Source organism: Haladaptatus sp. DYSN1, from assembly GCF_029489995.1.
Taxonomy (GTDB): Archaea; Halobacteriota; Halobacteria; order Halobacteriales; family Halococcaceae; genus QDMS2.
In genome coordinates this window covers 115,343-230,685 of sequence record NZ_CP120471.1, presented here as the reverse complement: position 1 = coordinate 230,685, position 115,343 = coordinate 115,343, and the positions used below count along the sequence as shown (strand labels likewise).

General features: G+C 54.6%; 98 protein-coding genes and 11 pseudogenes (2 of these 109 running past the window's edge). 41 read left to right on the top strand and 68 right to left on the bottom strand.

Annotation, left to right across the window (positions count from 1 at the left end; genetic code table 11):
• Positions 1 to 745: the final stretch of a thermosome subunit beta gene (gene thsB / locus P0648_RS17335; protein ID WP_276249222.1), read on the top strand. It extends 986 nt beyond the left edge of the window; the window shows 745 of its 1,731 coding nt (coding positions 987-1,731); the start codon falls outside the window, past its left edge; its stop codon occupies positions 743 to 745.
• A 133-nt stretch (positions 746 to 878) separates the two neighbouring features.
• Positions 879 to 2,462: a thermosome subunit alpha gene (gene thsA, locus P0648_RS17330; RefSeq protein WP_276275305.1), complete on the top strand. Its 1,584-nt coding sequence runs from the start codon at positions 879 to 881 to the stop codon at positions 2,460 to 2,462.
• Positions 2,463 to 2,500: 38 nt separating this feature from the next.
• On the opposite strand, the gene P0648_RS17325 is transcribed toward thsA, so the two are convergent.
• Positions 2,501 to 3,472, bottom strand: coding sequence for an aldo/keto reductase (locus tag P0648_RS17325; protein ID WP_276249094.1), 972 nt, complete (start codon positions 3,470 to 3,472; stop codon positions 2,501 to 2,503).
• Between the two features lie 244 nt (positions 3,473 to 3,716).
• Between P0648_RS17325 and P0648_RS17320 the strand changes: the two genes are divergently transcribed.
• Both P0648_RS17320 and P0648_RS17315 read left to right on the top strand, forming a co-directional pair.
• Positions 3,717 to 4,898 carry a CaiB/BaiF CoA-transferase family protein gene (locus P0648_RS17320; protein ID WP_276249095.1) on the top strand — a complete coding sequence of 394 codons (1,182 nt, stop codon included), beginning with the start codon at positions 3,717 to 3,719 and terminating at the stop codon, positions 4,896 to 4,898.
• 201 nt (positions 4,899 to 5,099) lie between these two features.
• The gene (locus tag P0648_RS17315; RefSeq protein WP_369685689.1) at positions 5,100 to 6,317 is read left to right on the top strand and encodes an MFS transporter; all 1,218 of its coding nucleotides are present in this window, start codon (positions 5,100 to 5,102) and stop codon (positions 6,315 to 6,317) included.
• 32 nt (positions 6,318 to 6,349) lie between these two features.
• Here the strand turns inward: P0648_RS17315 and P0648_RS17310 are convergent, their stop codons facing one another.
• Positions 6,350 to 8,611 carry an NADP-dependent malic enzyme gene (locus P0648_RS17310; RefSeq protein ID WP_276275310.1) on the bottom strand — a complete coding sequence of 754 codons (2,262 nt, stop codon included), beginning with the start codon at positions 8,609 to 8,611 and terminating at the stop codon, positions 6,350 to 6,352.
• Between the two features lie 129 nt (positions 8,612 to 8,740).
• Between P0648_RS17310 and P0648_RS17305 the strand changes: the two genes are divergently transcribed.
• The 3 genes from P0648_RS17305 (at position 8,741) to P0648_RS17295 (ending at position 12,319) form a co-directional block, all read left to right on the top strand.
• The gene (locus P0648_RS17305) at positions 8,741 to 9,616 is read left to right on the top strand and encodes an aldo/keto reductase (RefSeq protein ID WP_276275304.1); all 876 of its coding nucleotides are present in this window, start codon (positions 8,741 to 8,743) and stop codon (positions 9,614 to 9,616) included.
• Positions 9,617 to 9,795: 179 nt separating this feature from the next.
• Positions 9,796 to 10,941: a galactonate dehydratase gene (dgoD, locus tag P0648_RS17300; protein ID WP_276249098.1), complete on the top strand. Its 1,146-nt coding sequence runs from the start codon at positions 9,796 to 9,798 to the stop codon at positions 10,939 to 10,941.
• Positions 10,942 to 11,395: 454 nt separating this feature from the next.
• Entirely contained in the window at positions 11,396 to 12,319 is a 924-nt protein-coding gene (locus tag P0648_RS17295; protein WP_276249099.1) for a CoA ester lyase, read from the top strand.
• A gap of 58 nt (positions 12,320 to 12,377) precedes the next feature.
• On the opposite strand, the gene P0648_RS17290 is transcribed toward P0648_RS17295, so the two are convergent.
• Positions 12,378 to 12,749 (bottom strand): VOC family protein, encoded by a 372-nt coding sequence (locus P0648_RS17290; RefSeq protein ID WP_276249100.1) that lies wholly within the window; start codon positions 12,747 to 12,749, stop codon positions 12,378 to 12,380.
• Positions 12,750 to 13,350: 601 nt separating this feature from the next.
• Between P0648_RS17290 and P0648_RS17285 the strand changes: the two genes are divergently transcribed.
• From P0648_RS17285 to P0648_RS17275, 3 genes are all read left to right on the top strand, one after another.
• Positions 13,351 to 16,380, top strand: coding sequence for an FAD-binding and (Fe-S)-binding domain-containing protein (locus P0648_RS17285; RefSeq protein ID WP_277506065.1), 3,030 nt, complete (start codon positions 13,351 to 13,353; stop codon positions 16,378 to 16,380).
• 74 nt (positions 16,381 to 16,454) lie between these two features.
• A complete protein-coding gene (locus tag P0648_RS17280) occupies positions 16,455 to 17,222 on the top strand; it encodes an IclR family transcriptional regulator (protein ID WP_276249101.1) in 768 nt (255 codons plus the stop codon).
• Positions 17,223 to 18,741: 1,519 nt separating this feature from the next.
• Positions 18,742 to 19,944, top strand: coding sequence for a phage integrase SAM-like domain-containing protein (locus tag P0648_RS17275; RefSeq protein ID WP_277505919.1), 1,203 nt, complete (start codon positions 18,742 to 18,744; stop codon positions 19,942 to 19,944).
• A 1,053-nt stretch (positions 19,945 to 20,997) separates the two neighbouring features.
• Here P0648_RS17275 and P0648_RS17270 read toward each other — a convergent pair.
• The 4 genes and pseudogenes from P0648_RS17270 to P0648_RS17255 form a co-directional block, all read right to left on the bottom strand.
• Positions 20,998 to 21,291, bottom strand: a pseudogene (locus P0648_RS17270) (transposase); the annotation flags it as partial.
• Positions 21,292 to 21,661: 370 nt separating this feature from the next.
• Entirely contained in the window at positions 21,662 to 22,879 is a 1,218-nt protein-coding gene (locus P0648_RS17265) for an MFS transporter (RefSeq protein ID WP_277505918.1), read from the bottom strand.
• A gap of 1 nt (position 22,880) precedes the next feature.
• On the bottom strand, positions 22,881 to 23,309 hold the full coding sequence (locus tag P0648_RS17260; protein WP_276275301.1) for a luciferase family protein: 429 nt from the start codon (positions 23,307 to 23,309) through the stop codon (positions 22,881 to 22,883).
• 228 nt (positions 23,310 to 23,537) lie between these two features.
• A complete protein-coding gene (locus P0648_RS17255; RefSeq protein ID WP_277505916.1) occupies positions 23,538 to 24,104 on the bottom strand; it encodes an NAD(P)/FAD-dependent oxidoreductase in 567 nt (188 codons plus the stop codon).
• Between the two features lie 140 nt (positions 24,105 to 24,244).
• Here P0648_RS17255 and P0648_RS17250 point away from each other — a divergent pair, with 140 nt between their 5' ends.
• On the top strand, positions 24,245 to 24,850 hold the full coding sequence (locus P0648_RS17250; protein ID WP_277505915.1) for a helix-turn-helix domain-containing protein: 606 nt from the start codon (positions 24,245 to 24,247) through the stop codon (positions 24,848 to 24,850).
• A 1,266-nt stretch (positions 24,851 to 26,116) separates the two neighbouring features.
• Here P0648_RS17250 and P0648_RS17245 read toward each other — a convergent pair.
• Entirely contained in the window at positions 26,117 to 27,343 is a 1,227-nt protein-coding gene (locus P0648_RS17245) for a Cdc6/Cdc18 family protein (protein ID WP_276249107.1), read from the bottom strand.
• Between the two features lie 611 nt (positions 27,344 to 27,954).
• Here P0648_RS17245 and P0648_RS17240 point away from each other — a divergent pair.
• Positions 27,955 to 28,866 carry a ParA family protein gene (locus tag P0648_RS17240; protein ID WP_276249108.1) on the top strand — a complete coding sequence of 304 codons (912 nt, stop codon included), beginning with the start codon at positions 27,955 to 27,957 and terminating at the stop codon, positions 28,864 to 28,866.
• Positions 28,867 to 28,880: 14 nt separating this feature from the next.
• Positions 28,881 to 29,270, top strand: a complete 390-nt coding sequence (locus P0648_RS17235) for a hypothetical protein (protein ID WP_276249225.1) — start codon at positions 28,881 to 28,883, stop codon at positions 29,268 to 29,270.
• Between the two features lie 596 nt (positions 29,271 to 29,866).
• Here the strand turns inward: P0648_RS17235 and P0648_RS17230 are convergent.
• The 6 genes from P0648_RS17230 to P0648_RS17205 form a co-directional block, all read right to left on the bottom strand.
• Positions 29,867 to 31,108, bottom strand: a complete 1,242-nt coding sequence (locus tag P0648_RS17230; RefSeq protein WP_276249109.1) for an orc1/cdc6 family replication initiation protein — start codon at positions 31,106 to 31,108, stop codon at positions 29,867 to 29,869.
• Between the two features lie 1,244 nt (positions 31,109 to 32,352).
• Entirely contained in the window at positions 32,353 to 32,676 is a 324-nt protein-coding gene (locus P0648_RS17225; RefSeq protein WP_276249110.1) for a hypothetical protein, read from the bottom strand.
• Positions 32,677 to 32,802: 126 nt separating this feature from the next.
• Positions 32,803 to 33,216, bottom strand: a complete 414-nt coding sequence (locus P0648_RS17220) for a MarR family transcriptional regulator (RefSeq protein WP_276249111.1) — start codon at positions 33,214 to 33,216, stop codon at positions 32,803 to 32,805.
• A 182-nt stretch (positions 33,217 to 33,398) separates the two neighbouring features.
• Complete coding sequence (locus P0648_RS17215; RefSeq protein WP_277505914.1) at positions 33,399 to 34,328, bottom strand: ArdC-like ssDNA-binding domain-containing protein; 930 nt, start codon at positions 34,326 to 34,328, stop codon at positions 33,399 to 33,401.
• A gap of 87 nt (positions 34,329 to 34,415) precedes the next feature.
• Entirely contained in the window at positions 34,416 to 34,721 is a 306-nt protein-coding gene (locus P0648_RS17210; protein WP_277506064.1) for a hypothetical protein, read from the bottom strand.
• Between the two features lie 1,019 nt (positions 34,722 to 35,740).
• The gene (locus tag P0648_RS17205) at positions 35,741 to 36,184 is read right to left on the bottom strand and encodes a hypothetical protein (RefSeq protein ID WP_277505913.1); all 444 of its coding nucleotides are present in this window, start codon (positions 36,182 to 36,184) and stop codon (positions 35,741 to 35,743) included.
• Between the two features lie 434 nt (positions 36,185 to 36,618).
• Here P0648_RS17205 and P0648_RS17200 point away from each other — a divergent pair, with 434 nt between their 5' ends.
• Entirely contained in the window at positions 36,619 to 39,201 is a 2,583-nt protein-coding gene (locus tag P0648_RS17200; protein WP_277505912.1) for a hypothetical protein, read from the top strand.
• A 12-nt stretch (positions 39,202 to 39,213) separates the two neighbouring features.
• Complete coding sequence (locus P0648_RS17195) at positions 39,214 to 39,759, top strand: hypothetical protein (RefSeq protein WP_277505911.1); 546 nt, start codon at positions 39,214 to 39,216, stop codon at positions 39,757 to 39,759.
• Between the two features lie 770 nt (positions 39,760 to 40,529).
• On the opposite strand, the pseudogene P0648_RS17190 reads toward P0648_RS17195, so the two are convergent.
• Positions 40,530 to 40,934, bottom strand: a pseudogene (locus P0648_RS17190) (DUF6610 family protein); the annotation flags it as partial.
• An 87-nt stretch (positions 40,935 to 41,021) separates the two neighbouring features.
• The gene (locus P0648_RS17185; protein WP_277505910.1) at positions 41,022 to 42,287 is read right to left on the bottom strand and encodes a transposase; all 1,266 of its coding nucleotides are present in this window, start codon (positions 42,285 to 42,287) and stop codon (positions 41,022 to 41,024) included.
• Between the two features lie 53 nt (positions 42,288 to 42,340).
• Between P0648_RS17185 and P0648_RS17180 the strand changes: the two genes are divergently transcribed.
• Positions 42,341 to 42,478: a hypothetical protein gene (locus P0648_RS17180; protein WP_277505909.1), complete on the top strand. Its 138-nt coding sequence runs from the start codon at positions 42,341 to 42,343 to the stop codon at positions 42,476 to 42,478.
• Between the two features lie 75 nt (positions 42,479 to 42,553).
• On the opposite strand, the pseudogene P0648_RS17175 reads toward P0648_RS17180, so the two are convergent.
• From P0648_RS17175 to P0648_RS17165, 3 genes and pseudogenes are all read right to left on the bottom strand, one after another.
• Positions 42,554 to 42,745 (bottom strand): annotated as a pseudogene (locus tag P0648_RS17175) (DUF6610 family protein); the annotation flags it as partial.
• A gap of 610 nt (positions 42,746 to 43,355) precedes the next feature.
• On the bottom strand, positions 43,356 to 43,991 hold the full coding sequence (locus tag P0648_RS17170; protein ID WP_277505908.1) for a hypothetical protein: 636 nt from the start codon (positions 43,989 to 43,991) through the stop codon (positions 43,356 to 43,358).
• A gap of 1 nt (position 43,992) precedes the next feature.
• A complete protein-coding gene (locus P0648_RS17165; RefSeq protein WP_277505907.1) occupies positions 43,993 to 44,751 on the bottom strand; it encodes a hypothetical protein in 759 nt (252 codons plus the stop codon).
• 225 nt (positions 44,752 to 44,976) lie between these two features.
• Between P0648_RS17165 and P0648_RS17160 the strand changes: the two genes are divergently transcribed.
• The gene (locus P0648_RS17160; protein WP_277505906.1) at positions 44,977 to 45,357 is read left to right on the top strand and encodes a hypothetical protein; all 381 of its coding nucleotides are present in this window, start codon (positions 44,977 to 44,979) and stop codon (positions 45,355 to 45,357) included.
• 18 nt (positions 45,358 to 45,375) lie between these two features.
• On the opposite strand, the gene P0648_RS17155 is transcribed toward P0648_RS17160, so the two are convergent.
• The 7 genes from P0648_RS17155 to P0648_RS17125 all read right to left on the bottom strand — a co-directional run bounded on the left by P0648_RS17155 (position 45,376) and on the right by P0648_RS17125 (position 48,549).
• A complete protein-coding gene (locus tag P0648_RS17155; RefSeq protein ID WP_277505905.1) occupies positions 45,376 to 46,101 on the bottom strand; it encodes a DUF6166 domain-containing protein in 726 nt (241 codons plus the stop codon).
• Positions 46,102 to 46,172: 71 nt separating this feature from the next.
• Entirely contained in the window at positions 46,173 to 46,391 is a 219-nt protein-coding gene (locus P0648_RS17150; RefSeq protein ID WP_277505904.1) for a hypothetical protein, read from the bottom strand.
• 49 nt (positions 46,392 to 46,440) lie between these two features.
• A complete protein-coding gene (locus P0648_RS17145; protein ID WP_277505903.1) occupies positions 46,441 to 46,719 on the bottom strand; it encodes a hypothetical protein in 279 nt (92 codons plus the stop codon).
• Positions 46,720 to 46,736: 17 nt separating this feature from the next.
• The gene (locus P0648_RS17140) at positions 46,737 to 47,141 is read right to left on the bottom strand and encodes a DUF6166 domain-containing protein (RefSeq protein ID WP_277505902.1); all 405 of its coding nucleotides are present in this window, start codon (positions 47,139 to 47,141) and stop codon (positions 46,737 to 46,739) included.
• A 77-nt stretch (positions 47,142 to 47,218) separates the two neighbouring features.
• On the bottom strand, positions 47,219 to 47,614 hold the full coding sequence (locus P0648_RS17135) for a hypothetical protein (protein WP_277505901.1): 396 nt from the start codon (positions 47,612 to 47,614) through the stop codon (positions 47,219 to 47,221).
• A gap of 74 nt (positions 47,615 to 47,688) precedes the next feature.
• Positions 47,689 to 48,054 (bottom strand): hypothetical protein, encoded by a 366-nt coding sequence (locus P0648_RS17130; RefSeq protein ID WP_277505900.1) that lies wholly within the window; start codon positions 48,052 to 48,054, stop codon positions 47,689 to 47,691.
• 3 nt (positions 48,055 to 48,057) lie between these two features.
• Positions 48,058 to 48,549, bottom strand: a complete 492-nt coding sequence (locus P0648_RS17125; protein WP_277505899.1) for a hypothetical protein — start codon at positions 48,547 to 48,549, stop codon at positions 48,058 to 48,060.
• 139 nt (positions 48,550 to 48,688) lie between these two features.
• Here P0648_RS17125 and P0648_RS17120 point away from each other — a divergent pair, with 139 nt between their 5' ends.
• Positions 48,689 to 49,717, top strand: a complete 1,029-nt coding sequence (locus P0648_RS17120) for a hypothetical protein (RefSeq protein WP_277505898.1) — start codon at positions 48,689 to 48,691, stop codon at positions 49,715 to 49,717.
• Positions 49,718 to 49,738: 21 nt separating this feature from the next.
• Here P0648_RS17120 and P0648_RS17115 read toward each other — a convergent pair whose 3' ends face one another.
• The 5 genes and pseudogenes from P0648_RS17115 to P0648_RS17095 all read right to left on the bottom strand — a co-directional run bounded on the left by P0648_RS17115 (position 49,739) and on the right by P0648_RS17095 (position 52,875).
• Positions 49,739 to 50,191, bottom strand: coding sequence for a hypothetical protein (locus tag P0648_RS17115; RefSeq protein ID WP_277505897.1), 453 nt, complete (start codon positions 50,189 to 50,191; stop codon positions 49,739 to 49,741).
• A gap of 344 nt (positions 50,192 to 50,535) precedes the next feature.
• A complete protein-coding gene (locus tag P0648_RS17110) occupies positions 50,536 to 51,249 on the bottom strand; it encodes a hypothetical protein (protein ID WP_277505896.1) in 714 nt (237 codons plus the stop codon).
• A 3-nt stretch (positions 51,250 to 51,252) separates the two neighbouring features.
• On the bottom strand, positions 51,253 to 51,405 hold the full coding sequence (locus tag P0648_RS17105; protein ID WP_277505895.1) for a hypothetical protein: 153 nt from the start codon (positions 51,403 to 51,405) through the stop codon (positions 51,253 to 51,255).
• Positions 51,402 to 52,352, bottom strand: a complete 951-nt coding sequence (locus P0648_RS17100; protein WP_277505894.1) for a MarR family transcriptional regulator — start codon at positions 52,350 to 52,352, stop codon at positions 51,402 to 51,404. The genes P0648_RS17105 and P0648_RS17100 overlap by 4 nt, the downstream gene beginning before the upstream one ends.
• A 60-nt stretch (positions 52,353 to 52,412) precedes the next feature.
• A pseudogene (locus P0648_RS17095) lies at positions 52,413 to 52,875 on the bottom strand (hypothetical protein).
• A gap of 622 nt (positions 52,876 to 53,497) precedes the next feature.
• Here P0648_RS17095 and P0648_RS17090 point away from each other — a divergent pair.
• From P0648_RS17090 to P0648_RS17080, 3 genes are all read left to right on the top strand, one after another.
• Positions 53,498 to 53,719, top strand: coding sequence for a hypothetical protein (locus P0648_RS17090; RefSeq protein WP_276275275.1), 222 nt, complete (start codon positions 53,498 to 53,500; stop codon positions 53,717 to 53,719).
• A 132-nt stretch (positions 53,720 to 53,851) separates the two neighbouring features.
• Entirely contained in the window at positions 53,852 to 54,220 is a 369-nt protein-coding gene (locus tag P0648_RS17085; RefSeq protein WP_276275274.1) for an SHOCT domain-containing protein, read from the top strand.
• A 9-nt stretch (positions 54,221 to 54,229) separates the two neighbouring features.
• Positions 54,230 to 54,820, top strand: coding sequence for a hypothetical protein (locus tag P0648_RS17080; protein WP_276249131.1), 591 nt, complete (start codon positions 54,230 to 54,232; stop codon positions 54,818 to 54,820).
• Positions 54,821 to 54,857: 37 nt separating this feature from the next.
• Here the strand turns inward: P0648_RS17080 and P0648_RS17075 are convergent, their stop codons facing one another.
• Together P0648_RS17075 and P0648_RS17070 are read right to left on the bottom strand one after the other, a co-directional pair.
• The gene (locus P0648_RS17075) at positions 54,858 to 57,407 is read right to left on the bottom strand and encodes a cation-translocating P-type ATPase (RefSeq protein ID WP_277505893.1); all 2,550 of its coding nucleotides are present in this window, start codon (positions 57,405 to 57,407) and stop codon (positions 54,858 to 54,860) included.
• A gap of 63 nt (positions 57,408 to 57,470) precedes the next feature.
• Positions 57,471 to 58,223, bottom strand: a complete 753-nt coding sequence (locus tag P0648_RS17070; RefSeq protein ID WP_276275271.1) for a helix-turn-helix domain-containing protein — start codon at positions 58,221 to 58,223, stop codon at positions 57,471 to 57,473.
• A gap of 301 nt (positions 58,224 to 58,524) precedes the next feature.
• On the opposite strand from P0648_RS17070, the gene tnpA reads away from it, so the two are divergent.
• From tnpA to P0648_RS17055, 3 genes and pseudogenes are all read left to right on the top strand, one after another.
• On the top strand, positions 58,525 to 58,929 hold the full coding sequence (gene tnpA, locus P0648_RS17065) for an IS200/IS605-like element ISHmu6 family transposase (protein WP_015763788.1): 405 nt from the start codon (positions 58,525 to 58,527) through the stop codon (positions 58,927 to 58,929).
• A gap of 1 nt (position 58,930) precedes the next feature.
• Positions 58,931 to 60,177 (top strand): annotated as a pseudogene (locus P0648_RS17060) (RNA-guided endonuclease InsQ/TnpB family protein).
• A 569-nt stretch (positions 60,178 to 60,746) separates the two neighbouring features.
• Positions 60,747 to 61,265, top strand: a pseudogene (locus P0648_RS17055) (SLC13 family permease); the annotation flags it as partial.
• Between the two features lie 130 nt (positions 61,266 to 61,395).
• On the opposite strand, the gene P0648_RS17050 reads toward P0648_RS17055, so the two are convergent.
• Positions 61,396 to 61,605 (bottom strand): hypothetical protein, encoded by a 210-nt coding sequence (locus P0648_RS17050; protein WP_276249135.1) that lies wholly within the window; start codon positions 61,603 to 61,605, stop codon positions 61,396 to 61,398.
• Positions 61,606 to 61,671: 66 nt separating this feature from the next.
• On the opposite strand from P0648_RS17050, the pseudogene pyrH reads away from it, so the two are divergent.
• Both pyrH and P0648_RS17040 read left to right on the top strand, forming a co-directional pair.
• Positions 61,672 to 62,383, top strand: a pseudogene (gene pyrH / locus P0648_RS17045) (UMP kinase).
• 34 nt (positions 62,384 to 62,417) lie between these two features.
• The gene (locus P0648_RS17040; protein WP_276249136.1) at positions 62,418 to 62,657 is read left to right on the top strand and encodes a hypothetical protein; all 240 of its coding nucleotides are present in this window, start codon (positions 62,418 to 62,420) and stop codon (positions 62,655 to 62,657) included.
• A gap of 38 nt (positions 62,658 to 62,695) precedes the next feature.
• Here the strand turns inward: P0648_RS17040 and P0648_RS17035 are convergent, their stop codons facing one another.
• Positions 62,696 to 63,136, bottom strand: a complete 441-nt coding sequence (locus tag P0648_RS17035; protein WP_369685135.1) for a diadenylate cyclase — start codon at positions 63,134 to 63,136, stop codon at positions 62,696 to 62,698.
• Between the two features lie 270 nt (positions 63,137 to 63,406).
• Between P0648_RS17035 and P0648_RS17030 the strand changes: the two genes are divergently transcribed.
• Both P0648_RS17030 and P0648_RS17025 read left to right on the top strand, forming a co-directional pair.
• Positions 63,407 to 63,835 (top strand): hypothetical protein, encoded by a 429-nt coding sequence (locus tag P0648_RS17030; protein ID WP_276249137.1) that lies wholly within the window; start codon positions 63,407 to 63,409, stop codon positions 63,833 to 63,835.
• A gap of 353 nt (positions 63,836 to 64,188) precedes the next feature.
• On the top strand, positions 64,189 to 64,509 hold the full coding sequence (locus tag P0648_RS17025) for a hypothetical protein (RefSeq protein WP_276249138.1): 321 nt from the start codon (positions 64,189 to 64,191) through the stop codon (positions 64,507 to 64,509).
• A gap of 327 nt (positions 64,510 to 64,836) precedes the next feature.
• On the opposite strand, the gene P0648_RS17020 is transcribed toward P0648_RS17025, so the two are convergent.
• From P0648_RS17020 to P0648_RS17005, 4 genes and pseudogenes are all read right to left on the bottom strand, one after another.
• On the bottom strand, positions 64,837 to 66,087 hold the full coding sequence (locus P0648_RS17020) for a magnesium transporter (protein ID WP_277506060.1): 1,251 nt from the start codon (positions 66,085 to 66,087) through the stop codon (positions 64,837 to 64,839).
• A 390-nt stretch (positions 66,088 to 66,477) separates the two neighbouring features.
• Positions 66,478 to 67,689, bottom strand: coding sequence for a CBS domain-containing protein (locus P0648_RS17015; protein ID WP_277506059.1), 1,212 nt, complete (start codon positions 67,687 to 67,689; stop codon positions 66,478 to 66,480).
• A gap of 225 nt (positions 67,690 to 67,914) precedes the next feature.
• Positions 67,915 to 68,103 carry a hypothetical protein gene (locus P0648_RS17010; RefSeq protein ID WP_276275268.1) on the bottom strand — a complete coding sequence of 63 codons (189 nt, stop codon included), beginning with the start codon at positions 68,101 to 68,103 and terminating at the stop codon, positions 67,915 to 67,917.
• Between the two features lie 179 nt (positions 68,104 to 68,282).
• Positions 68,283 to 69,166, bottom strand: a pseudogene (locus P0648_RS17005) (hypothetical protein).
• Between the two features lie 195 nt (positions 69,167 to 69,361).
• Here P0648_RS17005 and P0648_RS17000 point away from each other — a divergent pair.
• On the top strand, positions 69,362 to 70,600 hold the full coding sequence (locus P0648_RS17000; protein ID WP_276275394.1) for a transposase: 1,239 nt from the start codon (positions 69,362 to 69,364) through the stop codon (positions 70,598 to 70,600).
• Between the two features lie 262 nt (positions 70,601 to 70,862).
• Here the strand turns inward: P0648_RS17000 and P0648_RS16995 are convergent, their stop codons facing one another.
• Positions 70,863 to 71,333 carry a halocyanin domain-containing protein gene (locus tag P0648_RS16995; RefSeq protein ID WP_276249143.1) on the bottom strand — a complete coding sequence of 157 codons (471 nt, stop codon included), beginning with the start codon at positions 71,331 to 71,333 and terminating at the stop codon, positions 70,863 to 70,865.
• An 8-nt stretch (positions 71,334 to 71,341) separates the two neighbouring features.
• Entirely contained in the window at positions 71,342 to 72,166 is an 825-nt protein-coding gene (locus P0648_RS16990; protein WP_277506058.1) for a hypothetical protein, read from the bottom strand.
• Positions 72,167 to 72,251: 85 nt separating this feature from the next.
• Here P0648_RS16990 and P0648_RS16985 point away from each other — a divergent pair, with 85 nt between their 5' ends.
• Together P0648_RS16985 and P0648_RS16980 are read left to right on the top strand one after the other, a co-directional pair.
• Complete coding sequence (locus P0648_RS16985) at positions 72,252 to 73,052, top strand: winged helix-turn-helix domain-containing protein (protein WP_277506057.1); 801 nt, start codon at positions 72,252 to 72,254, stop codon at positions 73,050 to 73,052.
• A gap of 459 nt (positions 73,053 to 73,511) precedes the next feature.
• A complete protein-coding gene (locus P0648_RS16980) occupies positions 73,512 to 74,081 on the top strand; it encodes a TATA-box-binding protein (RefSeq protein ID WP_276249146.1) in 570 nt (189 codons plus the stop codon).
• A 136-nt stretch (positions 74,082 to 74,217) separates the two neighbouring features.
• Here the strand turns inward: P0648_RS16980 and P0648_RS16975 are convergent, their stop codons facing one another.
• Positions 74,218 to 74,730, bottom strand: a complete 513-nt coding sequence (locus tag P0648_RS16975; protein ID WP_277506056.1) for a winged helix-turn-helix domain-containing protein — start codon at positions 74,728 to 74,730, stop codon at positions 74,218 to 74,220.
• 385 nt (positions 74,731 to 75,115) lie between these two features.
• Here P0648_RS16975 and P0648_RS16970 point away from each other — a divergent pair, with 385 nt between their 5' ends.
• Positions 75,116 to 75,700, top strand: coding sequence for a YdeI family protein (locus P0648_RS16970; RefSeq protein WP_277506055.1), 585 nt, complete (start codon positions 75,116 to 75,118; stop codon positions 75,698 to 75,700).
• A 314-nt stretch (positions 75,701 to 76,014) separates the two neighbouring features.
• On the opposite strand, the gene P0648_RS16965 is transcribed toward P0648_RS16970, so the two are convergent.
• A complete protein-coding gene (locus tag P0648_RS16965; RefSeq protein WP_277506054.1) occupies positions 76,015 to 76,422 on the bottom strand; it encodes an SWIM zinc finger family protein in 408 nt (135 codons plus the stop codon).
• Between the two features lie 164 nt (positions 76,423 to 76,586).
• Here P0648_RS16965 and P0648_RS16960 point away from each other — a divergent pair, with 164 nt between their 5' ends.
• Positions 76,587 to 77,186, top strand: coding sequence for an endonuclease/exonuclease/phosphatase family protein (locus P0648_RS16960; protein WP_277506053.1), 600 nt, complete (start codon positions 76,587 to 76,589; stop codon positions 77,184 to 77,186).
• Positions 77,187 to 77,420 carry a hypothetical protein gene (locus P0648_RS16955; protein ID WP_277506052.1) on the top strand — a complete coding sequence of 78 codons (234 nt, stop codon included), beginning with the start codon at positions 77,187 to 77,189 and terminating at the stop codon, positions 77,418 to 77,420.
• Between the two features lie 183 nt (positions 77,421 to 77,603).
• Here P0648_RS16955 and P0648_RS16950 read toward each other — a convergent pair whose 3' ends face one another.
• The 5 genes from P0648_RS16950 to dcm all read right to left on the bottom strand — a co-directional run bounded on the left by P0648_RS16950 (position 77,604) and on the right by dcm (position 83,758).
• The gene (locus tag P0648_RS16950) at positions 77,604 to 78,539 is read right to left on the bottom strand and encodes a transcription initiation factor IIB family protein (protein ID WP_277506051.1); all 936 of its coding nucleotides are present in this window, start codon (positions 78,537 to 78,539) and stop codon (positions 77,604 to 77,606) included.
• Between the two features lie 624 nt (positions 78,540 to 79,163).
• Positions 79,164 to 79,778 carry a hypothetical protein gene (locus P0648_RS16945; RefSeq protein ID WP_277506050.1) on the bottom strand — a complete coding sequence of 205 codons (615 nt, stop codon included), beginning with the start codon at positions 79,776 to 79,778 and terminating at the stop codon, positions 79,164 to 79,166.
• Positions 79,771 to 80,274 carry a hypothetical protein gene (locus P0648_RS16940; RefSeq protein WP_276275259.1) on the bottom strand — a complete coding sequence of 168 codons (504 nt, stop codon included), beginning with the start codon at positions 80,272 to 80,274 and terminating at the stop codon, positions 79,771 to 79,773. The genes P0648_RS16945 and P0648_RS16940 overlap by 8 nt, the downstream gene beginning before the upstream one ends.
• A gap of 314 nt (positions 80,275 to 80,588) precedes the next feature.
• Positions 80,589 to 82,454 carry a DNA cytosine methyltransferase gene (locus P0648_RS16935; RefSeq protein ID WP_277506049.1) on the bottom strand — a complete coding sequence of 622 codons (1,866 nt, stop codon included), beginning with the start codon at positions 82,452 to 82,454 and terminating at the stop codon, positions 80,589 to 80,591.
• A 92-nt stretch (positions 82,455 to 82,546) separates the two neighbouring features.
• Positions 82,547 to 83,758 (bottom strand): DNA (cytosine-5-)-methyltransferase, encoded by a 1,212-nt coding sequence (gene dcm, locus P0648_RS16930; protein WP_277506048.1) that lies wholly within the window; start codon positions 83,756 to 83,758, stop codon positions 82,547 to 82,549.
• 197 nt (positions 83,759 to 83,955) lie between these two features.
• Here dcm and P0648_RS16925 point away from each other — a divergent pair, with 197 nt between their 5' ends.
• Together P0648_RS16925 and P0648_RS16920 are read left to right on the top strand one after the other, a co-directional pair.
• Entirely contained in the window at positions 83,956 to 84,807 is an 852-nt protein-coding gene (locus P0648_RS16925; RefSeq protein WP_277506047.1) for a MutH/Sau3AI family endonuclease, read from the top strand.
• Positions 84,808 to 84,831: 24 nt separating this feature from the next.
• A complete protein-coding gene (locus P0648_RS16920) occupies positions 84,832 to 85,008 on the top strand; it encodes a hypothetical protein (protein ID WP_277506046.1) in 177 nt (58 codons plus the stop codon).
• Between the two features lies 1 nt (position 85,009).
• Here P0648_RS16920 and P0648_RS16915 read toward each other — a convergent pair whose 3' ends face one another.
• Entirely contained in the window at positions 85,010 to 86,497 is a 1,488-nt protein-coding gene (locus P0648_RS16915; RefSeq protein WP_277506045.1) for a hypothetical protein, read from the bottom strand.
• Between the two features lie 409 nt (positions 86,498 to 86,906).
• Between P0648_RS16915 and P0648_RS16910 the strand changes: the two genes are divergently transcribed.
• A complete protein-coding gene (locus P0648_RS16910; protein ID WP_277506044.1) occupies positions 86,907 to 87,251 on the top strand; it encodes a hypothetical protein in 345 nt (114 codons plus the stop codon).
• 76 nt (positions 87,252 to 87,327) lie between these two features.
• Here the strand turns inward: P0648_RS16910 and P0648_RS16905 are convergent, their stop codons facing one another.
• The 9 genes from P0648_RS16905 to P0648_RS16865 form a co-directional block, all read right to left on the bottom strand.
• Positions 87,328 to 88,290 carry a phospholipase D-like domain-containing protein gene (locus P0648_RS16905; protein WP_277506043.1) on the bottom strand — a complete coding sequence of 321 codons (963 nt, stop codon included), beginning with the start codon at positions 88,288 to 88,290 and terminating at the stop codon, positions 87,328 to 87,330.
• Positions 88,283 to 89,950 carry a DUF1998 domain-containing protein gene (locus tag P0648_RS16900; protein WP_277506042.1) on the bottom strand — a complete coding sequence of 556 codons (1,668 nt, stop codon included), beginning with the start codon at positions 89,948 to 89,950 and terminating at the stop codon, positions 88,283 to 88,285. Before P0648_RS16900 ends, P0648_RS16905 begins: the two co-directional genes overlap by 8 nt.
• Complete coding sequence (locus P0648_RS16895; RefSeq protein ID WP_277506041.1) at positions 89,947 to 93,351, bottom strand: DEAD/DEAH box helicase; 3,405 nt, start codon at positions 93,349 to 93,351, stop codon at positions 89,947 to 89,949. The genes P0648_RS16900 and P0648_RS16895 overlap by 4 nt, the downstream gene beginning before the upstream one ends.
• Before the next feature lie 365 nt (positions 93,352 to 93,716).
• The gene (locus P0648_RS16890; RefSeq protein ID WP_277506040.1) at positions 93,717 to 97,094 is read right to left on the bottom strand and encodes a helicase-related protein; all 3,378 of its coding nucleotides are present in this window, start codon (positions 97,092 to 97,094) and stop codon (positions 93,717 to 93,719) included.
• Between the two features lie 5 nt (positions 97,095 to 97,099).
• Positions 97,100 to 97,783 (bottom strand): hypothetical protein, encoded by a 684-nt coding sequence (locus tag P0648_RS16885; RefSeq protein ID WP_277506039.1) that lies wholly within the window; start codon positions 97,781 to 97,783, stop codon positions 97,100 to 97,102.
• 2 nt (positions 97,784 to 97,785) lie between these two features.
• Positions 97,786 to 99,195, bottom strand: coding sequence for an ATP-binding protein (locus P0648_RS16880; RefSeq protein WP_277506038.1), 1,410 nt, complete (start codon positions 99,193 to 99,195; stop codon positions 97,786 to 97,788).
• 503 nt (positions 99,196 to 99,698) lie between these two features.
• Positions 99,699 to 100,148, bottom strand: coding sequence for a hypothetical protein (locus P0648_RS16875; RefSeq protein ID WP_277506037.1), 450 nt, complete (start codon positions 100,146 to 100,148; stop codon positions 99,699 to 99,701).
• A 541-nt stretch (positions 100,149 to 100,689) separates the two neighbouring features.
• The gene (locus P0648_RS16870; RefSeq protein ID WP_277506036.1) at positions 100,690 to 101,427 is read right to left on the bottom strand and encodes a hypothetical protein; all 738 of its coding nucleotides are present in this window, start codon (positions 101,425 to 101,427) and stop codon (positions 100,690 to 100,692) included.
• A gap of 138 nt (positions 101,428 to 101,565) precedes the next feature.
• Entirely contained in the window at positions 101,566 to 102,507 is a 942-nt protein-coding gene (locus P0648_RS16865; RefSeq protein ID WP_277506035.1) for a DUF4268 domain-containing protein, read from the bottom strand.
• Positions 102,508 to 102,827: 320 nt separating this feature from the next.
• Between P0648_RS16865 and P0648_RS16860 the strand changes: the two genes are divergently transcribed.
• Positions 102,828 to 103,829: a type I restriction enzyme HsdR N-terminal domain-containing protein gene (locus P0648_RS16860; RefSeq protein WP_277506034.1), complete on the top strand. Its 1,002-nt coding sequence runs from the start codon at positions 102,828 to 102,830 to the stop codon at positions 103,827 to 103,829.
• Between the two features lie 146 nt (positions 103,830 to 103,975).
• Positions 103,976 to 104,752: pseudogene (locus P0648_RS16855) on the top strand (DNA/RNA helicase domain-containing protein).
• On the opposite strand, the pseudogene P0648_RS16850 reads toward P0648_RS16855, so the two are convergent.
• From P0648_RS16850 to P0648_RS16805, 10 genes and pseudogenes are all read right to left on the bottom strand, one after another.
• Positions 104,656 to 104,874, bottom strand: a pseudogene (locus P0648_RS16850) (hypothetical protein); the annotation flags it as partial. The pseudogenes P0648_RS16855 and P0648_RS16850 overlap by 97 nt on opposite strands.
• A 240-nt stretch (positions 104,875 to 105,114) precedes the next feature.
• Positions 105,115 to 105,480 carry a type II toxin-antitoxin system PemK/MazF family toxin gene (locus P0648_RS16845; RefSeq protein WP_277506033.1) on the bottom strand — a complete coding sequence of 122 codons (366 nt, stop codon included), beginning with the start codon at positions 105,478 to 105,480 and terminating at the stop codon, positions 105,115 to 105,117.
• Positions 105,467 to 106,483: a hypothetical protein gene (locus P0648_RS16840; protein WP_277506032.1), complete on the bottom strand. Its 1,017-nt coding sequence runs from the start codon at positions 106,481 to 106,483 to the stop codon at positions 105,467 to 105,469. Before P0648_RS16840 ends, P0648_RS16845 begins: the two co-directional genes overlap by 14 nt.
• Positions 106,484 to 106,725: 242 nt before the next feature.
• On the bottom strand, positions 106,726 to 106,914 hold the full coding sequence (locus P0648_RS16835; RefSeq protein ID WP_277506031.1) for a hypothetical protein: 189 nt from the start codon (positions 106,912 to 106,914) through the stop codon (positions 106,726 to 106,728).
• 198 nt (positions 106,915 to 107,112) lie between these two features.
• On the bottom strand, positions 107,113 to 107,997 hold the full coding sequence (locus tag P0648_RS16830; RefSeq protein ID WP_277506030.1) for a hypothetical protein: 885 nt from the start codon (positions 107,995 to 107,997) through the stop codon (positions 107,113 to 107,115).
• A gap of 107 nt (positions 107,998 to 108,104) precedes the next feature.
• Positions 108,105 to 108,239: pseudogene (locus P0648_RS16825) on the bottom strand (Fic family protein); the annotation flags it as partial.
• A gap of 214 nt (positions 108,240 to 108,453) precedes the next feature.
• A complete protein-coding gene (locus P0648_RS16820) occupies positions 108,454 to 109,911 on the bottom strand; it encodes a hypothetical protein (protein WP_277506029.1) in 1,458 nt (485 codons plus the stop codon).
• A complete protein-coding gene (locus P0648_RS16815) occupies positions 109,904 to 111,268 on the bottom strand; it encodes a hypothetical protein (RefSeq protein ID WP_277506028.1) in 1,365 nt (454 codons plus the stop codon). Before P0648_RS16815 ends, P0648_RS16820 begins: the two co-directional genes overlap by 8 nt.
• A gap of 124 nt (positions 111,269 to 111,392) precedes the next feature.
• On the bottom strand, positions 111,393 to 111,836 hold the full coding sequence (locus tag P0648_RS16810) for a hypothetical protein (protein ID WP_277506027.1): 444 nt from the start codon (positions 111,834 to 111,836) through the stop codon (positions 111,393 to 111,395).
• On the bottom strand, positions 111,837 to 112,364 hold the full coding sequence (locus tag P0648_RS16805; protein WP_277506026.1) for a winged helix-turn-helix domain-containing protein: 528 nt from the start codon (positions 112,362 to 112,364) through the stop codon (positions 111,837 to 111,839).
• 181 nt (positions 112,365 to 112,545) lie between these two features.
• On the opposite strand from P0648_RS16805, the gene P0648_RS16800 reads away from it, so the two are divergent.
• Positions 112,546 to 113,643, top strand: a complete 1,098-nt coding sequence (locus P0648_RS16800) for a hypothetical protein (protein ID WP_277506025.1) — start codon at positions 112,546 to 112,548, stop codon at positions 113,641 to 113,643.
• On the top strand, positions 113,636 to 115,343 hold the 5' portion of the coding sequence (locus tag P0648_RS16795) for a hypothetical protein (RefSeq protein WP_277506024.1). It continues 122 nt past the right edge of the window; 1,708 of the gene's 1,830 nt are visible here — the first part of the coding sequence; the start codon lies at positions 113,636 to 113,638; its stop codon lies off the right edge, out of view. Before P0648_RS16800 ends, P0648_RS16795 begins: the two co-directional genes overlap by 8 nt.

The following is a 115,343-nucleotide window of genomic DNA, read 5'->3' as shown; positions in this document are numbered from 1 at the left end:
CATGCTCGCAAAAGAAGGAATTCTGGCACTCCAGAACGTCAGCGAGGAGCGATTGGCCTTCCTGGAAACCCTCTTCGACATAGCCGCCATCTCCGACCTGCGAACAGTGAACGCAGACCGCCTTGGGCATGGATGCGTTCGTCGCGATGAATACGACGAGTTGTTCCTCGTTGAACCCTCTAATGCGGCCTGCGCAACACTCCTCGTCCGGGGATCTACTCCACACCTCGTAAATGAATTTGAGCGAAACATCAACGATGCGATCGATGTTGTCGCGCAGGTCGTCCGGAACGGTCATGCGGTACCTGGTGCCGGCGCAATCGAGATCGAAGTGGCCGCGCGGATTCGTGAGTACGCAGACGGTGTTCCGGGCCGGGAACAACTTGCCGTGAATGCCTTTGCTGACGCGGTTGAATTCGTGCCGCGAACGCTTGCGGAGAACGCTGGAACGGACCCAATTGATGCGCTCATCAGTCTTCGAACCGCCCATGAACGCGGCAACACTTCTGTAGGACTTGATGCGGCTTCTGGAGCGCCCTTCGATGCCATGGAAGCTGGCGTGATTGAACCTGCGTACGCAAAAAAACACGCCCTCGTAGGGGCTGTCGACGCAGCGAACGTAATACTCGGCATCGACGAAATAATGACCGTTGAAGATCCGTTCGTAACCGACCCAGCTGAGGTCGATATCAGCGCAGACGACCTTCCCGACGAGACGCAAGGACTCGGTGATCTCGAACGATGAGGCTGAACGACCCCAACCGCGCTCACAGCGGCAAGGACAGACGGTCCGTCATCGGCTCAGCAATCATCTCGAGGGCTATTCACTACAAGATCAACCAACGAACAGCGATGACGACGCAACACATCACAAACTCATGGTAAAAAATCGATCGGCCAGTCAGAACGATATCGAGGACAAGGAATCGAACGTCACTAACATCAGCATCCAAGCAGGAGTTGCACTCTCGGACCTGCTCCGACCGACCTTCGGACCAACTGGACGTGATAAGATGATCGTCGATTCAAACCAGATGGTCATCATCACGAACAATGGGGCGACTATTCTGGGCGAGGTCGACGTCGAGATGGACATCATCCCGTCGGCGAGACTTATCACCGAACTCGTCCAGTCACAAGGAGAGCGATTCGGCGACGGAACGAAGACCGCGACGATTTTTGCGGGAGAACTTATGCGCCGTGCGGAGACTCTCGTCGAAAAGGGACTGCACCCGAGCAGCATCGTTGACGGCTATCTGTGGGCTTCCGATCGAACAGCAGACCTCATGGCGCAACATTCGTTTGAGGTTACGGTCAACAACACCGAACACTTAGAGCACGTCGCGAAGGTGGCGATGACGGGACGAGGAACGACTGCGATCGGTGACACCCTCGCGAACCTCGTCGTGGAGGCAGTTCGAACGGTCGAACAGGACGGTGATATAAATCTCGACTACATCACGACGACCACGATACCTGGGGGTGTTGTAGGAGACTCAGTCCTCTACAGCGGGGTGTTAATCGACACTACGGACCCAGTACTCACCAGTATGCCACGAGCTGTCGAAGATGCGCGCATTGCCTGTGTTGACGCGCCAATACAGCCAACCGGCGCACGCAGAGGGTCTGCGGAGATACATTTTGAACGTCCCGAGGACGTAACACAATTCCACGACTATGAGTACAGCGCTGCCGAGCAACTCGTAAACGAACTCGTGGACCACGGCGTGAACGTCGTGTTCTGCACGAAAGACATCAGCCAGAAAACCCGGCTTCTGCTGAGTGAAAACGGAATACTCGCAACCAAGCGCACACTTTCGCAAGACGTCGAGCAGATTGCACGGGCGACGGGCGCAAGCGCCATATCCGACATCTACGAGCTCGAACCGTCAGACATCGGGCTGGCCGACCGAGTCGAGTTACGCCAGTTCGGGCGAGAACAGCTGTTCGCTATCGAAGGTTGCGAGGACCCTCGCAGTGCCACGCTTCTCCTCCGGGGCGGAATCGAACACAGTCTTGACGAAGTCGAACGCACGGTCAGAAACGGCATCGCCACGGTGCGAGCTACGATACAGTCAGGATGTCTCGTACCAGGGGCAGGTGCAGTAGAAACGGAGGTCGGTCGCATTCTACGAGCAGAGGCCAACGACATCGCCGACCGACGACAACTTGCAATTCGCGCGTACGCCGATGCGCTCGAAGTCATTCCACGAACACTCGCCGTAAACATGGGGCACGACCCGATAGACACCCTTGTCGAACTCCGGAGACGACACGACATGAATCATCGCAACGCTGGCGTCGTTCCGGACGAAGGTGTCGTCGACGATGTTGTCGAGGCAGGTATCGTCGAACCGCATAACGTGAAGCTCCAGGCGATTATCGGTGCATCGGAGGTCGTTTTCCAGGTGCTCAAAATCGACGATGTTATTCCAGCAAAGCTTTCGGACGAACCCTACTAACGTTGAGATAGTTGAATTGGAAATGCTCGCTAGGACCGTCACTCGTGACCGGACGGCGGAACGGGACGGTACGGCTCTTCGAGATACGTGAGATCGGCCTCGGAAAGCGTGATGTCAAGCGCCTCTACGGCCTCCTCTAACTGCTCGACGGTCGTCACACCGACGATGGGTGCATCGACACCGCTTTTGTGGAGGTGCCACGCAAACGAAATCTGGGCCATTGAAACGCCCTTCTCGTCAGAAAGTTCCTGCACGCGTTCATTGATGGCCTGCCCATTCCCCTGGAAGTAGGGATGGGTCTGGGTGTAGTCTTCCGTTTCTCCGCGGGTGGTTGCTTCGAGCTGATTATGTGGACGCGCAAGATACCCTTTGGCCAGTGGACTCCACGGAATGACACCAATGCCTGTCTCTTGGCAAAGTTGGAGCATCTCACGCTCCTCCTCGCGGTAGAGTAGATTGTAGTGGTTTTGCATCGTAGCGAACCGATTGAGGCCGAGTGCCTCACTCGTGTAGAGAGCCTTGGCGAACTGATAGGCCCACATCGACGAAGCACCCAAATACCGGACCGTCCCTCGGCGAACTGCGTCGTCGAGCGTGCGGAGCGTCTCCTCGATAGGTGTGTTGTAATCCCATCGGTGGGTCTGATAGAGGTCGATGGTATCCATCCCGAGGCGCTCCAGGCTGTTCGCTAGTTCCTGCTCAATTGCCTTTCGCGAGAGCCCACTAGCATTGGGATTTGTCTCATCCATTTCTCCGTAAACCTTTGTCGCGACAACCAATCGGTCGCGGTCGTAATCGCTGAGGACGTTCCCGACGATTCGTTCGGATTCACCTTTCGAATAGACGTTCGCGGTATCGAAGAAGTTGATGCCGAGATCGAGCGCCCGCTCGATGATTTCGGCGCTTTCTTCCTGTGTGAGCTTCCACTCGCGATCCGTTCCAAAACTCATGCAACCGAGGCAAATTCGACTGACCGTCATGCCAGTGCTTCCGAGGGTTGTGTACTCCATACCAGAGGTAGATTCACAAGCAGCCGTTATAAGTTCCCCGTACGTGCAACTCAGTATTGTTGCCTCGCTCGAATATCGAGCGCTGCAGACGAATATACTGGATTCACTGATTGATGCAGTACCAGATAATGAGCAGACGAGAATCCCCCGCGATTGCTCCGTTTGCATCGACGGTCTCAGGCGACGATTGAATTTGACAGTCGTCACAATACTTAAATAATTAAATAGAGAATCCTTGTGCGAGATGAAACCACTCACGGGTTTCGAGGTTCTCGATTTCACTCGAGAGGTCTCGGGACCGCACTGTACGCAATTATTGGCCGGACTAGGTGCAGACGTCATAAAAATCGAACCGCCTGGTGGGGAACGTCCCCGATCAGAATGGGTTGACGCGTTTTCCTCATTCAATCTCGGAGGAAAACGCTCAGTCAGTATTGACCTGAAAACTGACGAGGGGAAGAGAATCGCCCAGCAACTCGCCGAGCGGGTCGATATCGTCGTCGAGAACTTCAGACCTGGAGTTCTCGAACGGTTTGGACTGGATTACGACGCAGTCGCAAAACAGAACGCGGACGTCATCTACTGCTCGATTAGTGGATTCGGTCAGGACGGCCCGTACCGTGACTTCCCTGCATATGATCCGATTGCACAGGCACTGAGCGGCGTCCTTGCATCAACGGGATATCCCGATCGCCCTCCAGTTCGAATTGGAGCGAGCTTTATCGACTGTGGAACCGCGGTTCACGCAGCACTGTTCGTTATGGCCGCTGCATTAGAGCGGGAACAAACGGGTGAAGGGAGGTACATCGATACATCGCTTTTCGATACGGCAGTGTCGTGGATGGCGTATCGAATCGCTGAATACTCGCGTACAGGACGCGTTCGCGAGCGCACTGGCTCGGGGAACGACGTTACTGACAGGGTCTATTACGCTGGTGACGACAAGCCATTCTACGTAAAGGCAATCACCCAACAACAGTACGAGAGCATGTGTCATGTAATCGATCGAGACGACTTGATCGAGGATGAGCGCTTTGAGACAGATGCTACACGGATCGAGAACACCGACGCCCTCGAAGCTGAATTGAAACAAAGCTTTGCGCAGTTCGACCGTGAGCAACTGGTCGAGCGGTTGGCTCAAGCGAGCGTTCCGATAGGTTCGGTACAGGATGTTGGCGAGCTCGTCGATCAAGATCCACATGTGAAAGCCAGAGGAATGCTCACTGACTCGTATAATCTGGCGGCCGAGGAATCACTGCTAACCTCGACGCTCCCTTTCCGCACCGACAAGGGCTCGCCCGAACTCGGCGGGCGACCACCTGAACTCGGCGAACACACCTTTGCAGTGCTCTCTGAACTGGGCTACTCTGACGAGAAAATCCATGACCTCATCGAAACTGGCGTTCTCGATAAGAAGGATGAGTAAAAGTAGCTTAGACGGTCGATACTTCGGGCGTTCGTTCGGTGTACTGACTGGACCCATTCGAACTTGCAGAATTTGTCATCCTTGTCGGTCTGTGTGTGAACCAAGACGGGGTTCCAATTCGGGCGAAGATCCCAATGCGAGAATGACAGTCCGTTCAGCGAACGGAAGCTCTATCACCCGGCATCGGGTTCGAGTCACGGAATGACTCGCAAGTCAGGAGAGCACGCGACGGGTCACGCCGAGCGCTTGCTGACCGGACCGATGGGACGAGTTTCAATCGTTCTTTCGCTGGGTTGGCTCGGGCTCAGACTCGGGCGTGAGGCGTTACCGCCGCTTCTGCCAGTTCTCATCGAAACTCTGGCTATATCGCCATCTCAGGCTGGGTTCTGCCTGACGATTCTGTGGGCATTGTATGCTCTGGTCCAGTATCCGGGCGGTCGACTCTCCGATCAACTATCGCGTATCACGGTTCTAGTACCTAGTTTGGTAATCCTCACCGGCGGGTTCCTTGCGCTGATGACGATTTCTACCTATACGGGTCTCCTCTCTAGCGTCGTCTTGGTTGGTATCGGCGGCGGGTTGTACTTCACATCTTCGCGCACGCTTATCTCGGATATGTATGTCGAGCGACGCGGTCTCGCGCTCGGAATCAACGACGCTGCTGGAACAATCGGGAGCGCGATTGCCGCAGGAATCGTTATCGTCACGCTCGCACTCGGAAACTGGAAGCTCACGTTCCTCCCAGTCGTAGGAGTACTCGCAGTAACCTCAGTTCTCCTTTCCCGTTGGCGACAGGAATCATACGTCATCAGTCAGGTCGATTTCAACGTACAGGAGGTGATTCACAGAGTCATCGCCTACCGAGAAATCCGGTGGCTAATCGTAGTGTACTCGTTGTTCAATTTCGCCACCTCTGGGATCGTGAGTTTCCTGCCACTGTTTCTACAAGCGGATAAAGGATTCTCGCCGTTACTAGCGAGTGCCTCCTTTTCGATCTTGTTCATCGTCGGAATGGTAGCGAGTCCAATTGCAGGAGACCTCAGTGATAGGCTGCCCCGAATGAACATCGCCACAGGTGGAATCGCACTCAGCATACTCGGCCTCGTTGGAATGCTATCGATGACATCGATGCCGCTGATCGGTGCGAGCGTCCTCGTGTATGCACTAGGAATTCGTACCTGTCCGCCAGTCATGCAAGCCTACCTCTTCGACCATCTTTCGAAAGACACCCTTGGTAGCGACTTCGGAGCGATCAAGACCGTGTATACAGGCATCGGGAGTTTGGGGCCAGCATTCGTTGGAATTATCGCCGAACGTGCGACTTACTCAGCCGCATTTGCCCAACTCATCGTGTGCTTTGTGGTGAGCATCGCACTGCTCTGGTTGCTAGCACGCCGTGAAACGCGAGCACGTCCCTGAACCACCGGTTTTTCCGCGTCACATTACCGACGCTACTCTCGCCCCTGGGCGTCGACGACAGCAACCGAGGCGAGATTCACGATGTCTTTGACCTCGTCGCCGCGCTGGAGGACGTGGACGGGTTTGTTCATGCCGACGAGCATCGGCCCGATGGCTTCCGCGCCGCCGAGGCGCTGCAGCAGTTTGTACGCGATGTTCCCCGCCTCCAGATTCGGGAACACGAGTACGTTGGCCGGCTCTTTCAGCTCGAAGTTTGCATAGGTTCCAGTGAGAATTTCCTCGACAACAGCAGTATCCGCCTGCATCTCTCCGTCCACTGGGAAATCGACCTCTGGATCAGCGTGGAGGAGCTGGACAGCTTCCCGTGACTCACGCGTAGATTGGTTGTCAACCGATCCGAAGTTCGAGTACGAGAGCAGGGCCGCACGCGGTTCGACATTGAATCGTCGTGCCAAATCGCTGGCATGCTTGGTGATTTCGGCCAACATCTTCGCGTCGGGATCGAAGTTAACGGTGGTATCAGCGCAGAAGATGACGCGGTTTTTGAACGTGAGCATGTAGACGCCAGCGACGTAGTCAGTGTCCTCGGCCGTGCCGATGACCTGCAGGGGCGGTCGGAGTGCCGAGGGGTAGTGGTGGGTGAGACCGGTGAGCATCGCGTCTGCGTCTCCCGAATCGACCATCACACTACCGAAGTAGTTCGTATCTCTATGTATGAGGTCGCTCGCCTCGCTGCGGGAGAGTCCCTTGCGCCGACGCAGCTCATAAAGTCGGTTTGCATAATGGTCCCACTGACCCTCATTCGTGGGGTCTGCGATCGTAGGGTCGAACTCGAGGCCAAGGGTACGTGCCGTCCGGGTGATGGCGTCTGCGTCGCCGATGAGGATTGGCTCTGCGATGCCCTGCTCGACGAGCTGGTAGGCCGCACGCACCATCTTTTCCTCAGTTCCCTCTGCGAGCGCGACCCGCATCGGGTCCGACCTGGCTTTGTTAAGGACGACGCGCATCATCTCGCGGGACTTCCCGAGACGCGCTTCGAGTTTCTCGACGTAGCGATTGATATCGATCTCGTTACGAGCGACACCTGAGGTCACTGCTGCCTTCGCGACGGCCGGAGCCACCTCGAACAATACGCGCGGGTCGACCGGTTTCGGAATGATGTAATCCGGGCCAAACTGAATCGGCTGGTCGCCGTAGGCTTTGACCACGGCGTCGGGGACGTCCTGTCGGGCGAGGCGAGCGAGGGCTTCTGCGGCGGCGACCTTCATCTCCTCGTTGATCTCGCTGGCGCGCACATCGAGTGCGCCACGGAAGATGAAGGGGAACCCGAGGACGTTGTTCACCTGATTCGGGTAATCAGAGCGCCCCGTCGCCATGATGACGTGGTCGTCGCGGGCCGATTTCGCCGCCTCGTAGGTGATTTCGGGGTCCGGATTCGCCATCGCGAAGATGACGGGGTCGTTCGCCATCGACTGCACCATCTCCTGGCTCACGATGCCGGCGACTGAGAGGCCGACGAACACGTCTGCGCCTTCCATCGCGTCGGCGAGGTCGCCCTCAGGGATGTCGCGGGCGAATTGGCGTTTGTACTGGTTCACCTCGCCTGCCTCGGCACGTTGTTCGGTGATGATGCCCGAGGAATCGCACATGGTGATGTTCTCTTTTTTTGCGCCGAGTGAGACGTAGAACCGGGCGGTTGCGATGGCGCTCGCCCCAGCCCCGGAAAACACCACGTTAATATCAGAGATGTCCTTCTCGGCGATTTCGAGGGCATTCAGGAGGGCGGCTCCGGAGATGATGGCCGTCCCGTGCTGGTCGTCGTGGAACACGGGGATGTTCATCTCCTTTCGCAGCCGTTCCTCGATGGTGAAACACTCGGGGGCCTTGATGTCCTCTAAGTTGATGCCCCCGAACGTCGGTTCCATCATGGCCACCGATTCGATCATTTTCTCCGGGTCGTCGGTGTCCAGTTCCACGTCGAAGACGTCGATGTCGGCGAACCGCTTGAACAGGACGCCCTTGCCCTCCATCACCGGTTTCGAGGCCTGTGCGCCGATGTCCCCAAGGCCAAGCACCGCAGAGCCATTGGAGACGACGCCCACCATGTTCCCCTTCGCGGTGTACTCATAGGCGAGGCTGACATCCTCTGCGATGTCAAGGCAGGGTGCGGCCACCCCGGGCGAGTACGCGAGGCTCAGGTCGCGCTGGGTGTTCGTCGGTTTTGTCGTCGAAATCTCTAACTTTCCCGGGGGTTCCTGACGGTGGTACTCCCGGGATTCGTCATCTAATCCCATAGATTGACTGGGAACCCATAGTACATAAAGATTGAAACCTGGAGGGAGAGTCCATCATATTAAATCGAACAAAGTCTTCGATAACGCTCTCAGCGGTGGTTTTATGCACTCATTCAGTGACATCCAACTATGGACACGAGAATGCTTGGTCAGACTGGGCAGAAAAGCACCCTATTAACGTTCGGTGCAATCGTCCTCCGGACGCTCAATCAGGATGGGGCGAACCGAATGGTCGAGTTGGTCCGTTCGCATGGCGTAAATCACTTCGATGTCGCGCCGACGTACGGTGATGCCGAGGTGAAACTCGAACCGGCGTTGCGAGCTCACCGGGACGATATCTTCCTTGGCTGTAAGACCAAAGCACGTACGAAGGAGGGTGCGGCCAACGAACTGGAACAGTCACTCGAACGAATGGGTATCGAGAACATCGATCTCTATCAGTTCCACGCGGTAACGGGGCGCGACGAACTCGACGCAATCACGAGTCCAGACGGAGCGCTCGAAACGTTCCGTGAAGCCAAAGCATCGGGGATCATCGACCATATCGGGCTGACTAGCCACGGTGCTCCTGCTGTCATCCTCGATGCGATTGAGCGAATCGACGACCTCGAGACTGTCATGTTCCCAATGAACTACACCCTTCTTGGGAAGGATGACGACGAGCACGATTATCGCCCCGTCCTCAGACGGGCCGAGGAGAAAGGAATCGGTACCATCGGTATCAAGACCTTCGCAAAGGGAACATGGCCACCTAAAAATGAGATCTCACCTGGAGACAGACCATACGACACCTGGTACGAACCCTTCGATACGCAGGCTCGAATCGATGAGTGTCTGAACTTCACGCTCTCTCAAGGTCTGACTTCGATCACGAATGCTGGTGATCCAAAGCTCATCCCGATGATCCTCGATGCGGCAGAGCGCTTTCGAACGTTGAGCGAATCGGAGCAACGAGCACTCATGGATGAGGGGAGCTCACGATCAAGTCCGGTTCCAAAGCGTTGATCGGGACGGATTTTTGACTCGTTAGAGGTGACAGCTGTACACTGGAGACGGATACTCCTGTCGTCGACCGACTGCTCTTTTCTCAGTGGCAGGCAATTCCGTACGTCCCTCATCGTTCGGGTGCTGAGGGGTGGAACGGCCAAATCTATAAATAATCAAGCGCAGATTGCCGTGATGGTATGCGAATAACCGACATCGAAACACTTCCGATCGGGCGTTGGCTGTTCGTCCGAGTACATACGGATGAAGGAATCACGGGCCTCGGCGAATCCGGAACGTGGGGATTCCTCGAGGCTTCGGAACAGGCTATCGAGACGTTCAAACGCTATTTGATCGGGAAAGACCCACTCCGAATCGAACATCACTGGCAGTATCTGTATCGACGCGCCCACTTCCGCGGAGCGGCGATTATGGGTGCTCTCAGCGCGATAGATATCGCGCTTTGGGATATTGCTGGCAAACACTTCCAGACGCCCGCGTATCAGCTACTCGGCGGCAAGTGCCGGGACAAAGCACGCGTCTACGCTCACGTTCGAGGCGATTCGACCGACAAACTGGTGCGCCGTTGCGAGCAGGCAAGAGAGCAGGGATTCACGGCTGTTGGCCATCTCTCGCCATTTCTAGACGAATCGCGCAGGGAGCCGTACTTCGAGACCCACGCTGGGAAAATCGCAACGGCGGCTAACCGTGTTCGTCGGTTCCGCGAGGCGGTTGGGGATGATGTCGATCTTTGCATCGAGATTCATCGCCGTCTCGAACCGGAAGAAGCGGTTGTACTGGCTCATGAGATCGAGCAATATCGACCAGCGTTCTACGAGGATCCGATCCGGCCGGACAATTTGGACGCGATGGCATCCGTTGCAGAGAAAATTAACATCCCTATCGCGACCGGGGAGCGATTGCACACGATTCACGAATTCGAAATGTTGTTCCGCCGCGACGCCGTCCAGTACGTGCGTCCGGACATATGTATGGTGGGAGGGCTCAGTCACGCCAAGAAAATCGCCGCGCTCGCAGAGGCACATTACGCTGGGGTTGTTCCACACAATCCACTGGGGCCGGTTAGTACGGCCGCCTGTCTACAGCTCGCTGCCTGCATTCCGAACTTCAAGCTCCTCGAGTATCCGTTTAGACCGGATAAGGGACAGGCACGTGGCAGCGATCTCATTCGGCAAGAGTTGACGTGCGAGGACGGATATCTTGACATTCCGGATGGGCCAGGAATCGGCGTCGAGTTAGATGACGACGCACTCGAAAAGTACCCGTACGAACCACGGGAATTTGTCACCCGCCTACATGAGGATGGATCTGTTGTCGATCAATAAGTCTCGCGGACTGCAGTCCGTAGTCCAGTTGTGGTCGCTCGTTCAGTAGCGATTTCACCCATCTCGTGTGGGATATTTGCTCTATTACGGCGAGTCATATTGTGGTCGAATGGTGAATATGGATTCGTTGATTGTCGAAGTATACATTTATCACTTGTCGATACGTAGTCGATACCTGATGATAGATTCTACACTGTATACCTGCCCACGATGTGCCGGGATTCTCAGAAACCAATTTGGGACCTGGATGTGTGACACCTGTCGATACTCCCCACCTCACGGAGCAGACTGAACACAAGACCACGAGGTAAATCCATTTCCGGCAGGCAACCCGCGAAAACAATAAACTCGGAATTCAACAGATGAGAATGTAATCGGTTAGACTCAGTCCTGGTTGTGTGGTTACACAGAAGGTTTATTAGGTGACCATTGGATTAGGAGAGTGGATCTCTAAATGAGTGACGAGAGTAATGAAGTCGTCCTTCGGCGGACGCAATTAGCGACGCCAGCAAGCAACGAGAAGATGATGCATAAGGCTGCAGGCAGTGATGCCGACGAGGTGTTTTTAGATCTCGAAGATTCAGTGGCCCCTGGGGCGAAAGCCGAATCTCGAAAGCCACTAATTCGGGCTTTGGAAAAGGAAGATTGGTCCGATAAAATCGTGAGTTTCCGTATGAACGGCCTTGATACCCGCTGGTGGTACAACGACATTATCGAGGTCGTGAGTGCGGCAGGGGAATATCTCGACGATATTATCATTCCCAAAGTAAAGTCTGCAAGCGACATTCATACCGTCGAGAATCTTCTCGAACAAGTCGAGGTAAACGCCGGTCTCGAAATTGGTGGAATCGGACTCGAACCACAGATCGAGGATGGACTCGGCATGAACAATGTTGACGAGATTGCGCATGCTAGCGCCCGACTTGACTCTATCATCTTTGGCCCTGGTGACTACTCGGCTGCGATGGGGACCCCCGGACTGACGATTGGCCAGTTCCCCGAGTATCCCGGTCACTACTGGCATTACGCACTCTCGCGCTGCAATCATGCCGCGAAGAGTGCCGGAATTCCGTGTATCGATGGACCGTATGCGACCATCGAAGACGAGGAGGGATTCCGCGCCATGTGCCAGAACGCAAATATGCTCGGTTGTGACGGCAAGTGGGCGATTCACCCCAGCCAAATCACTATCGCCAACGAAGTCTTTGCGCCAGAACCTGACGTGGCCGAAAAAGCCCAGCGTATCGTGACGGCGTACGCAGAAGCACAAGAATCAGGACGCGGGGCCGTCTCTGTGGACGGCGAAATGGTCGACGAAGCGACGAACAAAATGGCACAGGAGATTGTGTCCCAAGCACGGGCAGCGAACATATTATAGGTTCAACCTCACGTTCTAGCTTCGATTTTTAGAGGTGGTTGCGAATACACGGTGAGCCTTAGTCAAGCGCCTCAACAAGCTCGACAATATGTCCGTCTGGATCTTTGATGAACGCAGTTCTCGCGCCGGCCTCTGGCTGGTCACCTGGTGCTTTGACCACGCCAAAGTGGTTGATTCGCTCGAAAGCCTCGTCAACGCTGGAGACTCGAACGGCGATGTGGTCCCAGAGCGTCCCGTCCTCGAAATCCACTTCCCCTTCACTCTGTGAAAGTTGGAGTTCGACGCCATTATCGGCGGCGACATACCGATTTTCGGTCTTTCCATCGGCAGTCGTGAACGACCATGACTCTTCGAAGCCGAGCTGTGTCGTGTAGAATTCTACTGACCGTTCGACGTTTGCAACGTTCAGGCAGGTATGGATCAGGTCCATGGCAACTCTGTGTCGCTTTAACTAATAACTTCATCGGTGCAAAATATGAGCATTGTATCGGTAACCCTCATCGACTGTGCTTCCAGTTCGATGAGGCTGACAAGGCATTGAGTTCGTGACTCCCATCGTATCACTGCCTTCGTCTCACCGTCTCGAGAGCTCGAGCCACTGGTAGCCGAGCGGGTGGTGATCGACCAGAATGGTTCGATGGGTCAATCGACGTACGCACGAATGGGCATCTTCGTAGGCATATTCACCTCAAACGGAAGATGCCCCTATGCGTTGCCAGAGGGTGGCACTCACAGCAAGCCTATTAGAGGTGATAGCACTGGTGGTGCATCGGCGGCTGCGAATGCACTTGAGTCTTGTTAGCACAATCATATATACTTTTGCAAGATTCCACATATGTCCGGTATTGGGTGAGTGGGGCAGCAAACAGCTGAATTTCTGCACCGCTAGTGGACAATCATCCAAGGAAGAATAGGCAAGGCAGAATTCAAATGGGGCAGTATCACTCCATAGTTCCTCAGTAATATTCACGAATGTCGGTCAGTGGACCTCTATGCGAGAGTTTAACATCTACTCCTTCCTGTTGAGAATTATGGCTGTTGAGAATACTCCCTCTAATGCGGAGGAGGAAGAACAAGCAGTGACGCTGGGCAATGAACGACCTGATATCGCCGAGTATCAATCGCTGGCGGCCGATCTCCGAGAGGTAGTCGACGGCGGCGTTGAGTTCGACGAGTATGCCCAGATATTGTACGCCACTGATGGTAGTATCTACCGAGCTCGACCCGCCGGTGTTGTCTATCCTACAGATACCTCTGACGTGATTGCGTCCGTGCGCGTCGCGGCTGATCACGGCATCCCAATACTCCCTCGCGGGGCTGGCTCATCACTTGGCGGACAAACCGTGGGACCTGGGTGCGTGGTTCTTGACTTTACTCGACACATGGACTCGATATTAGAAGTGGACCCGGAGGCGCAACTCACAACCGTCGAGCCGGGTGTTGTCCAGGACCACCTGGACGCCCACCTAGAGGAGTGGGGGCTCAAGTTCGCACCGGATCCAGCCTCTTCCAATCGCGCAACGATCGGCGGGGGCATCGGGAACAACTCAACGGGGGCACATTCGGTTCGATACGGTATCACCGACGCGTACACTGAAGAGCTCAAGGTGGTCTTGGCAGATGGCTCACTCATCCACACTCGTGAGGTCGTCCTCGATTCCCCTGAGTGGGAGGATTTGGTTGAAAAAGATGATCTTGAGGCACATATTTATCGAACTGTCCGTGCGCTGGTCGAAGAGAACGAAGACGAGATTGAGGCTCGATATCCTACACTAAAACGGTCTGTCTCAGGCTATAACCTACAGAAGGTAATCTACCACTCCGAGCAAGGAGAGCACATCATCAATCTCTCGAAGCTCTTTGTTGGTGCCGAGGGTACGTTAGGTGTCATTGTCGAGGCAACCGTTTCGCTCGTAACGCGTCCGGATGAAACCGCCCTTGCGCTCTACTGCTTTGAAGATCTCGTGGAGGCAATGCATGCCGTCCCCGAGGCACTTACCTTCGATGTTTCAGCAGTTGAGCTCATGGACAACGAAGTGTTTCGCCTTGCTCGAGAATCCGACGGATACGCCAAGTACACAGAACCCATCCCCGATCAAACGGTGGCGACGTTGATGCTTGAGTACGACTCGGAACTTCACGACGACTTCGAAGCGGCAATTAACGCGACGAACCACCACTTCGTCGAAAAAGGTGACGCCTTTGATGTGATTGAGGCGTACACAGATGAGGATCAGGCGGACATCTGGAAACTGCGAAAGGCTGCGATTCCTCTATTGATGAGCCTTGAGGGGGACCCCAAACCGTACCCGTTCATCGAAGATGCAACCGTACCTCCCGAAGAGTTGGCCGAATACGTCCAGGAATTCCAGGCTATACTCGAGGACCATGAGACATCCGCCGCGTACTTTGCCCATGCCGGCAGCGGAACCCTTCATATTCGTCCAATACTCAATCTCAAAGATGGCAATGGCATTGACACGATGCACTCCATCACTGATGCCGTAACCGACCTCGTGTTAAAACATCACGGTGCATTCTCCGGAGAACACGGTGATGGACTGGCACGTACCGAGTTCAATCCCAAAATGTATGGCCCCCAACTTTGGCAAGCGTTCAAAGAGTTGAAGACAGCATTCGACTCGGAATGGCTCATGAATCCGGGAAAAGTCGTATTCCGTGAAGATAAAACCGATCCTGGTCCAGACTCCGACATCGGAGTGGGAGCTGACATGCGTGAACATCTTCGATATGGCGTTCAATACCAGTCGCTCGAACCGCAGACCACACTCGATTTCGCGGAAGAAGGGGGGTTCACCCAGTTGGTCGAACTATGCAACGGGTGTGGAACCTGCCGCCAGACCGACACCAGCACGATGTGTCCGACTTATCGAGCCTCCAAAGAAGAGATACAGACCACAAGAGGTCGAGCGAATCTACTCCGAGCGGCGATAAGCGGCGACCTCCCCAAAGAGGAGCTGTATTCAGAGCGGTTCAAAGAAGATGTTCTCGACCTGTGTATCGGGTGCAAAGGCTGTGCCTCAGACTGTCCGACGGGCGTGGACATGGCGAAGCTCAAGACAGAGGTGAAACACCAGTATCACAAAGAAAAAGGGACGACTCTTCGTGAACAGCTGTTTGCGAACATCGATACCTTCTCTCGGATAGGGAGTGCGCTTGCACCCCTGTCCAATTGGGCGACGAGGATTCCAGGTGCGCGCATGGCGTTGAGAAGGGGTCTCGGTATCGCCGAAAATCGAGTGCTCCCAACGTTCGAACGGGAGACACTCGTCGACTGGTTCGATGCCCGGGGAGGCTGTAGGCTAACACCCAGTGAGGCGAACGCTCAGGTATTGCTGTTCCCAGACACGTACACGAATTACAGCTACTCTGCACCCGGGAAAGCTGCCGTGGAGGTGCTGGAGGCCGCAGGGGTGTACGTGCGCATTCCAACAGACCTCAAACCGAGTGGCCGGGCAGCATACTCAAAGGGGTTTCTTGACTTGGCTCGAAAGCGTGCCAAACACAACGTCGAGGCGTTGCGGACCGACATCGAAAACGGATGGGACATCGTGTTCATTGAGCCATCAGACGCGGTGATGTTCCAGGATGAGTACCGCGATTTGTTATCTGAGCCAGCTGCTCGTGCCGTCTCTCAGGCGGCATTTGGGGTACTTGAGTACATTGATGTCCACCGAATAGATGAGAAGGTCGCCTTCGAAGAGTCTACAGATGCATTGACCTATCATGGTCACTGCAACCAGAAGGCGACGAAGAAAGATCACCACGCTGTCGGTGTTCTTCGACGGGCTGGCTATGCCGTGGACCCGCTTGATTCAGGGTGTTGTGGGATGGCAGGGTCATTTGGCTATGAAGCTGAACACTACGATCTTTCACAGGCAATCGGTCGCATTCTCTTCCAACAAGTTGAGGAAAGTACTGGTGATATTGTCACGGCTCCGGGTGCATCCTGTCGGTCACAACTGGGAGACCGACCAAGTGCCAAGACGCCACCTCATCCGATTGAGTTGGTTCGACAATCGCTGAGAAGCATCAAATAATCAATATAAATCAATCGGATAACGGCACAATCAATTTATACTACGACACTGTTGTTTCATATTGGAGAACGCAAATGGGGGCCCCAAACCGAAGCACGGTAAAATCGGCCAGAACCACGTTTAGAATACTCGAAACACTTCAGGAACTAGATGGAGCCGGAGTAACGGAAACTGCGGACCATCTGGGAATGTCAAAAAGTAACGTGTATAAGTACTTCAAAACGCTCGAGGAGGACCGATACATTGTCAAAGACAAAAACAAAGAATACCAATTAAGCCTCCGCTTTTTGGGATTAGGAGCAGAAACTCGACGGCGATACGGAATCTACGAAATAGCGAAGCCGCAGATAAAAGAGCTGGCAGAGGAATCGAACGAGATGGCCAATCTGCTGGTCGAAGAGCATGGGCGAGGAATTTTCTTATACCGGGCAGACAGTAGCCATGCAGTCAACTTAGACACGCGTGCAGGTCGAGATGTCTACCTGCACACAACTGCATTGGGAAAAGCCATTCTCGCCGATCTGCCTGAAGAGCGAGTAGACGAAATCATCGATCGGTATGGATTACCTCGAGTGACCCCGAAAACAGTTACCAATCGTAGAGCGCTTGAGAAAGAACTCGATGAGATACGTGAACGTGGCTGGGCTTACGATGATGAAGAACGGCTCAAAGGTTTGCGCTGCGTTGCTGGCTCTATTCTCGATCCGAATGGTGAGGTCCTTGGCGCGATCAGCATCTCTGGACCGAGTAGTCGAATGAACGGGACTAGATTCAGTGAGGAAATTCCTGAGGCAATTCTCAAGGCAAAGAATGTGATTGAACTGAATGTCGCGTACGAATAGGAAGTACTGATCAACGTCTTATTGTCCGGTTTCGGACGGAAGAATCGGCCGTAGAATAACGTGCTGAGCCAAGAGTGTGGCCCTCCGTTTAACTGGACGTTCTTTTTCAGAATCATCGCACCGAGGAAGAGATAATGTTCTCAATTCAACGATGGGTATTGTGGTCAAGTTCTATCGATAGTGAACACCGATTCTAAGTAAGAATATTATCGTTCGTGAATAGTTTACTTCTAGTGGAATGGAGGGGGTTAACCACATATAGCGATTCGATGTTCATTATTTTGAATTTGTTTTTGTCTATTTATGGATAGTAATAGTGGAAGAGAGAACGAGACTGTGAATTTTCCTGGTTTCTACTAATGGTGCACAATAGTATCGTATATCGAGAGGTCATCGGATAATGGGTATTGGTCTGTTCAATGTCTTGCGAGTGTGTCAGTCTAACTGGACTCGAATAGATCGATCCCAGCTGGAAAAACCGACTAGTGAAATCGTCGGAGTTTTCGGGAAGAGAGCGTGTTCCACTCAGATAGTCTAGTAGGATTTTACAGCCATATGTGTGTAATTTGGAGTTCGAATAGATTTTTACAACACTATGGGCGTAAATAGGAGTGATGTGGGTCTACAATCGTTCACTAATTAGGAGTTTTTGAATCAACTAAACGTCCAAATAAATATTGGACGTGATGACGAAAGCGGACCAAACGGCATTGAAAATATTCATGAGCTAAATTACTTTATCGCTGTTCGTAGCGTTGTTTACTATAGGTGAAAATACTATTCCCAGCCATTAGTTCTTAATTGTAATTTTATATTAGTTATTAAATGAATTAGGATTTTTATTAGGCTATTTTCTACAATATTCTCTATGAGAGTTGTTGAATTTTTAATTATATCAATTTTATAATTTTAGAATTTATACACACTTGTTCAGTAGAACGATTTACCCGTTCTCTATTTTCGTATTCAATAACACAAATATTGTTTGCTGTCCGTTGATGGTGAACATATACTCCGTCAATGGGCCGGATGTACTACTCGAGAGTTCAGATCTAACTTTGGAATGAGCAAATAAATGTTGGCAGCACCCAAAGATGTCGCCAAAAGCGAGGAGGTCGGCTGCATGTCAAAAGAAATGAGGAGTAAACCGGTATAGGCGTTTCGGCTCAGAGTAACGCTGAGCCTCAGGAACTCTCGATTGCTATAAATCCACGATGAACCAGGGGTAACGAGGAGGCAGTCATCTATACAAAGTTCGGTGACTCTGTCAATCTTTAATTCACAAGACTACATTCTGGGTGTCAGCCTGTGTAAGAAGTTGTTCTCACGAGTTTCATGAGAGCCTCCTCGAAGGTGTCCACTGATGTGTTTTAATATATCAACATATAGTTTATGTGTTATGCACCCCTTCGCAGTCTTGCGTTTTTGGTCATTATCCACCGTTCCAATTTCAGTGTTGATTAATCGAATAGTCAACACCAGAATTTAGTACCCCGCCTCCGTCTATCAAACCGACTCCATGCCCACGCCCCACGACACACCTCCCACACCCGATTCCACCGATTCTACAACCCATCCTTCAGACCGCGACTCCCAGGGTGAACCCATCCAAGACGCCCTTCCAGGCTTCATCGCGAGCAAGTCCAAAGGCGAAACCGGATCAGGCAACTACCAACGCAACGCAGAACGCGTCATCACCCAGTGGGCCGGCTGGCAAGCCGATCGAGGCGTCCACTCGTTTGCCGACCTCGACGTCCGCTCGATGCGCGAATACGCCCGCTACCTCACCCAACGCGTTCGTGCCGGCGGCATCGCCGCTTCCACGGCGCACAACTACTACGCCATCATCCGGGCATTCCTCACCTGGTGCGTTCGCGAAGAACTCTTAGAGGACAATCCAGCCGCGAAACGCCGCGCCGAAGAAGAACTCCCCGACAAATCCAACGGCACCAAAAAGCAACCAGAGCAGTTCTGGTCGCCCCGTGAACGTCGCGAAATCATGGCGTTCGTCAACCAGCGAGCCCACGACGCCATCGACGACCGTGGATATGGCGCCATCGAGGAGGCTCGCGACCGGGCGCTCGTCGCCCTGCTCGCCTACTCCGGCGTGCGAGGTGCAGAAGTGTTCTCCGCACCGAGTGACAGCCGACGCAACGGCCTCACCTGGGCCGATGTCGATCTCGACGCCGGCATCCTCATTGTCCTCGGGAAATCGCAGGAACGCGAACCCGTGCAGCTGCCGCCACAGGCGCGTGACCCACTGGGACGCTACCGAGAGATGCTCTCGCCACCCACTCCAGACTGGCCAGTGTTCCCAACCCGGAGTGCCCCCACACTCTACAAAACCGCCCGACAGGGCCTTCGCGATCAGGGCTATTCCGAGAGCGAGATTGACGACCTTCTCGACGAGTACGACACGGACACACTGATTCGTGAGTACGAACTCGTCCCGCCGTCGCTTACGACGACCGGCGCGCGGTCGGTGATGAAGCGCCTCTGTGCCGAAGCGAACTTCGAAGTAGCAGGTGACAGTGAGTATTTGACGTTGCACGGCGCCCGGCGTGGCCTCGGTGAGACGCTGTATCGCGAGCACAGTCCGGCGGCGGCACAGCGGGCGCTCCGACACAAGAGTCCCGAGACGACCTCTCGGGCGTACGCCCACATCGAAGCGAGCGACCTCGCAGAGCAGGTGGGTGACGTTCTCGACGACGTGGATAGATAAGATGCTTGAGAGGCAGAAATTATTGAATCAGTGAATCATGGAATCACAGAATCCCTGAGATAATGAGTAAGAGAAATCGTGAATCTGTGAAGTGCTGAATCGAAGAATCCACGAGTGCTGAGAGTACAGAGTCAGTGCAGTTGTGAGTTAATGATTCAGTGAATCAATGAGTGTTTGAAGTTTTGAATAATGAAGTCAGAGATTCCAAGGAGTTCGAACCACGCAATTCGTATGAGTTGGTCAAAGAATTCCAGATGTTGTGAACCATTGAGTCATTGATTCAGTGACTCAATGAGTATTTGAAGTATTGAATATGGAAATCAGGGAGCCCTATGAGTTCGAACCACGCAATTCGTATGAGCTGGTCAAAGAATTCCAGATGTTGTGAACCATTGAGTCATTGACCCAGTGAATCAATGATAGACTACAACGAGGTGTATCCACTCCTACTACTCCAGGAATCCGCGATACTTCGGGGGAGCAGGTGCACTGAGGAAGACCAGTCGTTGACCGGGTGGTGAATCGAGGACGGTTCTGTCCTGTTCAAGCGACGCCGCAACCATTTCGGGATTCTGGGCTCACTCGTACGCGCCTGATTTTCCGGACGTGAACCGCAGCAGCGTCGAACTGGCGGCTCTCTAAGTGATGCCGGTCCGTTTTCCATGGTGACTCGACGAATATCTTTGTGCCACGGACACCTGAGAGAGCCAAGAGATAATTGGTTGGCTGATGAGGATAGGGTTCTGTACAACTTGTCTAAAGGCAGTGGATCTACAGTTCTCCATCTTTCGAAGGATTAGAAGGAGATTACGGAAAATCCAGCGCTCATAAATTGCATATGGCTATATATTTTGTTAGCTCACGGGTTCCAGTGTGTCGGAGGATGAACTGTTTCACGGCGTATTTCACGCAAATACCCCTTCATCCAGCGTAGTCGGAATCCACGACGACTTCCGAGTCGAAGTCCAAGAACATGAGAAAAACACCCCGAAATCGTTGCCGAGAGGGAGCGTTTCCACTCACAGCGGGTACTCCGAGGTTGCCGTGGAACTGGTCTCCCGGAATCAGCGCAGAAGAGACCAACTCGACACATTCACCAGCCGTCAGAACTGGTGCATAGTCCATTTTAGCGTCGATACCGACCTTCAGGAGGAAATCGGTAAGCCGCCAGATGTTGTGCAACAGTACTGCGAACACGAAATAGAACAGCCGGACGCGGTAGTCTTTCGAGGATGTCTTCGCCAGGAAGTCGTACTTAATCGACTTATACTCGTTTTCGATCTGCCACCGGCGGCTAAACCGACGACAGAACGTCTTGGCTGCATCCGGCCCAACCCGGAAATTCGTCTGGCACGCGACTGAACCCAAGAATTGAGGCTATTTCGGGTTGCCGCGTGAGTCGACGAGTGAACTCGGCGTACGAATCGCCTGTGATTTCCATGAAGAGGAACGCCAGCACCATCGCGCGGAAGGAAAATGGTATAGGATGCCACGCTGGATACCCGTCTTTGATCGCGTTGATCGAGCGGTCGAGACGCTCAAAAGCAGTGACGATAGCAGTAGTATATAGATCATTTCGGATGTCGATACCGAACTGATACGACTCACAGAGACAACTCGTTCGAAAGCTGTCACTAGGATACGTACTGCTTGGACTGGTGCTTCGCTGTGGTGATGTGGGATACGTGCATCCTTCAGTCGAGTACTCTCTCAGTGCCTAGCTGCTCGTCGGCTCAGGACCCAACTCAGTCGGTGGTGTGGCGTATATTGCTGCAAAAGCGAATGTAGCTGCGCCACCCGCCAGTATCACGCCGACGCTGAGAAACGTCATACTGAGCCCAATTGTCTCACTCACCGGGCGTATCACGATCGGTGATAGGAACTGTCCGAAGAAAATCGCGCTCGTCAGCCCACTAAGAGCCCGTCCGCGAACGGTTTCCGGCGTAATCGCCGCGATCCACGTATTGAGGTTTGGGAGGATTACCCCAATGCCAGCACCGACGAGAACCAGTCCAACGACGACGCCAAGAAGCGTCTGACTCACCCCGATGACGATGAATCCAATACTCATGAAGGAAAACGTAAGCGCGATAATCGCTATCACACTCACAACAGTTCGAATACGTCCATAGAGCAACGATACCACCCCACCGGTGAATGTCGACGCTGTCAATGCAACGCCGACTAGTGTCGCGCTCGCCCCCGTCTGTGACTCGAGATAGAACGGTATCTGAACAGGTATCATGTAGAAGATGATCTGGCTGACAAGCGCGAGTGAGAAAATGAGCGCGAGCGACCCAAGCGGGAATCGAACAAGTGTCCGACGGAGTTCGTGGATGCTCGTCGGGCGATGCGCGGTTGGTTTGTGACGGTCGGGCTCCGGCAACGCGAATGCCATTAGAGGCAGAAGGAGCATTGCAGTCGCGTAGACGAGGAAGGGAACGCGCCAACTGATTTCGGCGAGCACACCTGCAAGCGGCAATAAGACGACCCCACCGAGCGACATGAACGCTCCCTGCCTCCCAAGGACCGTCTCACGGTGGTCCTCTTCATAGTAGTCGGTGATCAGTGCCGTCACCGTCACCATCACGCCGGCGACGGCTAATCCCATCACAGCCCGCCCGGCGAGAATCGCAACTAACGAATCAAGCACGAATCCCGAACTACCGGCTATCGCGTAGATTACTGTCGAGCCGAGTAACAACCACCGGCGGCCATACCGATCTGCGAGTAACCCGATGACGGGCGCTCCGACCGCAATGAACAGTCCATGCATTGTGAGTACGAGTCCGACGAGAATCGAGGCGTTCGGTGTCGTTGCGAATTCTCGCTGGATAGCAGGCAACGCAGGAGCGATCGTCGCGCCCGACATGATGGTCAGCGTACTGGCAAGCAACAGCGTCGCTTGGGCGATCCGCGGACGTGGGATGACCATATCACCATTCATTCATGTCCCTCAGATCACTGAACATGTGCTCTAGTGCGTCGCTCATGTCCAGTTCAGCGAGTGCCACGTCGATTTCGATCGCGTCTCCCGCGGGATGTTCTTCCTTGCGCTTTCGCAACGCGAGCAGATGGTACAGGTACGAGACGCGCAGGAGCCAAACTGCTCTATCAACATCTTGGTCAGAGCGGACGCGATAGGAGATCCACCCGGAGTCAGGTAAGACGTGGTGTTTTTGGGCTCGTCCCTCTTCAATGAGGACGTCACGGATGCGCTTGGCGAACGGTATATCGACAAGCTGGCCATGATGAACGTGGCCAATCTCTCGGCCATCAAGGATGAATTCACGCCCCCCTCCTCGCTCGTGCGATTTGACCATGACACCGGGCCAGTCACTGATGATGGATTCAATCTGGTTCATGGGAGTTTCTTGGTTCCGATGCGGGACTCAATTTTTTGAGTGAGAGCGCCAGTGACTCTCAGCCCCGAAGGCTCATGATCCATCGCAGCGAATTTGTGGGCCTCTCCGAGGGCGTGTCGGGAGTTCTCACGACAGACCGTCCGCTCAGCACCTTGCGGCGATTTAGCCGACGAACGCGGGCGTAAACCGCTCGCAGACGGATAGGAAACGATTGTGAACTGGAGCGAATCACTTGGCGTCCGCGGGCACGTCAAAGTCATGGAAGTGATCACCTCGTTCCTTCGTGAGAATGTTGAGCGCGGCCGCCGCGCCATCGCCCGCTGCGATGATCGCTTCCCATTCCTCGGCGCGCACCATCGCACCCGTCGCGTAGGCATCTTTAACGCTCGTTTCCATCGTCACATCTACGTCCACAATACCGTTTTCGTCGAGAACACAGCCAAGTTGCTCGGCGACGCCACGCTTCACACCCGTCGCCAGCACCACGTAATCAGCCACATACTCGTCCTGGTCAGTCGTGATAACGAACCCGTCTGTTCCGCTTTCGACGGCTGTTACGAGTTCGCCCTGTTTTCTTCTCGTACCAAATCCGTCAACCTGTGCGCGACCCGTTTCCACGAACGCAGAGCCATCCACGCTCTTGATGCCGAGGTAATTGAACAAGTGTGCTTTGTGCATCCACGTTTCATCTGTGTCGAACAGAACCGTATTGAGGCCGTTCTTCGCGCTGAACAGTGCGGTGCTCAGTCCTGCTGGACCTCCCCCAACTATGGCGACGTCAGTCGTCTTTGACATACATAACTTGTGGACGGGTGTCGTCGTGGAATTGATCGTGAACGTGTTCACGTGTTTAAGAGGCCCCCGACCAATCATTGAGTACTGTGCCTCGTATACAGCTGGAGTTCGATGCTGCGGCGTGCGCAGATCCGCTCGCCATGGTCTCAACTGAACTCCCCGCCGAAGAGTTCACGATATTATCGAGCCATCCCGCGGACGAAGGGATACTCGGACTCGTAGAAATAGAGACGTCGGACGCAACCACGGTCATCCAGCACTTCGACGATGCAACGGGGCTGTCTTATGAGGTGTTACATACCGATGAGCAGATAGTACTGATCCAATACATGATTCCGGAAACGGAATCAAACCGCGCACTTCGCGCATCAGGGAACCTGCCAACATTTCCCGCCCACTTACAGGACGGGTGGTTATCTGCTGAACATACAGCCTCTTTCGAGCGATTATCAGAACTTCCAGCCGAGTTAGCCACTGCCAACATCCCGTACCAGATCCAGACAATAGCACAGACACACGCTCTGAGCGGACTGCTCACAGATCGCCAACAGGAGTGTATTATCGAAGCGGTCAAACGCGGCTACTATGATAGTCCTCGACAGTGTACACTCACCGAACTTGCAGACACGTTCAATGTCAATAAATCGGCTGCAAGCGGGGTCATCCACCGCGCAGAAGGCCGAATCATCAAGGAGTTCGTTGCAGAGTTAACTCGAAAATCAGGTCAGGACACAGAGCCAGAATAGAGCCCGTCTTGAGTAATTTGGTTTAATTCGACCGACATGCTTCGTTTCTTAACTCGCCACACATCGCTCCAGGTCGAATACTTCGGTGATTGCCAATCTAATGGGATTTTTATACTTTCTCAATTCACCGCGTTGATGAACCGCTTGGCCTTCAAACGAGGTTTCGTCCGCACCTCAATTTCCTCAAGACTCAGCTGAATGAGGAAGTCAACAAGTCGCCACATATTGTACAGTAGTATTCCAAACGCAACGTCAACTATCCAGCCCTAACCGCTTACAGCGGTTTGAGGACGGGGCCCCCGCGCTACCGCTTAGGTGAGAATCGTGTTGACATTCTCCTCGATCAGGTATCTGGTGATGAGCTCGGAGAACGTCATGATGTGTTCCGTGTCACCACTGCACAGCCAGAAATATTGTAGTTTTGGGATTCGATGGTGTCAGTCGTCAAACCGGTCCAACAGGGAACGTAAAACAGGCGAACCACCGACTCTTTCGAGGATGTACTCGGCAGGAACTTGTTCAGCGACTGAAACGCACTCTCGATGCCCCGACGACGATACCGGTTGATTACCTTCTTCGTCCACTCGCGCTCTACCCTCAGTTGGTCGTCTACGTTCAAATTTGTGTAGAACGCGACTGTCTTCGAAGCCACGCTTACCAATCTCGATATTTCAACAGTAGAATGTATCGAATCCAAAAACTCGGTCTGTGAAGACACACTCATACACCGTTTTTCCGTTGTAACGAATGAGAAGGTATCCCCCGTCAGTTTGCAGGAGAGATTCCTTGCGTTGAACCAGTCAGACACCGGTTTTCTGTTGTAAGAGATAGGAAGAACGGCTGTAACCGCCATTCCTGCAAAGAACTTTAAACAAAGCAAAAGTTTAAGACAGTAGCCTACGAACAGTCCGTCAAGTTACGAACAACCAAGACTAGAGAATGAGGCTAGATGGGTCTAGATCGCTGATCCACACGAGCTGCATACATGCGCTAGATTTACAACGGAAAACCGGTGTGTATGACTCATCCCTCATTTCGTCTCCCTCTCGATTACAATGGAAAAACGGTGTCTGACGTCCCTCCAGAAATTGAGTGCCTCCAACCTCTCTCAATTACAACGGAAATGTGGTGTGTATAAGATGGCTTCCAGAGGCTTTTTCTCTGAACCAGACACGCACATCATTACAACGGAAAAACGGTGTGTCCACCTCTGAATAACTGCGCTCAGTTGGCCAATATCAGCAGTTTACAACGGAAGGCTGGTGTCTATCTATCGGAGTTCTTTTCTCGAATCGCAGCGGCGACGATATCAGGGTCCTCCAGCAACTCGTTGATCATCTTCCGCCCCTTCCCCCTACCCTGTCCTGGGCGACGCTGGTCAATCACGTTCAACTCGGCTAACTCGGCCAGAATATCTCTCACACGTCGCTTCGAGAGCGGCGTCGACCCATTCTCCTCACACACCGTGTTGTACGTGGAGATAATCTCCGTCGAGGAGAACACGTGCTCTTCACCCGTATCCAGGTTAAGGGCGAGATTCACGATCGCGAGCGTGACGTACTCGGCATGCGGCTGCAGGTTCATGATCTGCGACCGCAACAAATTCGCCTCCGTCAGATTCGACGCCGGTTCGACCAAATCACTCGTGATCGTGTCTCGGCCCAGGCGCTGGGCGACCTCGCCAACATTCCGAAACAGCTCGATCGCTTTGCGTGCATCACCGTACTGACTCGCCGCCTTCGCCGCGACCAACTCGATGATGCCATCCTCGAGCGCTCCTTCCTTGAACGCATCCCGCCGACGGCTCAGAATCTCCTTGAGTTGCGTCGCATCGTACGGCGAGAACACGAACTCCTGGACGTTCACCGACGATTTCGTCCGGTTTCGCAGGAGGTCTTTGAACTGCGTTTGGTTGCTGATTCCAATCAGGCTCAGTCGACAGTTCTTCAGTTGCTGGGATTCCGCTGCTCGGGAAAGCTTCGCGATGACGTTGTCTGAAGCGTCACCGAGTTTGTCGATCTCGTCGAGAATGATGATGGCGACGTCATACTTAGCGTCGAGAATCTCGTAGAGCGCCTCGTAGTAGGCCGCGCCACTGATGCCGGACTCGGGTGGATTCCGAAGGCCAGTTTCGTCGGGGTCGTTGAGCTCAGTACAGGCCCGACGAATTGACCCGGTTTCCGTGTCGTAGACGAGGCAATTGACGTACGCCACGCCCATACTGATGGTTTTATCCTCCGCTTTTCGAGCGATATTCTTGCTGACGAACTGCGAGCACAGCGATTTCCCTGTGCCTGATTTTCCGTACAGAAAAATGTTCGTTGGCGTCTGGCCGTCAAGCGCTGGGCGTATCGCCTGCACGAGAAACCGGAGCTCGTCATCACGACCTACGATTCGGTCGGAGTCCTTTGGGACGTGACGAATATCAAGGAGATCTTTGTTGGCGAAGATTGGAGCGTTCTCCTCCAACAGTTCCTCGATGAAGTCGGTCATTGTACGTGAAGTCACTGTGGAGTGCCATAACAGTTACTTTCAAATCGCACCGTTTGTCCGTTGTAACTGCACCCCTTCTGTCCGTTGTAAGACGCCTCTATCTGGCTTGTACCATACAATATCAGTACTTTTTCCTGACCGTCCAAGTCCAGAAATCCGTTGTAACAGAAGTCCATTTTTCCGCTGTATGAGGCCCGCTACGCTAAGAATTCACAAATGACAACCCCTACCGAACCAAGCCGGACCAAGCCACATCCCACCCACTCCGATAGACGTCACCTGTCGAGCGACTCGGTCGAATCCGAGTCTAGCAAAAATGAGTCACTGAATCACTGACTCAATGAACGTATGAAGGCCAGAGTGTTTAAAGTAGTGAGATTAGGAGTCAGAGACCGTCTTCGAGTCGCGTGCGTGGTAGAGTATTGATTCTGGAAAGCCAGGGTACTGTGAATCAATGAATCAGCGATTCACTGACTCATGGATTTAGGATACAGGTCGGCTATTTAGACCCATCAACCGCTGAAGGCCTGATATTCGGGAGAATCCGTTCTGAGTAGAACGCTCCAAATGTCTGACGTGGATTTATGAGTCACTGATTCAATGATTGAACCATGACCGAGACACCGCGTGGATGGGGCGTCACCCCACCCACTGGCATCCCAACGATCGCCTTCGGCAATCAGAAAGGCGGAACTGGAAAAACGACCGCGACGATCAACAGCGCCGCGGCACTCGCCACTCGCGACCACGACGTCCTGGCAATCGATATGGACCCCCAGGCCGACATGACGAAGGGACTCGGCCTGGGCCCAGGCGACACCAACGACCCCTCGAGCCCGAAAAACGACCTGCCAAACACCCTGGTCACCGATGACGCGAACCTCCTCGACGTACTCGTGGATAATCCACGCACGCACGATACGAGGCTCTCAGAGATTGTCATCGAGGCCGACGAGTACGACCACCTGAACTTCGACCTGGTGCCCAGTCACAAGGATATGGGTCTCGCACGAGACTGGATGGAGGGAGCGAATGCTCGCCTTTCACTGAAGGTCGCGCTCGAAGCGCTGGTTGACGATGGCTACGACTACGATTTCATCGTAATCGACTGCCCGCCAGACCTCTCTGTCCTGACGGACGCGGCGTTCATCGCAGCACAGAACGTCTTCCTAGCGGCCCAAACCCAGGCGACGTCACGAGATGCGCTTGACGACCTGTGGGACCAGTTGGAGTCCATCGAGGAAAACCAGCAGATCGACATCGCTATCGTGGGACTGCTGGCGAACATGTACCGGGACGACGGGCAGTCACAAAAGTTCCTCAACGCCTTCGACGAGTCGTTCGCCTCGATGGCCCCGATTTTCAAACTCCCGATGCGCGTGGCGATTCAGCGCGCATGGGATAATGGCCGAGACATCTTCGAATGGGAGGACCCGAACGACCAACAGGTCGAACGTGACCTGTTCCTGGAGATTGCAGAGACGTTCGAACGCGCGTTTGACAAACCGCAGGTGGAGGCATAGCAATGCCGCGAGGAATGGACGAGCGATTCGAGAACCCCGCGGACGAAGACGCGGACGGTAACGACGAACCAACGGACCGGTCAGTATCCCGGGGCAAACGCGATGAAGCCTCGACGACAGCACCAGAAGAAGGTCAATCATCAACGGAAGCGGACGAACCGGATGAGGAACCCCTGAATATCCGGAAGGATTGGGATTCAGCCACAATCTATGTTGAGCCCGAGCAGAGCGAGGACATCGAGGTCACGTTCACGCGCCTGAAAAAGCAGCTGAAACGCGAGGGCATCATCGTTGAGAAGAACAAACACTTCTATCGTGGCGTCTTCGAGGTGGCGTTCGGCGAACATCGCGAAGAAACGAAAGAGCGAATCCGTGAGTTAGCAACCCAAGACCTCGAACAATGACTCAGTGAGTCAGAGAGTTGAGGATGGTTCGACTCACCATCCGTTGTGAGGCACGTTTGACTGAGTTGTTGAGGGGCTGCTTTTGCTGCCTAGGTGGTTGGCCCGGCCAGTAGATATGGACCTTCCGAAGTACGAGAGTTGGAATTGACAGACGTTGCGGGATTCAACGATTTTAACCAACAGATTGGGGGAGTTCATCACCGCTGTTGGTTAAGAATGAATTCGGAAGGGATCAGCATGGCTCGACGGAGTGTCAACAGCGACCTATCTGAAAGTTCGATGGGAATAACCTCGATACAGGACTCCTTGCTATCTCTTACAGCGGAAAAATGGTGTGGAACACTCTTCTACAGCCACTCTGAAACGATTCCTTGACCGAGAAATCTCTCAATTCGTTACAACGGAAAAATGGTGTCTGAGTGTTCGATATCTATATTCAGAAAGAAGTCCACTCGTTCTGAAAAGCCCGCCTCAATCCAGTATGGTAGTTCAAATGGGGCACTTCGGTTTCAAGCTAAGCAGGATCTGTTCAGGCAGTGAAATGCGAATTTTCCATCTGCAACTCCGTGAATCAGTGATTCATTGATTCACGGAATCTACTTGAGTGCGGTGAATTCTTCACCAGAATCGGGGAGGTACTCGGAGATACTTCGATGCGCTCCAAAGTCACTGATAATCGTTTGTAAGGCGTCAACAACCGTCGCGATGTCGCGATTGAGCTCGTGCTGCCGGTACGTGCCCCCATCCTGACCGCGGTGTTCAATGCGCGAGAGGGTGAGATTGAGAATCTCGAAGTCGGACAGGAAGCTGCGCATCCGGCGGGCCGTACGTGGGTCTCGACCCTGGAACTCACAGAGTTCTTTGTAGCGCTGGTAGACAACCCGTGACCGAGCAGGTGTCGCCTCCTCAGCCGCGAGCGTGGTCAGCGCATACAGGGTGAGTTGCTCGTGTTCGGTGAGGTCGCGCATGATGTCCATACTCTGCTGGGCTTCGAGTTTCTCCTGGGCGCGTTCGACGTGGTCTGTCGTAACCGAGTCCGCGTTCTCGGTACGGGCGAGGTCGCCGGCTTTCCGAAGGAGCGTAATCGCTCGTCGGGCGTCGCCACCGTCCTGGCGGCCAAGGGCAGCACACAATGGAATCACGCCGTCTTCGAGGGCGTTGTGGTGGAACGCGATGTCTGCGCGTTGGTCGAGAACCTTCCGGAGTTCCGCCGTGCCGTACGGTGGAAACGAGATTTCGGTTTCACAGAGTGAGGACTGTACCTTGGCGTCGAGTTGCTCGCGGAACGTCGAGTCGTTGCTGATGCCGATGAGGCCGAGTTGCATGTTGTCGATGTACCCGTTGTTGTCGGCCCTGGTGATCTGGTAGAGAAAGGTGTCGTCCGTGATATGGTCGATTTCGTCGAGCACGATGATAACGGTTCCAGAGAATTTATTGAGTTCATCCCAGAGCAGCCGGTAGACCTTCGACTGAGGATGACCGGTTTCGGCGATGTGGTGTTCGGGTTCTCGGAGGGTGTTCACCAGACTGATTGCGGCCTGATAACTCGTGCTGAGCCCGTCGCAATTGAGCGAAATCACGGAGAGATCGACTTCGAAATGTTCCGCCGATTCGAGTAGCTCATTCAGCAGGAAGTTCGTCACCGCGGTTTTGCCGACGCCGGTTTTGCCATAAATGAAGATGTTGTCGGGGTATTCGCCGTTGATGATTGGTTGCAGAGCCGCTTCGTACTCCTCTATCTCGTTATCTCGTCCGACGATATCATCAGGGACGTATTCGACTTTGAGCGTATTTCGCCGTTTGTAGAGCGTGTCGTCCGGCTGGAATCGAGGCGCCATCTTGTGTTCGAATCATTCAGGCGAGCAGCATAATTGTTCCGACCACCGTTTCCTCTATTTCCAGTAAAACCACTACGGGGCATCGGTTCCACTATTTCATTTCGACCCCGGCGTTTCCAGTCAATACCAGAGCAGTTGTATCGAGCAAGTAGTTCCGTCGTTCGGTGTTCAGAGTAAATCTCTCCCCACTATTTCCAGTAAATTCTGGTTATGGCTAGGAAAAATTGTACAGAGTGTGAGACCATGTGGTTCCAGTATTTCCAGTAAACAGTTCTTTATATACTTGACAAACCCCACTATTTCCAGTAAACTTTGGAAGAATACGAATCGGCAAACTGCAGGCGAGTGAATTAGTGAGAGTGGTGAAACACACCCTCCCCACTATTTCCAGTAAAGGACCAAAAAAGAGAACCCGCTCTCGAAAAAGAACTATAAACTAGAGAAATATTTATAATGGTAGCGTTTGAGTTAGTCCGTAGGAGAGCTAGAGTGTAGTTGCTGTTGGGGTTGGTTCTAGTGAAACAAACCGATTCTACAGCAGGATTGTCTTCGGTACGAAGTTTACTGGAAATAGTGGGGGGAGAGTGTGGTGGGTCTTCTCCTCTCCTCCTAACCTGTAAACGTATTAGTGGAAATAATGGGGTCTGACACTCGTCAGACGACTGTACAAATTTAACCAACACCGGAGAGATGAAACTGGTTGTTGGTTAAATAGATGAAACTGGTTGTTAGTTAAAATCCTTTCCATGAGGTCTCGGCTCCTCAAAACTGATTGACTGTTACAATCAGTATTGCCAGTTTCCTACACCATTATTTCCAGTAAAGTATGTGAACTACGGTATTTCAACGTAACATGTTGGTTAAATTTGGCCAGGATAGCAAACGTAGCCTCTCCTCCAGTACAGACAGAGCGGTCTCTTCCCATCGGATGTGACAAGACAGATACAGACTCACGAGAGTCGTTGGATACTGATGCAGACGTAGAACTCCTCTTGCTCGATGAGGGGCGGACTCAATATTTCTAGACAAGTATCGTTTCCCCACCCACCCCCCGTCATCGATGTGTAACTACCGCTTGGGCACACTCCCCACGGTCGATATTTACTCCTTATTTAGACCCACCCCCCGTCATCGAAGTGTAAATTGGTCTCACGCGCTACTCCTAGAGTCTGCTTCTCGGGTTTCGCTTTACACTCGGGGTGGGTGGGCGATACCTGTTGAATTCTGCTCTGATGTGCTCTCAGCTACTCGTCGGAAGTAACTGGTCCTTTGTACTTCGACCGGATCTTTTCTCCCTCTCGCCACTGCCAGTAGTAATAGCGATTGTTGTTGATTTCCTTCACCGTGAGCGTCGCCTTCGATGGGACGTTGTCGGGAAGGTCCTCTGGCCGCTCCTCGCCCTGATTGCTCGCTTCGCTTTCCGCTAGCCGTGCTTCGCGCTCATGATATTCAGCGAGCTCCTCGGCGTAGCTGGCAACACGACGAAGAAGTTCTGGCGAGTAGGTGTCGAGAGTGTCGACAACGTCAGTGGGGAGTTCAGAGGGGGGTGTCGGTGGTTCGTAGGACATGGTGGTGCAACCAGCTTTAACCAACAAAGAACGCCATTAGCATAGTTTTGTTGGTTAAGACGTTCGCAGACTCGCTTCCGTCCCAATCACGTCGTGTGAAAATTGGTTTCTGGACTTCGGCGAAGACTACCGGTCGTCTGGTCGGGGCGCATTCTCGTACTTGACCATCTTCTCTGGCTTGTTGGAGATAGTCTCGTAGATCCGCTGAAGCGTCTCCTCAGCGGCGAGCAGATTGTGTTCCTCGAGGAAGGTTCGTCCGTTCTCGGTGAGACCGTAGAATTTCCAGGGATAGCCCTGTCTGCGCTGGTCGTCGTCGAGTGCGACTTCCTTGACGATGCCGGCGTCGATTAGTTTCTGGATGTGCTTGTAGACGGTGGCATCGCTGACGCTGGGGTTGAGCGCCTCGAGTTCATACATCGAGGGCAACTGCTCGGGGTGTTGGAGGATGTTGTTGACGAGCGCGAACCGCGTCTGTTGGGTGACAAAGTGGACGAGCTCGCGGGTTTTCTTCCCGCCGGCAGTACCCAGATCGGTACTCATACGTCACCGTTCACGCTCTGACGACAAGTAGTTTACTCTTGAGTAAATCACTCCAGAGTAAACTATAGTGGGTTACAGCCTGTCGGTAGTTCTAGTCCAAGGCCGAAAGACCCCCGCCAATTCTGGAGAGAATTTGAAATATACGTACAACCGGATTAGCAACTGATTGATTATCGGTTCACTCAACCGTTTTCGAGCACGTCGATGAGCGCCTCTGCCGTCCGACTGATTCGTCCGAGACGTTCCCGAACCACTTCGGGATCATCCGACTCCCAGGCAGCCAGGTAGAACGCCGAGCCGCTGGTGTCGAGGCCGCAGTACCGCCCAACGACGTACGCGACGGCTTCGGCCTCGACTTCGCGTTTCGACCGTTCGGCCTCGTCGTCGATGTCGAAATGGAGCAGCGCGTGCGCGAACTCGTGAATCAGCGTGACGGCGAGGTCGGCTTGGTTCGTCCGTGCTTTCGCCTCCACGATCGGCGTGAAATCATGGATATCCCGCTGTTTGCAGACGCCCTTTGCATCGCCGTGCTCCCACTGGTCAGCGTCGACGATGCGAACCGTCACGCCGAGCTCATCCGCTGCCACTGTGAGTGCGGGTACGAGGCCCTCAGCGTCGCCCATCGCCGCTGTCTCCAGTTCGGGAAGCGGCTCACCGTCCGTCTGGGAGATGTCGAACACGGGTGCGGGTCTGAATCCAACGAGTCCCTTCGACCACTCCTCGGGCGGCGTCTCGTCGTAGTCACAGTCAGTGTTCTCGTGGTAGCTCGGCGAATTCTCGCACTCCGGGCACTGTTTCGTGATGATCGGTGCCCAGATCCAGATGGCTGACTCGCCTTCCTGGACGTGCCGGTCGAACTCATTCCGCCAGGTGTTGAAGCCAGCGACCTTCGTCGCCTCGGGACACTGGAGTTTGATGAGCAGCGTGTTGCGATGGGAGTAGTCGTGGAACCGACTCTGGACGTCGAGCCACTCTTGGAACTCTTCGCTGGCCTGCGCCGCATCAACGTCGCCAACGAGTTCGTCGATCCATGCTTCAATCGTACTGTGCATCTCGTCTGTTCGTGTGTCGGTCTCCTCGAAGGAGGTCGACGAGTCACTAGTCGTAGCCATGATGTTCTGAGATTCGCCTTACTTCGATCGCTTCAATTCAGTCCGCGCCGCACCCTTCAGGGCGCGAAAAACAGCTCCCGTTGAGAGTTACCGGAGTTCGTGTGGTTCGTCCGCGAACCCGACTATAACGAGATATTCGAGATACTCGTCGAACCGTTCGACGTCGCTCGGCGTGTCTGTCGCGAGGTGTCGCGCCCACTCGATAGCCCACCGGAACGCGGGATCGGACCCACCTTTGCCGTGAATGTACCACCATCGAGCCGCTTTGAGAACGACGAGTGGGTTCGTCGGCGGCTGTTCACTCGCCAGTCCGCGAGTGATGGACTCGATCTCCGCAGGAACATCACCTGAATCGATTTCCCCGGACTGTGTGTTCGAAATATCGATTGGAATCTCATCGACCGAGACGTCGTTCGCAACTCAACGCGGAACAGTAATTCCCATAATTTCGGAGTTTGGATTCTGTTGCGTGCCTTATTTTTACGTAGATTAGGTCTGACTATGCTCAAATCCCATGATTTTCGAACTCATCACGATGAGGAAATCTGGAAGGGTTTTCTGAGTATTTCAAAATCAGAATCGACAGACTGTTCCTATTTCCGATTCGTCACGATTTAACAGAAAACACGTAACACTACCACCCTCCGAAATTATGTAGTTCCCTGACTTCGGAAGATGGATCTTTGTAACTGGCCGTTCTCACCTGTTTTCAAGCAAAGATATGCAGTTCGGCGCCACTTTCGCACTGTTCTCAGTATGCTATCCAATTTGACGCGAGATCTTACCGTGGCAACGCAGGGAAGTGGACTCTGCGTCTTTGGCGAGACCTCACTCTGCTAGGCAGCCAACCATATCGGTGGTACCCACTGGAAGATGGAGAACCTTCTCTAAGACGCCGGACAGTGTACTACACACGCGCGAGTGTCTGAAACAACAGCCACGTGATGAACATGTCTTCCGAGAGAATCTCGTTGTGGTGGATAATAATCGCCGCGCAACCCGTGATAGCGCTTGATTTATTCGTAATTCCGTTTCTCGACGAGATTGCAGAGGTCTCCCCAACGCTTCCAGAGGTATTACAATATCCTCTTGCCATTGTGTGGGTACTAACGATCTCACTTGGACCCTTTGCATTTATTGTAACGCCACTGTTCCGATTGCCTTGTTTCTCGATTTACGTGCCGTCCGGCGGGCAGATACTGGATGGAGACCCAATCCATACTTCTAAGGACTGCTCGGAATTGCACAGTACACAGACCCGCTTGCAACAATAATCCCGGTCTTCGAAATGACCAGGATCCGGTACTCCTATTACCCCCCCAAAAACACTGGCAGCGGCGGTTGCTATCTATTATCTCTATACGCGACATCAGTACCAAACTGCTCGCTGAGTCTTCACGCGCTCGTCGAGGCTAGAACCCTCTGACTTCGATTCCGTGGCCCTCGAATATCGCCTTCGCTTTTTCGCGCTCTTTTGCGGATTTTGAAACCCACGTGAATGATAATTGGACGGTTCGGTTCTTGACCGCCCCATCTACATAATAGACAATAACGAGCACTGGAGCAACGAGTACATTCCGCTCGATATACTTGACAGCTGTGACGTCCTTCATTGAGATTGTCTTATCTATTGTCCGATACTCACTAGTGAATACCCTCGAATATTGGATGAGAAGCATCACGGCTCCGAGGCCGAACGCAAAAAGAAGGACGGATCGAAATATATTGAAAACAAGACATATTGTGAAAAGGCTGGTCAGTCCAACGAGGAGCGCAAAGAAGGGTTTACTGTCTTCGTATGCGCGTGGGAAGAGTCGCAGCGGGGACGTGACGAGTTGGATCTCAGTGTCAGTCACAACGCAATAGCCACGTAGCGTGTTGAATCGCTTCATCTTCGAGGATAGAGATATGTTGAGCGGTCTATTTCGGTCTTGTGGCTTTCGAGATAATAGAATCGGATGGTCTCGACATATTCCATCCACATAATGGCCAAATAAAATTACATAAATTCTCGTTGGGATTTGACATTCAGTGGAAGTGCGGAGAATAGACTTCGTTAGTCCTTCTCTAACGGACTACTAAGTTAAACACTGATTCAGAAACATATCATCAACTAAACTTATATCCTTTGAATATTATTGTATGAATGAATTTAAGGAAATGAATAATATCGAAACTAACTAAAAATGAACTAGCGCTGAAACGGCGCTCGGTTCTTCAAGCGATTGGTATTGGTACTGGTTTTGCGCTCGGAGGTGTAGGAGTTAGCACCCTTGCATCACAACCGGTCTTGGCTACATCTATTGAAACGGGAGGTACGATCATTGATGATTTCGAGGATGGCGACCTGAGCGAGTACAGCTTCAACCAGGGAGCTTCGGGCGCGAGCGTCGTCACGAGTCCAACGAAACACGGGTCGGAAGCGCTGGAGATCGATGGCACGAACACCGAAATGATCAGTACAGCTGGATTGACCTATTATCCTGCAGTAGGCGATACCTTCCGCTGCTGGGTACGGGCGACCGGTGGTGCTGATGAAATGAATCTATCCTACGGGGTACAGAATCACGAAAACCGGTATTTCGTTAGTATCGACTTCGCTAACGATACCCTCAAACTGTATCGGTATCAGAGCGGATCTTCGACTCTGCTCGATGAGCAAACTTCTGGATTCACGCTCTCAGAGGACGCATGGTATGAGGTCAAAGTTGAATGGAAAAATGGTGGGAGCCACCGAGTAACTCTTTTTGATAATACTACGTCATTGACGGCTACCACTTCAGCTACTGATCTGACCTGGTCGAGCGGCGGCATCGGCTACGATGCTTATCTCGCGACCGGCGGCACCGTCTACATCGATTACGTAACGATTGATGGATCTGATACGTATGGTATTACTGCTAATAGTACCATTGATGGGTTTGAAGATGGCGACCTGAGCGAGTACAGCTTCAACCAGGGAGCTTCGGGCGCGAGCGTCGTCACGAGTCCAGTCTTTAGCGGGACAAAAGTACTGGAGATCGATGGCACGAACACCGAAATGATCAGTACCACGGGACTAAGCCGGTATCCCGAAGCGGGTGAAAGATTCAGCTATTGGATTCGGACGACGGACGGGGCAGAAGACATCAACCTCTCGTACGGTGTCCAAGACCACGATAACCGCTACTACATCCGAGTCGACGTCGTGAACAACGACCTTATTCTATCTCGCTACGAGAGCGGGATCGCGTACCAGTTAGCCTCGGATTCAAGCGGCTATACGCTGTCGGAGGACAGCTGGTACGAAATCGAAGTCGCTTGGGCAGAAAATGGCCATCACAAGGTTACGCTCTACGATAATAGTCGGCATCAAGTAGCACGAGTCTCGGCCGTCGATGTGACCTGGTTGAGTGGTGGGATCGGCTACGATGCCTACCTCGCGACCGGCGGCACCGTCTACATCGACCATATCGACTTCAAAGGAGCATATCGGCTACAAAATACTCACATCGTTGATGATTTCGAGGATGGCGATCTGAGCGAGTACAGCTTCAACCAGGGAGCCTCGGGCGCGAGCGTCGTCACGAGTCCAGTCTTTAGCGGGACAAAAGTACTGGAGATCGACGGCACGAACACCGAAATGATCAGTACCACGGGACTTTACGCCTATCCTGCAGTAGGCAATACCTTCAGCTATTGGATTCGGACGACGGACGGGGCAGAAGACATCAACCTCTCGTACGGTGTCCAAGACCACGATAACCGCTACTACATCCGAGTCGACGTCGTGAACAACGACCTTATTCTATCTCGCTATGAGGACGCAACCACATATCAATTAGCCTCGGATTCAAGCGGTTATACGCTGTCGGAGGACAGCTGGTACGAAATCGAAGTCGAGTGGCGAGGTGATGGTCGGCACATAGTAACACTCTATGACGATAGCACAACAGAAATAGCGCGTGTTTCAGCTACTGATCTGACCTGGTCGAGCGGCGGCATCGGCTACGATGCTTATCTCGCGACCGGCGGCACCGTCTACATCGATTACGTCCACATGGGTGGTGCTGGTCGCTTACCGAGTGATGTTACGATCACTGGCAATACAGGTGACGGTAGTGCCGTTAGCTACGAATTTACCGTGAGCGGTGAGGTGACTAAAGGTAGGTTAGCGGATGGCGGCGAGAGCGTAGGTAATGGTGTCGCTTCAGGCGGAGTCGCCGATGGAGGGCAAGATTCATTTAAGTTCTCTGGAGACCTCACCCGCTTCACGGCCGTCGACCTTGAGCTCGAAGTCGATTGGGCGAATCATACGATTACGGTAACTGACACTCGATCAAGTCCAAGTACGGCCGCTGGCTACGAGTTCACAGTAAGCGGTGACCTTACTCCTCTCTCATCTACCGAAAATGATGATAGCGTGAATGAGGGAACTGCGACGGGTTCGGTCAATGGTGATATAGACGCCTATGAGTTCACTGGTGACCTCGTCAAGATAACGCTCAACAGTTCAGTTATCGTGGATATTCAGTCTGCATACCCACGCCTCGCAAGCGAGAATTCCTATCCGAACGCATCTGTGAGGGACCTCGCAATTGACATGGCTGAAGATCCGACTTATGATCGGATCGCATTCACTTCGACTGCGCTAAACGAAGGGTATAATCTGTATCTCGCCACTGGAGTCACCTCAGCAGATGACACTCCGGACGAGATACTGCAACTGAGTCAGACTGCTATGGTCGGTATATATGACATGAATTGGGAAACAGGAGATAAGCTACGGCGCTGGCACGATGGTGGCATCGACATGCAAGTTCTACGGCCAGGAAACGTTATCGACCGGCCAGTACGGCTTGGAAACAAATTGTATCCCGAGAGTGACGCCTAAGGAGTAATCAAAATGGCATTAACATTCACTAAGTGTGGGTTCATCCCGAAAGTCGACGTTGATGGGTTCAGTATTAATCTCGATCGACAAGAATTCTGTTACGAAGTCTCTGATTTTATCTCAACTGGGACTCGACAATGTGCAAACGGGTCAACCCCACCGCTTCAATCTGTTCAGGGATCACTCTTCTCACGACAATATGAAGACCCACTATCCACTGATCCGAGCACTGCCACGATAGGATTCGATCTTGCTATCTGGATTGGTATTGAGGAAAAACCGAATAATAATTATTGCCTCTGGATGGGGCAAGAAGAAACTGGTGTGTGCGTAAGCTCGTGCGACATGAACGCAGATGGAAATCCTGCGTTAGCAGATATCCGGGCACTTGCTGATGCACTCCTTGAAGAGTTAGATGAGAACCTCTGGGAGAATAAGTACGATATCCTCGTGGATGTGGGTGCGACTGTTGCTGCTGGGATACTTGTGGCCGCCGCGTTATGGTATCTAGGTGTTGTACTCACTATTGCCGTTGTAGGGGGAGGTACAGTCGCTTAGAATTACAGATGATTACATCTATTTATTCTTGCGGTAGAAATTATTAGATCAGTTATTATTGTAATGGCCAATTATTCGATTGATAATAATACAGATAGTGGCGAATGGGTCTCAACCGTATACTAATCATACAACTACTATTGAGTGCTGAACTGACGTAATAGTTGTAAGTTTCACCGATACTCGTGATTATCCTGCCTGCAGCACGGGTCTATAAGACTGTTCTAATGAATTTAACAAACAACACCTATTAATAGGTTAGTCAATTATTACTGTGGTATCTCTATGACTCAATTTCCTGGTGGAACCAACTTCAAACGAGGTTTTTTAGGGATTGTCATTGGAGCCGTTCTAGTCGGCAGTGCCCTCGCTGTTAGTCTAGTTCCGGGAGGGCCAGGACCGCTCCTCGATTGGGTTCGTGATTGGGTCGCGACGATTGGCGTGTATATCCTGATTCTCGCTCCGCTCTGGTACTGGATCATTCGCCCGATTAGTGCCTGGTTCAGCGCTGATACTGACGAGGAATCGAACCCGGATCCACCTCAGTAATGAAGCCGTGAACCGATACCTAAGCATATCGTAACTTACTCTGTCGGGAACAGTGTCCTACTCCCGAGGCCGTTGACGCACAACCACGCAACTAGATTCTGCTTGACCATACCCGAGACGATGGTAACCACAGCGCGACTCGTATTGAAGCGGCGTCTTTTGTGCCGTAACCAGCGAACTCGAATGCAATTGTTGTTGGTCTTTTCAGCGGTAATGGAACATCAAGACCGATTCTGAGACATCTGTCGTCCGGCTATTTCCTCAAGATTGTTCCGATGGCGATGCGAGAAGTAGCAGTCGTAACTGCAGTAGCCACAGGCGTCTCCCGTATCATACTCGGCGACAAAGGGGCAACGACGGGTTCGCCAGACATTCGCCCCGCATCCAGTACAGGCAGCACCGTCGAGATCACTCGGTGATGGCCCTTCGTACCCTACATCCAGACCGGCATCTTGCGGTGTCGAATCTGGCCAGACGCCGTGTTGCTGCCAGAATTCTCGGAGTCGACCAAGGCTGTGACGAACGGTCTTCCGAACCGTGACGTGGTCAGCGTCCCGGCCGCTGTCGTCCCATCCGGCAGCTGTCCAGAACTCTCCGAACTGCGCGCCACGATGGAGCCCGTTCCATTGACATCCTCCACGCGCCTGAAGGCGCGGGAATCCTCGCGCTCGGGGTCTGGCATTAGCGCCACCCCCGACGTGAGCGACTTTCTCCTATCCGTGGATACTCCGGTTCGTGCGCACTTCTTTGGGACGGGGAGAGCGTGGTGACTCCAGCCACTCGTGGCTGTCCCACTCGAATCGCACGGGCCGTGCCATCGGCCTTGGTATGTCTGCGTCTGTCTGCCGCCTTAGGAACGACTCGCTTGCAACGAGGTCGGCATGCTCCTCGAACCCGCACGAACACGTGAGCGTGTCTTGATGGCGAACCGTGTCCGTCGTGGAACCGCAATTCGGACACGTTCGGGTCGTCCACGCTTCCGACCGTGCTTCGACCGCGATGCCGTACTCCTCGGCGGTACACGCGAGTCGGTCGATGAACGCCCGGAACGCCCAGAAGTTGTGCGTCTTGGCGTTCGTTCGAACCGACCAGTGCGTTTCCAGCACGTCGGTTAAGTCCCCGACGTACACCGTCGAAACCCCGTCCTCGTACAGGCGTTCGAGAAGGTCGCGCACCAGCGCGTTTTGTGCGTGGTCGCGCCGTCGTGTCCGGCCACGGTACAACTGTCGAATCCGGTTCGAGGAGTAGCGTCCCTCGCGGAGTTTCGACTGTAGCCGGGCAATCTCCCGCGTCGTCTCGCGGAACTGGTCGAACAGGTCGCGTCCGTGGTACAGGTACTGCTGGCCGGTCGTGGTCGTACAGGCGACGAGGTTGTTCGCACCAATATCCAGCGCGGCGGTTTCGTCCGCCAGTGGTGAATCCAGTCGAGAATCGTCCACGGTGACTGGCTGTAAGGCCCTGAATTGGTTCGAGGACTCGTCGTAGTACAGTTCTAACTGACCCTGTTTGCCGTCCCACTTCGGAACGCCCGCCACTTCGAGACGAAGGCGCTCGGTGTAGCCGAGGCCGTACTTCTCCTTGAGTTCCTTCCCGACTGGGACTTCGAGGCGTGAGCGGTCACCCATCTCCAGCGTGTACTGGTCGTTGCGGATGTACGTGCGGAGTGTTCGACCGTCGTCTTCGTTGCCCCAGTAGCCGGGCGGGGAACAGCGTTCGCCCGTCTCCTTGAGAGAGAAGAACGACTTCCACGCGCTCTTGCTCTTGCGAATGAGTTGTTGAGCGGTGGCACTTCCGAGGACGCCGACGTACCGCTTGCGGTAGTCGTCGGTGTCCCAGACGGATTCGCCGTCGAAGTAGTTCTGGCGTCGTTCGAAGGTGAGTTCGTTCCAGAGGCTGGCTGAGGCGTCCAACAGGTCGTGGAGCAACGCCGCGTCCTGTTCGGAGCGGGGTTGAACGACAAAGGTGTTGGTTCGCCTCATTAACTACGTGTTGCACCAAAACGCACATAAATGTTCCGTTCATGTGATACTGCATGGTTGCAATTCGAATCGAGTTTGACGACGAGGGGCAGTACGAACGGTTGAAGGAACTGAAGAAGCACCAGGGTCTCACGTGGAAGGGGTTGCTCCTCGAAGGCGAGAAGCGCGTTCTGGAACAGACCCCGGAGTGAGTGTCGTCGGTGGATTGTCGCGTCTAGTGGTCGCTCGACCCCCACCTGAAGGCGGGGGCATGCGTTTGATAATATGTCAACGCCGACGATATCTGCGGGTGGGTCATTCGTGAGCGTCGGTCGGGTCAACTGCTGAATGACGTCAAGCTGTTTCGGCGGGCTCCCACCGAGGATGTGGACGCGTCGGCCACGCCAGTCGGTCGGCTCGGAGAACTCGTGGGCTAACCGATCAGCGTAGCCCCGGGAGTAGCCGAGAATGATTTCATCGGAGAGCAGGAGGTCAGCGATGGTTGAACCCGTGTAATTTGAAGCATTGTACGTGCTGCTGTGAAGCCAACGCCGACTATGAGCTTCAGATTAAGCTTCTTTGCGTAGACGCCGTCTGGGAGATATCTTCTACGTTAAATCGAGTCGACTTTGCAACTCGAAACCAAGGTGGCCCGTCCAGAATGAGTCGGTTAAGAGGGTTCTCTAACCCGATTGTCGGTTCTGGATAGGCTGTTGTGAACCTTGAATACGGAACCATTTTATCGGTGCCCATTGCGTGACTGAGGAAAACGCTGCTTGCAGAGATACTGTGGTTCGATTACTTTGAACCCGAACCGTATATTGGGTTTACCTGCAGAAGCAGAGAAACGCCATATTCATTTGGCTAAGATGATACCTGCCCAAGTCGACAAGTTCTGTGTCAATAATTTCCAAGAGGATAGAAAACCTCAGACAAAAATTTTCTGATGTTTTTTTTAATAGTTACAGCATCATCATTTTTCAATTTTAAGACTATATCGTTTGGTCCATTAATTGAATGTCATCAAACCGACCCTCAATGTCAGAAATATGAGAATCAGGATAATTCAGATACGGAACAAGATATGTATTAGTATATCCCCCAGTAATCCATATAGTACCTGATATCATCGACTGAACAACCGTTGAAATCACCTCGGCGAGTTCTGTCTGTACTATCACCTCCAGAACAAGTAGGATTTCCTGAGTTGCCCATTACTGTATGTTCAAACACACCCCATATCTCGTGGCGTCTATGTCTTCCGCCATATAAGTGTCCAACTTCATGTGTTTCTAAATGGTTCGATAAAGTGTACGAACAATATGCCACACATCTGTCTTTCAAAGTACTACCCGCACAAAGTTTATAATAATCATCATCTGCAACAGTTGGTCCCCCGACACCAGATGCTTTGCCAGCTGTGTTGCCTGCATAATTTCTCGAATCCTCAACTAATATTGCATCATAATTTGACAAAACGGATGGATACGAAGATGCAACTTCCTCCTGTGATGCCGTTAGCGCCTCGTCTACAGATGACGGAGATCCTATGTCAACTGTAGAGGAATAATCCGAAGTGGCGTTCATCCTATACGTTCCACTACTTGTCTCTATGTAATCATTCCAATTATCTTGGATGTAACTGGCTGCACTTGCAAGATTATTACTTGAATAGCCATCGTTTTTGTATCGCTGGGTTGGTAAGACGAGTACAGTTGTCACCATATTATTTACCTCCACGGGTTACAGAAATTCCATAAATCTGCTCATTAGGATATTCCGTAATGTGGATTGTCTCAGTTGGCGAATTACCTGCGATTGAATTGGAGTTAGACGAGTTGTTCATATTTTGTTTAATAATGTTCAATGCACCTGTGGAAGTCTCGTTCTTCGGAATTAGCGTTTGCGAGGGGTGTGCAATTATTCTTTTCAACCCGTGATTTTTCAATTGGACATCAATATCCATACTATCATGGGTTATTTGAGCTGGCCGATCTACCTTAACTTTTTTAGACTGACTACCAAATTCGAAGCTAACTTCTTCTTTATTAATTTCTAAATTTACAGGTGGGGTTTCGATATCTGCTAGTTGAATATCAAAATTATTATCGGACGGAATTACAGGAAGATTGTTTAGCTGTCTTTTTTCACTGATTGTTTCTATTCTTTCTTGAGAGTTGACTAACATTCTTGAGTTAAGTAGATCTTGAGAATCTGGGTTATATGCAGAAATAATAATATCTTGAGAATTATGTATTTGATTATTCAGTGGTTGGAAAGAAGGCCATTCTGTGCATACTGCAGTATATGTCCCTTGATAATTTTTTGTCTTTGCTCTCATTACAAGCTGGATAAAATACATATCGTTGGTGATGATGTCTTTGTTAACTCCCCGCTCATATGCCAATGATACATTACTGAGAAGGCTCCCACCAACGGTGATTCCTAATCCTTTAAGAACTGTTCTTCTTAATTTATCATCCATAACGAATAATTAATTTATGGTAATAACAATTAAAACTTTGGTTATTTATCATATAGGGTTCGGAAATAAATAGAGTGGCTACAAAATTACATACATAAATAATATCCGAATATGTGGGATTTGAGAGAATACTGCAGCCAATTCAAGCATGTGTGGAGGGATATTTTCGACAACAATATTTGCAGAAAATATTTATCATACCAAACCTAACTTTCCTTAAAGCTCATGAATCGACGTGCATTACTCGGGATCTCCACAGGCATTCTTACAGCATGGTCAGGATGCCTCTCTATGTTCGAATCATCAGACGTAGAAGCATACAAACGGTTGGAATTATATAACAAGTCTGAGAAATTTCTCACAATATCTCTTTCTATAACGGAGGTTGATTCCACTAAAAATAATATAGTTTTCGAGAAACAAATAACACTTGAACCGGATCAGATGGAGGTGTTTGAAACCGACCTAGAGTTAGACAAGAAATATAATGTATCTGTAACTACCGACGAAAGTCCCAACGGTTCTGAGGAGGTTACAATGTGTGATTGTATTCTTGTCGTGAATATTTATGAAGGGAATGTCGATATCAGTTTCTCGGCTTATTAATCATCGTCTCTGAGTGAGTTATGATTCCCTGAATGCTCTTGATGTTAATATTTCGAAAATACTCTTTTCCTCCGGCTCGACGAGGTCGTTGCTCTCGGCAACGAGTTCCCGCACGGCGGGAGCAGGATCCTCCTCAATCGGAACGGTACGTATGTCGAGTGGGGCGGGATACGCACGGTCGCCCTGCGCACAGAGCAGGAGCAGCCACTCCTCGGTCCCTTCACCGAGGACGACGTAGTGGTCGATGTCTCGCCGCTGGAAGACTGTCCGTTCTGACCGACTCACGGCACTCCAGTTTACTGGAAGTGGCGGGGTTGGCGTTCCACCATCCGGCGTGAGTGCTTCGTGCTTGGTGACGCCCGCGAGTGCGGCCTCGATATCGTCGCCGGTGAGATGCCAGCAATTGGCTGGTCCAGTGCACTCCAGTTGGCTCACCACGTCATCGCGAAACTGGATGTAGTGCTGGGAGGCGACGGCTTCGTCGACGGTGTAATCGAGGAGGAGTCCACAGGCGAGCTGTGCCGAACCGCTGCCAGCGTCACCCCACTCGAATTCCGGCCTACTCTGTCGTATGAGATCGAGGCTTCGATCGGGGGCGAGTCGCTCGTGTTCGGTGAGGTTGAGTACGACCGGTCTGTCGTCGACGTGCATCCCCACATACTCGACGTGGTCTCTGTTCGTCTGGCAAGGGTCGCTCGCAGTCTGTACGTCTGTTCTGGGATCGTCGGTAGAATCCGTCTTCATGTGTCGAACGCGGGAGGTCGAACCCCCCGCACCCCTACCGGGGGTGAAAAACAGCCTCCACGAGCAGTGATTCAGTCTGTTGAACGGATTTCGTCGGCCTGCTGTTTGAGCTGGCGAAGAATCCGGACACGCTGTTGATTTGCGTTCTCGTAGGCGACACACGCTCGCAGCGTCTCCATATCGTGAATCGTCACGATCCCTGCGTTGATGAGGCGCGAGTTTGGCGGTTCGAGTCGCTGTGCTGGCGACAGTTCGTTCGAATTTCGTTCTTGCTCTTCTGAGTTGCTCACTGATGATCGCCTCCGCTTTTTCAGAGGCGAAATAGACCGCACCTGCCCGCTACTCGTCGTCTTCCCCCGGTTGGATCTGGCGGGCGTCTTCGGCGAGGTTGTGGATGTATCCCCGAAGGGATTCCATGTCCTCTCGGGCATCCTCGAGCGTCTTGCCTTTCGCTTTCGCGATCACCTCATCCTGATCCCTGGTACCAGTTCCGCGCTTGAGCTTCACGGTGAGGGAGACCCCGACATCGCTTCGCTCGACGTACTCAGTTGCTGCCTTTCGCTCGCTGTTCTCGGTCGATTCTGCGTTCGTACGGGACTGCTGGGTGGGTTCTGGCATGGATTGCTCTCTGACTGTTAGTTGACGGACGGTGCGACTGGCTCATCGACTGTCTCACGAAGGGCCGAATCTATCTCGTGTCCTGTGAGTCGCCAGCGCTGTTTGGGACCACTACACTCCAATCGGCTCACTACTTCGTCCTTGAACGCCATGTACTCCGCCAGTGCGACGTCCTCGTCGTCGGTGTAATCGAGCAGGAGGGCGAGCGCGAGTTGCGCTGGGCCACTCCCCCTGTACCCCCATTCGAAGCCCGAGGGACTGTGGTCCGCCAGCTTGAGACTCCGATCTGGGGTCAGCGGTTCGCGGCCAGGATACTTTTCGACGATTGCGCGGCCTCGCTGTCGGTAGCCGACGTAGACGACGCCGGTCTCATCCGAAGTGTGTGACGCTCCGGATGACTGTGAATCACTTGTCCAACTCATAGTTCTGTTCGCGGGGTGCTCGTTCGAACACCCCCGCACCCCTCAGGGGGTGAAAAACTACCCAACGAACCCTCTCCTTACGCCAAGTGAGACACCTCAGCAGGTTCTTCGATGTCGTCGAACTCACCGCGCTCGACAGGTTCCCAATCCTCGCTAGGTTCCGGACTCCACCAGTCGACCTTGTAAGCGCCCGGTGCGCCGAAGATCTTCACCCGCGCCGACCCATCAGGCAGGCCGCGGCGCAGTTTCTCGTCGACGTGGAGATTCCAGGTCGTGGCAGTATCGAAGCAGGCGAGCACGGCCTCCTCGTAGCCACGATCCTCTTGCGACTCTTGGAGTTCCACCTGTGTATTGCAGTTCTTGCAGAACACGCCCTCGAAGGGGATGTAGCTGAACACCTCGTGCCCGCAGACGGGACACCAGAGGAACTCGAACAGTGCTTCGCTGTGACGGTTGATGACGTCCAGACTCATCTGTAGATCTGGCCCGTGTGAATCGGGCCACCCCTCCTGCCCCAGAAAAACGCTACCGCTGGGCGTCTTGTGACTCAGCGCTCAGCGCCGTAGACGATCTTCGAGCGAGCTTCGTAGCCACAATCGGGACAGTCGAACCAGCGCTGTACCTTCGCCCCGTCAGCTGCCTTCTCACCGACGAGAACGTCGTCGTTCGGGCACTCAGGGCAGCTCAACTCGGGGAGTGGTCTGTCTCGAAGAGCGTCCCGAAAGACTGTCGCCTGCTTGGTTTCGAAGCCACGTGACCAGACCGGGTAGCCGTCGACAAGGATTGCTGCCCGCCACGTGTACCGATACGATCCGGGTGCACGATGGAGAACGGCTCGGGCTTCAGTCTCGGTGTTTCGATACGCGAACGACGGCGTTCGACTTTCCCGTGTCCAGTTGGTGATTCGGGGCATCGGTTAGAAGTGGACGTCGGCAGGGACGACCCAGAGGTCTTCACTCTCTTCGAGGATTCGATCCAGGTGCTCACGATGCCGGATGCCGGTCGCGTGCTGATCGTACAGGAACACCGACGGACCGTCGTACGCGCCGACTTGATGGAACGCGTGCCGAGCGAGGTCCTCATCGCGCATGATCTCTTCATCACTGAGTCCGTCAAGCGCTTCCTTCACCCGGTTGAGGTTCCGCTGGAACTCGTTTTCGGTCGCCTCCCAGCCGCGTTCCAGTAGCTCCTCCCCCTCGGCTGATTCCACGGGGGCAGCCACGGGGAGATCGCCCCAGCGGGCAGGGCCAGCGACCGTCGTCTCATCTTCATCGAACGTGACGTAGTAGTCAAATACGGCGCCAGCGTGCGGGTCGGCTCCGACTAGCCGGTCGAACACCGTTTTGCCGGTGACCGCTGCGTCGTCTCGCGTCGATGCCTCTACGAGCGTGTAAATGACCATATGCATTTGAACCACTCTCGCACTCGTCGGGATGGTCCCGACGCGCGCCGCCCTTCAGCGGCGCACATAAACTACAGGACATTGCTCCAATTCGGAGATATGGCGTATCAGGAGACTTATTCTACTGCCTGCATTTGTCTGTCGTATGCCCTCCTGTCGTCGCCGCCACTTTCTCACAACTGCAAGCACCGTCGGTCTCGTTGTTGGGACCGGTTGTATCGGGCTTGGGAGCAGTCGCCCGGACGTAAACCCCGGGACCGGACTCTCCCAGGACACGAGCCAGGCACTCTCCGATGAGGTGGTGTACCTTACGGGAGACCGCAGTGACCTCCCGACGCCGTCACGGACGACCGACTCGCTAGACGACGCGGACCTCGTGTTAGCGACCGCGACTGCTGACCGGACGACACTGACACGGGCTATCCGCGCTGGAACACCGGTTGCAGTTGCTGGCGGCGGTGCGACGGCCGCCATTCGTGGTGTCCTTGAGAGCGTCGCGGCAGGCTACTCGTTTGGTGTAGAGATGGTCCGAGCGCGACCTGTTTCGGTGGTTGTGGCGGTTCCCGTTGGCGATACGATCGGGACGTATACGTTCATCGACGAGGGGGGCTGGGACGACCCAGTGCTCGATCCGGTCGGGTGGGCACTCGTGGGCCGTCTCCCCGACTGCGACACGTTCGTTCCTGAATCGTCCACGGACGATGCGTTCCAGTATGCTGGCGCCACACACCTCGTCGGCCGCCTCCCGACTGGGGAGACATACGCCGCTCGGTCGGAGGCATCGGTCACCCAGCAGGATGCTGGCCTGTTCGTGCGCCTCCGGACGAAATTGCACGCGGCTGCGAATGAGGGCTATGCTGTCGAAGAAGCCGTCCGAGAGACCGATCTCCCGGACGACCAACGCATGCACACCGTCTATCCGAACCCACACACGAAGAACGGCGTTCAAGTCGCGAACGTGTCGGATACCACGCGGAGTACGTTCGAGATTGAGGTTACGCCAGCGAGTCCCCGCGCTCGTAGCGCACTCACTGGTTGTGGGGGCTTTCGCACAAAGGGAGCGCTCGCGTACGACTACCGGACGAGTTTCCAGTGGAAGCAGGACCGCTTTCTAGATACTGACCAGCACTACGCGGGCGCAACGGGTCGCGGTGAGTGGAGTTTCCGTGCGTAACAGGTTATTCCCAAAACGACATCATCCTAGGGTTCGCTCGACGGTGATTGTCAGATCTCCAGACTCGTAGTCGGCCTCGAAGTCGACGGTGAACGTGTCTGAGTCGTACGCGCCGACCTGGTGGAATGCATGCCGAGCGAGATCCTCATCGCGCATGATTTCCTCGTCGGAGAGTTCGTCGATGGCTTCCTTCACTCGTTCGAGATTGCGCTCAAACTCTTCTTTCGTCGCTTCCCACCCTTGGTCGAGTAGGTCCTGCCCATCGTCCGAGCCAACGGGGGCTGCGGCCGGCAAATCGCCCCATCGAGCCTTGCCCGCAACCGTCGTGTCCTCCTCGTCGAAGGTCACGTAGTAGTCGAACACGGCGGATGAATGTGGGTCTGCGCCCACTAGTCGGTCGAACACCGTCTTCCCAGTGGCCAACGCGTCGTTGTGTGTCGATGCCTCTACCAGTGTGTAAATGACCATGTGCATCGGTTTTCACCTTCGTCTGCCGACGCACGCGACTGCACACTGCGTCACTACGTGATGCGCCGGCGCCCCTTGCCGGCGCTCGAAAAACTTTGCAAGAATACACGCTCGCTAGGCGTCGTTTTGTTCCGCTCCAGTCACCCCCTCGACGGTGATCGTCACCCTCCCAATTCTGGGTTCCGAAGCAATGCGCTTCACAACGCTGTCGAACTGCTTGTGAGTCCGGTACGGTCGCACCAGTCGACGGTGTCGCTGCTTGGAGTGTTGCCATGGTTGTTCTCGAGGGCATCTTCCTGCCCCGCACCCCTCGCGGGGCGGAAACCAAAAACCTCGGCCGGGGTGCCTAGCTATCGGAGTCGAATCGTATCCCCGTCGCGCTTGAGAATCTGCTTTGCAACGAGTCGGGCAATCGCGTCGTCGACGGCACCTTCTTGTTCGTCCGAAAGCGCTCGCACAGTCGCGAGGACTCGCTCCCGAATTGTTTCGACGTCGCCAATCCCATCGTCAACAGCCCCTAGCACAATATATTCGACTTCGAACTCGGTCGCAAACTCTTCGATACGAGCAGTGAACGTGTTTGGAAGTCCCGAGAGTGAGTTCACCGCCATCTCAATCGTGAATAGTGGATGCAAGCGGTCACGGATCTGCCGTGCTTCAGTCGAACCTGTGTTAAACGGTCGCTGTTCGTCGATTTCGGTTAGAATTAGCTCGTAGTCCAACCCACGCTGGGCGTACGTCCGCATGTCTTCGATGTCGCGTCGACGACCACTCGCTAGGTCACCACCGGAAACCGCTTTCAGCAAGAACATATCTTCATCAGCGAGGACGAATGCCATTGCGTGATTCCCAGTCCAGAACTCCTCCGCTCGGACGTGCATCCGGTCGGTGATCCACACTTTCCCGACGACTTGCCGTTCGAAGATATCGATCTGGAAGCCGCGCTCCTTGTGATGCAGCTCGACAGTTTTCCCGACACCCTCGAACGACTCCGTTGGCTCGCCGACGACCGCGAATCCCTGCGACGTGAGTGTCTGGTAGACGTGCTCGAATTCGAATACCACACCCTACGCGAGATCGATATGCTCGGTCTGGTCCTTCAAGCCTTGAACCGTCATCGCAGACCCACCAAGGAGGTACACCGTCACGGATTCCGAGAGCCAGCTGTCGAACTCCTCGAGAAACGCTTTGATCGCCTCGCCACCCCTGAATACAGTCATGATACTCCGTACTGCTTTTTGAGCGCCGTAAATTCTGCTTCACTCGGGAGGACGACGGGGGAGTCATCCGACACATCGAACGCTCCCTCAAGTGGTCGATACATCGCAGCTACTGTGGATTCCAACTCGTACCACTGTGCAGTCTCCGTCAGCGTCTCTTGGTCGATGTCCAGCTTCTCGATCAAGAGCATTGCATAGCTGACGCGGCGGGAGCCGCTATCGAGGACGAGCGTGTGGCACACCACGTCGGCAGGTGTGAATGTCTCGTCGGGGGCATACCAGAACGCGGGTTCGCCCGCGAGGAAGAACTGCAGGCCGTACACTGCAAACCGAGCGAGTCCGGTCAGTTGCCAGTCGGCGGCTGCCTCAAGTGCCTCCGTATCCGCGGCTGTCTGGACGCGGATGAGCGCCCGTTTCGGATCACACCATTCGACGGTCGCACTCGGCGCGAGTGCCCGGACTCGCGACCGGTGCTCGTGGCGCACGACAGCACGGGCGAACGCCAGCAGCGGCGAGAGATCTTCACTCAATGCGTACTCCGGGCCGGACGGGGACAGCATCGCCCGATGCTTGAGCGGCGACAGCGCCTTGTGAACGCTCTGGCGTGTAATCTCGAGTCGCGCTGCGATCTCGGACACCCGACGAGGCTCGTCAAGGTACCAGCACACTCGGAGTGTGGCCGGCGAGAGGAGGTCGGCCCACTCGACGTGGCCGGGTTCCGCCTGGAGGCTCCGGTATGCTTCGACGACCGGATGATCCGTGACATGGACCTGCCGCTGGTTATTGGGACCACGGCGTTCGGCGAGCAGCCCTGATTCCAGCAAGACATCGAGCACATCGTAGAGGTGTGTTTGCGAATACTCGGTGTCTGTCGCGAGTTTAGCCGCCGTCGCGTCCCGGCCGGTACTCAATGCGTCAATGACGGCAAGTCCAGCCTTGGTAAGCATCTGTGTCTACTCTAAACACTATTCACATAAATACGTTTCTGGATTTAAGTTGACGGTCCGTTATTCAGCGACGAGAGCTGCGAGCGCGTTCTCTAGCGTCCCGTGGAACTGCCAGCTCGCCCGCTCGAAGGCCTCGTCGGTCGGGCCGTCCCAGCGAGGGAACCCGGTGTGCTCGCTCACCTTGACGGTCCACTCGGCTGGCTCGTCAACTGAGTTCTCCGTCGGGAGTTCCACGACGTAGAGGTACCCCTCATCGCCGTGGATGCCATCCGCTGGGTTCTCGACGCCGTGGCCGAGCAGGAACATCGGTTGGTCCTGATGCTCCATGTTGGCCGGTTCGAGGATATCCGAGGGCTGTGCTGCGTCGATCGTTCGTTCCGGCTTCCTGTCTAGGTATCGTCCCATCGTCGAGAGCTTTTTCGAGGAACAGGGTTGCCGTGTAGCCCGGCCCGCGCTCGGCATGGGTTGGTTCGCCGGCCTGTTCGACTCGCTGGATGAATCGGAGCCGACTTCGTGTCGACATCGATCTCCCCGGCGCTCGAAAAACAGTACTGACGGCGCTGTCCCGGTGTTACCAGACTCTGGTTGAGTAATCTCTTCGACGGCGATCGTCAAGCTCCCAGTCTCGTAGTGTCCTCACTTGTGTGTTTCTCGTCACGTACCGTCTCAGCGAAATGCGTTTTTAGCTGAATTGCAGGCGGGTACGCCCCCTTCCTCAACGAACGACCGAAGGGAGTGAGTAGGGAGGGGATACACCGCCGTCTTCGTCTACGTTCACTGTGCGGTATACCTTTACTACCACGGCATTCAAACGGTGTCGTAAGGCACTCACTCCACTGCGTCCGGTGTTCAAACGTGGTTCGCGAAACGGCGAAGCCGTTTCGTCATCACGAAAGGCGCGTCGTGCCTTTCGAACGACGACAAAAAGCGTGCACCGGTCGTGGCTGTTGAGTGTCCATCCGGTAGGAGTGGGACACTCCGAACCGCCTGTGAAGGGAAGTCGCCTGCGGAGTCTGGAACCGCTGTGGAAACGGTTTCTGCAAGTTCCGACACAGAAACAGGAAGCTCCCACCTCAACAAGTGAGGGCCGGGTAGGCCCGAACGCGGTAGGTGGGAGTAGTTCACCTCGTACCCGTAGCGCAGGTATGTCTACAACTGTCGAAATCCCCGACGCTGACGAGACGTGTGCGTACTGTGGGTCGCGCATCTTCGACCACGACCCAATCTGCGTCCGTGACTGCAACGACGACTGTGGGTCGCCATCATACTTCTGTAACTATGCATGTCTCTCGACGTACATCGATGAAAACAGCCTGACGACCGGCAACGCGTGCGAGTGGGCGCCTGACGACCCCGGCTGTTGCTGAGTGCACTCAGCTCAGTGAAAACATAAAGCAACGTACCGTCAGATACCTCTCCAGCAGAATCCATCACCAGAGTGGTACTGGTAGCCGACTAAATTTATTGCGTCAACTGACAAACATTCCTAGTGATTCACCATGTCCGCTGAGCGCACGTCCGACGGCTTGCTCCGCATCGTCCTGATCGTCCTCGCGGTAATAGTCCTGTTCCCGCTGTTGATGATGGTATTTGCGATGCCGATGATGGGCATGATGGGGTGGTGGTGGGGTGGTGGCATGGCCGGTGGCCTCTCACCGCTGTGGGGCATCGGGATGATGCTCGTCTGGCTCGTCGTCCTCGTCGGCATCGGCTACCTCCTGTATCGTGGCCTCGTCGGTGGCGTCGGGTCGGCGGTGACTGGCGACAGGGCACTCGAGGAGCTCCGAGTGGCGTACGCTCGCGGTGAGCTCACTGAGGAGGAGTTCGAGGAACGGCACGCGAGACTCAGCCGCGAGGAGTTGCAGTAGGTCACAAGTATGTCCCCGACAGTACAGCGGCGAGAAATTCTGACAGCACTCGGAGCGGGCATCGCGAGTCTGTCAGGATGTATCGGCAATCTCCCAGGCAGTGGCGACAGCATTGACAGGACGATCTACGTCGGAGCCTATCACTGGGGCTTCGTTATGCTCGACGACACCGGCGAGGAGCAAGAGCGTGTCAGCTTGCGACGTGGTGATGTCCTCCGCGTCATCGCGTTTAATACCGGCGCGAGTCAAGTCGTGCAAGCTCTTCCGGCCTCGATCCGAGGCGCGCTTCCAGACCACGAAGCGCTCGAAGAGCGAAACGAGGAGCGCATCCCGCCCCCATCGAGCGGTGACTTTCACGAACTACTGGAGGAAGCGAACGAACAGTATCCCGACCACAGCCTCGCGATAATGCCGTCGGGACAGGTCCACATGGAGGGTGGGATGATGATGCACCCCGTTGCGCTTCCACGGAGGGCCACAAGACCCGTCGTTCGACAGTTAGGTGTGACGCGACCTGGCGATTATACGCTGAGTTGCCTGACCTACTGTGGTTACGGCCACGCCTACATGGAGATTGACGGCGGCATCGTCGTCACATAGGAAATAGTTCTTAACTGCGACGAACGTCTAATCTACGTCAGTCATCACCGGAGGACCTCGATTTAGCTGAGACACCATCCGGCGACACCCGACTCAATCGGAGCGCGTTCGTGGTGACTGCGAGACTCATCCCCATATCCCCGACGATGATCGCGAGGGCCACGTTCACCAGTCCGAACGGCACCCCGAGCGCCAGTAGGACCTTCACACCGATGCTCGACCAGATGTTCTGCTGGATGACGTTCCCTGCCCTCTGGGAAAGGCGGTGGAGGTACGGGAGTTTGGACAGGTCGTCGCCCATCAGCGCGATGTTCGCGGACTCGATGACTGTGTCCGTCCCGGCAGCCCCCATCGCGATACCGACCGTCGCCGTGGCCAGCGCGGGCGCGTCGTTGATGCCATCGCCGACCATCGCGACCGTTCCGTACTCGGCTTCGAGCTCACGAACAACCGTCGCCTTCTCCTCGGGGAGTAACTCGGCGTACACTGCATCCACGCCCGCACTGGCACCGATCGCGTCGGCTGTTGCCTGATTGTCACCGGTCAACATCACGACGTGCTTGATGCCTTGGTCGTGCAGGCGAGCGACGGTGTCTGCCGCCGTCGTCCGCAGTTCGTCGGCGATCGCGATCACGCCCTCGATTCCATCGGTTGTTCCGACTAGCACGACCGTCTTTCCCTGCTCTTGCAGCTGGGTGATCGTCTGCGCCCGGAGGTCGTAGTACTCCCCGTGGTCACAGGTGCTCGGCTCGGTGGCAAGTACACCGCCGTCCGGGACAGCATGAACGTGTCCGAGATCAACCCCGAGGTCCTCGAACAATGCCGGATTGCCAGCGTAGTAGGTCTCGCCGTCGAGGTCAGCCCTGACGCCCTTGCCGGTCAGACTCTCGAACGACGTTACCTCGGAGCGGTCGAAGCCTTCTGCGTCGGCTGCAGCAACGATTGATTCCGCGATTGGATGTTCGCTTCGTGCTTCCAGCCGTGCCGCCGTCGCGAGCACCTGCTCTCGAGTCGTCCCGCCGAGCGGAACTACGTCAGTGACCGTGAGCTCGCCCTTCGTGAGCGTCCCCGTCTTGTCGAAGGCGACGACGTCGACCGCGCCCATCGCTTCGAGGTGCGTCCCGCCTTTGATGAGGACGCCGTTTCGCGCCGCGCTCGTGATGCCCGAGATGACGCTCACCGGCGTGCTGATGACGAGCGCACACGGACACGCGAGCACGAGTAACGCAAGCCCCTGGGTGAACCCCGTTGCCCACGGCCGACCGAAGACGACTGGCTGGACGATTGCGACCAGGACGGCGAAGGTCACTACGACCGGCGTGTAGTACCCGGCGAACCGGTCGACGAAGCGCTCATGTTCGGTGCGGTCGCGCTGGGCGTCCTCGACCAACTCGATGATCCGAGCGAGCGTGCTCTCGGACGCCTCAGCGGTGACCTCGACCTCCAGGTACCCTTCCTCGTTGATCGTCCCAGCGTACACCTCGTCGCCCATCGTTTTGTCCGCCGGGAGACTCTCGCCCGTGATGGGCGCCTGATTGACCGCGCTTGCCCCCTCGACAACGACGCCGTCAGCGGGGATCTTTTCGCCCGGACGAACGAGCGTGACATCGCCAATCTCGAGGTCCTCGACGGGCACCGTGTGCTCGTCGCCGTTCCGACGAATCGTCGCCGTGTCTGGAGAGAGGTCGACGAGCTCACGGAGCGACGACCGAGCCCTGTCCATCGCGTATCGCTCCATCAGCTCGGCGACGCTGAACAGGACGGCAAGCATCCCGGCCTCCCAGAAGAGAGACTCCCCGAACGCCAGACTCGCGGTGAGGGCACCGAGGATGCCGAGGCTCATCAGCAGGTCGATATCCAGCGACAGTGTCCGGGCGGAGTAGTAGCCGTTGCGGACGATCTCCTGACCGGCGACGACGGCGCTCGCGAAGAATAGAACGCCGGAGACGGTGAACTGCTGGGCTAACAGCTCGAACAGGACGACATCAATGCTCGGAAGGCCGACGCTGATGATGGCACCGAGAGCGAGCAGAAGTGCGCCCGTCCACGTTTTTAGTGCCCGAGGACTCGTCCATACCGATTGGGTCTGGGCGTCCTTGCCTTCTCCCTCCTCCCGTTCCGTCGCTTCGACAGCGTACCCCGCCCGCTCGATGGCCGCCACGACCGCATCGTGATCTGTCTCGGTGGGATTGTAGCTCACGACGACTGAGCCGGTCGTCGGCACCGTATCGTACTCGAGAACACCAGCGAGTGCGGCGAGTTCGGTTTCGATCTTCCCGGCACAGGACGGACAGTCCATCTCCGGGACACGCAGCGACTCCGTCTGCGTCTCAGTTGGTGATTCGATCCGATATCCTGCAGCGGTAATCCGTTCCTCAATGGCGTTGATGTCGGTGTCGTCTGGATCGTAGGTGACGGTGACCGTCCCGGTCATCACCTGCGGTTCGACTTCGTGGATACCGTCGAGGGTCGAGACGCTGTTGACGATTTTCTCCGCACACGACGGACAATCCATGTCCGGTACCGACAATGAGATCCGCTGGGTACCCGCTGGTGGGTCCGTCGGGCCGCCCGAATCCTGAGTCATTACCTCTAGTAGTCACGCTGCGGGCAAAGCGGTACGGTTGCTGTGCAGCAACTTCCTCGGTCGTCAGCCGTCCTCATCAGTTAGAGTATCGGGGCGGCTTGAGTCGGCGTAGGCGAGCGCAAGCTGTGCCTCAGCCCGACGCAGTCGGTAAGCGAATGTCGAGCCAGGGATACCGAGCCGGTCTGCGAGTTCGTAGGCTTCGGCCGCTCGCGGTGATTGATAGTACCCGGCGTCGACGGCAGCCCGAAGCGCGGCGTCCTGCTCCGGGGACAGCGCTGGCTTCTGCTCGTCAATATCGTGTTTCGGCGAGGCAGGTGAATTGGTAATGCGACGGATCTCGACGCCAGTCGTGTCGGCAATTTCGGCGGTGAGGTCGTCGTGGAAGGTGCTAAACTCGGGACTGCCCGGGACGATCACACGCCACTCGTACTGTCGCTCTGTCCAGGTGGTCTCGAAGATCAGTCCGTCACCGAAGTGCTCGAGCGCGAGGTGGGGAATGGACATGCAGGAGGGCGTCCGCGTCCAGTAAGAGTAGATGACGAGCGTATCTCCGGATTCGTCGAGAACCTGGGTCTGCCAGTCCGCTTCGCAGTCCCGTCGTGCGAGGCAATCCGGGTAGTAATCACCGTCCGTGACTGCGGCGACGATGTCGTCGCGGACTGTTTCGGAGCCAGTAATGTGATCGACGCGCCAGAGATGCTTCGCGGAGACGTGGCAGGACAGCGACCGAATACGAGTGTCGGGAGCCGCAGAGAGGACGTCCGCGACGGCATTCGTCCCGGAATCGTAGGCAAGTGTGAAAACGAACTCTCGCATGGCGAACCGTACGCTGGTCGTTCGTAAGAGCGTGTTGTTGCCCACTACCCACTTAGTAGGGGACTGTCAGAATCAGTCAATTAGCTGAATTGAGGCGCTAAGCCCCCTTCCTCAGCGAGCGCCGAAGGCGCGAGCAGGGAGGGGATACAGCGTTCACGAGAGCTTTTCTCTCGTGTGCGAACGAGACGCGACGCGTCTCGTCAACGCCGCACAGTTCACATACACGATTCGGTGGCAGGCCCACAGCCCCACGCAGTCGCAATTCGTTTGCAGTAGGGTAGCATAGTATTGAACGAACCCAATGGAATACGACCTCGACTCGGGAGCGCACTCGACGTTTTCCCTGCACTACCACCTGATACTCACTACGAAGTATCGGCGCGGAGTGCTAACCGAGGAGCGAACCCAATTCATACACGAGGTCATCAGCGGGTTCACGGACAACTACGGTGTCGAACTGACGAACCTCGACGGCGAGGACGACCACGTACACATCCTATTCCGAGCGAAGCCAACCACAGACCTCGTGAAGTTCATCAACACGGTCAAGGGCGCGACTGCCCGCCGTATCCGCAACGAGTACGCGGACGAACTAAAGACCGAACTGTGGGGCGACTCGTTCTGGAACGACTCGTACTGCCTCATCTCGACGGGGCAGGTGTCGCTGGATGTGCTGAAACAGTACGTAGAGGACCAACGCGAGTAGAATGTACTACGCCTACAAGTACCGTCTCACGCCGTCCGACGCCCACCGAGAGGAGTTGGACCGCCACCGAGACATTTGTCGGCAACTCTACAATCACGCGCTCTACCGCTTCGACCAAATACCCGAGGACGCAGGCACTCTCAACCAGCGTGTTCGGTCCATCCGAGACGAAATCCCGTCCCTGAAAGATTGGTGGGACAGCCTCTCGGACGTGTACTCGACAGCTCTGCAAACGGCAGTCATGCGAATCGAGCAGAACGTCAAAGGCCTCTCCGCACTCAAGGAGAACGGCTACGGCGTTGGTCAACTCACGTGGAAGCCGCCACGGGAGTTTCGCAGTTTCACGTACAGTCAGTCTGGCTTCGAGCTCGACAAGAAGGGCGGTCAGACTGTGCTGTCACTCTCGAAACTTGCGGACATCCCGATTCGGCTTCACCGCGCCATCCCCGACGACGCGACGCTCAAGCAGGTCACGGTCAAGAAGGAACCGACGGGCGAGTGGTTCGCTACCTTCGGCGTCGAAACTCCGGACGCCCCACCGGAGAAACCCGAGAAACCCGAGAAATGCGTCGGCATCGACGTTGGGATTCTCACGTACGCCCACGACACCGACGGCACGGCGGTCGGGTCGCTCGACCTCTCCGACGAGCGTGAACGCTTGGAGCGCGAGCAACGGAAGCTCTCGCGGAAGCAACACGGGTCGAACAACTACGAGAAGCAACGGCGGCGAGTTGCGGAGTGTCACGCAGACCTCCGTCGGAAGCGCCGCGACTTCTTGCACAAACTCTCGAACTACTACGCTCGGGAGTACGACCTCGTGGCAGTCGAAGACCTGAACGTCGAGGGGATGATGGAGTCGCCGTCGAACAGCCGCAACACGGCGTCTGCCGCATGGCGGACGTTCATCTCGTTGCTCGAATACAAATGCGAGCGAGAGGGGACGCACTTTGTGGCGGTCAACCCGAGAGGGACGACCAAGGAGTGCGCGTCCTGTGGCGTCTCGACGGAGAAGCCGTTGTGGGTCCGTGAACACTCCTGTCCTGCCTGCGGGTTTGAGGCGGACAGGGACGCGAACGCGGCGTGGAACATCCCTTCTCGCGGCCTCGAAGACGTAGGAGTGGGATACTCCGAATCAACGCCTGTGGAGACTGCGCTCCCTGTGGATACGCCTGTATCTGCAAAGCGCATCGTGGAAGCAGGAAGCCCTATACCCTCAAGGAGCGAACGGCGTCAGCCGTGAGCGAGTAGGGTAAGGTAGTTCACAAGTGGGTCACAGGATAAGATTCGTTAATGGACGGGGATCGACGAAACCCGAGGGACAGGGATGCCCGTGAGAGTCCACGCCATCTCGCATTGCTCCGTCCCCTTTCTGTGTTCATTCTCGCGTTCGTCACGCTTACACAGATTCCCGTCGCATCGGCGCACGAGGCGACAGCGGGGCTCTCCCAAAGGTCACGGACTCGTCCTCGGTGTCATCGGGGTTATCCTCCTCGGTGGGGCGATTGTTAGCAAGCGAAGCGGTCGAATCTCCCCGACGATAGCACTCTATGGCGTGCTCACCGGAATTGTCGTGATTGCACTCGGTGCCATCCTCTTTGAAGGGTTTTCTCCAGATCCCACGTATACTTCGGATTCCATGCCGTTCCCACGGTCGTGGTATCAACCACTGGCATTGGGGACCGGTCTGTTCATCACGGTGACGAGTTTTATCATTGGCTGGCTTCGCTGGCCGACCCGGCCTCGCTACACGTTCTTCAGCATCTTGATGAGGTTATGGATCTCGTATCCTTATCTCATTCCTGGTCCAGCGAGTGATGCTCACCCGACTCGTCGAGAACCAGGACTTCATCGTCGCCCACGAGTTCGACGAGGTGACCTACCGGAGCGAGAAGATCACCTTCGCAGTGGGAATCATCGCTGGCGTCATTCCTCTCGGTATTGCACTGCAGCAGACCGGGGCGGCGGCGCTACTAGGCAATGCTGTCGCCTCGACTGCGGCGTTCTTGCCAGCGATCGGTGTCCTCTGAGTGTTCTACGTCGCCACCGGCCTGTTGACAAGTGTCATCAGTACCAACACGAGCGTCGTGTTGATGATTCCTGCCGCGGCCAGTGCGGCTCAGTCGATTGGGGCGAACGCGTTCGCGTTCGTCCTCGGCGTGACGTTCGCCGCCTCGACGGCGTTCATGACGCCAGTTGGCTACCAGACGAACCTCTTCGTCTACGGGCCTGGTGGCTACAGGTTCTCGGACTTTCTGCGTGTTGGTGGACCGTTACAGTTGCTGTTGTCGGTCGTCACTGTCCTCGGGATTGCGTTCTTCTGGGGCGTCCGTGTTTGACGCGGGTGTGCTGACTCAGCAGTGAAAGACATCCCGAGAGCGGTCGTGAATCGCTGTGGTTCACAGACCCGTCACACTAGGAGGTGAGCTATCTGGACTCCGGTTCCAGACCGTTCTCATGACCGTATGTCTACTTGTCCGTTATGAGGTGCGGGTCGGTCATTTTCACCGTATAGACGCGCTCTCTGGGGATGTACGTGTACTCGTCATCGCCGTGGTGAATCTGCCAGTGGTCCTCTCGATAGTTGAGTTTCTCATCGTCGATCTCTTCCGAAACGGTCTCATCCACGCCTTGATAGACAATCGTCGCCATGACCAACAGTAGGCGGGCTGCGTCCATAACCTGGCGGGTCACCAAGAGGTGCTAGATTGTTGTTTGACGCTGTCCTACAGTCTAGAGACCATCATGCGCATCGTACTCTCACTTGGCGGGAGCATCCTCATGCCAACGCTTGACCCAGAGCAGTTTCGGGAGTACGCAGCCGTCATCACAACACTCGCCGAGAAGCACGACGTCTGTGTCGTCACCGGGGGCGGATCTCCTGCGCGCGAATTCATCGGTGTGGGGCGAGCTCTCGGTGCGAACGAAGTCGAGCTTGATCATCTCGGTATCGAGGTTACCCGGCTAAATGCCCGCCTTCTCATTGCGGCAATCGGCGACGAGGCCGTCTTGACGCTAGCAAAAGACTACGAAGCGGCGGGCAAAGCGCTCCGCTGTGGCGACATCGTCGTCATGGGTGGAACAGCACCCGGTCAAACTACTAACGCGGTGAGCGCTCTCCTTGCTTGAATACCTCAACGCAGAGCGTCTCATCTATGCGAGGAACGTGCCTGGGGTCTTTAGCGCGGATCCTCACACGCACCCAGACGCAGAGCCATTCGGCGAGTTACGCGCGAGCCAACTCATTACCCTCATCCTCGATATGGACAGTACTGCCGGGAGTCGTGTACCGATCGACCTTCTCGCTGCGAAGCTGATCCAACGTGCACACTGCGAAACAGTGGTTATCGATGGAACCGATCCAGAATGCATCCTCATCGCTGTCCAAACCGGCGAATTTGGCGGGACGAGAATCATCTCGGACAGCGACGATGACACGCCACCGGCTGAACCATGATGGCTGTTATGCTTGTGGAGAACGACATCTGTGTATGTCTCGTCACGTGGCTTCCTTCGAGATTGACTCACAAACCGATTCGTATGCCGCTCGACGCATCCTGGAGCGAGTATACGATACGATTCGAGAGGAGTCATCGAGCGGCGGGGAGGACTCTACCGACACAAGCGAACTCCTCGAATCGTTCGAAACGCTTCGAGATGCAGCGAAACGTCCCACAGCAGGCAAGCTGACGGTTATCTACGAACAATACGACGACGAATTCGAGAACTAAGTTCGCAGAACACCCGTCACGGGGAGAGATACGCAACCTCAGTCTGCAGTCCGCCAGCGTCCCCCAAGTTCCTCACGTTCGCAATCGTTATATTTTCCATCGCGGAAGACTGTCACACGACCGTTCTCTTCGCTCAGCGTTACACTGGCAATGACCTCTTCCCGGAGGGAGACTTCTAACGCACTGAGATGTTTGGTTCCCATCCAATCGGCATAAGCGAGGGGTGGCTCTTCGACCACTTCCGTAGCATTTGGAGTCCGAACGCGAACCATCTGTTCTTGGATCGTCCGATCCGCAGCAATAACGACTGCCCCATCACAGCTGAATGCCACGTTGCGGGCTGCATCGATGAATTCATCGGATGAGATGGCGACTGACCGACACTGGTCGACAGGCCACGTGTTGTCTCCCAGCGGGTCGGTGTATCTACCGAAATCGATGTCAGCAACGACAATAAAATAGAGACTCGGTCCGGTCACATATGGTTCGTCCCACCGGCTGAAAGCGAGACTCAAACTCTCTGCGACATATTTGAGGATGTCGATAGTTTCTGGGATTGTGGCATACTCCGCTTGACCGCCGTTGGATTCTATGATAACTCACTCACCAGCATACTCGATATACATGGAGAATCCGTTTGAATGCTCTGCCCGTGACAGAGACTACTAAAGTACACCGTCACCACTGACACACCCACCATCCGTAGACGTTGTACAAACACTCATTCGCCTTGCACCCCTTCTAGGACCATGGCCGAATTTCCAGACGAACGACAACTCGTACTACGGGCGCGTTCCCAGTTGGACCAGTGGACGAAAAGTGCCCGGATGGAGGCGTACACCGAGCTGTTCGAAGGTGAGGATCCCATCCTCTCCCCCAAAGAGGTGCAGCTGCTCGATGCGCTCGACTCTGAACTGGAGCGAGAGGGCGGCGATGGTGTCTGGGGAACCGATCAATACGGAATCCACACCGCAGGGACCTCGAGTTCGGATACCTCACTCGGCGTCGTCTGTGTGTTCCACCCACAGATAACCAAAGACTCCGTCCTTCGTGGGGCCGACGACCTTGACGATGAGACCGAAGAGCGACTCAACGCAGCACTCTGGCGATATAGTGAACGGGTTGCGACGCTCATCGGAGAGCAGCTCCAGGAGTTCGCCCGTCAAACGCAGAGTTAGACCCCAGCTCAGGATCAGCCCCACATGGACCGGTAGTTGGTTTACACGATAGCCTCTTCTTTCCACGAGTTGATAAGGGGAAACGGCTGTCTGAATGGCACTCGTGGCTTTCTCGTTCACTGACTGTTCGCCGGCAATTGCGTCTAACCACCCGTTCTCAGATTACTCGAGCACGCTGATTGTACTCCTAGAATTCATCAGCTGGCACCGTCAGCCGTTTTCGTTGAGACCGTTCATCTCCATTGGCGAAAACCAGTGAGTACGTTCGACAAATACCCTCACGAGCTGTACCCGCCGTGTTCCCACCGCCGAGCGTCCACACAGTTATCCGAACCGGACGCCTACTAGAAAGGATGTCAGACGACAAACGGAGCCGAGACGACGAACAGCGACAACAGCCAGAACGAGAGGTAGAAGGGGTACGTAACCGCGCCCATGAAGACCGAGCGATGAGCGGTGACCCTGGTGGGCGACTTGGTGACCTCGATGAAGCACTCGAAACCCACGCTTATCCAACCACGACGGATCAATTGGTCGAGGCCTATGGCGACTACGAAATTGAAACACAAGGCGGAACAGAGTCCCTCGATGAAGTGTTTTCCCTAACTGATAACCAAACGTACGACTCCGCCGATGACGTTCGAAGTCGAATACTAGGACTGATACACCGATAATGAATCAGCTGGCAATGGGCCGAATTCTAGCCTGGTAGTTCTCTGGTGCGGCTGGTCATATTGACACTTTTGTCTACAGATAAGCAAGGCGAGTGTCTCGAGGTCGTACGAGAGAGCGTGCTCTCTCGTGATGCCAAGACGGCTTGCAGTCTGGAACCACTTGTCCCCGAGGTACTTCACTCTGTTTTCGCCCTGCTGAGCCATTTTTCGTCGTGTGTGGTCCCCACTGAGTACCAGCGCGCCATCGTCTCAGGCGGATTTCATGAGTCGATTCCCATCTGCATAGGTGCTAGATCACCGGTACGGACTAGATCTCCAACAGTCAGTTCAGAGAAGAACAACCTGCGCCAATCCGAGGAATATGAAGAATCCGAGGACGTCTGTTGCGGTTGTGATGAATATGGTCGCAGAGGTTGCCGGATCGTAGCCGACCCGGTCCAGTACGAGTGGAACGAGTGCGCCGAAGAACCCGGCGATGACGAGGTTCAAGACCATCGCGATTCCGATGACCAGTCCCAACATGGGACTCTGGTTGAACAGGGTGGCGATGACGGCCACGATACTACCGGTAATCACGCCGTTTGCGCCCCCTGCAAGCACCTCGTTGCCGATGGCGCGCCTTCCTGTTCGAAGCGAGATCTGCTCTAGTGCGATTCCGCGGACCGTCACGGCCATCGACTGCGTGCCGGCGTTCCCACCCATCCCGGCGACGACTGGCATGTAGATTGCCAGCAGCGTCAACGCCGCGATTGTGTCTTCGAATAACCCGACAGTCGCCGCAGCGAGGAAGGCGGTCCCGAGGTTGATGATGAGCCACCTGTACCGCCGGCGAACCTTCTCGAAGGCGCCATCGAGAACGCTCTCCTGCTCGTCAACACCAGTGAACTCATAGAGTGTCTGGCCGGCCTCTTCCTCGATGGCCTGCAAGAGGTCGTCCGCGTAGATGACTCCGAGAATACTGTCGTCTTCGTCGAGAACGACGATTTTACTCTGCGGGTTGGTCCTGAACACCTCGATAACCTCCGAGTCGGACTGTTCGTATCGAACCGTTGGGGTGGGGCGAAGATATTCGGTGATGACCGCCGGCCTGTGGCCAGCCAGGGCCAGGGTATGACCAGGTAACTCCCCCAACACCTCGTCTCCATCGGTGACCAAGACGGTCGGGAAGCGCCCCGTTCGACCCTCGTGGCGTCGGACGAGCCGTGCCACCTCCTCGAATCCCTGGTCCTTGTCGACGGTGACGTAGCCGAGATCCATCATACCGGCGGCGCTGTCCGGGCTGAACTTCAAGAGGAACTCAATCCGCTCCCTTCGGTCGGAATCGAGCTGACTGAGTACGGCCTCCTGAGTATCCTCGTCGAGTAATCCAACCACGTCGGTCGCATCGTCGGGATCGAGTCGGCGGATAAATCGCCGGACTTCCTGCCGATTCATATCATCGAGTACGTCTCGCTGGATCGACTCGGGTAGCTGGAAGAATACGACTCGTTGTCGTGTCCATGGGAGTGCCTGAAACTCTGCACTTGGTGTCTCCGAGGCAGCTATCTGCTGTTGGACTCCGATCGTGAATTCTTGCATACGATTACTCCGTTTCGCGTCGCATGAATCCCAGACCCCGACGTGACGTAGCAGAATCTGAGGTGTTTGAACCAATAGTACGTGAGACGTTGGACATAGCCCTCCCTACTCCCGAGATCGTTCGTGTTCTGGGGCAAGGTTGAGAAACACGTCGTTCTCCGCGCCACACCGTGGGCAGGTATGTACAAAGTGAAGGCCGTCCTCACCACGTTTTTCTATGCGCCATTCCGACCGGGCGCGGGCAACGGTTCCACACTCTTTGCAGCGTTTTGGATGGTCCTGGAGATACGTCTGCATGAAGTCGATGAATGACTGCGTTCCATGGCGGTGGGTCGGCATACTTTATCCATTCGAGGGGGAGTCGTATCAGCGTATTCGCTCCCTTTGACACTATTCACCCCCGAGCCACCAGCCGTAGAGCTGTTCTTGCTCGTCAGTGTCGGGATGCTTCTTCGACTGACCGTACGTCTTCCCTTTGAGGAGCTGGCGCTCGACCGCGTTCGCAGCGAGTCGAAGCGCGTGGGAGGCACCGTAGCCTTCGCCATCGGCCGTGAAGTAGCCACGGTCGGTGACCAGCCGAATCCGTGCCAGCACCAGCGGTACACCCCGGCTCTGTTCCTTATGCTCCTGCAGTTCGATGCTGGCCTTGATGACGGTCATCTCACCATACTTCGAGGTCATATTCTCGATCAGCGCGGAGACGTCATCGTAGTCCATTCCCTCCAGCAGGTCGAGGCCAAACACCTGCACGGCGTTCCGGTCGCCGCGTTCCCAAGTAAGCGCCTCAATGACGTCCGTCTTCGTGATGATACCGACCGGGTCATCAGTTTCGTCGGCTGTGACGACGAGCGATGAGATCTCATGTTCGAACATCGTTTCGACGACCTCGTCGAGCGGGGCGCTTCGCCGAACCGTCACCACTGCATCGGACATCAAATTCTGCACCGGCAGATCGAGCATCCGGTCGGCATTACCCTCACGCGCACCGAATCCGCCACGGTTCTGCCCCCCGCCACCGCGACCACCGAAGCCGCCCGACGAACCGCCCTGACTCTTGTTACCGCCCCGCGTCGTGAATTCGATGACGTCGTACAGACTCAGCATTCCCACGAGCTCGTCTCCGTCGATAACAGGGAGATGGGCGATGCCGGATTCCCGAAGCATGTTGAGGGCTTTTCCAATTGTCGTCTCGGAGGTCGCGCTGACCAGCTTGGACGAATACGCATCTGCGACGGTCACCGCATCGAGGAAGGGGCGGACGGCCTCGAGAACAGCATTTGCGGTCACCACACCGACGGGACGGTCGTCATCCAGTACGGGAAGCGTTTTGGCGTCACTGCCGATCATGAGCCGCGCGACCTCCCGAACGTCCTCTGTGCGTTCAACAGTCGGGACATGCTGTATCTGTGAGCCGACCTTCGCAGAAGGCTGATTGGACGAGGAAGCCAACTGTCGGCGGCTGACGACACCACGATACTCGTCACCGTCCGTCACCACGACGGCATCGAGTTCTTGATTCTCGAATACGCCGGCGACCTTCGAGAGCGGTGTCCCAATATCGAACTCGGTGAACTTCGTGGAGAGGATCTCGGAGATATCCATGAGTAACTCTCTAGTGGGAGGGGTGGAGGACGGTTATGCTTGTCTCACACAGATGCAAGGAGAAAGCCCACGGCTTTAGCCGTGGGAGGAATTCGACAGTTCAGCAGTACGTGACAATTGGTTCCGCTCGTACTTGTTTTGGCCACGAACTACCAATTGCACTTCTACTCGGCCATGAACAGCTGTGTTCTGCAGATGAATGCACGCACTAGATGGGGCGTGTGGTCAGGATTCTACTTCAACGTCGGTCTCATCCAAAGCACTTCGCCGGGTGAGCAGTCCCACCTGTTCCAGAAGCGTCGTCGCTTCAGCGAGTCGTTTTCGGTCGGGGTCATCCAGTTGGTCGATCTCGATGCTGTTGAGGTTACTCAGAGCGCGATGCAGTCGATATCCAGGCGTGTCTCGTGGGTCCATTATGCGCGCCTCGCCGACTCCCGGCGTTAACGAGACGCGCCGCGTCTCGTTCGCACACCAGAACGCAGAAAAACAATGCAGGTACGTCGATGTCTCCCGTCGAAGCCCTGCATCAGCCTTAACCAACACCCTTCGTATAGGTATCCTATGTTGGTTAAGTCCGTATCCAACCGATTCTCCTATTCAGGATCTGGCCCGTGACGAGGTGACTGGCACACCTGGCACTCCCACATCGGCTGCCCAGTCCAGTTCTCAGCTGGAACAGACTCGAACTCTTGGAACTGATGCACAGTCGTTCGGTCGCAGCTGTGACAGTCAAGCCGCGTTTTCAAGGGAACACTGGGTTGATACTTCTCGGACTGCGTGTCGTCGACGGAACGCTGGAGTGCAATCGCTGGCACCAACCAGGCGTCGGTCTCGGCGCTCTCAAGGAGGCCTGTAAGCCGATTTCCGTCGCGGATGCTGTGACCCTCCTCGTCGTAGAGGAACGTCCTGTGCGTCTCTCCATGTGGCGCCTCGGTCGGCTCAGTCCAGGGAGTCCGTTCACGAGCCACCGCAAGGAGCCGGTCACCACGCTCGGAGGTCGCCCGGACGGCGTCAGGAAGCGAGGGCCACTCGTCGGTCAGCTGCGCGGCAGGTGCGTCGTCGAAATCGTAGAGCAGCTGGCAGTCGTCGACGGCTGGATCTCTGTCGGGCTTCGCGAGGAGGGTCGCTGCCGCAGCGCCCTTCGCGAGGGCGTGATAGACGGTCGAGGCCTCGACGAGCAGCTGGACGACGTGAAGGAGTGTCCACTCGGTGTCTGCGGGCTGCTGGTTATCGGTGGACGTCCCGAGATGATTCGTGAGATAGAACCGGCACTTCGTCTGCTGGCTGGTATCGATGCACCACAGGAAGCACATTCGGTCGCTGGTGGGCCTGCGTCGACTGGATAGCCCGCGGGTGTCTCCCCGGGTCGGTCGCTGGATGTCTCGCGATGATCGTTGCTGGTGAGTTCACTGTCGGGAATCTGTGTCGCCTCGCCACGCGGTCGGAGTTCCTCGAGGTCAGCGTAATGATCGGCCATGGGGACGTCTACCAGCACGTTCGTTCGTCTTCCGTTTTTAATACCAGCCTCATACTGACTGCAAGGCGGAAACCCGCGCCTTTAGGCGCGGGAGGAAGCCGAAACTCGATGACACAAACTACGCTCGATAGCAGGCCGACTCCCCCACTCCAACCCGAATTATTATAAATACACGCTACTTCATATGAAGTATATATAGTGGAAGACTCAAGCACTCGAACCGTGCCCATCAAACTCGATGTGGACGAGAGTGCGGCTGACCTTCTCCACCAGACAACCGACCACTTCCTCGACGCCGCCAACTACGTCGTAGACGTAGCGTGGGAACCAGACTGGAAAATCACCAGAAAACAAAAACTCCACGACCTCACCTACTACGACGTTCGAGACGACTCGCCACTCCCGGCGAACCTCGTGCAAGCCGCACGAAACCGCGCCGCAGAAGCCGTCAAAGGCTGTGTCGAACGATGGAAGCAAGGCAAGAAAGCCTCGAAACCACACTTCACGTCACGGTTCTCCAGCTACGACGCCCGAACCGCCACCGTCAACGACAACCACGCCACACTCGCCACTATAGACGGTCGAGTGACCGCAGAGTTCGTCCTCCCCGATGAACAGCGAGACACACCGCACTCGGCGTACCTGTTCAACGACGACTACGACGTGAAAGGAGCCACACTCCACTACGACACAGTTGAGGACTGCTTCTACCTTCACGTGCGGACAAAGCCCGCCGTGGAGAACAATGAGGCCGAGCAAGGCGATGCCAAGCACGTCTCCGTCCTTGGTGTTGACCTCGGCATCACAAACATCGCAACCACCTCAACCGGGAGATTCTGGAGCGGCGGCGAACTCAACCACTGGCATCGAGAATACGAACATCGGCGTGGCGACCTGCAACAGACTGGGACTCGGTGGGCGCACATCAACGTTCAACGAGTTGGTCGCAAGCAAACCGGTCGCTTCGAGCAGATGCTTCACACCATCTCAAACGAACTCGTCGAGGAAGCTCTCGAAACTGACTGCACACATATCGTGTTCGAGCAACTCAAAGGCATCCGCGAACGCCTCCCGCACGCGAAGGCGGTTCACAAGTGGGCGTTCCATCGGTTGTTCGAGTACGTCACGTACAAGGCCGAGTCTGAGGGGCTTGTAGTGAAGCAGATTAATCCGGCGTACACGAGCCAGCGGTGCTCAAAGTGTGGGTTCACCCACGAAGATAATCGCCCCCATAACAACGGGCAGGATGAGTTCGGGTGTCTGAAGTGCGGATACGATGTTCACGCGGACTACAACGCCGCGAAGAATATTGGCTTGAAGTATCTCCGCGACCAGCAAAAGTCTGGACGCGGAGGCGCACCCGTAGGCGTGCGCTTGAACAGCGGGACGTTGAACGTGAACGGCGAGTATTCGCCTACCGCTCTCAGCGGTTAGAACGGGAGTCCACGCTGAATGCCACGCCCTTCAGGGCGTGGTAGCTTACTCCTGGTGTCGACTGAACTGTGTGGCTTCGGTGACCTTCACTCAAATGCTATCAGGATGGTGTGACCGACTCAGCGGGTGTATGCAGCAGGACTGTTAATCGAAGAGTCGGACAGAAGAGCACACCCTGTTCGACTCTCCTCCTCTCAAATCGCTCCTCACTTAGATTCCTTTGCGGGTCGCTCCCAGAAATTTCTGAGAATCTGTAACGTGCTCATTGCTCCATGACCACGATCGCACCCTTCATCCCCATGCCGCGGTGCGGCGTGCAGTAGTACTTGTAGACGCCTGGAGCGTCGAAGGTGTGGGCGAACGTCGTCTCGGCGTGGTCGGTGTAGGGTGACTTGAACGCGCCCTCCAGCTCGACCACGTCGTGGGCACCGCCCTTGCCCGACCACTCCCATGTGACGGTCGTGCCGGGCGAAACCGCCACGGCGACGGGGGCGAACTCGAAATAGCCCATCGTATCCTTCGCGCCGACGGTCACCGTCACCGCGGGCTCGCCGCGGCGGTCGTAGGTCGCCTTGTAGGAGTCCACGTCGGCGAACCAGCCGTCGTAGGCCGGCTCGCTCGCGAGGAACGGCCCGGTCTGTGCGTCGGCGTCGCCACACCCGGCGAGGCCCGTAGCCCCGACGAGCGCGAGCGCGCCCATCCCCTGCAGGTAGGTCCGGCGGGTCAGGTGCATGTTCTCACCTACCGGCCCGTCGCGACGGGCGCGACGGGAGTGGTCGACGTGTCGGTGGTGCGCGCGCGCTTCGCCCGGCGCTCGGTCACGAACAGGTACGCGAGCACGACGATGAGCGCGACCTGGACGGTCTTGTCAGCGACGCCGAGGGCGAACTCGGGCATGCCCTGGACGACCCAGACGGCAATCTGGACGGTGGTGAACGGGACGCTACCCGCGTAGAGCAAGCGGCGGTTCACGCCCACCACGAGGACCGCGACGATGCCGAGGAAGCCGAGGCTGGCGAGCAAGAACGGGACGAACCCCTGCACCCAGTAGAGGTACAGGTGGACGAGCCCCGTCGTCACGGCGAGCCCGGCGGCGACCCAGTGCAGGCGGGTCATGGGCTCCTCGCAGGAGGCGAGGACGGTTCGGGTGATGAAACGGTTGTGTGTTGCCATGACTACTAGTGCGACCGCTCGCCATATCATCACTCTCGATGACAGGTTTTCGAGCCGTGAGTACTCGTCACGTAATGAAATTCTCGGCGTCAGCGTCCGAGATTGGCGACCGTGAACGTCGAGATTCTGCATCGATTCAACGATGGTCAAGCGGTCACAGACCTTCTTGGCGCGAACTTTGCTGAACGGCAACAACCGGTACGTTTGTCCCTCCGTCGTTGCCCAGTCCCGCTTGATACCGTCATCGAGGATTCGGCCCAGCGTCGGCTGCGGGATGTCGGTCGTCGCCCGAATCTCGCTCCGGGTTAGGTCACCGTCCGCCAGGAGAGCAAGCACTCGTCCCCGACGATTTGTCGGCGAGCGGAAGCCCACGTCGTCGAGTACTGTCCGCATGAGCGATAGAACCTGGCTGAAGCCTAATAGGTGTGGCCGGTGTATGTAGAGGAGAGCGACGCAGTAACTGTTCGCCGAGGAATTCATGGTTTCGAACACACCACTTGACGATGTCGAATTTTTAGCCAGCTCGGAGAACCGAGTGACGGTACTGGAAGCATTGACTGTCGAACCCTACACACGGGGAGAGTTGCACGAATTGACCGGTGTCTCCCAACCGACCCTCGGACGAATTCTTGAGGACTTCGAGGATCGTCGTTGGATCAAAAAAAGAGAAAGACGCTATCATCTCACTCGGCTCGGGTCACTGTTGGCAGACGAATTCGGCGTGTTATTGGATACCGTTGAAACGATACAGATGTTAGCAGAACTCGAAACGATCCTTCCGCTTGACGAGATGGACTTCGACGTTCGAATGTTCGGCGATGCGCGAATTACGGCTCCACAACCGCCCGACATTTTCGCCCACGCCCGACGTGCGGAAACGCTCGCGATGGAGGCGTCGCACGCCCGCTCTCTAACAGCAAATTTCTATCCCGACCTGCTCCCGAAAACGCGCGAGCTCGTCATCGAAGGCGGACAGACCCAAGAGGCGATTGTATCGGCGGCTGCCTTCGACGCGATCATTTCACAGCCCGGGGCCGCTGAGATAGCCCGCGAGCTGCTTGAATCAGGGAAGATGACCATTTATCGCTACGATGGCGAGGTTCCAATCGGGTTTGCACTGTTCGACGAGATCGCCGTCATCTTCCCGTACGACGAACAGATGCGCGAGTATGCACTCATTGAAACTGAGAACGAGACCATCCGTTCGTGGGTCGAAGCGCAGATGGATGGCTACCAGGAACAGGCCACCCTGATAACTCCGGCAGCCCTTCCAGAGTAGGTCACCTTCGTCCACTCGCTCCACCGAATGTGTGGAAGCCGGTGAAGTACCTCGGGGACAAGCCCCGAGGCACTCGCCTTGTTCCTTCTGTAGAATACGTCATCCATCTCCGTGACCATCCGCTCTGGAGATCTCGGTGCCATTAGACGCTTTCTCTGCTTCCGGGAGGGATACCCTGTTCAAGCGGTCAGACGAGCGGAACCGGATCATACCGTCTGTGTCCGCTATTGGGGGCCCTTTTCCGCCTCCGCACTCAAGTGGTAGATGACATTGAAAGGGCCGTTCGCTCTCCCGATCCCGGTGTGGTTGGTGACCGACTCGCGCTCTCATTTCAGCACGCTCCCCGGACCAACACGTCACGTGTCGGTAGCTCTCCCGAGGGAGTCATACGCTCTTTCACCACCGGATTCTCCCCTACCCACAGGTATGTGCGTCTTCATAGCACAAGCTACTGACGTAATGGGAGACCCCACCGAGACCATCAAGATTGAGAACGTCGTCGCATCGACCGGCATCGGGACCGAACTCGAACTCGAACAACTCGCGAAGGATCTCCAGGGAGCCGATTACAACCCCGAAAACTTCCCCGGTGTCGTCTACCGCCTCCAAAACCCCAAAGCCGCGACGCTCATCTTCCGCTCCGGTAAAATCGTGTGTACAGGCGCGAAATCGGTCGACGGCGTCCACGCCGCCTGCCAGCGGGTCTTCGACGAACTCCGCACGCTCGGCGTCGCCGTCGACGACGACCCCGAGGTCATCGTCCAAAACATCGTTGCCTCTGCGGATCTCGGTGTCAACCTTAATCTGAATGCCATCGCCATCGGATTCGGGCTCGAACACATCGAATACGAACCCGAGCAGTTCCCCGGCCTCGTCTACCGCATCGACGACCCCAAGGTCGTTGCGTTGCTCTTCGGCAGCGGCAAACTCGTCATCACGGGCGGGAAGACACCGGACGACGCGAAACGAGCGGTGACGGAGATTGTCGAGCGACTCACCGAGATCGGTATGGCTCCCGCCCCGGCGTGACAGCCTCCCCGCGCTACAGCGCGAGGAGTCCTCTGTTGGGGATTCGCCGACCGGTCCACGGAGCCACCGTGAGGGTCCGTGCACACTTCGTTGAGACTTTCCTGCGGGTGTGGTTTCCCCGACCAGTTGTGGTCGCTCATGCCGCGAGCTGATGGCTGGCTTCATCGTAGGCGAGTGTTGCGTGGGCGACGGCGAGATTCTGCCGCGTCGTGCGCCACGCGGTCAGGTCGTCCCAACCCTTCGACTCGTCGGCGTCGAGGTGCTGGGCGAGTTCCTCGGGTGAGACTACGTCGTAGCGGTCCTCATAGCGCCGAATCTCGGCCTTCATTTCTCTGATGCTGTCAAGCAGCTCTGTCCGCGTCGTTTCGTTACGAAGCTCGTGGATCCGAGACATCAAAATCCGGTCGCTGTTTCGTTTGTACAGCGTCGTTTGCCCGTCCTGCGCTGTCTCGGCGAACCCGGTGTTCACGAGCGCCTTGCAGTGTCGGCGTGCCGTTGGCTCGCTCACGAGCGCTCGGTCAGCAATGTTGGCTGCGGACTGCCCGTCGTGGGTCTGTTCGATGATTTCGTACACCCGCTCGAATGGTGTGGTGTCGGCTTTCCAGCCCGCTTTGACCTGCTCGTTGACGTCATCCCACGGTTCAGTCATACTGGGTGCTACGCGCTCCAGAAAATATACTTTCTTGAGAAAACTATTCCTTTCTCAGAGACGCTTGTCCAGAAGCGTTGTCAGGCTCCCTGCTCCTCTAAGGTATCTCGATGCGACTGGATGGTCGTTGCAGTGACCCGTCACCCTCGCGTTCTCCGTCTGCGTCAACCATCTCCCTCTTCGCGACCCGCCTTGTATATGCAAGCCGCTGCGAAGCCGGATGTCCGGACACTGGACGTTACTCCTGTCGATTCTGACTGTTCAGCCAACCTTCAAGCTCGCTGTCGAATAGCGTCTGAAACATCGAAACCTGACGCGAGCTGGGAGATGAATTCGCTCAGGCGAACAGTCTATGATTGTAGACGGGCGATGTCCATCTTGAACGATGGACCCAATTTTCTTCGCCTCTCGCAACGAGTTCCGCGCCTGGCTCGAAGAGCACCACGACACAGCCACGGAGCTGTGGGTCGGCTACTACAAGGTCGACGCCGAGCGGTCCGGTATCGAGTACGGCGAATCGGTCGAGGAAGCGCTCTGTTTCGGGTGGATCGACGGCCTGGTCAAGGGCATCGACGACGAGACGTACACCCGTCGATTCACACCCAGGAACCCCGACAGTAAGTGGTCGAAGGCGAACACGGAGCGGGTCGAAGCGATGATTGAGGCGGGGAAGATGACCTCGACCGGAATGGAACTCGTCGAAGCAGCAAAGAAGTCGGGCGAGTGGGCGGCTGCTTATCGGCTCGCCGACGACCACGAAACCCCGGCCGAACTGGAGGCGGCGCTGCGTGAGAATGAGACCGCCTGGGAGAATTTTCAGAACTTCTCGAACACTGACCAGCACGCGTTCATCGCGGCCGTCGAGGAGGCTAAGACGGACGAAACCAGGCAAAAGCGCATCAAACGGACGGTCGAACTTGCGGCGCAGGACCTCAGAGCATACGACGAGAACAACAGGCGGCGGCTGTGATGAGTCCTTTTCAGGAACGGTCCGCCCCAGACCCACTGCCTGAACGACCGCCGGTCATGCCGACGCTGGACGCGACGAACTATACGTATCGTAATGGTCGAGCGCATCACGAACGATCGACAGCCGATACCGGGCGTACTCCCACTCCGAGACAGCTTCGAGCCGCTCGTGCGCCTCTGCGGCGTGAAGCAACCACTTGCAATAGATGTGCGAAGCGCGGTCGGTGATTCAACCTCGTCCGTGGAGGTACACTCCGCAAGTTCTTCTTGCAGGTCGACCGCTTTCGTAGCAATTTGGATTTCTGTGTGTTCCAGTCATTCGACTGACGCTGTTTTCTCCGCGAGGTAACACTCCCAGCAGGTGAACCCGGGAAAGCATTCTTCACAGGCGGGCTCGTCCGCCTCTGGGGGCTCCGCAGATGCGACACCACCATCGGTCACGACGCGTTCGACCTTCTGTGCGGCTTGCAAGATTGGTGCGCGAATTGCCACGGCGAGCCGATGTTTGCACGCACCTTCGAAGTGGATATTAGCAGGGCATTCGCAGTGTGTGGGAACGCCGTTCCTGACCGACACGAGATATTCGTGATTTTCTGGGTCGGCGTAACTGCCGTTTCTGACGAGAATACCTCGGTCGGTGAGTGAGAACTCGAAGGCTTCGTACTGGGCGCGTTTCAGTGAGCGGTTCGTGTACTGTAATCGCTGCAGGATGTGTTCTGACATGGGGATACAGCGAGGCCAGTTGTGAGTGGCCCCGCGCCCCTTCGGGGGCCAATAAACTGGCGTGCGAAACCCCCGAAAACACGATGTTCAAAGTTCTACCAACCATCCACACCAATCCCTCCCGGTTGCCAAAGTTGTATAGTAGCTCACCCTGTACAATTCGCATGTCAATTCGTGTCATGTCGTGGAATGTTGACGGGACATTCCCTCCTGCCGGGTCATCCGCCGCTGTCAACGCAAAAGTCGAGTGGCTCGCCTCACTCGAACAGCTCCCAGACATCCTCCTCCTCCAGGAAGTGAATCTGAACCAGCGAGATCTCTGGCACGAGTTATTGCTTGAAACGTTGGGATACACTGCGCTCACTGACACCATCGAGTGGGCTCGTGACCTCGACAACAGCAATGGCCATGTCACGGCTGTTCGCGAGGACTGGCGTCTCTCCGAGAACAGATTCGACCGTGATTCGACTGGCACACCCGTTGAGCTGGACACACTTGACACAGCGTTCCCTGAGAAAATCCTCATCACCGATATCGAACTCCCACAGGCGACGATTGAAGTTTTGAACATCAGAGCCGTCCCCGGGAGTAGTTGGGGTGTCGAGAAGATCATCATTCTCGAACAAGTCTACGAGTGGATGACCACGACGGGCGAAAAGCCACGAATTCTGGCCGGGGATTTCAACGCCCCAAACACAGTACTCGCAGATGGGCAAGCCATCCCTTTTGGGTACGAGAAAGAAGCAGAGATACGGAATCGGTAGGTGAGTGCAGAGCTCGATCTGCTCAAGGGCGTTGGTCACATCGGACTCATCGACGCGTTTCGCGCCGTGCATGGATATGGAGACATCGACCAGGTGGACCTGAGCTGGGATCGAACGAAGCGGTTCGACCATCTGTTTATCTCTGAGGAATTCGGGCTCAACGACTGTCGGTATCTGTCCGAAGGATACGACTACAGCGACCACGCGCCAATCGTCGCAGAAATCGAAATCTAACGTTGTGTCAGTAACAATCGAACAACGAAATGTTACAAGAGTTTGAACATCGCAATCGAACTCTGCTCACAGTCTGGACACACAGCAGTACGGTCTTCGACCGACGTCCCACATCGCCGACACACATAAACGACTTTGGGTGGGTTCTCCATTCTGAAAATCCACTGAAGTGGGCGGAACATCTCACTGTATCTCCACCAGTTTTTCGGCGAGCGCGTCGCGATGCTTTCTGAGCGTTGCCGTGGAGACGTTAGCCTCTGCAGCTAACTCACATTGGAGGACGTGCTCTCCAATATCATTGCTCGCCAGTTCGAGACACGCTGCAGCCACCCCAGCGGGATTACAGCCGTTGTCGATGCCCTGTTTTCGTGCCTGTTCAGCGAGCTCGACTGCGCGATGTCTCACCTCTGGAGAGAGGCAGAACGCCGAGGCGAGTTGGGGGATAAACTGCCGCGGTGTGGGAGGAGGTGTGGGCAAGCCCAGTTCCGTGTTGAGTACGCCGAATGCGTTGCGGACCGAATCCTCGTCACACTTGGCGAATCGAGCGATTTCTTCGATGGATCGGGGGAGGGAATTGCAGCGACAGACCGCGTAGACACACCCAGCAGCGATGGCTTCCAGTGAGCGTCCTTGGAGCAGGTCTTCGTTCTGAGCCGTGGTGAAGAGGGCACACGTCTGGTCACGGATACTCCGCCCGAGGTCAAGAGCACTCACGATGCGTCGAATCTCGTAGAACCCGCGCATCTGATTGCGTTCCCGCGTCGTCGAACGCAGTGCACGGCCCTGTTCTCGACGCAGGCGTCTGAGTTGGCGGTGTTTTTTCGGTGAAAGGGCGCGCCCTTTTCCGTCGTGGTGCATTCCAATGGTCGTCGATAGTCCCTGGTCGTGGAGCGAGGGAGTGAGTGGTGTTCCTGTCCGTTCGGGATTCGTTTGGTCTTCGGGGAATGACCGCCACTCCGGACCGGGGTCGATAGCTTGGTCTGAAAGGATGAGACCACAGTCGTCGCATACCGTCTCATGGCTGTTCGTGGACACTTTGCCGTCGCATTCGGGGCAGGTATTTTGGGAAGTCTGTACGTCTTCGTCGAACGCCGTTTCGTAGATGTCTCTCGTCGCCATTCGAAGTCACGAGGGACAGGAAGCCCCTCGCCCCTCAGGGGCGCATAAACTGGCGGTCAGGGAAGTAGATTCAGGGAGTCAGTAGATTGAATCTGGATGAGCAATGGGCGGTTCTTATACGAACGGAAATCGCTGGGGTAAACCTGACCATGCTTCACACGGGGAAGTTCCCGAGTTCGTGGCCCATCTAGTCCATGAGATGCTTCACTGTGAATTTCTGCCACTCGATTTGGTCCTCCAGCGAGTCCCCACTTCTCGGTCGTTTCCGCGATAGCCTCACTCATGTTCAAGTGAGTACCTGCGCATTGCATGAGCTTGGGATGCTGCTCGCTCAGTGTATTCCCACACAGGTACTGTCAGTCGCCATCGAGCCCATATTCGTGGTTCAACGCCGCACACGTGTTCCGACTCAGCTCACGGGCACCACTGTGTTGGGTGGGGAAGATGGCCTGGCACACGGCGCCATCACCGGATTTGTGAATGCTCTGACCTGAAAGGAGGCTGACCAGTAGGTCTGGATTATTCGTATCAACACCACTCCAAATTGTGCTGGCAATCTCCGATTAACAGACCTTGGAAGGTGGGATTCCGGAATTCGAATCACCGTCTATCCCACGGACCGGCTTATACTCGCTCTGGAATGATGGTGCAGTCAGGTCGAGTGCAGTCGAAGAAGCCAACGTCGAACTCGGCGAGAATTGGGCGAACGAGCGTCATATCGACCTTTGACTCCATCGTGATGACCCAGCGCTTGAGCGCCCGATTCCGGAAAACATCCGGATAATCCTCCTTGAAGAGGTTGGTGTAGGACACAATCTGGCCCAGTGGTTTATCGACATCGCTCGAACTCTCGATTTTCTCACCAGATGTTTTTATCTCGAGTAGGTGTACCTCAGCTGGACCGACCGCAATGGCGTCGATAGACCGCGTGTAGGACTGCAAGAGGAACCCCCCTATGTCAGAGATTTCTCCTGACTTCCAGAACCCGCACGGAGCGCCATTCTCGCGGAACAACTCCGCGTACGACCGCGCGAACTTCTCATTGTACCCGGTCGGTTTCCCGTCTTGGACGCGGTAGGCGTCGTCGACACGCTGGATGCCGAGTGGGACCTGACAGTGAACGAACTCGAGAGCAGTGATGTCGAGTGGCCCCTCGAACATGAACTTCGCGAGGACATCCTTCTCGCCGCCGTTGAGTCCCCTCCAGTTCACGGTCGGTGGCCCCTGTAACTTACTCATCCATCAACACCGCCCAGATGCGTTTTTCAGCTTTACCTCGGCTCAGTGGCGCGAGGTCTGCAGTTTGGCTGACAGCCGCTTCGAGGTCGTCGAACTGTTGTATCAATCCCGAGTCAATCGAGTCGTGTACTGCGTACTGGTTTGCGAGGAACCACATCAGTCGCTTGACGTCTGCGAACGTCGACGTGTCAGTGAACGTAGCAAGCGCCACATCACAATTCTTCTCCCCGAAACGCTTCGGCTCAGTCTCCAGGTCGGTCCGCCGCATCGATTCCCAGTACGATATACCGAGTACCTTCTCGAACAATTGCTTCACGTCTCTTATTCCCTTCATTGAGATGTCATCAGAGAACTCGATGGCGGCCTCGCCAAGGAGTTCCTCATCCGACATCCCATCGTAGAGTCTCCGGAGGAGTACGATGTCTTTTTCAGACAGTTCACCACTGCTGTTTGCGAGCCGCTTACCGATTATAAGCGGTGCTAGGTACCTTTTCATGGTACAATCTGAGAGGAAAATCGAATTCAGGTGGTGCCAGAGTAGTGAATAATCATATTGGAGATGGGTGAACTATTCGTGAGAGCCTTCCCGCAGGGTAATATAAACCCTGTGGTTTTGGCATTTGTTAGTTCAGATGTAGGTTTCAGCTCTATCGAGTGTGCCGACTCTAAAGAATACCGACGAGACTTTGATGAACGTGGAGTGAGCTGAGTGAAGCCGTGCGCTGGTAGAATGTGGAAAAATGACACCCAAAGGAACTGAAGGAATGAACAGAACTATGAGATGTACTCGCTAGATAATCCGGAAATCAATCAGTCCGTACTCGCAGACACAGCGTTCTCGCCTGTTTGTGAGTCGATGAGAAGCCTCTCCATTTCTGAATCGATACAGTATGTGCGTTGGCATTCCAAGCCTGTGAACTCGATTTCCGAACGGTCTACCGAGAAATCCTCTGGGATGAACGCCTCCTCGGGATTCGCGAGCAGCCACTTCGAACACCGATTCAGTTTCTCAGCCAGATAGGTGGCGCCGACTAGTTTGAGCAGAACCCTAACAGGGAGTTCCGTCGCATCGTCGAACAGGTCCGGGACCGTGAGTGGGTCGATGCCTTCGGCTACATCCTTCGGGAGCGCTTCGTCGACGATGCCGTCGCCGTCGTACGAGGAGATGGTCGAGAGCAGCGTGAACTCGAGAGGCTCGTCACGGTCCGCTCTCCGGGAGCGAATCGCCTGTAACGTCGTCGCGTCTGGGGTCACAGGACCGAGGCGGGTTAGGAATCCAGAGACCACCTGATGGACCGTGTCCGCCTGTTCAGGCTGCGTCTCGATGAGCTGTTCTACCAGTTCAGCTGCCGTCTCAAAGTCGACCTGGGTCGAGACGACGTCCGTCGAGTAACCACGATAGAGCTTGGCACCGAACTCGACCGGATGGGTGAAATCCTGGTCGATTTGCGCGGCGAACGGGTGCGGTGGCGAGCTGTCCTTGTCTGTCTCGAGGTCCACGCGGAACTTTTGCTTGCTGTCGACCGGGACGTGATGACGGAAGTTGCGTGAAATCGAGAGTCGACGACGGCCGCGCCAGGATGGATTTTTCTCATTCAGATTCGTTTCCGGATGTGGCGTGTCGCGATTGATGGTTGGTTTTTCTGGAACGTCGAGTCCCATCGCTTCGCGAATCGCACAGCCAACGCGAAACGCCATGGTCGGAGGAACCGCGTCTCCCACCCGTCGCCATTTCTTCGCCTGTGAGCTCCCCGTGAACTGATAGGTGATAGGGAATCCTTGGATACTCGCGATTTCACGAATCGTTGGCTTCCGGAATCGGCTGATTCCATCTGGCGTATCTTCATCTGCCTCTTCCATCACGAGGGTTTCACGAGCCACACGGCGGTTCGTCGCGAGTACTGTTCTCGATGGAACCTCGGGGTCGTCGGGGAAGCTCATCCGGCCGTAATAGGAGTGGTCTTCCTTGCGAACGCGAATCTCCTCAGCCTCGCGGTTCGTGACGTGACTGATGTAGAAGTGGTCTGTGAGCTCTTTTGCGGGGAGTTCGATATCGTAGTTCGGGTCGGTGGCCGTCGCTCCTTCGGGGATACCCGTGGCGGGCGTCGGGAAGTGATGGTTGATGTCACCGAAGGACTGAACCGAATCTTCCGATGGTTCCGGGACGGGGAACTCACCCGAGAAGAGACGGCTGCGGCGCTGAGGGGTTCCATAGTCATCACCCTCGAGGATGACCTTCGTGATATCGACGCTATGGGTTCCCTCACCCCATGGAACGTCTGCGAAGTCGATGGTCTCTGGGAGGTAGTTGTTCAGCCGAGGGACGTTCTCCATCACCCAGTAATCAGGGTCGAGTTCGTCGACGAAGTAGAGGAACCGCTTCACGAGCTTCATCCCTGCTTCGATATCGCCGCCCCCGCCGTTCTTTGCCCAGGAGAATTCGGTACATGGCGGCGAACCGAAGAGGACATCGACGTCGTCGGGTAGGTCCTCTGGGTCGAGGTCCATGATGTCTTTCTTGATGGTCTCGGTGTCCGGATGATTCAGTTCATGCGTCTCGACCGCACCGCTATCGATGTCGACGGCGTGTGTGATTTCGAATCCTGCTTGGCGAAGGCCTTCACTGAACCCGCCGCCACCACAGAACAAATCGATTGCCGTCGGCTTCTCGCTCATACACCATTCTCGTTCGTCTTCGCATTAAGAACTTTCGATCCGATACCGATTTCACCAGTCCGAGGTGCGAGAAATTACACTTTCGTTGACGTTCAGTTATCCGGATCTCGAGTGAGCTGTTCGGCCATCTGTTCCACGAGACCGACGACCAGTGCGTTCCCCATACACGTGTAGCGCCACGATTCGGGCATCCCGGTATCGGTCCAGTCATCTGGGAAATCCATGATACGTTCGACCTCACGAGGCGTGAGGATACGGAGTTGGCCGATGGCAGGATCTTCGACGACGTGTTTCACGCGGCCAGGAGCGGTGGTACCTTCACTCGTGAGGAGCGTCCGTGCAGGTTCATTGAGCGGGTCTGGGAACGGTATCGCTCCTTCTTTGAAGGTGTAGGTGTACCCATCGTCGGTTTCCCGTTCGATTTCCTTCGCACCTTTCTCGTACTCCCACCGTTCAACCTCCTCTTCATCGAGATAGTACTTCTCAGGAACACCATCCGTTTCCAGTACGTCTCGGAGGACTTTCCCCCCCTGATAAACAGGTGTAACCTCTCGAGTCCAGATGCCACCATCGACCATCGCACCAGCTTCCTCGAAATCGAATTCGAACTCATCGCTCGTCTCCTTCGGGTCGCCTTCGAGCGTCGTGTTCGGGGGATGAGCGATGGGCAGTTGGGTCTGAACATCTTCGACGGGGAATTCGTCGACAAAGAAGCCTCGTTGGGTGAGGTAATCAGGCTTTTCAACCTTCGAGGTCATCCACTGCCCCCACTCGGTATTCGCCTGGGCGGCGAAGATGAACACACGGCGGCGTTTCGTCGCGTAGCCGTAATCAGCCGCGTTGATGACGCGCCACTCGACGGTGTACCCGAGGTCATGAAGGCAATGGAGGAGTACACCGAAATCACGTCCTCGTTGGTCCGTAGACGAGCGAAGTAACCGGTTGACGTTCTCTAAGAGCAGGTAATTTGGGCGTTTCTCACGTGCGATGCGTTCGATGTCCCACCAGAGAGCTCCCTTCTCCCCTTTAATACCTTCGGCACCTGTCGTTGCGACCGAATAATCCTGGCACGGGAATCCTCCAACAAGCAAGTCGTGGTCAGGAACGCTCGATTCGTCTATTTGCTTGATGTCTACGTTGGTATGGTTCTCTTCGCCGAAATGTGCGACGTAGCACTCCGATGCGTGCTGGGCTTGGATGCTTGGCTCCCACTGGTTGCTCCAGATGACTTCGTGACCGGCTCTTTCGAGTCCGATTCTGAATCCACCGACTCCTGCGAATAACTCGACGGTCTCCAAACCCATTCTTATTGAAAGTGCGACGTCATCGGGTTTCAACGTTTAGTTTTGCAACGTTGAATGCATCGCTCAAGAATGTATGATTGGTGTAATTTTTATCGAGTGGAGATGACTGGACGGTGATAATTCCAATCTAATTGATAGTGGAATTAAATGACTGTATATTGATAAGTTATTTCTCCTTGAAAATTGGAGAAGTAATCATGGAACTGGGACCTATCGGCCGCGACGCTTCTTACGAAGAGATAGTAGCCGCATCAGACGCTCTCTTGGGGCAAAACTTCGGTGACATCGTTGAGAAAGGGTTCATCGACGCTGAGGCTACTAAGGTAAAAGGCGAACTTGGGGAGCTGTTAGAAATCTACTACGGGATGGCCAACGACAATGATCCTGCACCTGATTTCCGGAAGGAGGGAATCGAGCTCAAGTGTAAGCCACTGAAGACGTCGTACGGCGATTATTTTTACCCGAAGGAACCGCTGAGTGTTGGGATGATTGACTATGCGGAAGTCGTTGAAACCGAGTACTGGCGAGATATCAAGAAACTCGACAGGAAGTTTCTGAACCTGCTCGTCGTCTGGTTCCATCATGACGGTGGCGACCGGAGTGAATTCCCCTTTGTCTGGTGGCAACACTGGTCTCCATCTGAAGACCTCGACGAGCAGATTCAGGCTGAGTACGAAACGATTCGCCAGCAGATTCTCGAGGGCGAACACCTGAGTGAAACGAAGGCCGGGAACGACATCCTCCAGACCTGTCCAAAGCACAACTACGACTTCCCGAACCGAGAGCCAGGTTCGTACGTCGTGAACAGTGGACACCCGCATCTGGAGAAGCCGGAACGCCGTAGCTGGCGTATTCCATCACGATTCCTTCTTCGCATGCTTGCTGATGATGCGAATCTTGAAATCGTACCCAAGGGGCGGTCTGAGTACGTGAAGAAGGAGGCTCTATGGGCCAGGTCGAAAGAACGTGCGACCGATGCAACGGCGATCGAGACGTTCTTGACTGGGGATAATCAAGGGCAATCCGGTCTCTCCGACTTCTCTCAATAATCCCACTTCAGGACGTTTGTCTACATGAGTTCAGGTTGGGCCAGGAGAAAAGCAGGACGAGAACCACTCAACACAGTAAAAAAGCGCAACTTGGAGAAGGGGACCTATCACAAACACGATGCTCGAAGGGAAATCGATATTAATGGATTTGCTGAATTCACTGCCTCAGAAATACTTGAGGCGATTGAAACTGAATTTTAGATTATTGAAAATCTGTAACTTCGGGTTGCGATACAAGTTCTCGAACCTCGAATCTCCGAGTGTTTGAATTCCAGTCGTATTCCAAGAGAACGACATCGTTCCAAATATCAACATCCGGACCTGAAGGGTTCGCTTCAACGACGTACTCACGATATATCTGTGGAAGTTCAGAGTCGGAATTTTTTTCGTCCTTTGGACTGGTAGGCTGGCTTTCGAATGCACGAAGAACTACATCAGAGTACCCACCCGTCAAAAGATACGCATCGAGAGCCGCGTAGTGGCCATTCACGTGAGTATTGGCGATGTAATCTGTGTATTTCAATAATTGACCAAGCTGTTTCGAAAGCCCGTCGATAGTAGTGGTCTCATCTTTCTTTACCTCGATTAGTTCGTAGCCTACGGTGACGAACTCATTTCCAGCGGTTGGAATGCCATCGTCTGAATTTCTCGAGCTGATTTCAGTTAGAATGTCTAGTTGGTTCGCCCACGTCGTTGGCTTCGCTGGAGAGACAGGATACTCTCGGAACACGTTCCGTCGAAGGTCGTTCTGAAGGCAATCCGGTAAATTGGTAGAATCGTTGGTTCGTAGGGCCTCGATTGCGAGAGCATGCACCCAGTTCTCTTTCTTGAAGAAACCGTTCGAACGTAACCCGCTAACGTTGTCCGCAACGTATCCATGAATCGAGAAATTTCCCTTGGTCTTCTGATTGAGCAATTCGATGAAATCGTTAGTGTTCTTTGCAGGTGCTATCGATTGGGCGTCACCGGAATTCGGGTTATTGACCAGTAAGAGGAGTTCAAGAAGCCCTAATGCTTCGTCCTCAGAAAGTAAGCTAAAGTTCTTCGCTTCGAAGAATTCGAGATACGAGAACCGTGCTGCTGCATTAGATGATAGCGCGAAATCCATGTCTATTCCTTGTTCGAAGAATAATGGAGCAGGCCTGAACGGTACTACGATTCGAGCGTTCGTCCACCCGGACCCGCTGTACAGTGCATCATCTTCCTTGATGTCGAGTACGTCACTGTCTGGTAGATTGTACTTGACCCCATCATCGGAGGTCTGAGAATCCTCCAGTCCATCTGAAATATTATCAAACGATATTTGAGCATCTTCCACAGCGGGGGCATCCTCATTCACATTGAGCCAATCGAGGTCAACCTGGGTAGGTTTCGGTGTTGACGCGTCTTCGAAGTTAAGGAATAGAGGATTCCGTGATGTTCCTTCAATATCCAGCACCTCACCGACGCCGTAGATGGTTTTCGCTTTAAAGAAGAACACTTTGTCTCCAGGTTCGATAGCAGCAAGATCTCCGAATGTTCCGGCCATCTGACTTGACCATTCGAATGTGGGTTTCCTACCCTCGAAATGTTTATTCTCGGTTCCAGGAACCGTTAGTACAGGTCCGAAGATGCCATTCCGCATCGCATCCCAGATGATATCCATCTCCAGTTCGGACTTGATATTGAACAAAACTCCCTTCATAGTCACCTTTTCAACGAGCTTGTGTCTAGCGTTACATAATACTGACTAGTGAACAACAACCGATATCGGTGAGTTCTCGATTCGTATATTTCGGGGGGAATTTACATGGGAATTATCTCCGAAATTGACTAGTAATCCAGATATCTCGATTGCTTTTCACCGGTCCGGATGCTGAACACCTGGACCGACACGCACTCGCTGAGGCTACCGATTTAGCCACGGGAGTGGTGGATAGCGTTTTGTATCTCACGCCAACTCAAGAGCGTATTCCCATCATCGAGGAGCGATGGGATGACCTTTGACGTCCACTTCAACTGACCGTCGAAACCATCGATGGCTTGTCCACAGCTGTCATGAGAAAGCCTTCGGTGAAACCAGCCACACGCACATGCGGAGTTCTACACGGAATCGCCTCGTGGAGCTCGCGCTCGAACATCTCGACGAGCCAGCGAACCCACTTACACCAGACGGGCTGCCGACACGAGGGTTGGCTGATAGAGCCGACGAGGTGCTGACGCTCATGGAGTTCGCGAATCTATTGGATATGTCTGAAATCGAACTTCGTATCAGGCGACGTATCGACCTGAATATAGAGAAGGACGCCGAGTTAGCAAAGGTGCTTGCAACGACAAGGAGCGAGCACCCAGAACCGAAGACATCGTTTGGAGGTGACCTCGACGAGAAGACGAGAGAAGCGTTCGATGCGTTGAATAGGAATGCTGGACCGTCAAATTTGAATGTTGAACCGAGGGGCGAATAGCAACAAAACAACTGTACAACAGCATTAGAAACCTAAAAAATGAGAAACCAAATGATTTTCAGATATGTAGATGGTACTAATCTTTTTTGAGATATTCAATATTGACGCGTTCACCGCGTTCGTAAAAGAAATCAAACGCATCTCTCCAGAATGAAACCACTTCGTCTGTAGCAATGAGCGTGCCACCCTCAAAGTTGGTGTACATTGAGCTGTCACGGACTTCTCCACTCCCGATATATGCTAGACGATTATCTGCGATAACCGCCTTTAAGTGTACGCTCTTCTCGAGTTTCTCCTCAAGTTTGTTACTTCCCGATTCGGCACGAATGACGTCCTGGAAGTCACGGATGCCAACAACACCATACTTGGATTTGGCTGCGAAACGTTGAGTGAGTTGATAAAGTGCATGTAGATCACGGGCTCGTCCGCTTTCGTATTTCATCGGGTCGTACACACCGCGTGTGAGAATTTTGAGATTCACGTCACTTTCCGCCAATGAATCGAATTCGGACTGCAGAAGATTTATTCCGTCAATCTCCAAGTACGGCACACAAAGTCGGACACACTCTTCGGCTTCGCTTAGAACACTTCGGAGGGCATCGCGGAGCATGACTACCTCAGTGTTCGCCGGATAATCGACCTCGTCCTCGAATTCTGAACGGAGTTCAGTTGGGATAGAGACGACAATTCTGTCGGTTGCAGGTGTCACCGACGTGTCGGGGGTGGGTTCAGTTTTCTCTGTGAGCTTATCTTCCACATCGGTCATGTTATCGGGAGCAGCCGGTTCGGAATCCGATTTACCGCTTGGAACGTCTTCAAACAATGCACGGAACTCATCTTCGACGCCATTCTCGTCAACGGCGACATATCCTTCTCCAGGGCGTTCTTCCACGACTTCTTTTTTCCTAAGCAGTTCAAGTGTCTCTCTTGCGTATGTTGGTGCACCTTCACCGAACACTTCAGCAACCGTTTGAATCTGCACTGGCTCACCAGACAGAAGTTGCGCTTCGAGCCAGCGGTAGAGCCCATCATCACGCACCGCCCATCACCTCGTAAGCCCGTTTCCGATCAAGGAGTGCATTGGCTGGCACGTACTCTTCTATTTCCCGAGAAAGGAACGGGTGGCAGTGTGCATCATCGATGTAGCTGCATGCCGGACATGCCGAATCACAATCACGATCACACGTTTTCAACCGTTCTTTTGCACGTTTCAGAAAGTCGATGAAAACAGACCCATCCTCTTCTATGATGAGTTGGGTCAGTCCGCCCATGCCAACGTTCTCCCGTTCGATTAATGCGATGGAACCTCGTTCGATGAACATCTTGCTTCCAAGGAACTGTTCAAGACCGGCCATCTCACGTGCAGCCTCGAAGAGAGCGTGTTGGAGCGAATGGAGTGCTGGGATTAAAGTGAGTTCTTTTTCATCGAATGGTCCCGGTGCAGCTTCTTCTACGACAACCATCTCTTGGCGGGCAACGTCACTCACTGTAGTCTCGTCATCGGTATTCGGGATGATATTCAACAAGTGCTCTGGATCGAACCTGATAAAGACCGCACGACCTTGTTGCTTTACCAAGAAGGCGCGCGCCCTGTTACCAGTGTTCTTTGGCTTAAATGTCCGGATGAATTTATCGGAATCACCGATGGATGATCGTCTTCGACTTGTCGTTGGTGTGTAACCGTACGCAACGTTAGATGACTCCATGTCGTTGAGACTAAACGCAGACACAACACCAAGTTCCCTGTAAATTCGCTGACTGGGTGGAGAGAGTTCTTCCTCAAGGTTCCAATCTAACTGATCGCCTGCACCGCGGTCGGCCTTGCGTTTGAACTCGTTATAGCTCCCGACACCACCTCGTGTTAAATCACTCAGAAGACAGGCACGGGTCAGGTTTGAATCAACTGAACCGGGGATGAGTTTTGAGGCATCGTCGTCATCCACACTGGTCCCTGGGAAATCACATTCGGGACAATCACCCGCCAAATCCCAGGGACCGTGATTTATAGGGTTTGAACAGTTGACTGCTTCGAAGCTGACATTGCCAACGTCGTTCTCGTCACCAACTATATCGACATGTCCTCTGTTGCACTCTGGACACGATAGTGTACCTTCGAACTCATGGTTGACATGGTTACCATCCGGTGCAATTTGTTCGAGATGGGCGCAACGCGGACAAACGAACACGTAGGGGAACAGGTCGAATTCGCCCAATGAGTCACAATCAATACATCGAACGTTGGCCCTTTGCGACTCGTCCGCGATGATGTCGGGACTCAAAAAACCGAGATGATCGCACTCGCAGCGGTATGCCCGTGGGTAGGGCTCAACGATGACCTCTGAGTTTCCGGTTATCTCCGAGAATTCGACATCTCCCACTGAGACACCAAACCGTTGACGTTCGTTCATCGCTTTTCCGCGACCGAGCCAATCGGCGGTGGGTGCGTCGTCTCGCGCTGTCTCATCAGAATCCGAGTCTCCAACAGCGTCTGAGATTAGTTGTTCTCGTTCATCCTTCCGTTGTTGGAGTCGTCGCTGGGCTTCGTCGACCTGATTCGCTACCGCTTCTTTCAGTGCTCGTGAACCTTCGACTTCTAGAGTGTTTTCGATATTTCGACAGCGAGCACGAATACCGTTTCTGATGATGATTCGGTTCGGATATCGTCTGGTCAGCGTGCTGAATTTTGAAAGTCTTGTCATTGCGGTGGTTCTCCGTAATCCGTCTGCATATTGATTCCAACCTGTCCCTCACTCAACCCCCGAAGGCCACTGTCACTAGTATTAATCTGAAACCATTTGTTCAACAGTATACCAGGGTCAGACTTGTAAAAACGACCTGCCTCTGGTTGCATCGTATCGACGTACATGTCGATTATTCTTCCGTAGATTATCTCTATGAATGGTTCTGCTATGTCGATTCCATCTGGTGCGAAAATAGTCTTAATATCTTCAAGTAGCCGGAGATGCATCGAGGAGCGGTCAGACCCATCGTATCGGTTGGAGTAATCGATTACCTCTTTTGCGGGGTCCAAAGTATCCAGAAGATTCACGAGGGATTTGACATAGTGGTTGGAATCTGCTTCGAGATATGCCATCTGGTTCGTCAATAGTGGGCTCAACACGTCTAGGAAGTGTTGGTCGGTGACATGTGGATTCGTAGGTTGGATAATTGCTTCCTCGACATACTCGTCGATGTTTGCGAGCATACCGTGAAAGCGGGCGTACAGGTGGGCGTCTCTGGTCCGATTAGGGAAGAGGTGAATTGCAGCGTGTCCTGCTGCATTACCACGACCAGTCCGACCAACGGCCTGTATTTGCTCTGCTGTCGATCGACACGCGCCATATAACAACATATTGTTGAGATTATCGATGTCGAGACCGAGTGAGACGACCATATTTGCGAGCAACATCCGCATCCGAAGATTCTCGACCGCATCTAGAAGTTCCCGTCTGCGGCCCTTAGTCATCTCACCGGACATGAACTCAAGATTGAGATTCGTTCCGGTTTCCTTTCGATAGTAATCCTGTATGGTCTCTTTAAGTGCGCTCCCATCCGATTTTCGGTAAACGTAGCCAAGTAGAAGACGAAGGGCATCAACATCGAACAATCTTCCCGAATCGGAAATAGCATCCTGAAGTTCTCGTTCGAAGTCTCCACCTTCGAGGCCCTGGTGCAAATGAACCATTGCTCGTCGGAACGAGTTCCGGTTGGTGGTCGCGACAGGTTGTAAGGCGAGTATCCGGTATCGGACAGACTCCTCGTCCGCCTCAAAGTGTTCTCCCCTCTCGTCCTCAGCCGGTACAACGCACGGATTCTCCTCCCTAATGAGTCGTTGGATGTGTTCAAGCGCGTTCCCAGTAGTCGCCGTGCCAGCATCTACTGAAATTTCGTGGTCAATATCACCTAGAGTACCTGGGCTTCGTAGCCGTGTTGCAAGTACACATAAAAATGCGACCATGACGGAGATTCCAGCGCCGAATTCACCGGTATACATATGTGTTTCGTCGAGGACGACGTGACCAACCGGCCGGTATTCGATATCTGACGATTCGGGACGGTCAAGGAAATTCCACCCCGTTTCTGTCGAATGGTTACATGCTGTACAGAAGATACGAGTGTCTCCCTGTTGCGCCCTGTACCCATTCATATCTGTCAGTGCACGTCCACACTTGGTACACGGAGTATGTGGTGCTCCGAAGAATGGAAGCGATGAATATGTCGAGTGTTCGGAATACGCCTCCGTAGTCGCCATTTGATAGAGTTTATCCGGTGTACCGACGACTAAGTCCGGAAGGTAGCGGACTGTGCCATCGTGGTCGAAGACGAAGTCGTACTTGTAATCGCAGTCTTCACAGACAAGATAATGGCGTGCACCAGTAGATTTACAGGATGTATCTCTACATTCGAATTGGTGATGGCCGTTCTTAGTCCACCCCTCATTGACCCTGAAACCACACTTCGCGCACTCCCGGTGGACACTAAGATGCTCATTCCCACATTGGTGACAGGACTCTATATAATCAGTAAACTCTGCAGCATCGAGATAGACGTCATCTTCTCGCGACAATCCGATTTCGGTCGGTTTGGTGTCTTTCCCCATAACGACCCCACAGGTAAGGTCGAAATCACTCTCGTCGCGAAGCGCATCGACGAACGTTATTAGCCGTTTTAACATCCCATCTGTAAGTGTCGTCGTCGGGAATGGGAGGAATGCACGTGTATCATTTTCGAGGACAACTAACGTCGTCGAGATGAAGTAAACAGCTGTCTTTCCAGCTGAAGTGGGTGCTCTGACGACCAGTGATCCAGACTCGTCATTCAAGAGCATCCGAATCCGCTCTTGTATAGCAGCCCATTGTACTGAGTACAGAGAATCCTCGATTCCAAGGCCTTCAGGAACGGCGGCAAGAATCCTCTGAAGATTATCGAGAATTGTCGAGTCCGAATCCGAGAGTGCATCACGCTCGCCCTGGCTCAGACGAGTCAAATTGTCGAATAGATACTCCTTGTCAGTAGCCAACAAATCAAGACGTACATTGTTTGCCTCCGGCGAGGTCTGTTCTACGAAGTCGTACACCCCCCACATCGTAGCAAGGAACTTCTGTCCATCTTGAACAGATTGCGTCAGAATCCCATGTCTCTGGGTGTAGAGTTGCTCTCCCCGCTGTCGAAGTTCCTCGACAGTCTCATCAACTGTTCCAACTCCGAACTCCCTTCGGAGGTTTGGTGCGTGTTGCTGAGCAGGGAAAATTGGAGATGTCCCCTCGAAAGTCAGCGAGAACACCGGATTCAACACCGACCCGAGACGTTTCTCCACAAAATCATCAGGGTCAACGTCGGTAACGTTCCGTAGTTCGGCAGCGAGACGGACGTAACCTGCAGGAGCATTATCAATCAATTCGAGTTCGAACTCCAGTTCGAGTTCTCGTCGTTCGTACTGGATAGCGATAGTACGGTTTCTATCGGGGTCTAGAGTTGCATCTGTTTCACCAGCGTAATCGGTCTCGGTTGTCGTGAGATTATCACCGTTCATATTACAATAGCGCAGAATTGCAGAATGACATGGCGTATTGACGGTAGTGTTCGATGGAAGGTCGTTGAGTTCTACTTCCCAACCGTGTTCGAACGCAACTGGAGGACCAGTGGTCGTCTTCGGTGCGTCTCGACCAGCAATCTCGATTTGGTAGTCTCCGATGGTACCCCCCTCCAGCCCATCGTGTGCCTGATCTCGGACGCGAGACCAACTAATCGTCCACGGCTTTCGGTAACCTAACTGGGATGGTTGGAACCCAGCCACATTGACTTCTACCGACGAGTTGGAGAGGTTATCTGCGGGTAAGAGCAAGGTGACACGCTGGTTCATCGGAAATGCTTGACCAGGATACTCTTTCCCATCAACATCTGCTACTGAGTCGGGAACGAGACGGTTACCGTCAGACATCTCTGAGAGTGGCCGGCCCGGACGATATGTGAACCACTCTAGTTGTTCGCGTGATTGTCTATCAAGATACGAAGAGTCTTCGGTATCGGGTCGCAGGTGAGAGAGCACCGACTCAAAGACCGACGAAGGAGGGTCATCGCTAATTTCAGCGTCCGCCATATCACCACAATTCACACGCGGTGACATGAACGCCGGCTACAAGGTGAAAGTGAAAACCGAATTCGTAGCGGTGACTCACCCGGAGGAGTATTAACGATGTTCTATGACGAACACACCATGAGCAGTGTTTGATGTGGAACCACCAGATTCAGCAAACGATTTCATCCGTTCTCTTCTTGTATGGAAGTCCATAATGAACGAGAGTTTCCCTGGAGATGTGACGACAGAACTCTGTACGATGTGCTTATCGCAGAATTATTTCTATCACGGACGAACGCCGGTTGAGGAGGTCACTAATAGACTGTGCCTCTCTAGGGAAGCCAATAGGAGCCGAAAGTTAACCGATTTGCGCTGTGAGACGAGTATCAGAGAGATCTAATATGTAGATTCGGCTCGCTCCAGGATGATTGCTCTTCGTTGGAGTCCGACTCATTGAACGGAACCTTCAACAGAGCATGATTCGGAAGCCATTGAGACGTCGCATAGATTTGCTCGCGGATGTCCGCTTCGTCTCTCGGAACCCAGTCGTCTTCGCGGACAAGGGCACGCATTGATTCCCCATTGATGAGCCTTGAGACCAACTGAGGAAGAGAAGCAGGGGGGATAACGGCGATGGAATTATCCCTTTTGAGACAAAGGCCAATCGGGTGGTTGGATGCCGAATCTTCGACCACGAAGAGTTCTTCGTCTGCCAGTAGGGTCCCTTTCAAGTCAGACAGCACCTGCAGCATCTCATGGTGGAGCGTCAAGACCGACCTATCCTCTGGATTTGATTCCGCGACAATCGATTTGCCATCGGGCTGGGATAGTGTCACGCGAACCGAAGACGCCCCCGATTCGAGCGTCGCGTTCGGAGTAACAGCTGCCAATACCTCCAAGAACGCTCTTCGAACTCTCGTTGAGAGCGGAATCAGCTCTTCGGGCGAACCCCAGACCTTCTGAATTGCAGCATGTTGGACACTCTGTCGAATCTCGCCAAGGTTCGCGATGGCTTCCTCGATGTTGCCACCACTTCGCCTATCTCTTGAGACGACCCTCGACCGGATTGCGTTACTGACAATCTCCGGCGACTGACCCACAGCGATATCGTACAAATCCTTGCGTTCGGTCAAGCGGGTGTACATCTTCGCTTCGACGCTATCAGGATACCACAGATTGTATATCACCACCTCGTCAGCCGTTTGGCCCAAGCGAGCGATGCGACCGATTCGTTGCTCCAGCTTCGCCGGGTTCCAAGGAACATCGATGTTTATCATCACCCGAGCCGCCTGCAGGTTCAACCCTTCCGCGGCGGCCTCAGAACAGAAGACAACCCGAATATCCTCGTCTTCCAAGGCGAGTTTTACGTCTTGTTTGGTCGCCGGACGCTGTGTTTCGTCCGTCGTAATCCACGCATCCTGTCCGGTGTACAACCCGTATCCGACATCCAGATTATCCGATTGATTTGCTCTGAACGCTTCGAGACAGGCATCGAGAGTGTCGGTGTACCGTGAGAAAACGAGTACTCCCTCTTCGGGGAGGTGCTCACTCAGCAACCCGACCATCGTATCCATCTTCGGGTCACGGAATGGACCATCAATGACGAAGTTCTCCAATCGCCCAATCAGATCCTTAATGTAAGTTAATTCGATACTCTTCGCACGTTCCAACCGTCGCTGCTCGGAACTGGTGTTCTCGGAGAGTGACTCTTCCTCATCCGGACTGATATCCGGCTCTTCGTACTCTTCTTCGAGAACATCAGCGTCCGTGTCGTATCCTTCCACTATCGCGTCAATCTTATTCAGGCGATTCTCCAAACTACAGATGGCAGAATTGAGACTCGAGGCAGTCCGTTGATGATACGAACTCTTCGTGAACCCAAGACTAATCTCCCGATTAGGGTCTGCTGCTTCCTCAACTGACCCGTACGCCTCCCGTAGGTATTCATGGAGACCATCGTAGAACCGATTGACTTCCAATGGGATATCGAGCGCGGGAGATTCGAACCGCCGCTCCGGGAAACGATACCCGAGTTCTACGAGTGAAGATCGGTTGTTTCTGAGTGTGAGAAGATGTGCGGGATGGAGTTTGACCAAAAGATTGAACGCGCTTGACCAGTCCTTCATGACTTCGTTAATAGCGTCTAGCGATGGGCTCTCGCCGGAGTGTTTCGCCATCTCAAGGAGCTTTCGCTGGGTAGGCGAGATATTGTCGGGAGTGTATTCCATGTCATTAACTACCGCTTCCAACAATCGGAGAATCCAGCGAGCATTCTGTAGACTCTTTGCATTTTCGCCACCGGAGAGAATCTCGAGCGACCGTTTGTACACCTCAGAATCGTCCCAGAGTTCCGGCAACCCCAGTAACCTGAGCAACGAATGATACTCATACAGATTCGTCTGAAGGGGAGTTGCAGTCATGAATACAAGATGGGCTACCTCCTGGGAAACGTCGTCAAGCAGTCGCCAGAGTCTCGTCGGGCGATACAAGCCATCAAGGGTCGGTCGAACCCTTGCAGCATGCGCCTCGTCAACGAGCATGACGTCAGGGAACTGTTCTGCGTCTTCATAGATATGGCCCTGCTGCCTCGTCCCTCTCGCGAGTTGTGCGGATATCAAGACACGTGAAGGGGCTGCGGGACCGACTGGATTGCCGCCGAGCGGTTGATTCCAGATTTTACCCGTGGGTGAGATATATTCTGTTTGCGTCGAATCCCACCGCCAAAAGTCGAGCCCGAAATGCAACTTGAGTTCTTCCTGCCATTGCTTGAGGAGGTTGGCTGGGGCGAGAATTGTCGCTTTATCGACATCGGCGAATTCCAGTAAGTAGGTCAGTATCGCCCCAGCTTCGAGGGTCTTTCCAAGGCCAACTTCGTCTGCGAGGAGGACTCGAATGGGCCATCGGCTAAGTGCTTCAACGACCACGCGCTCTTGGTGTGGGTACAATCCCACGTTGTCGAACGAGAGTACCGAATATGCAGGGCTAGATTTAACGATTTCGAGTACCTCGTCGAGCTTCACGAAGGAGGATTGCTGCAACATAGGGGGCTGTTTCGGGGCGTCGAGCTGGTCTAGAAGTTCGTTCGCGAAAGAAACATCGAGTTCGACGACCGTGAGGTACTCACGGTTATCATTCCAAATGTTCTCGAAGCTTTCTGTGTGGCGCTGAACAAACGCTCGTTGCCCTTCTTCCCAATCGGTAAAGACGCTCAGCTCCTCGATGTTCCCCTGCATTCCGGCGCCTGTTTCGTTCGGGCTGCCCACACCGACGACGGTGTTGCCTTCGGTATCTCGGAATATCATCCGCTTGTTGTGGAAGATACCTCCAGACCGGTGGTTCTCAAGGTCGACCGGACAGGCGATACGAATCTCGAGCAACCCGTCGTTCATCATCCATGCCAGCGTAGCGAGCCTGTCCCGAGCGAACTCGTCCTGGACAGACGATACCTCCTCGAGCAAACGTCTTCTAACCTCCTCAACCATCTCGTCAGCAGTCTTTGCATCCAGCCTTTCGGCCTCGAGAATCTCATGAGGGACGTCGTGGATACCGACAATTAGGCGCATCGTCCCTTGCTTCCGCCACAGTGCATCTATACCGTCCGCGACGGCCAATAGCGAGTCGACGGTGAAGAACCCGGTCAGTCGGTCGTAGCTACGAGCGCACTTGAGGACGGGGCGGACGAACGAATCGAGAATATCCTGACCCCAGCCCTCGTAGAGGATGTCCAAATCGAGCTCCGTGAAGAGCGCATCATTCGAGGACATTGACGTCATCGTCCGAGAGCGTCCAAGACCTGGTTGCAGATGTCTTGGTCGTCGTCGGGCGAATCACGAGTGACCGCCTCCTTGTCCGCCAACTGTTCAAGCAAATCGCACGCGTAATCGGCCTGAGCAGGGGACATATCGTATTCCGCTCTCCTTTTCTTCCCCATATCGAACAGGAATTTCCTCGACTTTCCGCTCAACAGGCCGTACTGTTTCGCTTTGGTCGACATGTGGAAGAAGACCTTTCCAGGGAGTTCGGCAACGTTCTCCTCCGGCCGCGGTCCGCTGACCTCTCGGAAAGCCCCTTTCACCACCGCGTGCGGCGCATCGTCAGAGGACATATCGTCGAGCGCTTTCAATCCAGCCACAATCTCGTCGGTGGTTGCATCCGCGAAGGCGAACCACGTGGTCTTCGGTGGAACGTCTTCTGCGAGAATCGAGAGGTTGTCTTCCTCCATCGTCGCAAGGACGAGGACGGCAGCGAGTTCTCCAGGGGTCGTGTCCAAGAACCGCGCGACCATCTCGATTCCCAAGCCACTTTCGTAGAAGGTCTGCGAGACCGAAAGTACCCATTCGTCGAATGGGTCTCTTGATGAATCCCAGAGGTCGACGAGGGCCAGCTTCGGCGACTCGGATTCGAGATTTACAGCCTCAACTTCGCCGGCCGTATCGCTTCGCTCGTCGCTCATCTTCACTCACCCAGCCTCTGGTATAGCCACATGTTACGATAGCGTCTCGCATCGGACGATTCGTACCCTATCTCGTCAGTGAGGAAGGACGCGATGCAGTCCGCCAAGGCCAACGTTCCTACAATCTCGTGGTCTTCCGATTTGTCGAGGAGCCGCGAGTTGGTGTTGAGAATGGCTTGCAGTTCCTCCGTTGCCTCATCATAAATGTAATCCCACGGGAGACGCTCGTCGGGTATCCCGGCCATCTCGTACGAAAGGTGAATCCGTTTGCCATCGATGGAGAGGGTGCTGGCTTCGACCTGCACTAGCTCGTCTTCATCCTGCGTCGAATCACCATCATCGTCCCCTGTCCCGCCCCCCGAGGTGTCCTCATCCTCTCCCTCCTCGCCACCGTCAGGGTCCGCAGCTTCAGACCCGCCTCCTAAGGCCTTCTGGAGGCCTCTGGCAGCTTTTCTGAACTTCTTTGGGTCTTTGCCCCTGCTCGCTTCCCGAGAGGCTTTGGCTACCGGCCCGAGGAACTCCTCCATCGTCTTTCTGGCTTCCTTCCATTCGTTAGATTGTCGCTCGAACCCCCGCTTGTAGAAGTTCGGTGGGACGAAATCGAGATGAACCTCACCGATGATTCTGGATGTCATGAGATGAGCTTTGAAGAAATCCTTGTTCCAAGGCTCGACGAGTTGGTTCTCACGGTAGAGGTTGAGGCCAAAGATGTCATCGTTGTGGGTTTTCTTGTCCAACGCCACCCATCCATAGATTCGGTGTTCCTCATCGTCCCCACATGAGATTTCGAACTCCTGTTTGGACCCTTCTATGAAATTGTATTCGGGTGGCTGTGCTCGATTACCGTTCACCTTGATGACGTCACCGCCCTCGATGTGTCCCTTATATGCCCGGCCGAGATTATCTAGCACAGGACCGGCCAGTGGGTTGTAATCCCTGAGTTCTTGGACCACGATTGCGGTTCCGTGCTCGCGAGTTCCCAGGACTCCATCCTCGTCAGGTTCTCGTTCCTCAATTTCGACTTCCCACTCGAAGTTCGGGTCGCCTGTTCGGTTCGTCCATTCCTCGAGGTCGAACTCAACGAAGTACTCCGTGTCCGCATCCAACGGCCGGGTTGTAACCGACCACCGGCGTCCGAGGCTGGCACACGCAGTCTTCATCCCGAGGCCGAACATCCCCTTCCGAGAGCCCGAGACCTTCTCAATCTTGTTCATCTTCACCCCTAGGCGGACCGCTTGAGCCAAGACATCGCCGTTCATCCCCTTCGCGTTGTCGATTACTCGAATTTCGGATGGGTCTATGTAGATATCAACCTCGATATCGGTTCCCTCGACTTGGGCGTCCATACTGTTCGCCACAAGTTCAACGATAGCCTCTGCAACCGTGAAACTCGCCGCTCCGATGTCCTCCATCAACGACGGGTCTGGGTTGATGGAAACACTATGGCGCTTAGACATAAATGAGAATCCATCGTCAGAGAGCATAAAAGTACCTTCAGTTGACATTGCTCAACGTGCCAATTTCTTTCGTTGTAATCCGGATTACATTGCTGAGTCCACCGAAACCATTCCGTCGTCGAACTTAGTCTGATAAGCAACGTTCGCTGAATGTTTCGCGCTCGAGTATTGTTTAGGACGATTTAAAACCGGGCAATCGACCGTAGACACATCTCAAACCTCACTACTCTACTGTGGCCCAGTAGATGGCAGAGACCAGACAACATGGGCTGTCTGGGGTTTAGGCTGAAAATCTAGATTTGTTTTAGTCGGGCTGAATGGAACCAATCCGTGGTTCCGTAGAATTCGACAGATATCGTGCACGGAGTCTATCGTCAACACACTTGTCATCGGCTTCAGAACCGCAAAGGGGAGAAATCGAATCCGACAAGTCTTCGAACTCGTCTGGGACATGAATGTCATCTCGGTTCGCCTGAATCCACACCACAATAGTTGAGCTTGTACGCTAAGTAGTTCGCATCCACCAGTTTCAATAGCACACTGACGGGGAGCGTGTCATTCTCAGCACCAAACAGCTCTGGAGTATCAACTCGGTTGCTTCGGTCGAACTCCGATTGCAGGAAGACTTGGTCGACAATCCCGCTCCCATCGTAGTCCAAGATGACCGAGAGTAGATTGTACTCGAGCGGCTCATCGCGTTCGTGGCGGGGTAATCTGATAGCTTGGAGCGTACTGGCGTCGGGAATTTGTGGGCCAAGTTCCGAAACAAACCCATCGATAACCCTCTCGACCTCTCGCTGTAATTCAGATCGCGAATCGAGCAATCCATCGAGGAAGTGGAGTGCTGTGTCAAAATCGACCAAGGTCGATTCCACGTCCGTGGAGTATCCACGGTAGAGTAACTCCATCAAGACACCTTTACAGCCTGTGCGCTCGCTTCGCGCCTTCGCACGCGACCATCGGGAGCGAAGCGAGCGCGTCTTAGAGACAAAGCAACCAGCACCGCGCGCCAGCGTCACCCGGCGCGAGCGCCCAGCACGCAAGCCGGTTTCGTGTCCGTCGCTAGACGCAACCGAGAGCGCGCTTGGTGCTGGCGTCGAAACCAGACGCCCGGAACGGCCGCAGGCCGCACGCCCGGAATGGTCGGTCGCCAGCAGACGAGGCACGACCGAAAGGAGGGTCTCGTTGCGGAGGCGCGGTCGCTCGAGCGGGCGTTCATCGAAGACACACCGCCCATCCACCGTAGGAAAAGACCACCCAGACCACGGGGTGGGAGTGAACGGGGCCGGGCACTCGCGTCTGCGTGGTCGTCTCAGCGACCCCTCTCGGCTCTGACGAGATGTCGCCTGAGCGACCGCGAGCGGCCGGGGGCGTTCAGCGTGGTACCATCGTCTGACTTCAGAACAGTCGCGGTAGAAATGGCGCGATAGCGACGGTCTCTTCCAAGCTTCAAGCAGACGAATGCTTCTGGAGACAGGTGCCACAGATGTAGAAGTACTCTTCCGAGCCGATACCTAGCCGCTCACCGAGGACCGAATTGCCAGCAATCCGTTCGTTTTCGCTTGCCAGACCGAGTACTGTCCCACAGTCAGCACAGGCAACTTCAACGTCGTCAAACGCTGCCCGCTCTGCTTCAGCACAGGATTCACACAGGATGACATCACCCCAGTCGGGGGTTGCATCGCGGACAAACTCGTCCTCGCCGGGTACGAGTTCGTCACTGCACTTCGCACAGATGTCGGGCGTTTCGTGGTCGAGGAACTGTATGAGGACGTTCCCCGACAGGCCACATCGTTTACACCGAACGATGTTCAGGTAGATGTTCGAAGTAAGTTGGCCGTCGATCGAGCTGTACCACACAGACGCATCATCCCACCCCACTTGACGGGGCAGGGGATAGAAGGCGTGTTCGCCATCGGCACAGGCGTGGTCGAACGAAAGTCCGTGTTCGAGGGGAATGTAGTTGCTGTCGTCGATGCCGCCTTCAGACACGTCCATCATGAATGCGACGTCGTCGGGGACGAGGTCTGGGCCGGGTAAATCGTCCCAGCCGATGCCGTCGTCGTACTGCAGATACACGAAGGTCGAGTCGATGCCGACGACGGTGAACGACTCGTCGATGCCCTGGTTGTAGAAGCGTTTGCCGAGTAGTCGTGACCGAAGGTCCTCGAGTGGTGAGTTGCCCATTCAAAAGAGAAGGTTAAGAAGAACGATAAATGTTAGAGTTCCAACTAGAATCTGGGCGATCGAGTTCCTGATAGCACGCCAAATACAGTACACTCGGACAACAGAAACGCCAGCGTTCCGTGACCGACTTCGAACGAACTACAGCTCTGAGATTCGGCTCTCGAACTCATCCTGGAAGGCATCCATCTGTGTGACGCCCCACTCGACGAGTTTGTTCTGTTCGACGGTTCCAAGTTCCGTGATTTTCCCCGAGATGTCCAGCGTGAGCTTGATTCTACACGCTCGCTTCTCTGGAAGATGTTGCCAGACCAACTCCTGGTCCAAACTTGCCTCAATCGCTTCTTGTTGGCTTTGGAGTGTCTGGAAGATTGCATCGTTCTCCTCCGGATCGGATGTGTCGATATAGAGTTCAACGCAAAACTCGGGCCCTTTGTGGAACGCCCATACGAAGGCCAGTCCACTCCGACCTGCGCCAAAGGCAAGCCACGGCTGTGGCTGTGGTGTCAGTTTGTACCACTCAGGACGGTGTTCTGCATATGCAGTCGCCAGCTGCCCGAAGAAGTCTTTGTACGCTTGCTCGGTCTCGGACAACCCGTCCGTTAAGTCTCGTTCCCAATCGTTTGGCTCGACAAGAATCTCGAACTCGAATCCTCTGGATGCGGCCCCTTCGATACTCACAACCCGTGGTCGAATACCGAAGAATTTGATGTCCTTTGGGCCGCTTTCGTTGAGCCATTCGAGCACGCTCCGGTGCTCGGGACGGAAGCGTTCTGCGAGCCAGATAGTGAACTCCGCGCTTTTGCCTGCTGAGTACGTGAGCAGCTTCCCGAGATGGTCGTGGTCAGTTGGGCCATACTGATTCTCGATTACGACGGTTCCGCCACTGTTCATCTCTTTGCCCACGATATCCGCTGAGAACGAACCAACTGCTTCCTCGGAGGTTGCATCCTCGATCTCGAGGCCGAGTTCTGCCGCTAACTCATCGATATTGGTGGTGAGCCACTTGGTGAAGTCTCGTTCTTCGTGCGGCCAGACACTCCGGAGTTCGTGTTCCTCTATCCGGGCAATATCTTCGGGCATGCTGTCCACTACATGAAAGTCAATCCATATTCATGTTTGGGTGAGACTACAGGAGTGAGGGGAATCTGGGAGTTCAGACTCTGAGTGTGGTCTGGCATTACCGAGGGTGAAGCATCAGGGGGAGACGACGCGTTATTCAAGGCTACTCGTGTTCACCTGTTGTGCCTACTAATCGAACGGCCGTTGTCTCCACCACAAGCCAGGCCCGTTATCACACTTTTATGTAGGGGCTTCGCAATAGCAGATAACGAATGGGCCTCAGCAACAGTCTGGCCGACTACTCGGAGTGTTCGTCCTCTCTCATCGAAGCGTCTCCGCAGATGGACGAACAGAACACGAAGCGAAAAATCATTGAGCCCCTTCTCGAGCTTCTCGGCTGGGATATGCTCTCCGCAGACGTCGAACTAGAGTACTCCGTTCAGATGGGGACGGGCACGAAGAAGGTTGACTACGCACTCAAGCTTGAGGGCACGCCGGTGGTTTTCGTGGAAGCGAAGGGATGCGATACGCCCATCGACGGCCATGAGGGACAGTTGTCCAGCTACATGCGGCAGGTCGGCGTCGACTGGGGACTGCTCACCAACGGACGCCGCTTCAGACTCTATCGCCGAGACCACGCGAGTAACCGTCCGTCCGAGATTCAACTGGTGGATTTCACCGTCGACGAAGTCACCGCGAACGAACACCCACTGCGAGCGATATCATATGGTTCGATAGAATCAGGCGAGTCACAGCGCATCGCCGAGACTATCGAAGCAGTACAGCGAGCAGTCGACTCGCTACGGGACAACAAGGAGTCACTTGCGGAGGAAGTCACGGTGGTGGTCACAGATGTCGTGGGCGAGTCAGTCTCTCAAACGGTAGAAAATGAGGCTAAGGGGTTCATCGACGATCTCGTCGCCACACTGGAAGAGCAGGCACACCGGACACCACCTGCCGACGAGTCACGTTCGAGGACACACGAGGACTCAGTGGATGGTGGAAAGTACACGATCAAGCTTCTCAAGGACGGCTCTGAGGTTCACCGCGTCGTGGCCGATAACCAGGTAGGAGCGATGGTCGCACTCGTAGAGTACCTCATCGAGACGGAGGAGTTGCTCAACGCTGTTTCGCTTCCCTACGTCCCGGGAACCGGTCGGGGGAGTCGAGCACTTCTCAACGCCAAACCGACACACACGAACGGGCGAGAGATGCGACAGTACGAGCAGGTCGCAGGCGAATATTACCTATTCACGTCGTTGAGTGCCAAGGACAAGAAACGATATCTTCGGGAACTCCCAGACAAGGTGGGCCTCCAGTGCGAATTCGGAGAGAAGTGGTAACTGGTTCATAGTCGGAAGGAACGACGGTGGCTGTGGAGGAGTCAGATACTGGATTGACGTCGGCATTCAATTGCAAAGAACTGTACTGGCAGTTCTACGTCTGTGGGCCACAGACCGTCCCCTGAATCCCGTCTCTGAAGTTCAGCGTGTTCTTCATCGACGAAAGTCAGCGTGTCCATATCGACGATATCGGTTCGAAAGCCGAGATTCGAAGGCATGCCCGTGACCTGGGTGCCGAGATTGTGGAGGTTGAATTGGATTCACAGTTCTGATGCAACGGCTCGGAAGGCTACATCGCGTGGCTCAATGATGTCCTGGAGATCAGGGCCACGGCGAACGCAGACGGGTTCGATCTCGACTACGACCTACAGGTGTTCGATACGCCGGAGGCGCTTCACGAGGCCATCGCAACGAAGAACGAGCAGACCCGATTATCGCGAGTCGTCGCTGGGTATTGCTGGGAGTGGAACAAAGAGAGTCGCTCTGATCCTGATTCGACGGATATCAAAATTGGTGAGTACGAGCGGAGCTGGAATCTTGACACGAGCGAACTGTGGGCTATCGCCGAAGGTTCGATTGACGAGGTCGGGTGTATTCATACGTGCCAGCGGCTTGAATTCGATTACGTTGGCGTGATTATTGGGAATGACCTGAAATACCGTGATGGCGAGATTGTCGTGGATCACGAAGCCCGCGCGAACACGGACCGTTCACTCTTTGGTATCAAGAAGAAGTTCCGCGAGGAGCCGGAGGAGGTGACAGCAAAAGCCGAAGAACTGATCAAGAACACCTATCGAACGCTGATGAGTCGTGGAATGAAGGGCTGCTGCCCATCGTCCGAGTCAACGGGGGCTGCGGTCGGTAACTCACCCCATCGAGCCTTGCCCGCAATCGTCGTGTCCTCCTCGTCGAAGGTCACGTAGTAGTCGAACACGGCGGATGAATGTGAATCCGCACCCACCAGTCGGTCGAACACCGTCTTCCCAGTGGTCAACGCGTCGTTCTGTGTCGGTGCCTCTACCAGTACGTAAATGACCATGTGCATGGTTTTCACCTTCGTCTGCCGACGCACGCGACTGCACACTGCCTCGCTACGTGATGCGCCGGCACTCAAAAATAGTACTGACGATGCTGGCTAGACGTTCTCGGTCTCCGACTGGCAGTCTTAATCCTCAACGGTGGTCATTAGGTCCCTGGCCTCGTAATTAGTCTTGAATTCAACCGAAAGTGTATCCGAATTGTAGACGACGTGGTACTCGCAATCTCTCAAATCTGGTTGTAATGTTCACCAAATAGAAAGGTGGCTTGCGATAGCAGCTTCTAATTCGTCCATCTTGATTGGGCTAATTTCTCCCATTTTCCACTCTTCTTCGTTCGTGACTCGGTCTTGTATAGAGACACTTGCAATGAGATTGATCTTTGCCACGCTCAGTCTTTCAACACCATCTTCGTCTGGGAACAATTGAACTTCGTAATCTTTCCCACTATATTCGTTCGTTGTGATGGGAATGACTGTTACTGTATCCAGTTGGTGATTTGCGCTGTTGTTTTGAACGACAACGGCTGGATGTGGGCTATCGAACTCGCAGTCAGGTATTTCGTCTTCCTCTGGAAAATCTACCCTTACAATATCACCTCTAGCTACGGTCATCCGGCGTCTCGCTCTTTTTATAACTTTTATTTAGTGCCTCAGCACTAGCACGGGACCATAGCTCTGCACGCTCTCTGTCGGAGGGCTCATTGCTGCCACTGTCTGAAGGTGACACAGAATTATCTCTGGCCGTTTCCTGAGCGAGATCTAAGCGCACTGCGCGTTCTTTGAATGTATCTAAATCGTCTTGATAGTCACTACGCATTTCCTGACGATTATTCTCAATTGACGTCAGGAGTTTGTCCTTGTTATTCCCTGGCGATAGAGGGACTGTGTTCTCTGAAATTTTCAATGCTACGTATTTCCACGCACCGCCATAATAATAATCGACAATTCGTTTAATAAATCGCTGTTGTGATGCCGATAGTGCATCCTGGGCGGAAGCATTGGCGATTAGCTGCTTTAGGAATCTTGCATAGAGGCGGAATGGAGCTTGCACTTCCCGTAGACTCTCAATTTTCATCAATTCTCGGGTGAGCTCCCCAATACGCTGACTTACTTCACGGTAGTACACATCAGCATCATCATGCCATGTGTCATCGGACTTGATTTCATCTAGTATCTGCTGAAGCTGAGCATTCTTGACATACAGATTGCCATATGGTTCCGGCGCCTCACGTTCATAGAAAGAGATAAGAAATTCTTTCGTACGGGCTTGTAGAATAACGTCAAACTCGTCTAACGTCTCATCGAAGAAATAGGCATATTCCATCGGGCTGTAGTACCCTCTGTCGGGAATCCGTGACTCATGAGGAGCGTCAAGGTCGTCTTGCGACGTAGCAGAAACAGCAGTTTCGGAGTATTGGAGATCTACAGGAGCAGGACCATATTTGTACCACCCAAAGGTGAGTGGGACCTCTAATCGCTGGACAGCGAGATACACGAGCTTGTTCAGTTTAATCGAATCAATCGATGTGGCTGACGCACCTCTCCACTCAAGAGCAATCCCAATACCCTCTTTGATATCGTCAATTAAATCGCTCTCATCTGCGCGCGTCAGCATGGGTTAGTAGACTCTACGACCATCATGGGTTTAATCTTTCTGTCTACCCTCAAGTGCTGACTATTTGGTACAGTACGATGACGCTGCTCAGTAGTCTGAGCTCTGCCGGGAACTTCAGTACTCAATATCGAACGTTACCATTGTCTGTACTTGAGGGCATTTTCCTACCCCCGCACCCCTTCGGGGGGAATAAAATCGACTGGAAGAGAAGCTGAACCGACGTTGTTCGACCGAGCCTTTCCTCAGGATTCGGCCTTGGTGTTTGCTTTCTCCGAAGCACCTGGACGAGTGAGTAGTCCCACCTGTTCCAGAAGCGTCGTGGACTCAACGATTCGCTCTCGGTCGGGAGCGTCCAGTTGCTCGATATCGATGCTGCTGAGGTTGCTGAGTGCGCGATGCAGTCGGTATCCTGGTGTGTCTCGTGGGTCCATGATGTACGCCTCCGCCGACTTCTGGCGTTAACGAGACGCGGCGCGTCTCGTTCGCACACCAGAACGCAGAGGGTTCTGGGGACGCAGAAAAACAACGCAGGTACGCTGATGTCTCCCGCTGAAGCCCTGCACCAGCCTTAACCAACAGACTTCGTCTAGACATCCTCTGTTGGTTAAGATGTTGTCCAATCAATTATCCTACTCGGGGTCTGGTCCGTGACGAGGCGACTGACACACCTGGCACTCCCACATTGGCTGGCCAGACCACTCGTCAGCTGGGAGCGACTCGAACTCCTGGAACTGATGCTCAGTCGTTCGACCGCACTTGCGACATTCCAGCCGTGTTTTCAAGGGAACACTGGGTTGACGACACTCGGAGTGCTCGTCGTCGACGGAACGCTGAAGTGCAATCGCTGGCACTAACCAGACGTCGCTCTCGGCCCCCTCAAGTATGCCTGCAAGCAGACTTTCCTCACTAACGTCGTACCCTCCCTCGTCGTAGAGGAACGTCGTGTGCGTCCCCTCACACGGCGACTGCGTCGACTCTGTCTGTTCCGTGCGCGTACGAGCGGTTGTGAGTAGCTGTTCACCGCTTTCAGAGGTGACTCGAACTGCTTCGGGGAGCAAGGGCCACTTGTCGGTCAGCTGTGCGGCGGGCTTTGTATCGAGGTCGTAGAGCAGCTGGCAGTCGTCGACCGTTGGATCTCTATCGGCCTTCGTGAGGAGCGTGGCTGCAGCAGCACCCTTCGCGACGGCGGCATAGAACGTCGATGCTTCGACGAGCAGATGGACGACGTGGAGTAGTGTCCACTCAGTATCTGGGGTGCGACTATCGTCGCTGGTTCCATCGAGATGGTTTGAGAGGCAGAACCGACACTTGGTACGGTTCGCAGGAATCGACGCACCGCACGAGGAAAACTCGCTCCGCGTCGATCTCACTCGATTAGGATACGATCCGAGCTCTTCCTTTCGCTTTCGCTCTACTCGTCCAGCGTTCCCCCGTCCAGAAACCTCGTCGTCGGGAACGTGGGTCGATTCGCCAAGTGGTCGTAATTCCTCAAAATCCGAGTAGTGGTCCGTCATCTCTTGTGAATGGCTTCCCTCGTTATGGTATTTCAACTTCAGGAGGTGTGCAACTGATTCGAGACCTGGAAAAATCCACAACCAGATTGAAACCAAGGCACTGCCGGCTACTCCAGAATGCCGAACACCTCCGCTGCTTTGTACTCCTTCCCGCGCTCTTTCCCAGTCACTTCCTCAATGAGGCCATCCGATTCGAGGTCGTTGACGACCTTGTAGGCAGTCCGACGTGAGACGTCGAAATAGTATACGTGCGAACGCTGGCACGAACTCTATGTATTGTAGGCATATCTATGGGTATACTAATACCGGGGATTTCAGGGCTGCTGTGTCACGATCGCGATGCTGTTTGACAATTTCGCCGACATCTACCGTACTTGGAAGCTCGGTGAACTCATCCGCGCCTACGTTCTCATGAAAGACATCACCACAAAGAAACTGTAATTCCTTCTTGCACAGTCACCACTTCGAGGGATATCTCGAGAGGTCCGCCTCAACAATATCGTAGTCGTCCTCAGTCATAATCTCTCGCAGATAGGCATCAACCATCTCGGGCGTAATCACGAGCAGTTGCTCGCGCTTGTGATAGCCCTCGATATACTCTCGATCTGCTTTCGGTAATTCCTCCTCGTCGGATCGTTCGATGCGCGTCGTCTGTTGAATGTCGTCCGGAACGCGTCGTTTGAACTCTCTCCAATTGAAGAGTGGATGTAGACTATCTCGGAGGTTCGAGATAGAGAGGTTCATCTGGTTGCGCTGGGCCACTGAGAGATGTACGTCAACCAGGTGTGCTAGTGCACCAGCAAATAGAACAATCATCGTAGTATCCCCGCTGTAGTGAGTAGTCGGTTGCATCGCGTCCTGAATCGCGTCGTACCAGTCGAGTTCATTCGCGCTCTTCCCGGCCATTCGGTAGACAACAAACATATGCGCGATGTGCCATCCCTCAAACGATTCTGGATTTGCCTGACGCAGATACTCTGCGTGTTTCTGAACGATTTGTTCGTCGCTCAGATTGGGATCTGAACCAGACTTCGTATCCACCAACGCCAACACCGGTGTACTCGGTGAGAAGCTCTCTGCACTCGGTATCTTCGCAGCAATATCGGTGATATTCCCTCCAGACTTCCCGCCAAACCACGGCCTGAGCGGCATATCCATCGTCATGAATGCAGCCTTGCAGACGTCCTCTAATCGATCCCCAACCTTCCGTCCATTTCCATTCTCACGCAGAATTCGGGTATACGACAGTTCGCCCTCAATAAGCCGAGGATTCTGATTCAAGAGCTGGAACAGCCCAGATTCCATGTCCTGCAGGTCCAGCGCCAGCCCACTTCGGCTCCTCGCTACCAACCCTTGGTTCACAATTTCGGAGACAACATCTGGTGAGTCGAGCAGTGTAAGCGGGAACGGCGGCGCAAGGCTTCCGACCGGATACTTCGACACTTGCTCCCACACCGACCCTTTCAGGTCGCTGGGCATGAAGATCACATTCACTCTCTGGTTCCGAACTGAGTCACCGAACACTCGGTTAAGCGTCTTCTCTTGGTACCGCTCATCGCAAACGAGTGTGATGCGAGCCCCAGCAGAAGTCTCGACGCTCGCGGCAGCAGGAAGTTCATCCTTCTGATGGGAGGCTGACTCTTCTAACCCAATCGTATCACAGATAGCAGAGAGAACCGCTTTCACGTCGAGGTTTGTGGTTACAGAGGCGATGTCTTGTGGGGCGACAATATGGCGTTCGCCTCCCCTGCAGACATAACCTTCTCCACTCTTCGTTAACCCGTCTCCACACTCAGGGCAATTGGGAGTAACTTCGCTCTCTATCTTCCACCGGTCAATAACCTGGATGTCTCCTTCGGTTAACCCACCATCTTTGAGGAAATCCGAGAGCAGTGCCCAAACGCTCTTACTCATTCTCACCACCGAACAACCGGTCCAGAATTTCACGGGTCTGTTCCGGAACTCTTCGACCAGATTCCGTCTCCCAATGGCCATCCTGCAACACGAACTCGTCGAACTCATCTCCAGAGGTGAGGCGCGCGCGGAACCGCAGCCCAATCGATCCTTCTTCCGCGTTCGCAACCTCACTCTCGATAATCTCTCGTGCCCCTGGATTTCGATCCATCCACTCTTCGAGAGTTGAGTCCGATTTCACGGAGAACTCGGCGGTGAGCGTGTCCCTGACGTTTCTGACGATTATCCCCGTCGGCTCGATGGACTCATAGCGTTCACCCAACTCCTCAGCAACTTCGTCACCTTCCTCATCTCGGGCCTGCTCTACGGTCTCCTCTCGAACCCCGTCCACCTCGCGCTGTACCGCCTCAAATACTGACTCGCTCTCCTCGTCGTCATCGAAGTCTTCTCTGTCATTCGTAGCAGCCTCGCGGACCGCTCCGATGATTCGGTCTACAGACTCGTTGCGTTTCTCCTCAAGTGTGTTGAACGGGTCATCGATCCCGAAGACATGACTGAAGAACCGCTTCAGTTTCTTTGTCCACCCACTGGTCGACTTTGAGAAGAACACTCGAGCGCCGTCGTCGCCATTTTCGATCTTCAGAGAGATTGTCTTAATCGGGTATGCCGCTCGATGGGCGATTCCGGATGTGCCTGCCTTCGGGTGGATGTCTGGGAGACGGTCACCGAAAATCATCTCTGGTGTGCGGTTTCTCTCCCAGTAGAGCTTCACAATCGCTTGTTTCCCTTCCTCGACATGGAGAAGGTTTGCGTGGAAGTTCCGCCTGGACGCGGATAGTGTTCTACTCAGTTCAGAGCATTTCCGTTCAAGGTAGTCCTCTTGTAGTGGGAGTTGCTCCGAGTAGTCGAAAGCGCGACCCGCGTTTTTGTGGAAGAGGAGTGTTTTGGCATTGATGAGGTCGTAGTTCTGCACGGCTTCTTCGGAAGGGTGATAGTAGAAGTGGTAGATGGCGAGAAGGTACTCGGTGTAGCTAAGGTCGTACTCGTCGAGCTCATCGAAGGTGACGCCGTTCTCCATCAGTAGGTCGTCGAGGAGTCTCCGGGTCCTATTCGATGGAGTCCACTCGTTCTTATTGCGGTACAAGAATTCCTCCACCAGTTCCTGGTGATCGCGTGCGAGTTGGAGCGCGTGGTTGTCTACGTTCGACGTGGAAATCGTGTTCTCACCGTAGTAGTCGGAGAGCGCTTTGGTGTTGTTCGCGAGAATGTGGGAGAGATGAATGAGTTGGGTGTTGGTGAGGGCCTCAGAGATTTCCTCTGCATAGTCTTCCATTTCCTCCGTCAGCGGACGAACCATGATACGTAGAAATTGTTGGTTGATGATAAAAGAGTCCGGAATGCCAGTATTTACCAAACGTCTACTTCTGAAGGTGGCATCTCTGTTAAATACGGGAATATCTCTCGACCGAGTCCAGCACGTGCTAGGGCCACAGTGTCTCAATGCGTTGCTCTATCGCCGTGAGGATGGTGGAGTATACTTCGAGTGGATGGAGCGACGGGAGTTCGAGGTCGGTGATTTCGGTGGCAGACGGTGGCTTGTGGAAGTGCAACCGGGTGTTGTGCGCGTTCGGGTGCCGGTCCCAGCGACATTCCCAGCGTTTCCCGTCCTCGTGCTCTTCGACGTAGTGGACTGAGAAATCGCCAGTCGTGAACCATCGGATGTCGAGACGGGCCGCTGTTACTGTGTCAGGATATCGTCCAGCGTCGAGCAGTCCACGAAGCAGTCGAGGTTCGTATGAATCCGGGTCGAACGCAGTCTCGGCGACGAGTGAATCCGACGAGAGGTGTCGCTCCAGCAGGCGCAGCGTCTGTCTGTCCGCTGGCCCTGTCGAGCGTGGGGCCGAATCCTCCGGTGGCTGGCTCATTTACGCCCGAATCAGATGCCCGTCATTCTGGGAGAGCTGGCGAGCAAGCTCGTACAGCCGGATATCTCGAATCACGCCCTGCCACTCACTGACTGCAGTCATCCGCTCGTGGATGGTTTCGTGACTATCGTGATCAAACACGTTGACAGCCGTTGGGTCGGTCGCCTCGAACTGCGCTTCGTATTCCGTTCGCTGGGCTTCAAGCGCCTCCACGCGGTCGATGATCGCTTCGATAGAGAGCTCGGTTGCGATTCGACTGGCGTCCTGCCATTCGAGATACCCCTCGTTTCGTTCGTATGTCGCCGGGCGGCTGTCTCTCTCGGCTCGAGCGATGCCCATCTCAGCCAAGCGATCGAGGTGCTTTTTGGCGGCATTCGGAGAGCAGTCCGCAAGCTCAGCGATCTCGGTGTAGGCAGTCGGAGAGGTAACGCCGAGGACGACGTCGTAGACACGACCAAACGTGTCTGTCCCCGTCTGCCACCGGCGCTGCGTATCGTCGGACGTGGGGGCCGGGTCGAACTCGGTCATACCTATCTGTAGGCGGCCACTCTCAATATATCTTCGGATTCATCAAATATGTGCAAATGCGGCATTGAATCGCATTGATCTCTAGGATTCATCAATGACACGTTTGTGTAGACACGATCAGAGTTCGGCACAGAAGATGACGGTACAAAACTATAACACTACTATCTGAGTTGGCAGAAACATGTCTCAATCCTCCGCGGAGCATGACTTATTCGGCTGGCTCGATGACGAGTATCTCGAGGTATTGGTCGTCAAATTGAACGCACTGCCGTCAGGAGATGAGTTTCGACGGCGTGCGGCAGAGGCAATCGAGACCACAGTTGGCGTCGCTGGAGCAGATCGGACCTACGATGAGATCCAGAAGGCTCACGGAGGGCTTATTGGGGTTGTCGAAGGTGATGGAGGACGACTCCCCTGGTGGTTGCGTGAGTTCAAATGGACAGTCGCGAGTGAACAGCTCAGCGAGTTAGAACTGAGCGACTCCACTCTCGACGAATTTGAACAGTACCCTCGGGAGTCGACGTATATTCAGTCAATCGAACTCTCCGGTGCGGAAGCCTTGTCTAAGGCGCTCGATGCGTTCGTTGCGTTGGAAGGTAGCCTCAATAGCGCCCTCCAGATGGATCCCGCAGAACTCGAAGCGAAACACGGCATCGAGGCGAGCCAATACGAACTCCCAGACCAACTCTTCATGCTTCCCGAGTCTGGTGTAGCGACTACTGATTCGTTCGAACAGTGGTTTGGTCGGGTACTCAACCTCTGTCCACCAGCAGAACCGACGATGACCGCCTTGTTGCGTGCGAACGTTGGAACCGAGCGCCGGTCTGTAGGTCATGCGATAACAGACGAGAACCTCCAGCGCCTCGAAGAACTGAAAATCCTCGAGTCGACTGAGGAGGACGCCCGCGTGTTCAACGAAGCCTATTATGAACACCTCACAACTCTGTTAGAGATTGAAGGCCCATTCGACCTCGTCATCAATATTGAACACGACAAAGACGAGTTGACCGACCTCCAGTATCTTTACTATCAGTCCTGGGCTGTGGATACGGAGCGACGACTAGCTGAGGAACAGCGCTGGCTACAGGCCGCGAGAGATAATACAAATCTCTCGGAGGCAGAACGATTCCGATTTGCAAACTACGCGTTCAGGATGCCACTGCGACTTGATTCCGACCAAGTCGTGTTCACTCATCAGAGCCGGTATGGGAACTCTAATGCTACTAGGCAGATCCTCGAAACTCTCGCCGAACACGGTCATCCACTAGAAAATGACTGACAAGGAAAAACAGTCGCCTGACCGGGTCGACGACACCGAAAGCGGAGCAGACCACACTCCCATAACTGGGTCGAAAGCGACTGGCGAGGCGGATGACGCTGAGACCGGAGACAGCCTACTGAGCGGACAAATTGATATCCAACGAGTGGATAAAATTACAACTGGGAAACAGGAAGAGACTATTGGGGAGCCAATTCAACTGCGATCAACTTCTGATCGAGTCTCCCCACATCTCGAATCAACGGCTGAGATTGGGGTGAACAGAGTTAGCGATACCATCATCAGACAAGTCGCCCCGCAACCGGTCAAGGGTCTTTCGGACCTAACCTTCACTGGGCATCAGATTTCGGTTCGACGGATAGTTGAAACAGCTACCAGCGAGTCACCCGTAAATGCGACTCGAACGACTTCTTCGATGGCACGAGGTTCTGTTATCGAGTCACACGAAATTGATGTCACTCGCATCGTCGAGCGAGTTGGGAGAGAATCGAGGCCAAAATCAACGCTGGAACTCGCACCACTGAGTAGCACAGCTGCCCTCCTCGATGAGCTAGAGGATATCGACCCTGTGTTCGAGTGGATTGGTGGACTCCCCTACAGTGGTGATCGTCCGAAGTGCATCGTCCACCGCGATGATACAGCTGTTCCTTCTTTCGAGTTCTTACAGCGATGTTTGAGAGACGTCTATGCGGAGACTCGTGGAGGAGAACCGCGTGTGAAACAGGCTGAATTCGTTGCGAATGAACTCCGAGTCCCTTCTGTCCCCGGAGCAATTGTCATAGTCGACATGACGGACGGGGACTGGTCGCCATCACTCACAAACGGTCGTCCGAGTATCGAGCACTCGGGTGTTGACATCGTTCCTGAATTCGTCGACCACGTTGAAACGCTGTACGGTGGAGGGCTCGGATATCTTCTAATCAATCTTCCCCATAGTTGGGATGACTCGTTCCGGTTATCCGGATTCTTCGATGCCTTCGTTGAGCAGCTAACTGCTGCCTCGATGCCAGAATCTGATGAACGCGGAGATACTACTGAAAAAACTGGCGTCCTTGAGAAACTCCAGATTTCACCTGTGACAATCGCAACACCGCGAGTGACCGATCCCGAGGTCTTTGGTGCGCGTGTCGCCCAGTATTACGCGTTCGACTCGATGCCCAACACCTCGTGGGAGACGATCGCACAGGCTGATTCGGCACTCCAGACTCTGCTTCGGAGTGGACGCTGGACGCAAGTTGTACTCACGGAGCGGCAGGACACTGGCGATGAAAGCGACCGACACTATAACTGGAAAGGCGTGATCACTGAGGGACTCGCCCGGGCTCTTCGACGTGAAGCCGTCGGAAACAACGAGTCCTTCGGTCGATTTGTCCGAGAAACGTTACTCCCAGAGGATTACCTTACGACTGAACATCGATTTGGTGAAGGCGAGAATTCAGTTGTCGCAGACATCTATCTAAAAGGAAGCAAGCCGTGGATACGAAACGGCCTTGCTGATTTTCAGATTCTCGATGAAGATGTCCCCGCTGTACTTGAGTTCGAGACCGGGTTTGCGGAGAGTGCGTTCCAGTACCGAAAGATTGCTGAAACGCTCGATAAATATCAGGGTCAGACGTCGAATATCAATTCAATCTATGTCGTTATCCCACCCCGTCTGCTGTACCGCGGGAGACAGCAAGCTGAACTAATCAAAGGGATCG

Bases quoted from the DNA above. Each gene is read 5' to 3' on its own strand.
- thsA (WP_276275305.1), top strand. From the start codon at position 879: ATGGTAAAAAATCGATCGGCCAGTCAGAACGATATCGAGGACAAGGAA.
- P0648_RS17325 (WP_276249094.1), bottom strand. From the start codon at position 3,472: ATGGAGTACACAACCCTCGGAAGCACTGGCATGACGGTCAGTCGAATT.
- P0648_RS17320 (WP_276249095.1), top strand. From the start codon at position 3,717: ATGAAACCACTCACGGGTTTCGAGGTTCTCGATTTCACTCGAGAGGTC.
- P0648_RS17315 (WP_369685689.1), top strand. From the start codon at position 5,100: ATGACTCGCAAGTCAGGAGAGCACGCGACGGGTCACGCCGAGCGCTTG.
- P0648_RS17310 (WP_276275310.1), bottom strand. From the start codon at position 8,611: ATGGGATTAGATGACGAATCCCGGGAGTACCACCGTCAGGAACCCCCG.
- P0648_RS17305 (WP_276275304.1), top strand. From the start codon at position 8,741: ATGGACACGAGAATGCTTGGTCAGACTGGGCAGAAAAGCACCCTATTA.
- dgoD (WP_276249098.1), top strand. From the start codon at position 9,796: ATGCGAATAACCGACATCGAAACACTTCCGATCGGGCGTTGGCTGTTC.
- P0648_RS17295 (WP_276249099.1), top strand. From the start codon at position 11,396: ATGAGTGACGAGAGTAATGAAGTCGTCCTTCGGCGGACGCAATTAGCG.
- P0648_RS17290 (WP_276249100.1), bottom strand. From the start codon at position 12,749: ATGGACCTGATCCATACCTGCCTGAACGTTGCAAACGTCGAACGGTCA.
- P0648_RS17285 (WP_277506065.1), top strand. From the start codon at position 13,351: ATGGCTGTTGAGAATACTCCCTCTAATGCGGAGGAGGAAGAACAAGCA.
- P0648_RS17280 (WP_276249101.1), top strand. From the start codon at position 16,455: ATGGGGGCCCCAAACCGAAGCACGGTAAAATCGGCCAGAACCACGTTT.
- P0648_RS17275 (WP_277505919.1), top strand. From the start codon at position 18,742: ATGCCCACGCCCCACGACACACCTCCCACACCCGATTCCACCGATTCT.
- P0648_RS17265 (WP_277505918.1), bottom strand. From the start codon at position 22,879: ATGGTCATCCCACGTCCGCGGATCGCCCAAGCGACGCTGTTGCTTGCC.
- P0648_RS17260 (WP_276275301.1), bottom strand. From the start codon at position 23,309: ATGAACCAGATTGAATCCATCATCAGTGACTGGCCCGGTGTCATGGTC.
- P0648_RS17255 (WP_277505916.1), bottom strand. From the start codon at position 24,104: ATGTCAAAGACGACTGACGTCGCCATAGTTGGGGGAGGTCCAGCAGGA.
- P0648_RS17250 (WP_277505915.1), top strand. From the start codon at position 24,245: ATGGTCTCAACTGAACTCCCCGCCGAAGAGTTCACGATATTATCGAGC.
- P0648_RS17245 (WP_276249107.1), bottom strand. From the start codon at position 27,343: ATGACCGACTTCATCGAGGAACTGTTGGAGGAGAACGCTCCAATCTTC.
- P0648_RS17240 (WP_276249108.1), top strand. From the start codon at position 27,955: ATGACCGAGACACCGCGTGGATGGGGCGTCACCCCACCCACTGGCATC.
- P0648_RS17235 (WP_276249225.1), top strand. From the start codon at position 28,881: ATGGACGAGCGATTCGAGAACCCCGCGGACGAAGACGCGGACGGTAAC.
- P0648_RS17230 (WP_276249109.1), bottom strand. From the start codon at position 31,108: ATGGCGCCTCGATTCCAGCCGGACGACACGCTCTACAAACGGCGAAAT.
- P0648_RS17225 (WP_276249110.1), bottom strand. From the start codon at position 32,676: ATGTCCTACGAACCACCGACACCCCCCTCTGAACTCCCCACTGACGTT.
- P0648_RS17220 (WP_276249111.1), bottom strand. From the start codon at position 33,216: ATGAGTACCGATCTGGGTACTGCCGGCGGGAAGAAAACCCGCGAGCTC.
- P0648_RS17215 (WP_277505914.1), bottom strand. From the start codon at position 34,328: ATGGCTACGACTAGTGACTCGTCGACCTCCTTCGAGGAGACCGACACA.
- P0648_RS17195 (WP_277505911.1), top strand. From the start codon at position 39,214: ATGGCATTAACATTCACTAAGTGTGGGTTCATCCCGAAAGTCGACGTT.
- P0648_RS17185 (WP_277505910.1), bottom strand. From the start codon at position 42,287: ATGAGGCGAACCAACACCTTTGTCGTTCAACCCCGCTCCGAACAGGAC.
- P0648_RS17180 (WP_277505909.1), top strand. From the start codon at position 42,341: ATGGTTGCAATTCGAATCGAGTTTGACGACGAGGGGCAGTACGAACGG.
- P0648_RS17170 (WP_277505908.1), bottom strand. From the start codon at position 43,991: ATGGTGACAACTGTACTCGTCTTACCAACCCAGCGATACAAAAACGAT.
- P0648_RS17165 (WP_277505907.1), bottom strand. From the start codon at position 44,751: ATGGATGATAAATTAAGAAGAACAGTTCTTAAAGGATTAGGAATCACC.
- P0648_RS17160 (WP_277505906.1), top strand. From the start codon at position 44,977: ATGAATCGACGTGCATTACTCGGGATCTCCACAGGCATTCTTACAGCA.
- P0648_RS17155 (WP_277505905.1), bottom strand. From the start codon at position 46,101: ATGAAGACGGATTCTACCGACGATCCCAGAACAGACGTACAGACTGCG.
- P0648_RS17145 (WP_277505903.1), bottom strand. From the start codon at position 46,719: ATGCCAGAACCCACCCAGCAGTCCCGTACGAACGCAGAATCGACCGAG.
- P0648_RS17140 (WP_277505902.1), bottom strand. From the start codon at position 47,141: ATGAGTTGGACAAGTGATTCACAGTCATCCGGAGCGTCACACACTTCG.
- P0648_RS17135 (WP_277505901.1), bottom strand. From the start codon at position 47,614: ATGAGTCTGGACGTCATCAACCGTCACAGCGAAGCACTGTTCGAGTTC.
- P0648_RS17130 (WP_277505900.1), bottom strand. From the start codon at position 48,054: ATGCCCCGAATCACCAACTGGACACGGGAAAGTCGAACGCCGTCGTTC.
- P0648_RS17125 (WP_277505899.1), bottom strand. From the start codon at position 48,549: ATGCATATGGTCATTTACACGCTCGTAGAGGCATCGACGCGAGACGAC.
- P0648_RS17120 (WP_277505898.1), top strand. From the start codon at position 48,689: ATGCCCTCCTGTCGTCGCCGCCACTTTCTCACAACTGCAAGCACCGTC.
- P0648_RS17115 (WP_277505897.1), bottom strand. From the start codon at position 50,191: ATGCACATGGTCATTTACACACTGGTAGAGGCATCGACACACAACGAC.
- P0648_RS17105 (WP_277505895.1), bottom strand. From the start codon at position 51,405: ATGACTGTATTCAGGGGTGGCGAGGCGATCAAAGCGTTTCTCGAGGAG.
- P0648_RS17100 (WP_277505894.1), bottom strand. From the start codon at position 52,352: ATGCTTACCAAGGCTGGACTTGCCGTCATTGACGCATTGAGTACCGGC.
- P0648_RS17090 (WP_276275275.1), top strand. From the start codon at position 53,498: ATGTCTACAACTGTCGAAATCCCCGACGCTGACGAGACGTGTGCGTAC.
- P0648_RS17085 (WP_276275274.1), top strand. From the start codon at position 53,852: ATGTCCGCTGAGCGCACGTCCGACGGCTTGCTCCGCATCGTCCTGATC.
- P0648_RS17080 (WP_276249131.1), top strand. From the start codon at position 54,230: ATGTCCCCGACAGTACAGCGGCGAGAAATTCTGACAGCACTCGGAGCG.
- P0648_RS17075 (WP_277505893.1), bottom strand. From the start codon at position 57,407: ATGACTCAGGATTCGGGCGGCCCGACGGACCCACCAGCGGGTACCCAG.
- P0648_RS17070 (WP_276275271.1), bottom strand. From the start codon at position 58,223: ATGCGAGAGTTCGTTTTCACACTTGCCTACGATTCCGGGACGAATGCC.
- tnpA (WP_015763788.1), top strand. From the start codon at position 58,525: ATGGAATACGACCTCGACTCGGGAGCGCACTCGACGTTTTCCCTGCAC.
- P0648_RS17050 (WP_276249135.1), bottom strand. From the start codon at position 61,605: ATGGACGCAGCCCGCCTACTGTTGGTCATGGCGACGATTGTCTATCAA.
- P0648_RS17040 (WP_276249136.1), top strand. From the start codon at position 62,418: ATGTCTCGTCACGTGGCTTCCTTCGAGATTGACTCACAAACCGATTCG.
- P0648_RS17030 (WP_276249137.1), top strand. From the start codon at position 63,407: ATGGCCGAATTTCCAGACGAACGACAACTCGTACTACGGGCGCGTTCC.
- P0648_RS17025 (WP_276249138.1), top strand. From the start codon at position 64,189: ATGTCAGACGACAAACGGAGCCGAGACGACGAACAGCGACAACAGCCA.
- P0648_RS17020 (WP_277506060.1), bottom strand. From the start codon at position 66,087: ATGCAAGAATTCACGATCGGAGTCCAACAGCAGATAGCTGCCTCGGAG.
- P0648_RS17015 (WP_277506059.1), bottom strand. From the start codon at position 67,689: ATGGATATCTCCGAGATCCTCTCCACGAAGTTCACCGAGTTCGATATT.
- P0648_RS17010 (WP_276275268.1), bottom strand. From the start codon at position 68,103: ATGGACCCACGAGACACGCCTGGATATCGACTGCATCGCGCTCTGAGT.
- P0648_RS16995 (WP_276249143.1), bottom strand. From the start codon at position 71,333: ATGCACCTGACCCGCCGGACCTACCTGCAGGGGATGGGCGCGCTCGCG.
- P0648_RS16990 (WP_277506058.1), bottom strand. From the start codon at position 72,166: ATGCGGACAGTACTCGACGACGTGGGCTTCCGCTCGCCGACAAATCGT.
- P0648_RS16985 (WP_277506057.1), top strand. From the start codon at position 72,252: ATGGTTTCGAACACACCACTTGACGATGTCGAATTTTTAGCCAGCTCG.
- P0648_RS16980 (WP_276249146.1), top strand. From the start codon at position 73,512: ATGGGAGACCCCACCGAGACCATCAAGATTGAGAACGTCGTCGCATCG.
- P0648_RS16975 (WP_277506056.1), bottom strand. From the start codon at position 74,730: ATGACTGAACCGTGGGATGACGTCAACGAGCAGGTCAAAGCGGGCTGG.
- P0648_RS16970 (WP_277506055.1), top strand. From the start codon at position 75,116: ATGGACCCAATTTTCTTCGCCTCTCGCAACGAGTTCCGCGCCTGGCTC.
- P0648_RS16965 (WP_277506054.1), bottom strand. From the start codon at position 76,422: ATGTCAGAACACATCCTGCAGCGATTACAGTACACGAACCGCTCACTG.
- P0648_RS16960 (WP_277506053.1), top strand. From the start codon at position 76,587: ATGTCAATTCGTGTCATGTCGTGGAATGTTGACGGGACATTCCCTCCT.
- P0648_RS16950 (WP_277506051.1), bottom strand. From the start codon at position 78,539: ATGGCGACGAGAGACATCTACGAAACGGCGTTCGACGAAGACGTACAG.
- P0648_RS16945 (WP_277506050.1), bottom strand. From the start codon at position 79,778: ATGAGTAAGTTACAGGGGCCACCGACCGTGAACTGGAGGGGACTCAAC.
- P0648_RS16940 (WP_276275259.1), bottom strand. From the start codon at position 80,274: ATGAAAAGGTACCTAGCACCGCTTATAATCGGTAAGCGGCTCGCAAAC.
- P0648_RS16935 (WP_277506049.1), bottom strand. From the start codon at position 82,454: ATGAGCGAGAAGCCGACGGCAATCGATTTGTTCTGTGGTGGCGGCGGG.
- dcm (WP_277506048.1), bottom strand. From the start codon at position 83,758: ATGGGTTTGGAGACCGTCGAGTTATTCGCAGGAGTCGGTGGATTCAGA.
- P0648_RS16925 (WP_277506047.1), top strand. From the start codon at position 83,956: ATGGAACTGGGACCTATCGGCCGCGACGCTTCTTACGAAGAGATAGTA.
- P0648_RS16920 (WP_277506046.1), top strand. From the start codon at position 84,832: ATGAGTTCAGGTTGGGCCAGGAGAAAAGCAGGACGAGAACCACTCAAC.
- P0648_RS16900 (WP_277506042.1), bottom strand. From the start codon at position 89,950: ATGACAAGACTTTCAAAATTCAGCACGCTGACCAGACGATATCCGAAC.
- P0648_RS16895 (WP_277506041.1), bottom strand. From the start codon at position 93,351: ATGGCGGACGCTGAAATTAGCGATGACCCTCCTTCGTCGGTCTTTGAG.
- P0648_RS16890 (WP_277506040.1), bottom strand. From the start codon at position 97,094: ATGTCCTCGAATGATGCGCTCTTCACGGAGCTCGATTTGGACATCCTC.
- P0648_RS16885 (WP_277506039.1), bottom strand. From the start codon at position 97,783: ATGAGCGACGAGCGAAGCGATACGGCCGGCGAAGTTGAGGCTGTAAAT.
- P0648_RS16880 (WP_277506038.1), bottom strand. From the start codon at position 99,195: ATGGAGGACATCGGAGCGGCGAGTTTCACGGTTGCAGAGGCTATCGTT.
- P0648_RS16875 (WP_277506037.1), bottom strand. From the start codon at position 100,148: ATGGAGTTACTCTACCGTGGATACTCCACGGACGTGGAATCGACCTTG.
- P0648_RS16870 (WP_277506036.1), bottom strand. From the start codon at position 101,427: ATGGGCAACTCACCACTCGAGGACCTTCGGTCACGACTACTCGGCAAA.
- P0648_RS16865 (WP_277506035.1), bottom strand. From the start codon at position 102,507: ATGCCCGAAGATATTGCCCGGATAGAGGAACACGAACTCCGGAGTGTC.
- P0648_RS16860 (WP_277506034.1), top strand. From the start codon at position 102,828: ATGGACGAACAGAACACGAAGCGAAAAATCATTGAGCCCCTTCTCGAG.
- P0648_RS16845 (WP_277506033.1), bottom strand. From the start codon at position 105,480: ATGACCGTAGCTAGAGGTGATATTGTAAGGGTAGATTTTCCAGAGGAA.
- P0648_RS16840 (WP_277506032.1), bottom strand. From the start codon at position 106,483: ATGCTGACGCGCGCAGATGAGAGCGATTTAATTGACGATATCAAAGAG.
- P0648_RS16835 (WP_277506031.1), bottom strand. From the start codon at position 106,914: ATGGACCCACGAGACACACCAGGATACCGACTGCATCGCGCACTCAGC.
- P0648_RS16830 (WP_277506030.1), bottom strand. From the start codon at position 107,997: ATGACGGACCACTACTCGGATTTTGAGGAATTACGACCACTTGGCGAA.
- P0648_RS16820 (WP_277506029.1), bottom strand. From the start codon at position 109,911: ATGAGTAAGAGCGTTTGGGCACTGCTCTCGGATTTCCTCAAAGATGGT.
- P0648_RS16815 (WP_277506028.1), bottom strand. From the start codon at position 111,268: ATGGTTCGTCCGCTGACGGAGGAAATGGAAGACTATGCAGAGGAAATC.
- P0648_RS16810 (WP_277506027.1), bottom strand. From the start codon at position 111,836: ATGAGCCAGCCACCGGAGGATTCGGCCCCACGCTCGACAGGGCCAGCG.
- P0648_RS16805 (WP_277506026.1), bottom strand. From the start codon at position 112,364: ATGACCGAGTTCGACCCGGCCCCCACGTCCGACGATACGCAGCGCCGG.
- P0648_RS16800 (WP_277506025.1), top strand. From the start codon at position 112,546: ATGTCTCAATCCTCCGCGGAGCATGACTTATTCGGCTGGCTCGATGAC.